Annotated in this window: 104 protein-coding genes and 3 pseudogenes (1 of these 107 cut by a window edge); 64 read left to right on the top strand and 43 right to left on the bottom strand. The window is 71.8% G+C overall.

Annotation, left to right across the window (positions count from 1 at the left end):
• On the bottom strand, positions 1-424 hold the 5' portion of the coding sequence (locus ACZ5NH_RS25820) for an Asp23/Gls24 family envelope stress response protein (protein ID WP_030645369.1). Its footprint begins 68 nt before the window's first position; the window shows 424 of its 492 coding nt (coding positions 1-424); its start codon is at positions 422-424; the stop codon falls past the left edge of the window.
• A gap of 154 nt (positions 425-578) precedes the next feature.
• Here ACZ5NH_RS25820 and ACZ5NH_RS25815 point away from each other — a divergent pair, with 154 nt between their 5' ends.
• The 7 genes from ACZ5NH_RS25815 to ACZ5NH_RS25785 all read left to right on the top strand — a co-directional run bounded on the left by ACZ5NH_RS25815 (position 579) and on the right by ACZ5NH_RS25785 (position 5487).
• Positions 579-1154 (top strand): RNA polymerase sigma factor, encoded by a 576-nt coding sequence (locus ACZ5NH_RS25815; RefSeq protein ID WP_225101756.1) that lies wholly within the window; start codon positions 579-581, stop codon positions 1152-1154.
• Positions 1145-1816, top strand: a complete 672-nt coding sequence (locus tag ACZ5NH_RS25810) for a hypothetical protein (protein WP_030645365.1) — start codon at positions 1145-1147, stop codon at positions 1814-1816. Before ACZ5NH_RS25815 ends, ACZ5NH_RS25810 begins: the two co-directional genes overlap by 10 nt.
• Complete coding sequence (locus ACZ5NH_RS25805) at positions 1813-2181, top strand: hypothetical protein (RefSeq protein WP_468778400.1); 369 nt, start codon at positions 1813-1815, stop codon at positions 2179-2181. Before ACZ5NH_RS25810 ends, ACZ5NH_RS25805 begins: the two co-directional genes overlap by 4 nt.
• A gap of 216 nt (positions 2182-2397) precedes the next feature.
• Positions 2398-3315, top strand: coding sequence for an SDR family oxidoreductase (locus ACZ5NH_RS25800; protein WP_468778398.1), 918 nt, complete (start codon positions 2398-2400; stop codon positions 3313-3315).
• A gap of 260 nt (positions 3316-3575) precedes the next feature.
• On the top strand, positions 3576-4889 hold the full coding sequence (locus tag ACZ5NH_RS25795) for a PP2C family protein-serine/threonine phosphatase (RefSeq protein WP_468778396.1): 1314 nt from the start codon (positions 3576-3578) through the stop codon (positions 4887-4889).
• Positions 4890-4966: 77 nt separating this feature from the next.
• Positions 4967-5317, top strand: coding sequence for a hypothetical protein (locus tag ACZ5NH_RS25790; protein WP_468778395.1), 351 nt, complete (start codon positions 4967-4969; stop codon positions 5315-5317).
• A complete protein-coding gene (locus ACZ5NH_RS25785; protein WP_468778394.1) occupies positions 5314-5487 on the top strand; it encodes a GAF domain-containing protein in 174 nt (57 codons plus the stop codon). Before ACZ5NH_RS25790 ends, ACZ5NH_RS25785 begins: the two co-directional genes overlap by 4 nt.
• A 494-nt stretch (positions 5488-5981) precedes the next feature.
• On the opposite strand, the gene ACZ5NH_RS25780 is transcribed toward ACZ5NH_RS25785, so the two are convergent.
• Positions 5982-6242, bottom strand: a complete 261-nt coding sequence (locus tag ACZ5NH_RS25780; RefSeq protein ID WP_468778459.1) for an ANTAR domain-containing protein — start codon at positions 6240-6242, stop codon at positions 5982-5984.
• A gap of 548 nt (positions 6243-6790) precedes the next feature.
• Between ACZ5NH_RS25780 and ACZ5NH_RS25775 the strand changes: the two are divergent.
• A pseudogene (locus ACZ5NH_RS25775) lies at positions 6791-7096 on the top strand (MmyB family transcriptional regulator); the annotation flags it as partial.
• A 764-nt stretch (positions 7097-7860) separates the two neighbouring features.
• The gene (locus tag ACZ5NH_RS25770) at positions 7861-9096 is read left to right on the top strand and encodes a PP2C family protein-serine/threonine phosphatase (RefSeq protein WP_468778392.1); all 1236 of its coding nucleotides are present in this window, start codon (positions 7861-7863) and stop codon (positions 9094-9096) included.
• A gap of 192 nt (positions 9097-9288) precedes the next feature.
• On the opposite strand, the pseudogene ACZ5NH_RS25765 reads toward ACZ5NH_RS25770, so the two are convergent.
• Positions 9289-9414 (bottom strand): annotated as a pseudogene (locus ACZ5NH_RS25765) (DUF6233 domain-containing protein); the annotation flags it as partial.
• A 506-nt stretch (positions 9415-9920) separates the two neighbouring features.
• Here ACZ5NH_RS25765 and ACZ5NH_RS25760 point away from each other — a divergent pair.
• From ACZ5NH_RS25760 to ACZ5NH_RS25740, 5 genes are read left to right on the top strand one after another with little or no spacing between them, the layout of a single operon-like run.
• Complete coding sequence (locus ACZ5NH_RS25760; RefSeq protein ID WP_468778391.1) at positions 9921-11018, top strand: IS110 family RNA-guided transposase; 1098 nt, start codon at positions 9921-9923, stop codon at positions 11016-11018.
• 32 nt (positions 11019-11050) lie between these two features.
• Positions 11051-12340: a bifunctional 3-oxoadipate enol-lactonase/4-carboxymuconolactone decarboxylase PcaDC gene (gene pcaDC, locus ACZ5NH_RS25755; RefSeq protein WP_468778389.1), complete on the top strand. Its 1290-nt coding sequence runs from the start codon at positions 11051-11053 to the stop codon at positions 12338-12340.
• A 51-nt stretch (positions 12341-12391) separates the two neighbouring features.
• Positions 12392-13027: an MBL fold metallo-hydrolase gene (locus ACZ5NH_RS25750; protein WP_388633611.1), complete on the top strand. Its 636-nt coding sequence runs from the start codon at positions 12392-12394 to the stop codon at positions 13025-13027.
• 35 nt (positions 13028-13062) lie between these two features.
• Complete coding sequence (locus tag ACZ5NH_RS25745) at positions 13063-13842, top strand: exodeoxyribonuclease III (RefSeq protein WP_468778388.1); 780 nt, start codon at positions 13063-13065, stop codon at positions 13840-13842.
• A gap of 15 nt (positions 13843-13857) precedes the next feature.
• Positions 13858-14277 (top strand): DUF6278 family protein, encoded by a 420-nt coding sequence (locus tag ACZ5NH_RS25740; RefSeq protein WP_450985200.1) that lies wholly within the window; start codon positions 13858-13860, stop codon positions 14275-14277.
• Positions 14278-14467: 190 nt separating this feature from the next.
• On the opposite strand, the gene ACZ5NH_RS25735 is transcribed toward ACZ5NH_RS25740, so the two are convergent.
• Both ACZ5NH_RS25735 and ACZ5NH_RS25730 read right to left on the bottom strand, forming a co-directional pair.
• A complete protein-coding gene (locus tag ACZ5NH_RS25735; RefSeq protein ID WP_468778386.1) occupies positions 14468-16036 on the bottom strand; it encodes an alpha/beta fold hydrolase in 1569 nt (522 codons plus the stop codon).
• A 107-nt stretch (positions 16037-16143) separates the two neighbouring features.
• On the bottom strand, positions 16144-16887 hold the full coding sequence (locus ACZ5NH_RS25730) for a hypothetical protein (RefSeq protein ID WP_468778384.1): 744 nt from the start codon (positions 16885-16887) through the stop codon (positions 16144-16146).
• Positions 16888-17030: 143 nt separating this feature from the next.
• Between ACZ5NH_RS25730 and ggt the strand changes: the two genes are divergently transcribed.
• Positions 17031-18833, top strand: a complete 1803-nt coding sequence (gene ggt, locus ACZ5NH_RS25725; protein ID WP_468778382.1) for a gamma-glutamyltransferase — start codon at positions 17031-17033, stop codon at positions 18831-18833.
• 56 nt (positions 18834-18889) lie between these two features.
• Here the strand turns inward: ggt and ACZ5NH_RS25720 are convergent, their stop codons facing one another.
• A complete protein-coding gene (locus tag ACZ5NH_RS25720; protein ID WP_468778380.1) occupies positions 18890-21454 on the bottom strand; it encodes an ATP-dependent Clp protease ATP-binding subunit in 2565 nt (854 codons plus the stop codon).
• A 117-nt stretch (positions 21455-21571) separates the two neighbouring features.
• The gene (map, locus tag ACZ5NH_RS25715; RefSeq protein ID WP_468778379.1) at positions 21572-22348 is read right to left on the bottom strand and encodes a type I methionyl aminopeptidase; all 777 of its coding nucleotides are present in this window, start codon (positions 22346-22348) and stop codon (positions 21572-21574) included.
• A gap of 64 nt (positions 22349-22412) precedes the next feature.
• Between map and ACZ5NH_RS25710 the strand changes: the two genes are divergently transcribed.
• From ACZ5NH_RS25710 to ACZ5NH_RS25670, 9 genes are all read left to right on the top strand, one after another.
• A complete protein-coding gene (locus ACZ5NH_RS25710) occupies positions 22413-22664 on the top strand; it encodes a helix-turn-helix domain-containing protein (RefSeq protein ID WP_388633634.1) in 252 nt (83 codons plus the stop codon).
• Between the two features lie 100 nt (positions 22665-22764).
• Complete coding sequence (locus ACZ5NH_RS25705) at positions 22765-24348, top strand: hypothetical protein (RefSeq protein WP_468778377.1); 1584 nt, start codon at positions 22765-22767, stop codon at positions 24346-24348.
• 206 nt (positions 24349-24554) lie between these two features.
• On the top strand, positions 24555-25397 hold the full coding sequence (locus tag ACZ5NH_RS25700) for a nitrilase-related carbon-nitrogen hydrolase (protein ID WP_388633640.1): 843 nt from the start codon (positions 24555-24557) through the stop codon (positions 25395-25397).
• The gene (locus ACZ5NH_RS25695; protein WP_468778375.1) at positions 25394-26677 is read left to right on the top strand and encodes an aspartate aminotransferase family protein; all 1284 of its coding nucleotides are present in this window, start codon (positions 25394-25396) and stop codon (positions 26675-26677) included. Before ACZ5NH_RS25700 ends, ACZ5NH_RS25695 begins: the two co-directional genes overlap by 4 nt.
• Positions 26678-26694: 17 nt before the next feature.
• The gene (locus tag ACZ5NH_RS25690; RefSeq protein ID WP_451555463.1) at positions 26695-28260 is read left to right on the top strand and encodes a PucR family transcriptional regulator; all 1566 of its coding nucleotides are present in this window, start codon (positions 26695-26697) and stop codon (positions 28258-28260) included.
• Positions 28261-28415: 155 nt separating this feature from the next.
• Complete coding sequence (locus ACZ5NH_RS25685; protein ID WP_388633648.1) at positions 28416-29258, top strand: nitrilase-related carbon-nitrogen hydrolase; 843 nt, start codon at positions 28416-28418, stop codon at positions 29256-29258.
• A gap of 28 nt (positions 29259-29286) precedes the next feature.
• On the top strand, positions 29287-30690 hold the full coding sequence (gene hydA, locus ACZ5NH_RS25680) for a dihydropyrimidinase (RefSeq protein WP_468778373.1): 1404 nt from the start codon (positions 29287-29289) through the stop codon (positions 30688-30690).
• A gap of 11 nt (positions 30691-30701) precedes the next feature.
• Positions 30702-31724 carry a TIGR03842 family LLM class F420-dependent oxidoreductase gene (locus ACZ5NH_RS25675; protein WP_468778372.1) on the top strand — a complete coding sequence of 341 codons (1023 nt, stop codon included), beginning with the start codon at positions 30702-30704 and terminating at the stop codon, positions 31722-31724.
• A 116-nt stretch (positions 31725-31840) separates the two neighbouring features.
• Positions 31841-33367 (top strand): NCS1 family nucleobase:cation symporter-1, encoded by a 1527-nt coding sequence (locus ACZ5NH_RS25670; protein ID WP_468778370.1) that lies wholly within the window; start codon positions 31841-31843, stop codon positions 33365-33367.
• A 16-nt stretch (positions 33368-33383) separates the two neighbouring features.
• Here the strand turns inward: ACZ5NH_RS25670 and ACZ5NH_RS25665 are convergent, their stop codons facing one another.
• From ACZ5NH_RS25665 to ACZ5NH_RS25635, 7 genes are all read right to left on the bottom strand, one after another.
• The gene (locus ACZ5NH_RS25665; RefSeq protein WP_388633659.1) at positions 33384-34067 is read right to left on the bottom strand and encodes a hypothetical protein; all 684 of its coding nucleotides are present in this window, start codon (positions 34065-34067) and stop codon (positions 33384-33386) included.
• A gap of 132 nt (positions 34068-34199) precedes the next feature.
• Positions 34200-34721 (bottom strand): hypothetical protein, encoded by a 522-nt coding sequence (locus ACZ5NH_RS25660; protein ID WP_468778369.1) that lies wholly within the window; start codon positions 34719-34721, stop codon positions 34200-34202.
• The gene (locus tag ACZ5NH_RS25655) at positions 34718-35254 is read right to left on the bottom strand and encodes a hypothetical protein (RefSeq protein WP_468778367.1); all 537 of its coding nucleotides are present in this window, start codon (positions 35252-35254) and stop codon (positions 34718-34720) included. Before ACZ5NH_RS25655 ends, ACZ5NH_RS25660 begins: the two co-directional genes overlap by 4 nt.
• The gene (locus tag ACZ5NH_RS25650) at positions 35232-36515 is read right to left on the bottom strand and encodes a WXG100 family type VII secretion target (protein ID WP_468778366.1); all 1284 of its coding nucleotides are present in this window, start codon (positions 36513-36515) and stop codon (positions 35232-35234) included. Before ACZ5NH_RS25650 ends, ACZ5NH_RS25655 begins: the two co-directional genes overlap by 23 nt.
• Positions 36516-36521: 6 nt before the next feature.
• Positions 36522-36812, bottom strand: coding sequence for a DUF6317 family protein (locus ACZ5NH_RS25645; RefSeq protein ID WP_450985181.1), 291 nt, complete (start codon positions 36810-36812; stop codon positions 36522-36524).
• A complete protein-coding gene (locus ACZ5NH_RS25640; protein WP_468778364.1) occupies positions 36809-37315 on the bottom strand; it encodes an SAV_915 family protein in 507 nt (168 codons plus the stop codon). Before ACZ5NH_RS25640 ends, ACZ5NH_RS25645 begins: the two co-directional genes overlap by 4 nt.
• A 188-nt stretch (positions 37316-37503) precedes the next feature.
• On the bottom strand, positions 37504-38568 hold the full coding sequence (locus ACZ5NH_RS25635) for a lipoate--protein ligase family protein (protein WP_468778362.1): 1065 nt from the start codon (positions 38566-38568) through the stop codon (positions 37504-37506).
• A 129-nt stretch (positions 38569-38697) separates the two neighbouring features.
• On the opposite strand from ACZ5NH_RS25635, the gene ACZ5NH_RS25630 reads away from it, so the two are divergent.
• The 4 genes from ACZ5NH_RS25630 to ACZ5NH_RS25615 all read left to right on the top strand — a co-directional run bounded on the left by ACZ5NH_RS25630 (position 38698) and on the right by ACZ5NH_RS25615 (position 43507).
• Complete coding sequence (locus tag ACZ5NH_RS25630; protein ID WP_468778361.1) at positions 38698-40515, top strand: gamma-glutamyltransferase family protein; 1818 nt, start codon at positions 38698-38700, stop codon at positions 40513-40515.
• 91 nt (positions 40516-40606) lie between these two features.
• Entirely contained in the window at positions 40607-41455 is an 849-nt protein-coding gene (locus ACZ5NH_RS25625; RefSeq protein WP_468778359.1) for an inositol monophosphatase family protein, read from the top strand.
• 124 nt (positions 41456-41579) lie between these two features.
• Complete coding sequence (locus tag ACZ5NH_RS25620; protein WP_468778357.1) at positions 41580-43001, top strand: phytoene desaturase family protein; 1422 nt, start codon at positions 41580-41582, stop codon at positions 42999-43001.
• A complete protein-coding gene (locus ACZ5NH_RS25615; RefSeq protein ID WP_388633684.1) occupies positions 42998-43507 on the top strand; it encodes an O-acetyl-ADP-ribose deacetylase in 510 nt (169 codons plus the stop codon). The genes ACZ5NH_RS25620 and ACZ5NH_RS25615 overlap by 4 nt, the downstream gene beginning before the upstream one ends.
• A 40-nt stretch (positions 43508-43547) precedes the next feature.
• On the opposite strand, the gene pdxR is transcribed toward ACZ5NH_RS25615, so the two are convergent.
• Both pdxR and ACZ5NH_RS25605 read right to left on the bottom strand, forming a co-directional pair.
• Positions 43548-45188 carry a MocR-like pyridoxine biosynthesis transcription factor PdxR gene (gene pdxR, locus ACZ5NH_RS25610; RefSeq protein WP_468778355.1) on the bottom strand — a complete coding sequence of 547 codons (1641 nt, stop codon included), beginning with the start codon at positions 45186-45188 and terminating at the stop codon, positions 43548-43550.
• Positions 45185-45907, bottom strand: coding sequence for a B3/B4 domain-containing protein (locus tag ACZ5NH_RS25605; protein ID WP_468778353.1), 723 nt, complete (start codon positions 45905-45907; stop codon positions 45185-45187). Before ACZ5NH_RS25605 ends, pdxR begins: the two co-directional genes overlap by 4 nt.
• A gap of 177 nt (positions 45908-46084) precedes the next feature.
• On the opposite strand from ACZ5NH_RS25605, the gene ACZ5NH_RS25600 reads away from it, so the two are divergent.
• The 3 genes from ACZ5NH_RS25600 (at position 46085) to ACZ5NH_RS25590 (ending at position 49091) form a co-directional block, all read left to right on the top strand.
• Complete coding sequence (locus tag ACZ5NH_RS25600) at positions 46085-46972, top strand: methylenetetrahydrofolate reductase (RefSeq protein ID WP_468778352.1); 888 nt, start codon at positions 46085-46087, stop codon at positions 46970-46972.
• Between the two features lie 106 nt (positions 46973-47078).
• A complete protein-coding gene (locus tag ACZ5NH_RS25595) occupies positions 47079-48590 on the top strand; it encodes an AlkA N-terminal domain-containing protein (protein ID WP_468778350.1) in 1512 nt (503 codons plus the stop codon).
• Between the two features lie 12 nt (positions 48591-48602).
• Positions 48603-49091 (top strand): methylated-DNA--[protein]-cysteine S-methyltransferase, encoded by a 489-nt coding sequence (locus ACZ5NH_RS25590; protein WP_468778348.1) that lies wholly within the window; start codon positions 48603-48605, stop codon positions 49089-49091.
• Positions 49092-49144: 53 nt separating this feature from the next.
• On the opposite strand, the gene ACZ5NH_RS25585 is transcribed toward ACZ5NH_RS25590, so the two are convergent.
• Both ACZ5NH_RS25585 and ACZ5NH_RS25580 read right to left on the bottom strand, forming a co-directional pair.
• Positions 49145-49882, bottom strand: coding sequence for an SIR2 family NAD-dependent protein deacylase (locus ACZ5NH_RS25585; RefSeq protein WP_468778346.1), 738 nt, complete (start codon positions 49880-49882; stop codon positions 49145-49147).
• A gap of 55 nt (positions 49883-49937) precedes the next feature.
• Positions 49938-50537, bottom strand: a complete 600-nt coding sequence (locus tag ACZ5NH_RS25580) for a TetR/AcrR family transcriptional regulator (RefSeq protein ID WP_468778344.1) — start codon at positions 50535-50537, stop codon at positions 49938-49940.
• 148 nt (positions 50538-50685) lie between these two features.
• Between ACZ5NH_RS25580 and ACZ5NH_RS25575 the strand changes: the two genes are divergently transcribed.
• Positions 50686-51204 (top strand): ATP-binding protein, encoded by a 519-nt coding sequence (locus tag ACZ5NH_RS25575; protein WP_388633706.1) that lies wholly within the window; start codon positions 50686-50688, stop codon positions 51202-51204.
• 59 nt (positions 51205-51263) lie between these two features.
• On the opposite strand, the gene ACZ5NH_RS25570 is transcribed toward ACZ5NH_RS25575, so the two are convergent.
• Positions 51264-51755: an NUDIX domain-containing protein gene (locus tag ACZ5NH_RS25570; protein WP_468778343.1), complete on the bottom strand. Its 492-nt coding sequence runs from the start codon at positions 51753-51755 to the stop codon at positions 51264-51266.
• Positions 51756-51783: 28 nt separating this feature from the next.
• Positions 51784-52869 (bottom strand): ADP-ribosylglycohydrolase family protein, encoded by a 1086-nt coding sequence (locus ACZ5NH_RS25565; protein ID WP_468778341.1) that lies wholly within the window; start codon positions 52867-52869, stop codon positions 51784-51786.
• A 165-nt stretch (positions 52870-53034) separates the two neighbouring features.
• On the opposite strand from ACZ5NH_RS25565, the gene ACZ5NH_RS25560 reads away from it, so the two are divergent.
• The gene (locus ACZ5NH_RS25560) at positions 53035-54171 is read left to right on the top strand and encodes a glycerate kinase (RefSeq protein ID WP_468778339.1); all 1137 of its coding nucleotides are present in this window, start codon (positions 53035-53037) and stop codon (positions 54169-54171) included.
• A gap of 251 nt (positions 54172-54422) precedes the next feature.
• Here the strand turns inward: ACZ5NH_RS25560 and pssA are convergent, their stop codons facing one another.
• From pssA to ACZ5NH_RS25515, 9 genes are all read right to left on the bottom strand, one after another.
• On the bottom strand, positions 54423-55244 hold the full coding sequence (pssA, locus tag ACZ5NH_RS25555; protein WP_468778458.1) for a CDP-diacylglycerol--serine O-phosphatidyltransferase: 822 nt from the start codon (positions 55242-55244) through the stop codon (positions 54423-54425).
• 22 nt (positions 55245-55266) lie between these two features.
• Complete coding sequence (locus ACZ5NH_RS25550; RefSeq protein WP_468778338.1) at positions 55267-55923, bottom strand: phosphatidylserine decarboxylase; 657 nt, start codon at positions 55921-55923, stop codon at positions 55267-55269.
• A 169-nt stretch (positions 55924-56092) separates the two neighbouring features.
• Complete coding sequence (locus tag ACZ5NH_RS25545) at positions 56093-57298, bottom strand: acyl-CoA dehydrogenase family protein (protein WP_451551513.1); 1206 nt, start codon at positions 57296-57298, stop codon at positions 56093-56095.
• Positions 57298-57810, bottom strand: a complete 513-nt coding sequence (locus ACZ5NH_RS25540; RefSeq protein ID WP_019757884.1) for a MaoC family dehydratase — start codon at positions 57808-57810, stop codon at positions 57298-57300. The genes ACZ5NH_RS25545 and ACZ5NH_RS25540 overlap by 1 nt, the downstream gene beginning before the upstream one ends.
• 15 nt (positions 57811-57825) lie before the next feature.
• On the bottom strand, positions 57826-58791 hold the full coding sequence (locus tag ACZ5NH_RS25535) for an HpcH/HpaI aldolase/citrate lyase family protein (protein WP_388633718.1): 966 nt from the start codon (positions 58789-58791) through the stop codon (positions 57826-57828).
• The gene (locus tag ACZ5NH_RS25530) at positions 58788-60815 is read right to left on the bottom strand and encodes a protein meaA (protein WP_468778335.1); all 2028 of its coding nucleotides are present in this window, start codon (positions 60813-60815) and stop codon (positions 58788-58790) included. The genes ACZ5NH_RS25535 and ACZ5NH_RS25530 overlap by 4 nt, the downstream gene beginning before the upstream one ends.
• A gap of 9 nt (positions 60816-60824) precedes the next feature.
• Positions 60825-62162, bottom strand: a complete 1338-nt coding sequence (gene ccrA / locus ACZ5NH_RS25525; RefSeq protein WP_468778457.1) for a crotonyl-CoA carboxylase/reductase — start codon at positions 62160-62162, stop codon at positions 60825-60827.
• Positions 62163-62617: 455 nt separating this feature from the next.
• On the bottom strand, positions 62618-63436 hold the full coding sequence (locus ACZ5NH_RS25520) for a TetR family transcriptional regulator (RefSeq protein WP_388633723.1): 819 nt from the start codon (positions 63434-63436) through the stop codon (positions 62618-62620).
• A gap of 154 nt (positions 63437-63590) precedes the next feature.
• Entirely contained in the window at positions 63591-65396 is a 1806-nt protein-coding gene (locus tag ACZ5NH_RS25515; protein WP_388633726.1) for a 3-hydroxyacyl-CoA dehydrogenase family protein, read from the bottom strand.
• A 392-nt stretch (positions 65397-65788) separates the two neighbouring features.
• On the opposite strand from ACZ5NH_RS25515, the gene ACZ5NH_RS25510 reads away from it, so the two are divergent.
• Positions 65789-66373: an adenylosuccinate lyase gene (locus ACZ5NH_RS25510; protein WP_468778333.1), complete on the top strand. Its 585-nt coding sequence runs from the start codon at positions 65789-65791 to the stop codon at positions 66371-66373.
• A 7-nt stretch (positions 66374-66380) separates the two neighbouring features.
• Here ACZ5NH_RS25510 and ACZ5NH_RS25505 read toward each other — a convergent pair whose 3' ends face one another.
• The 5 genes from ACZ5NH_RS25505 to ACZ5NH_RS25485 all read right to left on the bottom strand — a co-directional run bounded on the left by ACZ5NH_RS25505 (position 66381) and on the right by ACZ5NH_RS25485 (position 70358).
• Positions 66381-66905 (bottom strand): GNAT family N-acetyltransferase, encoded by a 525-nt coding sequence (locus ACZ5NH_RS25505; protein WP_468778332.1) that lies wholly within the window; start codon positions 66903-66905, stop codon positions 66381-66383.
• Complete coding sequence (locus ACZ5NH_RS25500; RefSeq protein ID WP_468778330.1) at positions 66890-67060, bottom strand: hypothetical protein; 171 nt, start codon at positions 67058-67060, stop codon at positions 66890-66892. The genes ACZ5NH_RS25505 and ACZ5NH_RS25500 overlap by 16 nt, the downstream gene beginning before the upstream one ends.
• A 23-nt stretch (positions 67061-67083) precedes the next feature.
• Positions 67084-67518: a RidA family protein gene (locus ACZ5NH_RS25495; protein WP_388633736.1), complete on the bottom strand. Its 435-nt coding sequence runs from the start codon at positions 67516-67518 to the stop codon at positions 67084-67086.
• A 73-nt stretch (positions 67519-67591) separates the two neighbouring features.
• Positions 67592-69145, bottom strand: a complete 1554-nt coding sequence (locus tag ACZ5NH_RS25490; protein WP_468778329.1) for an alpha/beta hydrolase — start codon at positions 69143-69145, stop codon at positions 67592-67594.
• Between the two features lie 172 nt (positions 69146-69317).
• Positions 69318-70358 carry an Rv2578c family radical SAM protein gene (locus tag ACZ5NH_RS25485; protein ID WP_468778327.1) on the bottom strand — a complete coding sequence of 347 codons (1041 nt, stop codon included), beginning with the start codon at positions 70356-70358 and terminating at the stop codon, positions 69318-69320.
• Between the two features lie 159 nt (positions 70359-70517).
• On the opposite strand from ACZ5NH_RS25485, the gene ACZ5NH_RS25480 reads away from it, so the two are divergent.
• From ACZ5NH_RS25480 to ACZ5NH_RS25420, 13 genes are all read left to right on the top strand, one after another.
• Entirely contained in the window at positions 70518-70961 is a 444-nt protein-coding gene (locus tag ACZ5NH_RS25480; RefSeq protein WP_153545860.1) for an SRPBCC family protein, read from the top strand.
• A 152-nt stretch (positions 70962-71113) separates the two neighbouring features.
• Positions 71114-73510 carry an MFS transporter gene (locus ACZ5NH_RS25475; RefSeq protein WP_468778326.1) on the top strand — a complete coding sequence of 799 codons (2397 nt, stop codon included), beginning with the start codon at positions 71114-71116 and terminating at the stop codon, positions 73508-73510.
• Between the two features lie 166 nt (positions 73511-73676).
• Positions 73677-76133, top strand: a complete 2457-nt coding sequence (locus tag ACZ5NH_RS25470; protein WP_468778325.1) for an ATP-binding SpoIIE family protein phosphatase — start codon at positions 73677-73679, stop codon at positions 76131-76133.
• A gap of 139 nt (positions 76134-76272) precedes the next feature.
• Positions 76273-76995 (top strand): methyltransferase domain-containing protein, encoded by a 723-nt coding sequence (locus ACZ5NH_RS25465; RefSeq protein ID WP_468778323.1) that lies wholly within the window; start codon positions 76273-76275, stop codon positions 76993-76995.
• 172 nt (positions 76996-77167) lie between these two features.
• A complete protein-coding gene (locus ACZ5NH_RS25460) occupies positions 77168-78766 on the top strand; it encodes a glycosyltransferase family 2 protein (protein ID WP_468778322.1) in 1599 nt (532 codons plus the stop codon).
• Positions 78763-79779, top strand: a complete 1017-nt coding sequence (locus ACZ5NH_RS25455; RefSeq protein WP_468778321.1) for a glycoside hydrolase family 26 protein — start codon at positions 78763-78765, stop codon at positions 79777-79779. Before ACZ5NH_RS25460 ends, ACZ5NH_RS25455 begins: the two co-directional genes overlap by 4 nt.
• Before the next feature lie 13 nt (positions 79780-79792).
• Positions 79793-81460, top strand: a complete 1668-nt coding sequence (locus ACZ5NH_RS25450; RefSeq protein ID WP_468778319.1) for an ArnT family glycosyltransferase — start codon at positions 79793-79795, stop codon at positions 81458-81460.
• A gap of 54 nt (positions 81461-81514) precedes the next feature.
• The gene (locus tag ACZ5NH_RS25445) at positions 81515-82348 is read left to right on the top strand and encodes a M55 family metallopeptidase (protein ID WP_468778318.1); all 834 of its coding nucleotides are present in this window, start codon (positions 81515-81517) and stop codon (positions 82346-82348) included.
• Entirely contained in the window at positions 82341-83657 is a 1317-nt protein-coding gene (locus tag ACZ5NH_RS25440) for a M20/M25/M40 family metallo-hydrolase (RefSeq protein WP_468778317.1), read from the top strand. Before ACZ5NH_RS25445 ends, ACZ5NH_RS25440 begins: the two co-directional genes overlap by 8 nt.
• 3 nt (positions 83658-83660) lie before the next feature.
• Positions 83661-85625: a prolyl oligopeptidase family serine peptidase gene (locus ACZ5NH_RS25435; protein ID WP_468778315.1), complete on the top strand. Its 1965-nt coding sequence runs from the start codon at positions 83661-83663 to the stop codon at positions 85623-85625.
• On the top strand, positions 85622-86545 hold the full coding sequence (locus tag ACZ5NH_RS25430) for a S66 peptidase family protein (protein ID WP_468778314.1): 924 nt from the start codon (positions 85622-85624) through the stop codon (positions 86543-86545). The genes ACZ5NH_RS25435 and ACZ5NH_RS25430 overlap by 4 nt, the downstream gene beginning before the upstream one ends.
• Before the next feature lie 857 nt (positions 86546-87402).
• Complete coding sequence (locus ACZ5NH_RS25425; protein WP_468778312.1) at positions 87403-87954, top strand: GNAT family N-acetyltransferase; 552 nt, start codon at positions 87403-87405, stop codon at positions 87952-87954.
• Positions 87955-88023: 69 nt separating this feature from the next.
• Positions 88024-89985 (top strand): DUF5107 domain-containing protein, encoded by a 1962-nt coding sequence (locus ACZ5NH_RS25420; protein ID WP_468778310.1) that lies wholly within the window; start codon positions 88024-88026, stop codon positions 89983-89985.
• A 5-nt stretch (positions 89986-89990) separates the two neighbouring features.
• On the opposite strand, the gene ACZ5NH_RS25415 is transcribed toward ACZ5NH_RS25420, so the two are convergent.
• Positions 89991-90338, bottom strand: a complete 348-nt coding sequence (locus ACZ5NH_RS25415) for a VOC family protein (RefSeq protein ID WP_468778309.1) — start codon at positions 90336-90338, stop codon at positions 89991-89993.
• Positions 90339-90419: 81 nt separating this feature from the next.
• Between ACZ5NH_RS25415 and ACZ5NH_RS25410 the strand changes: the two genes are divergently transcribed.
• Positions 90420-90860: a phage holin family protein gene (locus tag ACZ5NH_RS25410; protein ID WP_388633780.1), complete on the top strand. Its 441-nt coding sequence runs from the start codon at positions 90420-90422 to the stop codon at positions 90858-90860.
• Between the two features lie 2 nt (positions 90861-90862).
• On the opposite strand, the gene ACZ5NH_RS25405 is transcribed toward ACZ5NH_RS25410, so the two are convergent.
• Positions 90863-91819 carry an LLM class F420-dependent oxidoreductase gene (locus ACZ5NH_RS25405; protein WP_468778307.1) on the bottom strand — a complete coding sequence of 319 codons (957 nt, stop codon included), beginning with the start codon at positions 91817-91819 and terminating at the stop codon, positions 90863-90865.
• A gap of 186 nt (positions 91820-92005) precedes the next feature.
• Between ACZ5NH_RS25405 and ACZ5NH_RS25400 the strand changes: the two genes are divergently transcribed.
• From ACZ5NH_RS25400 to ACZ5NH_RS25340, 13 genes are all read left to right on the top strand, one after another.
• Positions 92006-93562 (top strand): NAD(P)/FAD-dependent oxidoreductase, encoded by a 1557-nt coding sequence (locus tag ACZ5NH_RS25400; protein WP_468778305.1) that lies wholly within the window; start codon positions 92006-92008, stop codon positions 93560-93562.
• Positions 93563-93602: 40 nt separating this feature from the next.
• Positions 93603-95450 carry a transketolase gene (locus ACZ5NH_RS25395; protein ID WP_468778303.1) on the top strand — a complete coding sequence of 616 codons (1848 nt, stop codon included), beginning with the start codon at positions 93603-93605 and terminating at the stop codon, positions 95448-95450.
• Positions 95447-96382, top strand: a complete 936-nt coding sequence (ligD, locus tag ACZ5NH_RS25390; RefSeq protein ID WP_468778301.1) for a non-homologous end-joining DNA ligase — start codon at positions 95447-95449, stop codon at positions 96380-96382. The genes ACZ5NH_RS25395 and ligD overlap by 4 nt, the downstream gene beginning before the upstream one ends.
• A 106-nt stretch (positions 96383-96488) precedes the next feature.
• Complete coding sequence (locus ACZ5NH_RS25385) at positions 96489-96866, top strand: gas vesicle protein GvpO (RefSeq protein ID WP_468778299.1); 378 nt, start codon at positions 96489-96491, stop codon at positions 96864-96866.
• A gap of 63 nt (positions 96867-96929) precedes the next feature.
• Positions 96930-97349, top strand: a complete 420-nt coding sequence (locus ACZ5NH_RS25380) for a gas vesicle structural protein GvpA (protein ID WP_468778297.1) — start codon at positions 96930-96932, stop codon at positions 97347-97349.
• Positions 97346-98116: a GvpL/GvpF family gas vesicle protein gene (locus ACZ5NH_RS25375; RefSeq protein ID WP_468778295.1), complete on the top strand. Its 771-nt coding sequence runs from the start codon at positions 97346-97348 to the stop codon at positions 98114-98116. The genes ACZ5NH_RS25380 and ACZ5NH_RS25375 overlap by 4 nt, the downstream gene beginning before the upstream one ends.
• 59 nt (positions 98117-98175) lie before the next feature.
• Positions 98176-98433 (top strand): gas vesicle protein GvpG, encoded by a 258-nt coding sequence (locus ACZ5NH_RS25370; RefSeq protein ID WP_468778294.1) that lies wholly within the window; start codon positions 98176-98178, stop codon positions 98431-98433.
• A gap of 1 nt (position 98434) precedes the next feature.
• Complete coding sequence (locus ACZ5NH_RS25365; RefSeq protein ID WP_468778292.1) at positions 98435-99079, top strand: DNA primase; 645 nt, start codon at positions 98435-98437, stop codon at positions 99077-99079.
• A complete protein-coding gene (locus ACZ5NH_RS25360; RefSeq protein WP_468778290.1) occupies positions 99076-100212 on the top strand; it encodes an SRPBCC family protein in 1137 nt (378 codons plus the stop codon). Before ACZ5NH_RS25365 ends, ACZ5NH_RS25360 begins: the two co-directional genes overlap by 4 nt.
• Complete coding sequence (locus ACZ5NH_RS25355; protein ID WP_468778289.1) at positions 100209-100565, top strand: gas vesicle protein; 357 nt, start codon at positions 100209-100211, stop codon at positions 100563-100565. The genes ACZ5NH_RS25360 and ACZ5NH_RS25355 overlap by 4 nt, the downstream gene beginning before the upstream one ends.
• Positions 100562-101332 (top strand): GvpL/GvpF family gas vesicle protein, encoded by a 771-nt coding sequence (locus ACZ5NH_RS25350; RefSeq protein WP_468778287.1) that lies wholly within the window; start codon positions 100562-100564, stop codon positions 101330-101332. Before ACZ5NH_RS25355 ends, ACZ5NH_RS25350 begins: the two co-directional genes overlap by 4 nt.
• Positions 101329-101517, top strand: coding sequence for a gas vesicle protein (locus tag ACZ5NH_RS25345; RefSeq protein ID WP_468778285.1), 189 nt, complete (start codon positions 101329-101331; stop codon positions 101515-101517). Before ACZ5NH_RS25350 ends, ACZ5NH_RS25345 begins: the two co-directional genes overlap by 4 nt.
• Positions 101514-101795, top strand: coding sequence for a gas vesicle protein K (locus tag ACZ5NH_RS25340; protein ID WP_468778284.1), 282 nt, complete (start codon positions 101514-101516; stop codon positions 101793-101795). Before ACZ5NH_RS25345 ends, ACZ5NH_RS25340 begins: the two co-directional genes overlap by 4 nt.
• 1 nt (position 101796) lies before the next feature.
• Here ACZ5NH_RS25340 and ACZ5NH_RS25335 read toward each other — a convergent pair whose 3' ends face one another.
• The 3 genes from ACZ5NH_RS25335 to ACZ5NH_RS25325 all read right to left on the bottom strand — a co-directional run bounded on the left by ACZ5NH_RS25335 (position 101797) and on the right by ACZ5NH_RS25325 (position 104464).
• Positions 101797-101967, bottom strand: coding sequence for a hydrophobic protein (locus tag ACZ5NH_RS25335; RefSeq protein WP_468778282.1), 171 nt, complete (start codon positions 101965-101967; stop codon positions 101797-101799).
• A 43-nt stretch (positions 101968-102010) separates the two neighbouring features.
• Positions 102011-102832 carry a class I SAM-dependent methyltransferase gene (locus ACZ5NH_RS25330; protein WP_468778280.1) on the bottom strand — a complete coding sequence of 274 codons (822 nt, stop codon included), beginning with the start codon at positions 102830-102832 and terminating at the stop codon, positions 102011-102013.
• Between the two features lie 123 nt (positions 102833-102955).
• Positions 102956-104464 carry a phosphatase PAP2 family protein gene (locus tag ACZ5NH_RS25325; protein WP_468778278.1) on the bottom strand — a complete coding sequence of 503 codons (1509 nt, stop codon included), beginning with the start codon at positions 104462-104464 and terminating at the stop codon, positions 102956-102958.
• Between the two features lie 79 nt (positions 104465-104543).
• On the opposite strand from ACZ5NH_RS25325, the gene ACZ5NH_RS25320 reads away from it, so the two are divergent.
• Positions 104544-105200 carry a histidine phosphatase family protein gene (locus ACZ5NH_RS25320; protein WP_468778277.1) on the top strand — a complete coding sequence of 219 codons (657 nt, stop codon included), beginning with the start codon at positions 104544-104546 and terminating at the stop codon, positions 105198-105200.
• A gap of 53 nt (positions 105201-105253) precedes the next feature.
• Positions 105254-106873 (top strand): ABC-F family ATP-binding cassette domain-containing protein, encoded by a 1620-nt coding sequence (locus ACZ5NH_RS25315; RefSeq protein WP_388633811.1) that lies wholly within the window; start codon positions 105254-105256, stop codon positions 106871-106873.
• Positions 106874-106953: 80 nt separating this feature from the next.
• Here ACZ5NH_RS25315 and ACZ5NH_RS25310 read toward each other — a convergent pair.
• Positions 106954-108071 (bottom strand): annotated as a pseudogene (locus tag ACZ5NH_RS25310) (baeRF2 domain-containing protein).
• A 93-nt stretch (positions 108072-108164) separates the two neighbouring features.
• On the opposite strand from ACZ5NH_RS25310, the gene ACZ5NH_RS25305 reads away from it, so the two are divergent.
• Positions 108165-108422 (top strand): DUF6158 family protein, encoded by a 258-nt coding sequence (locus tag ACZ5NH_RS25305; RefSeq protein ID WP_450984331.1) that lies wholly within the window; start codon positions 108165-108167, stop codon positions 108420-108422.
• Between the two features lie 76 nt (positions 108423-108498).
• Here ACZ5NH_RS25305 and ACZ5NH_RS25300 read toward each other — a convergent pair whose 3' ends face one another.
• From ACZ5NH_RS25300 to ACZ5NH_RS25290, 3 genes are all read right to left on the bottom strand, one after another.
• Positions 108499-109041, bottom strand: a complete 543-nt coding sequence (locus ACZ5NH_RS25300; RefSeq protein WP_468778275.1) for a type 1 glutamine amidotransferase domain-containing protein — start codon at positions 109039-109041, stop codon at positions 108499-108501.
• Positions 109042-109124: 83 nt separating this feature from the next.
• Positions 109125-109502, bottom strand: a complete 378-nt coding sequence (locus tag ACZ5NH_RS25295; RefSeq protein ID WP_388633819.1) for a DUF2795 domain-containing protein — start codon at positions 109500-109502, stop codon at positions 109125-109127.
• An 18-nt stretch (positions 109503-109520) separates the two neighbouring features.
• Positions 109521-111317, bottom strand: a complete 1797-nt coding sequence (locus ACZ5NH_RS25290) for a thiamine pyrophosphate-requiring protein (RefSeq protein ID WP_468778273.1) — start codon at positions 111315-111317, stop codon at positions 109521-109523.
• Positions 111318-111969: the final 652 nt, after the last annotated feature.

Here is a 111969-nt window from a genome sequence, read left to right as displayed (position 1 = left end):
CGGCGATGTTCACCTCGACGACCTCCAGGCCCGTCATCCGCTCCACGGCGCTGATGACGTTGGTGCGTACGCCGCCCGCGACGTCGACGATGGAGACGCCGTACTCGACGACGACGTCCAGGTCCACCGCGGCCTGCCGTTCCCCGACCTCGACCTTGACGCCGCGGGTGACCGCTCCGCCTCCGCCTGCGCCGGGGACGTGTTCCCGCATGGCGCCGAAGGCGCGGGCCATCCCGGCGCCCAGGCTGTGGATGCCCGGTACCTCGCGGGCGGCCATGCCCGCGATCTTGGCCACCACGCCGTCCGCGATGGTGGTCCTGCCCCGTGTCTCGGCCGGAGCCCCGGCCCCGGTGCGGCCCTTGAGCGCGCTCACGCCTGTTTCGGGCCGGCTGCCCCCGCCGACGCTGGTGATGTTGTCCGTCATGGCGGTCGCCTCGATCGGTCGGCCGGACACCGGAATGGTGCCCGTCGAAAGTTGGACATATCGAGCGGCGGAGTCCTCACGTGCCCTGGTATGTGATGTGCATCACATCTCTTTTCGGGGGTACACGGTCGTTCCGAGCCTGCGTGGGAGCGCCATGATCGAACGCACTGCTTCCCCACGACTGGGGTGCGACCTGCCCGACCGTCTGCTGGCGGTGCGGGCGGCCGAGGGAGACGAGGACGCCTTCGCCGTTCTCGTCCAGCGGCACAGCCGCTCCCTCCTGACCCTGGCCCGCTGCATGCTGGGCAACCCCCAGGACGCCGAAGAGGCCGTCCAGGACGCCTTCGTCAGTGCCTGGCGCCACCTGCCGGAATACCGCCACAGGGCGGAGTTCCGCACCTGGATGTACCGGATCACCGTCAACCGCTGCCAGACCATGTGCCACCGCCGGCCGCCGCCCCTCCCCCTGGACACCGTCGCCGAACCCGCGGCGGGCGACGCGTGGAGCCAGCCCGCCCGGACCGCCGAGCAGGACGCGGCCACGGCCGCCCTGTCCCGCGCTCTCGCCGAGCTGGACGCCGGACAGCGGGTCTGCTGGATCCTGAGGGAGGTGCAGGGACTGCCCTACAAGGAGATAGCGCACGTGACGCGTACCGGCGAGCAGACGGTACGCGGCAGACTGTTCAGGGCACGCCGATCCCTGCAGGAGGCGATGGGCCCATGGCGCTAGACGACCCGCACACGCGGCCTCCCGAACCGCCCGGAGCCGACGGGCCCCGCAACGGCTGGGCCGCCGCCGACGTGCCCCCGATCGCAGGCGATGAGGTACTGCCCTGCGGCCGCCTGCTCAGCCGGGTCTGGGAACAGGCGCGGGACGCACCACCGGCCGCGGACCCGCACCCGGTGTCCTGTCCATACTGCCGAGAGGCGGTTGAGGGACTGGCCACGGTGAACGCGGCCGCCCGGACGCTGCGCGACGAGGACCCTCCGGGCCTGCACGCACTCGCCGACCGGGTCATGGACGTCGTCAGGGCAGAGGTCCGGTTCGGGCGGCTGCTGCCCCTGGCCGACCCCGACCGGGACCTGCGGATCGCCGAGAGCGCCGCGGCGAAGGTGCTGAGGCGGGCCGCGGACACGGTCCCCGGTGCCAGGGCCGCGACCTGCCGGCTCGTACCCGAGGGCAACGGCACCGACGTGCGGGTGACCATGACCCTGGCCGCCGCCCTCGACCGCCCGCTGCCCGACCGGGTCCACCAGGTACGCCGATCGGTCCTCCACTCGGCCGGACAGGACCTGGGGCTCACGGTGACAGCCGTCGACATCACCGTGGCCGACGTACTGGAACCGGGACCGACCCTCGGTCCCCGCCTCCCGACGGGCGGTGGCGCATGATGACCGGCGTCGGCACCACCGCGCTCCCCGGCGTCGCGGCCGAGGCAGCCCTCGCGGTTCCTGGCGTGGCCGCCCTGCAACCCCGCCTCGCCCGGCGCCTCGCGGCAGCCGCCGCGCCCACCCGGGCGGACACCACGCCGCCCGAGGCCGGCGTACGCGCCGACCGGGCGCCGGACGGTTCGGGATGGCACATCGAGGTGCGCTGCGTCCTGACGGAGGGTCGGCGGGCGCTGGACATCGCCCGAAACGTCCACGACCGGGTGACAGCCGCCCTCGTCACCCACCTCGCCACCCACGGTGCCGCGGAGCCGGTCACCGTCGCGGTCACGGTGACCGGTATCGCCGCCTGGCGCGACGCGGCATGAGCGGCGGCGCGGGCGCAGGCCCCGCGAACCGTCGTTCGGCAAGCAGCAGGTCGCCGACCGTGGGAGCGCTGCTCCCGTCCGGAAGTCCTACATGGGCGGTCGCGGGCTCAAGCCTCGATGCCGGCGACGATCCGGCCCTCGTGCGGGGTGACCGGCTGTGCGTTACGGGTACGCGGGGAGGCGGCCGACCACGGCAGCGGGAGAGATGAGGGTCGCATGCGTACTGTCCTCGGCAGCCGCCCGCCTGCCGCCATGCGCGACGGCCCACTGCGGGGCCGGGTCGCTGTGGTCACGGGGGCGGCGCGCGGCGTCGGCGAGGCACTGGTGCGGCGCCTGTCCGCGGAGGGCATGCGGATCGCTCTGCTCGGTCGTGAGGAGGAGACGCTGTCCCAGGTGGCGGCGTCACTGGCCGTCATGACCGTCTGCATCGAGGCGGACGTGACCGATCAGGCCGCCCTCGACAGGGCTGCGCGGCAGGTCGAGGAGCGGCTCGGACCGGCCGGCGTCGTCGTGGCCAACGCCGGCATCGCCGTCGGCGGCCCCTTCACCCGCACCGAGGCCGAGCTGTGGCGACGCGTCGTCGACGTCAACCTGGTCGGGGCGGCGAACACCGCCAGGGCCTTCCTTCCCCAACTCACGCGGACCGGAGGTTACTTCCTCCAGATCGCCTCGACCGTCGCGTTCGGCTCCGCTCCGATGATGAGCGCGTACTGCGCGTCCAAGGCAGGCGCGGAGTCCTTCGCCCTGGCGCTGCGCGGTGAGGTCGCCCCCGAGGGGGTCGCCGTCGGCATCGCCTACCTGCACTGGACCGGCACCGACATGATCGCCGGATTGGACGAGCACCCGGTGCTGAGAGTCCTCCGTCGACACCAGCCGCCCTTCGCTCGGCGGGTCCACAGTCCCGCACAGGTGGCCGACTGGCTCGCCACCGGCATCACACACCGTGCCCGGAGCATCTACGCGCCCCCGTGGCTGCGCTGGTGCCAGCCCTTGCGGCCGCTCTTCCCGTTCGTGGTCGGCTGCATCGCCCGACGCGAACTGCGGGAGGGATCGACCGACGAACTCGGGGCCGAGGCCGACGTGCTCGGGGCGGGCGGCCGTGCCGACTGGATGTCGGTCAGGCCCGAGACCTGACCCACGACGGGGGCCGGAGGCGTCCAGAGGGTGTCCGACAGGCCGTGCGACGTCCGCGCATGCTGCGATCGTAGAGCGAGAGCCGGCCGGACCGGCCGATCAGAACGCTCGGTAACACGCCGGAAGCAGGAGACTCGGCCCCGGGGAGACCGTAAGGACATGCCCGGGCCCCTGCCGTATACGGACGCGGTGCACTGCCCGGGGAGTGGTTTCCCAGGGCGGAAGCGGCCGTAGAGCCCCCAGGCGGGTAGGTGGTCGCCATGGACGAGGATGACGCGGACGCGGCGCTGCGAGCGGCGCTCGACCAGCTGGCGTTCGCCACCCGGAGCGCGGCGGCGCTGTCGAGCACGCTGGACGCGGTCGAGGGGCTCAGGCGGGTGTGCCGCGTGCTGGTGCCGGGACTGGCCGACTGGTCCGCGGCCGATCTGGTGGACGAGGACGGCGTCGTCGAGCGGGTCTGTTTCTCACACCGTGACCCCAACGCGGCCCTGACCGGCCTGACGGGACCGTTGCCGCCGGTGCCGGAGACGGCGACAGGCCCGCTGTCCCGGGTGCTTCGCGGCGCCGGCCCGCTGCTGTTGTCGGCCGGGCGGCTGCCGACCGCGCAGGAGGCGTCCGATCCGCTGCACACGGCAACCATGCAACCGTTCGCGCGACTCGGGGGAGACTCCGTGATCGTGGCACCCTTGCGGGCACGCGGGAGAGTGCTGGGTGCGCTGACCCTGGTCAGGGGCGAGGGACACCCGCCGTGGGGCGAGGCGGACCTGGCGCTGGTCGAGGACCTGACCCACCGCATCGCGCTGGCCCTCGACAACGCCAGGCTCTACGCCGAGACCCAGGCCGTCGCCGAGCGCCTCCAGCGCTCTCTGCTGCCGGACCTGCCCGTCGTACCGGGTCTGCGCATCACCGCCCGCTACTCCCCGGCGCTCGCCACCGCGCAGATCGGCGGTGACTGGTACGACAGCTTCGTCCTGCCGGAAAGCGGTGACACCACTTTGATCATCGGCGACGTCACCGGCCACGATCTGCGTGCCGCCGTGACCATGAGCCAGATCCGGAACATGCTGCGTGGCATCGCCTGCGACCGCCGGGAGCCGCCCGGCATGATCCTGCGCCGCTTGGACGTCGCAGTCGACGCCCTCTACGGCCACCGCACCGCCACCTGTGTGTACGCGCTGCTCAAGGGCCAGGAAGGAGGGCCGTACCAGCTGGAATGGGCGAGTGCCGGACATCCGCCACCCCTGCTGGTCACCGCGGACGGCGGCACCACCTACCTCTGGGAAGCACACGGCCTGCTGCTGGGCGTCGACCCGCACGCCGAACGGCCCAGTGCCGGCCTGCCCCTGCCCGAGGGCAGCACCCTGCTGTTGTACACGGACGGTCTGATCGAACGGCGCGGCGAATCCATGGATCACGGCATGACCCGGCTCCGGCAGCGCGCTGCCGCCCTGGTCGGCCAGGACATCGACGAGCTGAGCGACGAGCTGATGAACGGACTCGTGGCAGGGGCCCACGACGACATCGCCCTGCTCGCCCTGCGACTGCCACAGTCGGGCGACGGCGTCTCGCCCTGAGGCCACGTCGAATGCTCGCCGTACGCGATGTTCCTGCGACCGTGACGCCTACGTGGGCGCGCGCCGGCAAGGAGACAATGCAAGAGCCCGGAGCATGTACGGGCGGCCTGCCGAGCAGCGAGGAGGGCGAGGCGGCCACCCGTGGGCCCAGGAGATCGACACTCACGTCAGTACCCATCCGAGTCCGTCCGGCCAGGCGTCTTGCGGACGCGGTCAACCGCATCGCCGGGCCGGATGAGCGGACCGGCGGCTCGTTTCCCCACCGCGCCCGGGCCGGCGCTCCCCGGCTTCCGGGGCTCCGCCTGTCCGGCAGCACAAGCCCGACGGCTCCGCAGGGCGCGGTCCTCGGCGCGGGGCTGCGCCGCGTACTGGAGATCACCGAGACCGCCATGGGCCATGTGCGGCTCGCCGATGTTCCCGGCACGTGATCCTGCACGCAGGCAGCCGCGCTTGTCACAGCATCCCGCTGCTCGACGAGCTTGGTGCCTTGCTGGGAGCGATCTCGACGCATCACGCCCGGCCCATCGCCGGATTCACCCGCAGCCAGCTCGCGGCCCTGCGCGAAACCGCCGACGTGGCGGGCAGCTGGCTGGCATGACACCGACGCACCGTCATCCCGGACGCCATGGAGGATCTCCAGCGCACAGCGTCCCAGGCGTACTGAGCGGCTGTTCGGCCCGCGCCGGCCTGCCGCCCGGTGCCGGTACGCGGCCTCGGCGGGCACCGGCCCGCGTACATACGGCTTCTCGCTCAGCGCATGACGCAGACGAGAAGGGACCGGCTACGACGTTGTCCCGAGCGGCGTTCCGGTTTGGCCCCGGCGTTTCGTAGCGTGCGTGATCAGCGACCGCCGGAAAGTCTGGCGTGCGACGTTTTGGTCAGATGGCTGCGGGGACACGTTGAGCGGAGGTCGCGTCGCGTGCGGGTTCGGAAGTGAGCTGGCATTCAACTCGTCCGCCCGCCCTGCCGTCCGGCTCAGAACGCGGGCGGCAGAGCTGTTCTGCGTTCAGATGGACCGTGCGGTGGCCAGTGCCTTGTCCAGGGAGGTGCGGATCTCGTCGGGCAGCTGTTCGCTGTGTACCCACTCCACGATCAGTTCGGAGACCTGCCGCAGTTTCGTATTGGTGTGCTGTGAGACCTCCGTAGCACTTGGAATCCCTGCTCGGGACGCAGGCCACCGAGGGCGATGACCACACCGATCGCTTGGTCGACCACGGTGTGGGAGACGACGGCCTCCTGCAGCTGGCTGATTTCGGTCTGCAACTCGCTGATTTTGTTCAGGAGCGGTGTCCGTGCCGGAACCAAGTGCTCCTCGAGCCGCATCGGGGTGCCGTTCAGAGAGTTTTCCATCATGATCACATCCCAGACCGCGGGTCTCCCGCCCGGGTCGCCGATGCCGTACGGAATTGCGAGGACGACAGTTCGACTATTACCCCAGGTTGCCGTTTTCGTGCATCCCGTTCCACGGCGCGCAGCGGCCGGTGGAGTGGAGCTCACTCGGGGTTCAACTCGGCCATGACGGTGGTGCCCTGCGACGACCAGTACCGCTCGGATCGCGGGATGTTCCGTCCATGGTCGCGGGTGCCTGCCGGCGCGCCTGATCCGGGCGGAGGACTGTTCGACCATCAGATACCGGGGCAGGATCACGAGGCCGGGTGTCGTCCTGGCTCGGCTGACCGTCTTCAGAGTCGGTTCGAGGCTCTCCGGTGCCGGCGCGGACGGCCGTGCGTTCGGAGTGCATCAACCGCACCCGGAAGAAGACGTCCTGATCACGGCGTCCCAGAGCATCCCCTCCTCCCGGGGGCCTGCGCACGACCGGTCGCGGCTCCGATTGAGCGCCTGTCGCACATCGCGGCAGGGCATTCGGGTGTGGGGGACTCGGGAGGGGGGACCCGGAGGTGGGCCGCGTTCAGCCAGACCCCCACACCGTCGCCCACCTGCGTCGGGCAGCGACCCGAATCGACCGATTGCAGGCCGCGAGCGCCGACTTCCGCGGGATCTGGGCCGAGCACTAGGTGGCGGTCCGGCGCGCCGACCGCAAAACTCTGCTGCACCCGCGGGTCGGCCGCCTGCTGATGGACTGCGAGACCCTGGTCACTCCCGACCAGGGCCAGCAGTTGCTGGTGCTCACCCCGCCGGACGCCGAGGCTCGCGAGCGGCTGGAACTGCTGCGGGTCATCGGTATCGAGGACACGGCCCACGGAACCGGGCCCGACGGCAGGGTGAAGCGGCCGGCCATGGTAGACCGGCTCGGCATTCGGCGGTCAGGTCGGCGGAGTGGCCGCCCCTGAACTGCGGGATTGCGGGTCGGCTGCGTTGCGGGTCCACGTCAGCCGGGACCGGTGGCCGCCAACGTACCGGCCGCGTGGTCGGCAGGGCTCTGTCCGCAGTTTCGTGAATCCCCAGGTCAGCGGGAACGACGGGCACAGCGCCCACGGCGCGGTGAGGTTCTGTTCGGCAAAGAGGCGTTCCAGAGCAGCCCTGCGGCGCCCGCGTACGGCCATCTGGTCGTGTCGGTGCCCGCCAGGCGCAACAAGTCGAAGGCGACGAAGTGGGCGGGCCACTGCTCGGCGAGCCGGGCAGCGCCGGCACCGCGCCGCTGGAGGCGACCCTGGAGTCGCTCGAAGGCGAGCCTGCTGGATTTCCCGTACGACCAGCTCGCCGTCCAGGGCCGTCGCGTCGGGCAGCTGGACCGCGCCCGGAACGAACCTCGGGGAAGGAGGGTGCGAGGTTCCTGCCCCTGCGAGAGCGCAACACCAAACGCCCGGCATCCAGAGAGAGCAGCGCTCTCCAGCCATCGTTCTCCAGGCTCTGGCGTGTCTCATAAGACATGGGCCCGTCGAGCCGCTTTGTACAGAGCAGCCGTGGCGGCCGCGTCCGCGGGCGAATGCCGGAGCGTGACTGTTCACGGATTGACGCTCACTGCGGCGATTACCAAGCTGGTGGGGGGGCTGTGGAAGGGACTGCGGTCGTGAGTGGTCGACAGAGTGGGCTCACCCGATTGCTGACGGCAGCGGAGACAGCGGCGCCGGCGGACGCCGTCGACGTGATCGCGGAGGACCTGCGGCGGCGTTTCGAGGCCACGAAGGTCTCTTTCCTCATCGTGGACCTGACGGGGAAGGCGGTGGCTCGGCTGTCCACCGCTCCCACTCAGGGTGGGCGGCAGGCCGAGCGGATTCCCCTGTTCGGCAGCGTCTACGAGGAGGTGATCCGTACCCAGCGCCTGTATCAGGACGCGACCGGCGAGGGACAGCGGGTGATCGTGCCCGTCACCAACCGCGGGGATGCGATCGGGCTGCTGGAACTGCTCCTGCCGACCGGCCCTGGCGAGGACGTGCTCGACGCAGTCGGGGAAGCCGCCCACATCCTGGCCTACATCGTGATCGCCAACGGCCACTTCACCGATCTCTACACCTGGGGCAAACGCTCCAAGCCCCCCACCCTGGCAGCTGAAATCCAGTACCAGCTGCTGCCCCTGTCGCTGTCGTGCGAGGCCGCACAGTTCACCCTGTGCGGGAACCTGGAGCCCTCCGAGGACCTCAGCGGCGACACCTTCGACTACACCGTGGACCGCGACACCTTGCACGTGTCGGTGACCGATCCCATGGGCCACGACATGGATTCCGCCCTGGCCGCCACGGTCCTGGTGGGCGCCCTGCGCGGGGCCCGCCGGGCGGGCACCGGCCTGGCCGAACAGGCCCACCGGGCAGACCAGGCACTGATCGAACACGGCCACGGTCATGCCACCGGGCAGCTCCTGCGCATCAATCTCCATACCGGGCGGGCCCAACTCGTCAACGCCGGTCATCCCTGGCCACTGCGCATGCGCAACGGGGCTGTGGAGACGATCACCTGCGAGGTGGACCATCCCTTCGGGCTGTCTGAGCTGACTCCCCACCCGTACCGTGTGCAGGACCTCAACCTGCGGCCCGGTGACCGTCTGCTCATGTTCACCGACGGCATGCTCGAACGTCACGGAGAGAAGGTCGATCTGCCCGCCCTGCTGGCGCGCACCCGGAATTTGCACCCGAGGGAGACCGTGCTGGCGCTGACGTCCGCGGTCCGGGACGCCGCCGACGGCCGGCTCGAAGACGATGCCACCGCCGTCTGCCTGGACTGGCACGGCCCCCAGGAGACCCAGCGGCACGTCAGCGCCGGCGCAGACACCCGGCAAGCCTCAGCCGCACGCACGAAGGACCAGTCGTGACCTAGGTGAACGGTGCCAACGCGAATGAGACATCACGAGGTGTCTCGAGAACCGTCCCACTTCTCCTCGGCGGCCCACCCATCGGGCGGCGCCGGGTCGGAGACGGGGGCCGCGAGCATCGGGTCCGGCAGCGCCCACATGCGCCATGCCTTCCACGCGGGCGCCCCTTCGTGCGGTGCTGCTGGTTCCCCGTTACTCGAGTAGGCCGAGTTCCGTATCCGGTCCGCAGTGGATGCACGGCGCCACGTTCTGCCGCAGGGCATCCAGCGCCTGTTCCCGACTGACCGGCCGACACCGGCCGCTCTTGGCCGCCGCCCAGCACTCGCCGGTGCTCTTGCCGAGTTGCTAGGCCGTCTCTTTGGCAGCCCGCTCCATGACTTGCGGACAACCGTGCACCAGAATGAGGGCTCGAAGCCGTTCGTGCGATGGCCGATGGAGGGCGACCAAAGGCGGGTCACAGGCTGTCCGTCATTGCCGGTCACGAGTGGGCGGGGAGTCATCTCAGTGTCAGCCTGCTCCGGCCAGGTTGGGCGCCGGTTCGGACGAAACCATCCGGCCGTGGTCGGGTCGTGCCGTTGCGCTGGGATCGATGGGACGGTTGTGCAGTGCCGTCCCGGACGGGGGTCTGACTCTTGAGATCTTTGACCGAAGTGTCCAGTCACGGACTTGTCGACTGTCGTTGCGGGATGGTGTCTGCTGTCACCGAGCCACGGGGCGTGTCCCTATAGGGACCTTGCCGACTTCCAGGCGCCATCACGGTTCAGACCGCCCGAGCGGGCCGGTGCCATCCACTCGGCGTGTCACCCCGCGGGAGGCGAACCACCATGACGACCAGACAGCGCAGCACCTCCTCCAGTACGGATCCTCCCGTGCGGAGAGAGGTCGTGCTCGGCGTGGACACGCACGGTGAGGTGCACGTCGCCGCCGTGGTGTCCCCGCTGGGCAAGATCCTGGGCACCGAGTCCTTTCCGGCGACGGTGGCCGGCTACCGGCGGCTGCTCGTGTGGGCCCGCAAGCGGGGGACGGTGCGCCGGGCCGGTGTAGAGGGCACCGGCACCTTCGGCGCGGGCCTGTCCCGCTACCTGCTGGCGCAGCAGGTCGAGGTATACGAGGTGAACCGCCCCGACCGCTCGACCCGTTGGCTGCTGGGGAAGTCGGATCCGCTCGACGCGCAGGCCGCCGCGCGGGCCGTGCTCAGTGGCCGCGCCCGGGCCCGGGCCAAGTCCGGCGACGGTCCGGTGCACAGCGCCCGGATGTTCAAGCTCGCCAAGGACTCCGCGGTCAAGGCCCGCACCCAGGCGATCAACCAGCTCAAAGCCGTCCTGGTCATCGCCGATCCCGCACTGCGGGAACGACTGTCCAGACTGGGCAACCGCGAGCTGTTCCGCACCTGCGCACGCCTCGGCCCAGGCGCCGGCGAGGACGGCGAGAACGCGGTGGCCCAGGCCACCCACACGACCCTGGGAATGCTCGCCGAGCGCATCGAACAGCTCACCGGGCAGATCAATGAGCTGAACCAACGCCTGACCCAGCTCGTCGAACACCACGCCCCACAGCTACTCGTACCGGTGGGCATCGGCCCGGACAGCGCAGTCACCCTGCTGATCACCATGGGAGACAACCCCGAGCGGCTGAACACCGAGGCATCCTTTGCTGCCCTTTGCGGAGTCAGCCCCGTCGAGTATTCGTCGGGCCGGCGGAGCACGCGCCGGCTCAACTACGGCGGCGACCGGCAGGCCAACGCGGCCTTGCACCGCATTGTGTTCACCCGCCTGCGCCACGACCCCCGTACCCAGGCGTACTACGAACGCCGCACCCAGGAAGGCAAGACCCGACGCGAGATCATCCGATGCCTCAAGCGATATGCCGCCCGCGAGGTCTTCAACTTGGTCAGACCGGTTTCCCGCGCCCCTGCGTTATAGGGGCGTCCGTGAGACGTGAGAGGGTCTGGGGCGTGAGTGAGACACCGCCGAACACCCTGCAATACCGCTTTGACGGGCCAGAAGACGCTCCGGTCCTGATCTTGGGTCCCTCACTGGGTACCACATGGCACATGTGGGACCGCCAGGTGCCGGAGCTGACCAAGCAGTGGCGGGTCCTGCGCTTCGACCTGCCCGGTCACGGCGGGGCCCCCGCCCACCCGACCGGATCCGTCGCCGAGCTGGCCACCCGGCTGCTGGCCACGCTGGACTCCATCGGCGCGCAGCGGTTCGGCTACGCGGGCTGTGCGCTCGGCGGTGCCATCGGTATCGAGCTGGCCCTGCGCCACCCCGAGCGGCTCGCCTCGCTGGCGCTGGTCGCGGCCTCGCCCCGGTTCGGGACCGCCGACGAGTTCCGCCAGCGCGGGGTGATCGTCCGTACGAACGGGCTCGACCCGATCGCCCGGACCTCGCCGGACCGCTGGTTCACCGGAGGGTTCGCCGCGGCCCAGCCGGCCATCACCGAGTGGGCGGTGCAGATGGTCCGCACCACCGACCCGGGCTGCTACATAGCCGCCTGCGAGGCGCTCGCCTCGTTCGACGTACGGAGCGAGCTGGGCCGGGTCGGCGTGCCGACGCTCGTGCTCGTCGGGTCCGACGACCAGGTCACCGGGCCCGCCGAGGCCCGCACCCTGGTCGCCGGCATCCCGGACGCCCGGCTCGCGGTCGTCCCGGGCGCCTCGCACCTGGTCCCGGTCGAGCAGCCGGCGGCCGTCACCGACCTGTTGGTGCACCACTTCTCCACCGCCTGGCAGCAGCCCTACGACACCGGCCAGATCGCCCTGCCGGTCGCCCCGGTCAGCCCGGCCATCGCCGCGGCGCCGCACGTCGCGCCGGTCGCCGAGATCGCCCCGGCCGCCGTACCGGCGCAGCCGGCCGCGCAGGCCGACCGGTACCAGACCGGGCTCAAGATCCGCCGGGAGGTGCTCGGCGACGCGCACGTGGACCGGGCGCTGGCCGAGGCCGACGGGTTCGCCGGGGAGTTCCAGGAGTTCATCACCCGCTACGCCTGGGGCGAGATCTGGGACCGGCCGGGCCTGGACCGCCGTACCCGCAGCTGCATCACCCTGACCGCGCTGGTCGCGGGCGGCCATCTGGAGGAGCTGGCCGGCCACGTCCGGGCCGCCCTGCGCAACGGGCTCACCCCGGACGAGATCAAGGAGGTGCTGCTCCAGGCCGCCGTGTACTGCGGGGTGCCGGCCGCGAACAGCGCGTTCCGGGTGGCCCGGCAGGTCATCCAGGAGGAGACCACGCCCGCCGAGTGAGCCGTGCCGTGCCGCGCGAGGCGGGCGGTGGGTCCGGCAGGATGGTGTGACATGAAGCTCACGAAGAAGTCCCACGCCTGTGTCCGCCTCGACAAGGGCGGTCAGACGCTCGTCATCGACCCCGGCGGCTTCAGCGAGGAGGACGCCGCGCTGGGCGCCGACGCCATCCTGATCACGCACGAGCACCCGGACCACTTCGACGAGTTCCGGCTCCGGGCCGCCATGGAGAACAACCCCGCGGCCCGGATCTGGACGCTGAGGTCCGTCGCCGAACGGATCACGGCGGCCTTCCCGGGCCGGGTGCACACCGTAGGCCACGGCGACACCTTCACCGCGGCCGGCTTCGACGTGCAGGTCCACGGCGAACTGCACGCGGTGATCCACCCGGACATCCCGCGGATCACCAACGTCGGCTATCTCATCGACGGCGGCAAGGTCTTCCACCCCGGCGACGCCCTCACCGTCCCCAACCACCCGGTGGAGACGCTGATGTTGCCGGTGATGGCCCCGTGGAACAAGATCTCCGAGGTCATCGACTACGTCCGCGAGGTGCGGCCCCGCCGTGCCTACGACGTCCACGACGCCCTGCTGACCGACCTGGCCCGCCCGATCTACGACCGCCAGATCGGCGCCCTGGGCGGCACGGACCACCAGCGGCTGACCCCGGGGGCGTCCGCGGAGGTCTGAGTCCGTTGTCAGTGGCTCCGGGTAGGTTGTGAGGCATGCGCATCGCCACCTGGAACGTGAACTCGATCACCGCCCGCCTTCCGAGGCTGCTGGCCTGGCTGGAGAGCAGCGGCACCGACGTGCTCTGCCTGCAGGAGGCCAAGGTCGCCGAGGAGCAGTTCCCGTTCGACCAGCTGCGCGAGCTGGGCTACGAGTCGGCGGTCCACGCCACCGGCCGGTGGAACGGCGTGGCGGTGCTCTCCCGCGTCGGCATCGAGGACGTCGTCAAGGGCCTGCCCGGCGACCCCGGCTTCGAGGGCGTGACCGAGCCGCGCGCCATCTCGGCGACCTGCGGCCCGGTCCGCGTCTGGTCGGTGTACGTGCCGAACGGCCGCGAGGTGGAGCACCCGCACTACGCGTACAAGCTCCAGTGGTTCGAGGCCCTGAAGGCGGCCGTGTACGGCGACGCACAGGGCGGCCGCCCCTTCGCGGTCATGGGCGACTACAACGTGGCACCGACGGACGACGACGTCTACGACGTGGCCGCCTTCGAGGGCTCCACCCATGTCACCCCGGCCGAGCGCGCGGCCCTCGCCTCCCTGCGCGAGGCCGGCCTGAACGACGTGGTGCCGCGCCCGCTGAAGTACGACCACCCGTTCACGTACTGGGACTACCGCCAGCTCTGCTTCCCGAAGAACCGCGGCATGCGCATCGACCTGGTGTACGGCAACGGACCCTTCGCCAGGGCCGTCAAGGACTCCTACGTCGACCGCGAGGAGCGCAAGGGAAAGGGTGCCTCCGATCACGCTCCGGTGGTGGTCGACCTCGACGTCTGATGCCACGCTGGGTCCATGAACCTTCCGTTCCTGGGCCACCGGCACAAGAAGAACGGCGACGCGGCGCTCCCCGCCGACCCCGAGGGGATCGCCGCGCTGCTGTCCGAGTGCGAACTGCTCCGCTCGCAGGCGGCCCGGGCGGGCGTCCGCCTCGACGACACCCCGGCTTCCCTGGAGGCCCTGGACCAGCTGGTCCCGCGCTGGCGCGACGACGCCGAGATCCTGCCCTGGCTGGGCAACGACGCGGGACTGTATCTGGGCACGGTCGTGGTGCGCACGGTGCCCGGCGCCGCCTGGCTGATCCGCCCCGACGGCGAGCCCGTCGTACGGCTGGCCTCCGGCCGTGAGGTCGAGGTGGCGGGCGCCGGGCAGGACTGGGCCGCGAGCGGCGTCCCCGAGCTGTCCCAGCTGTACGCGGAGATCGCCGAGAACTGAGCCGGTGTCTCCCCCTGGACACCGGCCAGTTCACGTACACCACGCGGACGCCCCTTTGCGCGGAGGAGTTCCTTCCTGCCGGGAGGCCCATCGCCGCCGACCCTCGACTAAGATGTGCCGTTCTGCATGCTGCGAGACCCCAGGGGGCGGCAGTTCACACGGGCCATGCTCGTCCGGCGGCAGCCGGAGATCACTGCTCGCGCACGGGGACGGACACGTACGACGGGTCGTCCGGGAGCGAGGAGAAGGTCAGCTGCGCGCCGGACGGGTTGTGCTCGATGTACAGCGGGTCGACCGTGTCGACCACCAGCGCGAGGCGGTGCCCGGCGGGTACGTCGTAGGCCGTGGAGAACAGGTCCAGGTCGACGTCGAACGGCTCGCCGGGCGTCCGCGCGTGCCAGGTGTACGGCGCGTTGGTGACGAGCTTGCCGATACCGAGCGGCCCCACGTCGTACAGGTAGGCGACGAACGTGCCGCTCTCCGCGGTCGGGGTCAGCGTGGTGTGCAGGGTGGCCGTGCCGCGCACCTGCTGGGTGCTGCCGTACCGCTCCGACTGCCACACGGCCGCCCAACGGCGCGGCAGCAGCGGGATGGCGGCCATCGGCGGCACCTGGGCGACCTGGTCGAGGATGCTGGAGAGGAAGACGATCCCGCCGTCCGCGCCGGAGTCGACGTTCGCGTGGATGGTGGTGGAGCCCGTGAGCGCGAACTTCCGTCGTGTCGCCTCGACCGACTTCCAGTCCGGGTAGCCCTCGTATCCCCCGGCGCTACGGGACTTCAACTGGACCGGCTGTTCACGGTCGATGCCGTTGTCGGCGCCCTTCAGATAGTGGTCGAACCAGCGCTCGGTGTCCGTCCAGACGTCGTTGGGCAGCCCGAACAGGCCGGTCAGCTCGGCGGTCGCGTGGTCGCCGGGGCGCAGTTCGAGCCGCTTGGGCACGGTCAGCTTCTGGTAGAAGTCGGCGTCCTGGTTGGCCGGGAAGACCGTGTCGCCCCAGGCGTTGGCGAGCATGAGGGCCGCGCCGTTCTTGTTCAGCTGGTCGACATAGGTCGCGGCCGAACGTTTCCGCCCCCAGTCGATCATCTCCTTTTCCCTGGACAGGTCCGAGGCGTAGAAGTGGTCGAAGATGTCCCGGACTTCGGGGCTCTCCCGGCCGGTGAGGGTGGCGGCGCCGTCCAGTACGGCGGCGGCCTGGACGTGCTGGGTGCGGCCCGAGTAGATCGAGTCGATCAGGTCCGACCAGCCGCTCAGCGCGGCCACGGCCTTGATGCGCTTGTCGTGCGCGGCGGCGAGCAGGCTGATCCCGGCGCCGTACGACACCCCGGCCATGCCCACGTGCCGCGGGTCGGACGGGGTGTTGGCGAGGGCCCAGTCGATGACCTTGGAGGCGTCCGCTATGTCCGGCGGACCGGCCACTTCTATCTGTCCGCCGGACTGCCAGAAACCGCGCACGTTGTAGGTGAGCACCACATAGCCGGCGTCGGCGAGCTTCTGCGCCTGGGCGAGGTACTCCACCTGGGGCAGGCCCCAGCTCGTGGGCAGCACGATGAGCGGGTAGCTGTGCGAGCCGTCGGCGCCCGCGGGCGTGACGACGTTCGCCTTCAGCACGGTGCCGCCGTCGCCGGTGATGTCGACGAACCGGAAGGACGGCGTGCCGGCCTGAGCGGCGGGCGCGAGGCCGACGACGCCGCCGGCGATGAGCGCAGCCGAGACGGCTCCTGCGGCGGCGGTGCGCAGAGCGGTGCGACCGTGTCCCATGGGTCACTCCTTCATTGGTCAAGTGCAAAGTGACCCGACGGTAACCGGGACCTCTTACCGCAAGTAACCCGTCGGTAAGTTACGTGCCAGTAAAGTTTGTTGAACGGCTAAGCGGCCGTGTCGGCGGACGCCGTCTCGGGCAGCGGCGTCCGTGCGGCCCGCGTCACGTCCGCCACCAGCTCGGCCACATCCGGGCCGTACGCCTGCGAGTTGACCACCTTCAGCAGCAGTACGAAGGACCCGGTGCCGTACTTGCGGTGCAGCCGCTCGTGGTGGCGGGCGAGATAACGGGTGGCGGCCTGGTTGGTGATGGCGCTCTGGCCGCAGCAGAGGAACACCGGGCGGCTCTGGCCACCCGCGGTGACCCGGGCGAGCAGGACGTACTCGCTGACGCCCCGCTCCATGCGGTAGTGCTCGCCGCCGATCCGGAAGGCGCTGCGCTCGGGCCCGGGCTCCGGGTCGGTGTTGACCGACACCCCCGGCAGCATCGCCGACATGTGAGCGGCCATCCGTCGGCTGGAGGACGGCCCGCCCACACAGAACTCGGTCCGTTCGCCGAAGCCCTGCTGGACCGCGTCCTGGGTGACCACCTGGGCGTGCGCACCGCAGTCCTTGATGAGCGCGGACAGCTCCAGCAGCGCGAACACGTCGAAGCGATGCACCGCCGGTTCGGTGGCGGCCGGGTCGCGGTTGACGACGAGCAGCGACTCCGAGTTCTCCGGCAGCCCGAAGAACGCCTGCTTGCGCCGCAGTTTGCGGCGCCACAGATAGGTGCGGGCGAGCCAGCCCAGCGAGGCCGATATCGCGGTCGCCACCAGGCCCAGGACGATGTTGCGCACGTCGTCGTTCATGGCCGGGCATGGTAGCGGGCCCGGGGAACGGCTACGTACCCGTGTTCGATCTGTGACGGTCGTATGGCGAGTGACCGAGGCGTACTGTCGGTACTACGGCAATCTGGCTACGCTGCGGCGGACTGTCCCGACGGGAGGTTCGGATGGGTCGTCCTGGCACGCGGAAACTGGCGGTCGTCGCGGTCTCGGCCGCGCTGGTGTCGGTGGGGGCGGCGGCGCCACCCGCCGCGACAACGAGCGCCACCCCCACCAAGGTTCCCGTGGCGGTGGGCTACGGCGGCGCGGTCGCCAGTGTCGACGCCGACGCCTCCGCCGCCGGCATCGAGGTACTCAGGCACGGCGGCAACGCGGTCGACGCGGCCGTCGCCACCGCCGCCGCGCTCGGCGTCACCGAGCCCTACTCCTCCGGCATCGGTGGCGGCGGCTACTTCGTCTACTACGACGCCAAGTCCCGCACGGTGCACACCATCGACGGCCGCGAGACGGCGCCGCTCAGCGCCGACTCCGACCTGTTCGTGGAGAACGGCAAACCGCTCGCCTTCGCCGACGCCGTCAGCAGCGGCCTGAGCGTCGGTACCCCCGGCACGCCCGCGACCTGGCAGACCGCGTTGGACGAGTGGGGCAGCAAACGGCTCGGCACGGTCCTGAAGCCGGCCGAGCGGATCGCCCGTGACGGCTTCACGGTGGACGACACCTTCCGCTCGCAGACCGCGTCCAACGAGACCCGGTTCCGCTACTTCCCGGACACCGCGAAGCTGTTCCTGCCGAACGGGCAGCTGCCGGTCGTCGGTTCCACCTTCAAGAACCCCGAACTGGCCCGCACCTACGAGGAGCTGGGCCGCGAGGGCGTCGGCGCCGTCTACCGCGGGGACATCGGCGACGACATCGTCAACACGGTCGAGCACCCGCCCGTGGACCCCGCCTCCGGCTGGAACGCCCGCCCCGGCAAGCTGGAGGAGAAGGACCTCGCCGTCTACCGGGCCAAGTTCCAGGCGCCCACCAGGACGTCGTACCGCGGCCTGAACGTGTACTCCATCGCCCCTTCCTCCTCGGGCGGCACCACGGTCGGCGAGGCCCTCAACATCCTGGAGAACACCGACCTTTCGAAGGCGAGCCAGGTGCAGTACCTGCACCACTTCATCGAGGCCAGCCGCATCGCCTTCGCCGACCGCGGGCGCTGGGTCGGCGACCCCGCCTTCGAGGACGTACCGACCAAAGAGCTGCTGTCGCAGGAGTACGCCGACTCGCGCGCCTGCCTGATCAAGGACGACGCGGTCCTCACCAGCCCGCTCGCCCCCGGCGACCCGCGCCACCCGGCGGCCTGCGGCAAGGGCGGTACGGCGGCCCCGACGACGTACGAGGGCCAGAACACCACGCATCTGACCGTGGCCGACAAGTGGGGCAACGTCGTCTCCTACACGCTCACCATCGAGCAGACCGGCGGCAGCGGCATCACCGTGCCCGGCCGGGGCTTCCTGCTCAACAACGAGCTGACCGACTTCTCCTTCACCCCGGCCAACCCGGCCGTGCACGACCCGAACCTGCCGGGTCCGGGCAAGCGGCCCCGCTCCTCGATCTCCCCGACGATCGTGCTGGACAAGAACAACCGGCCCGTGGTGGCGCTCGGTTCGCCCGGTGGAGCGACCATCATCACCACCGTGCTGCAGACCCTCACCGAGTTCCTGGACCGGCGTCTGCCGCTGGTCGACGCCATCGCCGCACCCCGCGCCAGCCAGCGCAACGCTGCCCAGACGGAACTCGAACCCGCCCTGTACAACGGCGACCTGAGGAAGCAGCTGGAGGCCCTCGGGCACTCCTTCAAGCTCAACCCCGAGATCGGCGCGGCGACCGGCGTACAGCGGCTGCCAGGCGGCAAGTGGCTGGCCGCCGCCGAGAAGGTACGTCGCGGCGGCGGCTCGGCGATGGTCGTGGATCCGGCGCCGTAGGCCGCGGCGTGTCGTAGGAGTGTCGCAGGCCTGCGACCCGGTAGCGCGTCGCAGGCCTACAACTCCGGTGCGGGCGGCTCGGTTTCCTCGGTGGCGGGCGGCGGGGTCTCCTGGGTGCGGAAGTCCAGCCGTCCGTCCCGGACGTCCACCGTCACCCGGCTGCCCTCGGAGATCGTGCCGTTCAGCAGCAGCCGGGACATCTGGTTGTCCACCTCGCGCTGGATCGTGCGGCGCAGCGGCCGGGCGCCGTACTCCGGCTGATAGCCGCGCTCGGCGATCCAGTCCACGGCCGCGTCCGTGAACGCGACCGAGACGCCCTGCCCGTCCAGCAGCCGCCGGGTGCTCTCCAGCAACAGGTCGGTGATCTGCCGCAGTTGCCCACCGGTCAGCTGTTTGAAGACCACGATCTCGTCGATGCGGTTGAGGAACTCCGGCCGGAAGTGCTCGCGCAGCGGCCGCAGGATCTGTTCGCGCCGCGCTTCCTCGTCCGCCGCCGAGCCGCCCGGCCCGAACCCGATCCCGGCACCGCGCCGGGTGATCGCCTCCGAGCCGAGGTTGCTGGTCATCACGATCACCGTGTTGGTGAAGTCCACGGTCCGGCCCTGGGAGTCGGTGAGACGGCCGTCGTCGAGCACCTGCAACAGGATGTTGAAGACATCCGGGTGCGCCTTCTCCACCTCGTCCAGCAGGAGCAGCGAGTACGGGTGCCGGCGCACCACCTCGGTCAGCTGACCGGCCTCCTCGTGGCCGACGTACCCGGGCGGGGCGCCGATCAGCCGGGAGACGGTGTGCCGCTCCTGGTACTCGCTCATGTCCAGCCGGACCATGCGGTCCTCGCTGCCGAACAGCGCCTCGGCGAGCGCCCGGGCCAGCTCGGTCTTGCCGACGCCGGTCGGGCCGAGGAACAGGAAGCTGCCGATCGGCCGGTTCGGGCTCGCGAGCCCAGCACGGGAGCGCAGCACGGCCTCCGAGACCACGGCGACCGCGTCCTCCTGGCCGATGACCCGCTGGTGCAGGTGTTCCTCCAGGCCGAGCAGCCGTTCCTTCTCCTCCTGGGTGAGCCGGCTGACCGGGATGCCGGTCTGCCGGGACACCACCTCGGCGATGGCCTCCGCCGTCACCTCCAGGTCCAGCCCCTCGTCGGCCTTGTCCTCGTCGCTCGCCTCGGCGATGCGCTGCTTCAGCTCGCCGATCCGGTCGCGGAGTTCCTTGGCCTTGTCGTAGTCCTCGCCCGCGACCGCCTGGTCCTTGTCGCAGACCAGCTGCTCCACCTCGCGCTCCAGCGCGCGCACGTCCGCGCCCTTGGTCCGGGCACCGAGCCGGACCCGCGCACCCGCCTGGTCGATCAGGTCGATCGCCTTGTCCGGCAGCCGCCGGTCGGTGAGATACCGGTCGGACAGCTCCACGGCGGCGACCAGCGCCTCGTCGGTGTAGCGGATCTGGTGGTGGGCCTCGTACCGGTCGCGCAGCCCGCGCAGGATCTCGATGGTGTCCTCGGCCGTGGGCTCGGGCACCAGGATCGGCTGGAACCGGCGGGCCAGCGCCGCGTCCTTCTCGATCCGCCGGAACTCCTCCAGCGTGGTCGCGCCCACGATGTGCAGCTCGCCGCGGGCCAGGGCGGGCTTGAGGATGTTGCCCGCGTCCATCGAGCCGCCCTCGCCGCCGGAGCCCGCGCCCACGACGGTGTGCAGCTCGTCGATGAACACGATCAGCTTGTCCGAGTGGGCGCGGATCTCCTCCACGATGTTGTTCAGGCGCTCCTCGAAGTCGCCCCGGTAGCGGGTGCCGGCGACGACGCCGGTCAGGTCCAGGGCGACGACCCGGCGGCCCGCCAGGACGTCCGGGACGTCCGAGTCGGCGATGCGTTCGGCGAGGCCTTCCACGATGGCCGTCTTGCCGACGCCCGCGTCCCCGATCAGCACCGGGTTGTTCTTGCCGCGCCGGGACAGCACCTCGATGGTCTGCTCGATCTCGGTGTCCCGGCCGATGACCGGGTCGATCCGGCCCTGCCGGGCCAGCTCGGTCAGGTCGCGGCCGTACTTGTCCAGCGTGGGCGTGCCGGTGGCGCGCTGCCGCTCCACCCGGACCGGGGTGCTCTCGGGGGCCTCGGTGGGCAGGGAGCCCGCCGAGAAGCGGGCCGCGTTCAGGATGTGGCCGGCCGCCGAGTCCGGATTGGCCGCCAGCGCGCTGAGCACATGCTCCGGGCCGATGTACCCGGCGCCGCTCGCCCGCGCCAGGTCGTGCGCGTCCAGCAGGGCGCGCTTGACGGCCGGGGTCAGCGACAGCGAGGTCGGCGGGGGCACCTCGCCCGGCGGGTGCTGGGGCGGGCCGGCCCGGTCGTCGATCTCCGACGCGAGGGAGTCCGGGTCCGCGCCCGCCCGGCTCAGCAGGCTCCGAGTGGGCTCGGCGGCCACAGCGGCGCGCAGCAGGTGCTGGGTGTCCAGGTCCCGGCTGCCGTGCTCGGCGGCGTACAGGGCGGCCCCTCGGACCAGCTCGCGGGCCGGCTGGCTGAGCAGGCGCCCGATGTCGATGTGGCGCGGCGCGCCACGGGCTCCGCCGGATCCACCGAAGAAGCGGGCCAGGAACTCACCGAAGGGGTCAGGAGGGTAGCCGTCGGTCATGGCATGGGCTCCTTCGCTGACGACATACGGAGCGGCCGGGTAACCCGGTGTGGGTTGCTCATGCCCACGATGTCACGATCTGTGGGGGTGGGCATGTTCGCCCGCGGCCCGCACTCCTCAGGCGGTTTCCCTTGCCGTGAGGATCCTTGGGCCGGAGTCCGTGATCGCCACCGTGTGCTCGACGTGCGCCGCGCGGGAGCCGTCGCTCGTCCTCAGGGTCCAGCCGTCGCCCGCCGCGTAGTAGGCGTCCGTGCCGCTCGCGATGAGCATGGGCTCGATGGCGAGGACCATGCCGGGGCGCAACGGCAGCCCTCGCCCGGGGCGGCCCTCGTTCGGGACCTCGGGGTCCTCGTGCATACGGCGGCCCACGCCGTGGCCGCCGAAGCCGTCGGGGATGCCGTAACCGGCCGTACGGCAGGTCCGGCCGACGGCATGGGCGATGTCGCCGATGCGGTTGCCCACGACGGCCGCCTCGATGCCCGCCGCCAGCGCCCGCTCGGCCGTCTCGACCAGGCGGAGGTCGGCCGGGCGTGGGCGGCCCACCGTGAAGCTGATCGCCGAGTCGCCGGCCCAGCCGTCCAGGGTGGCGCCGCAGTCGATCGAGACCAGGTCGCCGTCGCGGAGCCGGTAGCCGGTGGGGATGCCGTGCACGATCGCGTCGTTCACCGAGGCGCAGATCACGGCGGGAAAGGGGGTCGGGGCGAAGGAGGGGTGGTAGCCGAGGAACGGCGAGGAGGCCCCGGCCTCGCGCAGCACCTCCCGTGCCACCTCGTCCAGCTCCAGCAGGGAGACGCCGACGTCCGCGGCCCGTCGTACGGCCGTCAGGGCCCGCCCGACGACCCGGCCCGCGGCGTGCATCGCGTCGATCGACTTGTCGGTCTTCAGCTCTACCATGCCAATTACTATACCGGTATTTTAATGGGTGGGTCGCGGTGAGGGCCGGTATTAGAATGGGCGCATGGTGCGCACCCCTCTCACCCCCGAAGAACGCGAACGCGGCGAGCGGCTCGGGCGGTTGCTGCGCGAGGCGCGCGGAGGCCGGAGCATGGCCGAGGTCGCCGCGCAGGCGGGTCTCTCCGCCGAGACGCTCCGCAAGATCGAGACGGGCCGGGCGCCGACACCCGCGTTCTTCACCGTGGCCGCGCTGGCCGGGGCCCTCGGGCTGTCGATGGACGAGCTGGTCGCGCGGTGTGCGCTGGTGGTCGCGTGAGGTGCCCGCGCTCTGCCGGAAAACTGTGTGTAGTAGTGCCGTAACACGACTCGTGTTGCCTACCCACCGGAAGGGCCGGCGGTCGGGCGGGAGCTGAGCGATGGCGGTGGATCGACTCCCCGGTGGAGTGCGGGAGTTCGCGAGCTACCTGGACGGTCTGCTGGCGCGCCTGGACCAGGGCGGAGGGTGGAGCGGGGTCTTCTGGCAGCGCGACCCCGACGGGATGCGGGCCTGTCTGGACGGACGTGAGGTACCCCCGTGGGACGTGGTGCAGGCCCTGCTGGAGGATCTTGCCACGGCGTACGGCCCCGCCGCCGCTGCCGCCGAGCGGGAACGCGCCCGCGCCCTGTACCGGGCCGCGCTCACGGCGTACGACGCCCGCCCCGGCGCGCGGGACATCCTGCTCGACCGCCTCGACGTGATGCTCCGCGAACAGCGCTACGCCGCCGAACGCCAGGCCGAACTCACCCGCCTGCTGTCCCCGCCCGCATCCGCGGAACAGGCCGAGTCCCTCCGCCTCGACCTCGCCTGGGCCCAGGACGACCACGAGCGCGCCACCGCGAGGTGCACCGAACTCCAGGCCCGACTGACGGAGCTGGACCGCCGGGGAGCGCCGGACGCGGGTCCACTGCGGCACGGCGGCGAGCCCGGATCCCGTCCCGCCGAGGGCGCTGCGGCCCGGCAACCCACCCCTCCCGTCGTCAACTCGCCCCGGCAACCCACCCCTCCCGTCGTCAACTCGCCCCGGCAAGCCGCCGCCTCCGCTTCCGACGCGGTCCCGCAGCTCCCGCGAGCCCCCCGATCCTCGCCGCGTACCCAAGCCGACAGCCCGCCCTCACCCCAGACCCGAGCCACCACTCCACCCCCAGCCCAGACCCAAGCCAGCACTCCACCCCCGCCCCCGCCCCAGATCCGAGCCACCACTCCACCCCCAGCCGTCCCCGAGCCTCCCCGCACCCCCGCCAAGACCCGCAAACGACGCCGTGGCAGTGCGCGGTTCGCCGGGATGATGGGAGAGGGGGACGTGGCCGAGGCGGGTGCGGCGTCGGCGGTCATGCCGGAGGCGAGTGCGCGCCGTGCGCCGCGTGGGGCGCGGTTCGCCGGGGGCGTGCCGGCGGCCGAGCCCGTGGCGGCCCCCGTCGAAGTGGTGGACGCCGAGACGGGAGCGGCGGTGGCCGGCGTCGTGGAGCGGCTCGCGCGGTTGCGGGGCGAGGGGCGCACCGGGGAGGCGCATGTGCTGCTCGTCGAGATCGCGCAGTGGCCCGTCGGGCGGTTCCCGGCGCTCGCGGACGCGCTGCACCGCGCCGGGCTCGGCGCCGACTGGGCGACGCTGCTGTGGGAGGCCGCCTCGCTGCCCGCGGAGCGGCTGGCCGCGGCCGCCGACGCGCTCGCCGCCGCCGGACGGGAGGCCGACGGGCGGCAGATGCTGCGGCAGGGCGTGGCCCGCCCGGCGGAGCAGATCGGCGCGGCGGTGCTCCGGCTCGCGGGGGAGGGGCGCCGACGTGAGGCGGAGGCCCTGCTCGACGCCTGTGTGCGGGTCCGTACGGCGGAAGAGGCCGCCCGCAGTGTCGTACCCGATCCGCCCCGGCTCGTGCCGTTACTGCTCCGCGCCGCACAGGCCGTCTCCGACGAGCGGCACTGGGATCTCGTGCACGCACTGCGGGTGGCCGGGCACGCGACGTGACCGGTGATCCATGGAGTCATCCCGGTATGCTCCGTTTCACCCCTTCGAGCGATGCCCTCGCTCACCCACCGGAGTGTGAAACGTGATCGACTCCGCGGGTTGACGACGATGGTCTTGGCAAGGGCCTCCCGGAGGCTTACTTTCGTCCCTCTACGGCCCCCTCTACGGGCGTAGAGGCTCTGAGGGTCCCGTCGAAGGAGCAGCTCATGGCCAACGTCGTACGAGCCGCCCTGGTCCAGGCCACCTGGACCGGCGACACCGAGTCCATGGTGGCGAAGCACGAGGAGCACGCCCGTGCGGCGGCCCGGCAGGGAGCCAGGGTCATCGGGTTCCAGGAAGTCTTCAACTCGCCCTACTTCTGCCAGGTCCAGGAGCCGGAGCACTACCGTTGGGCCGAGCCGGTGCCCGACGGGCCGACCGTCCGGCGGATGCGGGACCTCGCGCGCGAGACCGGGATGGTGATCGTCGTCCCCGTCTTCGAGGTCGAGCAGTCCGGCTTCTACTACAACACCGCCGCCGTGATCGACGCCGACGGGACCTACCTCGGCAAGTACCGCAAGCACCACATCCCGCAGGTGAAGGGCTTCTGGGAGAAGTACTACTTCAAGCCCGGCAATCTGGGGTGGCCCGTCTTCGAGACCGCCGTCGGCAAGGTCGGCGTCTACATCTGCTACGACCGCCACTTCCCGGAGGGCTGGCGGCAACTCGGGCTCAACGGCGCCCAGTTGGTCTACAACCCGTCGGCCACCCACCGCGGGCTGTCCGGCTATCTGTGGCAGCTGGAGCAGCCCGCCGCCGCCGTCGCCAACGAGTACTTCATCGCCGCCATCAACCGGGTCGGCCGGGAGGAGTACGGCGACAACGACTTCTACGGGACCAGTTACTTCGTCGATCCCCGCGGGCAGTTCGTCGGCGAGGTCGCGAGCGACAAGTCCGAGGAACTCCTCGTTCGTGACCTCGACTTCGACCTGATCGAGGAAGTGCGGCAGCAGTGGGCCTTCTACCGCGACCGCCGCCCCGACGCCTACGAAGGGCTGGTGCAGCCGTGAACGATCTCTACTCCCGCCACCGCCAGGTCATGCCCGACTGGCTCGCTCTCTACTACGACGAGCCGATCGAGATCACCCACGGCGAGGGCCGCCATGTCTGGGACTCCGCCGGTAACAAGTACCTGGACTTCTTCGGCGGCATCCTCACGACCATGACCGCGCACGCGCTGCCCGAGGTGACCAAGGCGGTCAGCGAGCAGGCCGGGCGGATCATCCACTCCTCGACCCTCTACCTCAACCGGCCGATGGTCGAACTCGCCGAGCGCATCGCCCAGGTGAGCGGCATCCCGGACGCGCGGGTCTTCTTCACCACCTCCGGCACCGAGGCCAACGACACCGCCCTGTTGCTCGCCACCGCCCACCGGCGCAGCAACACGATCCTCGCGATGCGCAACAGCTACCACGGCCGCTCCTTCAGCACGGTCGGCATCACCGGCAACCGCGGCTGGTCGCCGACCTCGCTGTCCCCGCTGCAGACCCTGTACGTCCACGGCGGCGTGCGCACGCGGGGCCCGTTCGCCGAGCTGGACGACCGGGCGTTCATCGACGCCTGTGTCGCCGACCTGAAGGACATCCTGGGGCACACCCGCCCGCCCGCCGCGCTGATCGCCGAGCCGATCCAGGGCGTCGGCGGCTTCACCTCCCCGCCCGACGGGCTCTACGCCGCCTTCCGCGAGGTCCTGAAGGAGCACGGCATCCTGTGGATCGCCGACGAGGTGCAGACCGGCTGGGGCCGCACCGGCGAGCACTTCTGGGGCTGGCAGGCACACGCTCGCAGCGGCCCGCCGGACATCGTCACCTTCGCCAAGGGCATCGGCAACGGCGCCTCGATCGGCGGGGTGATCGCCCGTGCCGAGATCATGAACTGCCTGGACGCCAACAGCATTTCGACGTTCGGCGGCACCCAGCTCACCATGGCCGCCGGTCTCGCCAACCTCACCTACCTCCTCGAACACGACCTCCAGGGCAACGCCCGCCGGGTCGGCGGCCTGCTCATCGAGCGGCTGCGGGCCGTCGCCGCACAGCTGCCGGGAGTCCGGGAAGTGCGGGGACGAGGGCTGATGATCGGCATCGAGCTGGTCAGGCCCGGCACCGACGAGGCCGATCCGCAGGCGGCCGCCGCCGTGCTGGAGACGGCCCGCGAGGGCGGGCTGCTCATCGGCAAGGGCGGCGGCCACAACACCAGCGCCCTGCGCATCGCCCCACCGCTGTCGCTCACCGTCGCGGAGGCCGAGGAGGGCGCGGCGATCCTGGAACGGGCGCTCAGGAGTACGTACTAGAGAACGGCGGTACGGCCATGACCACCACCTCGGAGACCCGGTACGGCTGGGAACCCGCCCTCTCCGTCCGCCAGGTGCTCACCCTGGAACGGGTGCTCGCCGGAGAACCCGAGGTGGTCGCCGGTGCCGGGCAGCTCGACCGGCCGGTGCGCTGGGTGCATGTCGCCGAGGCCGCCGACGTCGGGGTGATGCTCAGCGGCGGCGAGATGGTGCTCACCACCGGCGTGCTCCTGGCCGGTGACGAGGCCAAGCAGGCCGAGTACATCCAGTCGCTGCACCGGGCGGAGGCCGCCGCCGTCGTGCTCGGCCTCGGGCGGGCCTTCCCGGCGCCGCCCGAGGTGATGCGCCGGGCCGCCGAGCGGTGCGGACTGCCGATGGTCGTCCTGCACCGGCCGTTCCCGTTCGCCGAGCTCACCGAGGAGGTCCAGTCCCGGCTGGTACGGCGGAAGTTCGCCGCCGTCAGCCTCTCGGAGACCGTACGGACCGAACTCACCGCCCTGATCACGGCCGGTGCCCCGCTGCAACGCCTGCTGGACGAGGTCGCCCGGCACAGCGGCTGCCCGGTCGTGGTCACCAACCTCGCCCACCGCGTCCTCGCCACCGCCGGCGAGCGGTCCGCGGTGGACGACGTGCTGCGCGACTGGGAGAGGGTCTCCCGGCAGGCCGGCGCCGGCGCCGAAGGCGGCTGGATCAGCGCGGAACTCGGCGGCCGCGGGGAGCGCTGGGGCCGGCTGCTGCTGTGCGGCTACCGGGGCGACACGGCCACCGGGCGGCTGCTCGCCGACCGGGCCGCCGAGGCGCTGGTCCTGCACCGCATGCTGGGCGGCGGCTCCGCACACTCCTGGGAGGAGGAGTCCGCGCAGAGCCTGCTCACCGACCTGCTCTCCGGAGTCGTACCGGCGTGCCGGCTGCTGCCCAGGGCGCGCGCGGCCGGGCTGCCGGTCAACCGGCGCACCTTCGTCCCGCTCGTCGTCCTCGGCCGCGCCCCGGACGAACTCGACCGGGTGCTACGCCTGTTGGGGATGTCCGGGCTGGTCGCCGAACTCGCCGACGGCCGGGCCGCCGTACTGCTCAGCCTCGCCCGCGACCAGGACGCCGACGCCCTCACCGCCCACTTCGCGGCCCGGCTGCGCGCCGGGTCAGGGGCCGTGGTCGCCGCCAGCGCCCCCCGTACCGGCTGGGACGACGTGCCCGCCGGGCTGCGCGAGGCCCGGCATGTCGCCGACGCCGTCGCCGACTCCTCGGCCGCCCTCGACCTGCCGGACGTGGTCCGCCTGAAGGACGTACACCTGCGCGGGCTGGTCCGGCTGCTGCGCGACGACCCGCAGGTGCAGTCCTTCGCCGAGCGGGAACTGGACGGGCTGCTCTGCGAGTCCGAACCCGAGTTGCTGAACGTCCTGCGGACCTATCTCGCGACCGGCCGCAACAAGTCCCGCACGGCCCAGCTCCACCATGTCTCACGGCCCGCCCTCTACCGCCGCCTGGAGGTCATACAGTCCCGCCTCGGCGTCGACCTGGACGACTTCGAACAGGCGGCCTCCGTGCACATCGCGCTCCTCGCGCATGACGCGCAACAGGGGTGAAACATACGACGACCTGCGAAAACGGCGGTGAAACATGGGACCCGGCACACGTGACACGGTGGCACGCGCACGGCCCGCAGACGTGACACGCTGCCAATCGAACGGCCCGCGCGGGCTTTCTACGCTCACGGCACACCGAGCTACCGGAGGTCCCGATGAGCCGAGTGATCCGTGCCGCCCTGTTCCAGACCGCGTGGACCGGCGACAAGGAATCCATGATCCAGGTCCACGAGCAGGCGGCCCGCGACGCGGCCGCGCAGGGCACCCAAGTCCTCTGCTTCCAGGAGCTGTTCTACGGCCCCTACTTCTGCCAGGTCCAGGACAAGGCCTTCTACGAGTACGCCGAGCGGATCCCCGAGGGGCCGACCGTCCAGCGCTTCCAGTCCCTCGCCCGCGAGCTGGGCATCGTCCTCGTGCTGCCGATGTACGAGGAGGAGCAGCCGGGCGTGCTGTACAACACCGCCGCCGTGATCGACGCGGACGGCACCTACCTCGGCAAGTACCGCAAGACCCACATCCCCCAAGTGCAGGGATTCTGGGAGAAGTTCTACTTCCGCCCGGGCAACAGCGGCTGGCCGGTCTTCGACACGGCGGCCGGCCGGATCGGCGTCTACATCTGCTACGACCGCCACTTCCCCGAGGGCTGGCGGGCGCTGGGCCTCGCGGGCGCCGAGATCGTCTTCAACCCCTCGGCCACCTCGCGCGGTCTGTCCCGCTACCTGTGGCAGCTGGAGCAGCCGGCGGCGGCCGTCGCCAACGAGTACTTCGTCGGCGCGATCAACCGGGTCGGCGTGGAGGACCTGGGCGACAACGACTTCTACGGCACGACGTACTTCGTGGACCCCGAGGCCCAGTTCGTCGGCGAGGTGGCGAGCGACAAGGAGACCGAACTCGTCGTACGGGACCTGGACCTGGCGAAACTCCGCGAGGTCCGCGACCGCTGGCAGTTCTACCGGGACCGGGCACCGGGGGCGTACACGCCGCTGACCGCACCCTGACCGCAGCACTGTTGACCGAGGGAGCAGCATGAGCAGCCGTACCGTCATCCGTGGTGGACTCGTCATCACCGCCTCGGACGAGATCCACGCCGACGTCCTGATCGAGGACGGCCGCGTCGCCGCCCTCGCCGCCTCCGGCACCCCCGCCGCCGAGGCGTTCACCGCCGACCGGGTCATCGACGCGACCGGCAGGTACGTCATCCCGGGCGGCGTGGACGCGCACACCCACATGGAGCTGCCGTTCGGCGGCACCTTCGCCTCCGACACCTTCGAGACCGGCACCCGCGCCGCCGCCTGGGGCGGTACGACGACGATCGTCGACTTCGCGGTGCAGAGCGTCGGCCACACCCTGCGCGAGGGCCTGGACACCTGGCACGCCAAGGCCGAGGGCAACTGCGCGATCGACTACGCCTTCCACATGATCGTCTCCGATGTGAACCAGGAGACGCTCAAGGAGATGGACCTGCTGATCGAGGAAGGCGTGACCTCCTTCAAGCAGTTCATGGCCTACCCCGGCGTCTTCTACAGCGACGACGGACAGATCCTGCGCGCCATGCAGCGTTCCGCCGAGAACGGCGGGCTGATCATGATGCACGCCGAGAACGGCATCGCCATCGACGTCCTGGTCGAGCAGGCCCTCGCCCGGGGCGAGACCGACCCGCGCTACCACGGCGAGGTCCGCAAGGCCCTGCTGGAGGCCGAGGCCACGCACCGCGCCATCCGGCTCGCCCAGGTCGCGGGCGCCCCGCTGTACGTCGTGCACGTCTCGGCCATGGAGGCGGTGGCCGAGCTGGCGCGGGCCAGGGACGAGGGGCTGAACGTCTTCGGCGAGACCTGCCCCCAGTATCTGTTCCTGTCCACCGACAACCTCGCCGAGCCGGACTTCGAGGGCGCCAAGTACGTGTGCAGCACGCCGCTGAGGCCGAAGGAGCACCAGGCCGCCCTCTGGAGGGGACTGCGCACCAACGACCTCCAGGTCGTCTCCACCGACCACTGCCCGTTCTGCTTCACCGGCCAGAAGGAGCTGGGCCGCGGCGACTTCTCCAAGATCCCCAACGGCCTGCCGGGCGTGGAGAACCGTATGGACCTCCTCCACCAGGCCGTCGTCGACGGGCACATCTCCCGTCGCCGCTGGATCGAGATCGCCTGCGCCACCCCGGCCCGGATGTTCGGGCTGTACCCGAAGAAGGGCACCATCGCCCCGGGCGCCGACGCCGACATCGTGATCTACGATCCGCATGCCGAGCAGGTCATGTCGGCCGAGACCCACCACATGAACGTCGACTACTCGGCCTACGAGGGCAAGCGCACCACCGGCCGGGTCGAGACCGTGCTCTCGCGCGGCGAGCCGGTCATCACCGAGCGCGAGTACACCGGGCGCGCCGGGCACGGCGCCTTCACCCCGCGCTCCACCTGTCAGTACCTCAACTAGGAGAGGCGCTCATGGACTTCGGACTCGTCCTGCAGACCGACCCGCCGGCCTCCCGCGTCATCAGCCTGATGAAACGGGCCGAGCGCAACGGGTTCCGGTACGGCTGGACGTTCGACTCCGCCGTGCTCTGGCAGGAGCCGTTCGTGATCTACAGCCAGATCCTGGCCAACACCTCGAAACTGAAGGTCGGCCCGATGGTCACCAACCCGGGCACCCGCACCTGGGAGGTCACCGCCTCCACCTTCGCCACCCTCAACGACATGTTCGGCAACCGCACCGTCTGCGGCATCGGCCGCGGCGACTCCGCGATGCGGGTCGCGGGCCGCAAACCCAACACCCTCGCGCGCATCAGCGAGGCGATGAAGGTCATCCGGGCCCTCGGCCGGGGCGAGGCCGCCGACCTCGGCGGTGGCACGGTCGTGAAGTTCCCGTGGATCAAGCCGGGCGCCCAGCTCCCCGTCTGGATGGCCGCGTACGGCCCCAAGGCGCTGAAGATGACCGGCGAGGAGGCCGACGGGTTCATCCTCCAGCTGTCCGACCTGTATCTGACCGAGTACATGGTGAAGGCCGTCAAGGACGCGGCGGCGGCCGCCGGACGCGACCCGTCCGAGGTCACCATCTGCGTGGCGGCCCCCGCGTACGTCACCGCCGACGACTCGCCGGAGGCCCTCGCCCACGCCCGTGAGCAGTGCCGCTGGTTCGGCGGCATGGTCGGCAATCACGTCGCCGACCTGGTCGCCAAGTACGGAGAGCACTCGGCCCAGGTCCCCGACGCACTCACCGACTACATCAAGGCACGACAGGGCTACGACTACGCCCACCACGGGCGCAGCGGCAACCCGGACACCCAGTTCGTGCCCGACGAGATCGTCGACCGGTTCTGTGTCATCGGGCCGGCCGAGAAGCACATCGAGAAGCTGACCGCGCTCCGCGCCCTGGGCGTCGACCAGTTCGCGGTGTACGACATGCACGACGCGCAGGAGGCCACCATCGACGCCTACGGCACGAAGGTGATCCCGGCCGTCAATTCCTGATCCAGCCCTTCGAGTTCAACCCCCCACGCCCCACTTGGTCTCCCCTCCCCGCCCCGGGGAGGGGGCTGGTGCCCGCACGGCCACTCCCGACCCACCTCACCCCGATTGGCCAGCCCATGACCGACACCGCTCCCACGGCCATACCCTTGTCCGGCCAAGTCACCCTCCCCGACGGGCGCGTGGAACTCGCTCCTGGCACCCCGCCGCCCAGTGGTCCCTACGCCAACGAGGACCTGCTCCCGGTCCCGGCCGTAAGGCGCACCTGGACCACGTACAACTTCTCCGCCCTGTGGGTCGGCATGGCCCACAACACGGCCTCCTGGACGCTGGCCTCCGGGCTGATCGCCGTCGGCATGGACTGGAAGCAGGCGGTGTTCACCATCGCCCTCGCCAACCTGATCGTGCTGGTGCCGATGCTGCTGACCGGACACGCCGGCCCCAAGTACGGCATCCCCTTCCCCGTCTTCGCCCGCGCCTCGTTCGGCGTGCGCGGCGCCAATCTGCCCGCCGTCGTACGGGCGTTGGTGGCCTGCGGCTGGTTCGGCATCCAGACCTGGATCGGCGGCGAGGCGATCTACTTCCTCGCCGGGAAGCTGATCGGCGACAGCTGGTCGAACGCGGCGCACATCGGCGGCTACGCCTGGACCATGTGGCTGTCCTTCGCGATCTTCTGGGTGATCCAGGTCGCGATCATCTACCGCGGCATGGACACCATCCGCCGCTTCGAGAACTGGGCCGCGCCCTTCGTGCTCGTCGGCGCGTTCGTGATGCTGTGGTGGATGAGCAGCAAGGCCGGCGGGGTCGGCCCGCTGTTCGACCAGCCCTCCAAGCTCGGTTGGGGCGGCGGCTTCTGGAAGATCTTCTGGCCCTCGTTGATGGGCATGATCGGCTTCTGGTCGACGCTGTCGCTGAACATCCCGGACTTCACCCGCTACGGCAGAAGCCAGAAGGCCCAGACCTGGGGCCAGGCCCTCGGCCTGCCGACGACGATGACCCTCTTCGCCTTCCTGTCCGTCCTGGTCACCTCCGGCTCCCAGGCGGTCTACGGCCGGCCGGTCTGGGACCCGGTCCAGCTGGCGGCGAAGACGGACAACGTGGTCGGACTGCTCTACGCACTCGTGACGGTCCTGGTGGCCACCCTGTCCGTGAACATCGCGGCCAACCTGGTCTCCCCGGCGTTCGATTTCTCCAACGTGGCGCCGCGGAAGGTGAGTTTCCGCACCGGGGCCCTGATCACCGCGGTCCTTGCCGTCCTGATCTTCCCCTGGAAGCTGTACTCCGACCCGCAGGGCTACATCTTCACCTGGCTCGGCCTGGTCGGCGGTCTGCTCGGCACCGTCGCGGGCATCCTCGTCGCCGACTACTGGCTGCTGCGCCGTACCCGTCTGGACCTCGCCGACTTGTACCGCACCGGCGGCCGCTACTGGTACGCGGGCGGCTGGAACTGGCGCGCGGTCGTCGCCTTCCTGTCCGGCGGCGTCCTGGCGATCGGCGGCGCCAGCTTCAAACCCCTGATCGACGGCCGCCCCATCCCCGCCCTGTCCTCCCTCGCCGACTACGGCTGGGCGGTGGGCCTCGGCACGTCCCTGGTCCTGTACCTGGTCCTCACGCTGCTGACCGGCCGCAAGGGGGCCTACGCGTAAGGGAGTCCGGGGGCGGTCAGCCGGTCTGCGACTGCCCGCCCCCGAGCGCGCCCACCGCGGCCCGCGCCGCCTGGATGGCCCCCTTGTTGATCTCGTCCGTGCCGGGCGCCTTCTTCGTGTCGAAGTTGCTGCCGTTGTAGGTGACGATCACCAGGGCGTTGGACACCCGGACCATCACCACGCCCTCGCGCGTCTGCTGCTTGTCCTGCGTGGTGAGGTTGACGACGGAGTAGGCGCTGTTCCCGAGCCCGGGCACCTCCCCGCCGCCGCTCTTCTCCTTCACCCGCTGCTGGTACTCCTGCGTGGCCTCCTGGTCCGACCCGCTGATCTCGAAGGACACGTCGAGCCAGCGGTAGTCATACCCCTGCAGGGCGTTCCAGGAGCAGGTGCGGCGCAGCTTGGTATCGGTCGAGGGGATCTCCTTGCCGGTCGTCTTCGCCCCCGGCACCAGGGACTTGACGGTCGCCGCGGGCACACTGGCGCAGGGGGAGGGCGCGGCGCTGTACGCCTTCGCCGTCGAGGTGGACGACGGGTCCGAGGAGGACGAGGAGGACTGGGTGGACGTCTGCTGGGTCGTCTGGTGCCCGGCGGAAGCCGGCGGCGCGGCCGGGCCGGACGTCAGCGCCCAGCCGGCACAGGCGAGAACCGCGACCGGCGAGATCCGCGCGGTGAGGGCGAGCGGCAGAGGAAGGGAACGCACGGCTCACTTCTCGTGTGGGGGAGGGGCTACGGAAGGGTCCGCTTGGTGGACATGGGACGCCAGTGTCACACGACTCCCTGTGGGGCGGAAGTAGGAACTCCGCTGTGTGCCCGGGCGGTCACGGCGGTGGGCTCACGGCGTACCGTTCTGTCCTTTTTGCTCCTCAAGTCGGCGGCGCGCGCCGACTTCGCTGGGGTACTCGCGGACGGTGAAGGCGGCGACCGACCAACCGACGGCCCAGGCGGCCAGTGCGGGCAGGACGGGTGCGGCGATCAGCCAGAGGGCACGAGCGGCGAGGGCCGGACCGGTGGAGCGGCGGCGCTCGTCCCGCTTGGCGGCACGGAACGCATCGGGGGCAGGCGGGTCCAGGAGCTTCCCGCGGTGGTCCCGGCGCTGCACCAGCCAGCCCCACACCAGGGCCGCGACGGACGCCGCCGCCTGCGCCCAGTCCCACACCGGGCGGACCGCCGGCGGCAGGGCGCCGCGGAAGCTTCCGTACAGGACGAGCGCGATGTAGACGCAGAAGGCCAGCACCGCGAGCCACAGCGTGGCGCCAAGGGCGCGGCGCAGCCAGTAGCGCGGACCGCGCTCGTACCATGTGGTGCCGAGCCCCGGCAGGGACGGGATGCCGACGGGTGTCGAAGTCGTCGTCATGCTGCGGACCGGTGCTCCTCCAGCCAGCGGCGGGCGCCGACTTCGCTGGGGTACTCCCGGACGGTCAGCCAGGCGGCGAACCAGCCGGCGATGTATGCGGCGAACGCCGGCATGACCGGAGCGGCGAGCAGCACCAGCCCGCGGCCCATGGCGATCCGGCCCGGGACGCGCCTGTTGTGGTCGCGTTTGGCCTGGAGGGTCTCTTCGGGCGTGGGCGGATTCAGCAGCGCCTCCCGATGGCCTCGGCGCTGCTTCACCCAGCCCCACACCAGCGCCACGGCGGACGCGGCCACCTGCAAGGTGTCCCACACGACACGTGCGGCGGGCGGCAGGACGTCACGGAACCCCGAGTACAGGCCCAGCGCGAAGAGACCGAACATGGCCATGACGAGGACGATGAAGACGGTCGTACGCGCCCGGGACAGCCAGTAGAGTGCGCCGCGCTCGTACCAGGTCCTGCCCAGCTTCGGCAGGGCCGGAATGGGCACGGAGAACCCGGGCGCCGGGGCCTCAGAAGATGCTCGTGACGCCATGCCAGACATCCTTCACCAGTCGCTTTCCATCATCGACCGTCTCCGTGGCGACATGCCCGGCCCCGGTCAGCACGCCTCCGACCACCCCGTGGTCGTGGATGTCCTCGCTCCAGTGCTCGTGGAAGGCGTGGTCGATGACCGAGGTCGCGACGATCACCGAGCCGACGCCGACCGCGGCGACCGCGACCGCACCCTCGACGGGCAGAGCCGCTGTGACAGCCGCACCGACGGCCAGGCCGCCGACGGCTGCCCCGACGTCGACGGTGACGGAATGCTGCCAGGACCAGCCCTTGTCGTGGTCGTCCTTCGCCTCGATCAGACCGCAGGTCGCCGCCGCGGCGACGTCCAGCACCGGAATCTCCTTCAGGACGTCCGGCAGCGCTTCCAGCCCCTTGCCCAGGCGCAGCGCGTCCGCGGCGTCCACCAGCTTGACGTTCAGCGCACGGTCGTACGGCAACGCGGTGCTGCCGTTGTCGGCACGCGCGATGTCCGCCTCCAGCGAGTCCACCTTGGTGACCGCGTCGCGGTAGGCACTCTTGGCCGGAAGATCGTCCGGCAACCTGCGCCCCTGCTGCTGGAACACCTTGCGCTCGTCGCGGAGTTGCTTCTTGGCCGCCTGTGCCTCGGCCCTGGCCGCGTCGATGTGCCGGCGGGCCTCGATACCCCCGGCGCGGGCGTCCTCGGCGTCGTACGCGTACAGGCCGCGCAGCGCGTCGTACAGGGTGACCTTGTCTCCCGGGGACACCGAGTCGTCCTTCGACGTCACCTTGTCGTACAGCCCCTGCAAGTCCTTCGCCGCCACCAGTCGTGCGTGCTGGGCGGTGTGCAGGATCTCGTCGCGCGCCGTGGCGTAGTCGTTCATCGCCGAGATGGTCTTCTGGTCGTCCGCGCTCGGCGGATTCGCCGTCATGACCGGCAGCGGCGCGCCCTTCGCGTCCGTCGGCACGCCCTTGCCGGCCGCGATGTGCTGTGCGTTCTGCAGGGACGACTCGCACGTGGACAGCGCGTTGGCGAGGGTCTCCAAGATCTCGCCCGCCGCGTGCACCAGTTCGGCGAAGCCGCCGGCGGCCAGCGCGTCCTCGCTCCACTTGCCGCGGAAGCTCTCGGCCGCCTCGCCCTGCCAGCCGGCGTCGCCGACCAGTTTGTCGACGGCGCTGCTCAGCGGCTTGACCACGGCGTCGAGTTTGTCCTTGGCGTTCTTGTACGTCTCGGCCATCGTGCGCAGACCGCCGATGTCGCCGCCGACCCAGCTGTCACTCATCGGCTCTCACTTGATCAGGTCTTCGAAGACGCCATGGACGTCCACGTCGTGCCGGTGGAAGGAGTCCCGCGCGTAGGCGACCTTGTCCCCGTGGTCGTCGAGCCGGTCGGCCATGCCGGTGTGCAGCGCGATGATGAGGTCCGCGACCTCCTTGACGGCCGAGTCGAGGCCGGGGTCGCCGCCGCTGACGACGGGCGGTGCCACGTCGGGGTGCAGCTTGCGGTAGTCGCCGGCCTGGTCGTGGAAGGTCTTCGCCATGGCGGCGAGGTCGTCGTAGACCGCCTTGAAGTCGCTCACCGGCGCACCTCCCGCGCATGGGCGGCCAGGTCCGCAGGCCGCCAGTTGGGTTCCCCGGGCGCGACCCGGGGGTCCAGCAGGACCGTGACGCCCTGCTCGCGCACGCCCTCGGCCAGCGGGCCGAGGGAGGCGGCGACCCACGGCTGGGACTCGCCGAGGGCCTGCACCAGCCTGGCCGGCGAGGTGAACGCGAACGCCACGGTGCCGTGTGCGGGGTGCTGGAAGAGTTCGAGGGCGATGAAGGGCACGCGCGCGGGGCGGCCGTCGGAGCCGGTGCCGGTGACGGACCGCGGATGTGCCGGCACGCACACCGGAGTGTGGTACGCGGGCACCCCGGGTTTCGGGCCGGGCCGGTCGTCCGTGGCCGTGCGCGGGGGCGGCGCGGCCTCCACGAGGTCCCGCAGCGCCGAGCGGAGCGACCGCGGAGTGTGCTGCGGGAGGCCCGTCCCGGGCGGATCCGGCTCAGCGAAATCCAGCAGTCGTGAACGTATCGGCGCCCCCATCGCCGTCACCTCTTCCCCGTGCGTGCGTGGCCGATCGGGCGCGACCACGTTAGCCAGCGGGCAAGAGGGCAAATCCAGCCATGTCGTGACCTGCTGTCGGCCGTACACGGAACCCATACGCTCGCTTGGCCGACGGCATGACAGCGCTTGACCCGTTGCTGAACCACGGCGTCCGGCCTGCGCGGTGGCTAGGGGACCCGACCGGTCCACTCCGCCGACGTGAACTTGGCCCGCGCCAGCTCCTCCGCGCGCGCCAGCTCCTCGTCCGTGATCTTGCCCGGCGCCAGGCCGTACCGCACGCGGAACGACTCGATCATCCGGTCGATGACCGCCGCACGCGGCAGGCCGGTCTGCCGCCGCAGCGGATCGACCCGCTTCTTCGCGGATCTCGTCCCCTTGTCGGACAGCTTCTCCCGCCCGATGCGCAGTACCTCGACCATCTTGTCGGCGTCGATGTCGTACGACATGGTCACGTGGTGCAGTACGGCGCCCGGGCCCCCGCCGGGTCCGACGATCCGCTTCTGCGCCGCGCCCGCGATCTTGCCCTGGTCGGTCGCGATGTCGTTCAGCGGCTGGTACCAGGCCCGGATGCCCAGCTCACCGAGGGCGCCCAGCACCCAGTCGTCCAGGTAGGCATAGCTGTCCTGGAAGGACAGGCCGTGGACGAGGGACTCGGGGACCGACAGCGAGTAGGTGATCGTGTTGCCGGGCTCCACGAACATCGCGCCACCGCCGGAGATCCGTCGCACCACCTGGATGCCGTGCCGCGCGGCGCCCTCCGGATCCACCTCGTTGCGCAGCGACTGGAAGCTGCCGATGATCACCGCCGGGGCGCCCCACTCCCACACCCGCAGCGTCGGCGGGCGCCGGCCCGCGGCGACCTCGGCGGTCAGCACCTCGTCCAGCGCCATGTGCAGCGCGGGCGGCTGCGGGCCCTCGTGGATCAGCTGCCAGTCGTGGTCGGTCCAGTCCGTGGCGTGCGCGAGCGCGCGCCGCACCGCGATCGCCACGCCCTCCGACGTGAGGCCGTACATCACCGTCCCCGCGGGCAGCGCCGCCTCGATCCGCGCGGCCAGGCCCGCCGCGTCGGTGTCCGCCGGGGCGCCCTCCAGCGCACGGTCCACCGCGTCCAGCGCCTCGTCCGGCTCCAGGAAGAAGTCGCCCGACACGCGCACGTGCCGCAGCACGCCGTCCTCGACGTCCACGTCCACGACGACGAGCTTGCCGCCGGGCACCTTGTACTCACCGTGCACTGCCTGGGCCTCCGTCCCTGCCGTCGCCCGCACGAGATCAACGGCGCAGGTAGTCGCCGTGTTCCCCGGACCGCGATCACGCTCGTACGATCACCCGGACGAGGTACCCGAGCCGAGGAGGCGTCTGCCGTGTTCACCACCCGGCCCACCCTGCAGGGCACCTTCGGCATGGTGTCCTCCACCCACTGGCTGGCCTCCCAGTCGGCGATGGGGGTCCTGGAGGAGGGCGGAAACGCCTTCGACGCCGCCGTGGCGGGCGCGTTCGTGCTGCACGTGGTGGAGCCGCATCTCAACGGGCCCGCGGGCGAGGTACCGGTCCTGCTCGCCCCGGCGGGCGGCGAGGCGCGGGTGCTGTGCGGACAGGGGGTCGCCCCGGCCGGTGCCACCGTCGCCCACTACCGGGGGCTCGGGCTGGACCTCGTACCCGGCACCGGACCGCTCGCGGCCGCCGTGCCCGGCGCCTTCGACGCCTGGCTGCTGCTCCTGCGCGACCACGGCACCAGGTCCCTGGAGGACGTGCTGAAGTACGCCATCGGCTACGCCGAGCACGGGCACGCGCCCGTGGAGAAGCTCGGCGCGACCGTGGAGGCCGTGCGGGAGCTGTTCGCGACCGAATGGCCCTCGTCGGCCGAGGTGTACCTGCCCGGCGGCCGGGCGCCCCGGCCCGGTGAGCTCTTCCGCAACCCCGCCCTCGCCGCCACCTGGAAGCGGCTGCTCGCCGAGACCGCGGGCAGCGGCGACCGGGAGGCCCGGATCGACGCCGCCCGCGAGGTGTGGCGCTCCGGGTTCGTCGCCGAGGCGCTGGTACGGCAGTCCCGGCGGCCCACCATGGACACCAGCGGCGCACGGCACACCGGCACGCTCACCGAGGCCGACCTCGCCGGCTGGTCGGCCACCTACGAGACCCCGGTGACCTACGACTGGAACGGCTGGACCGTGTGCAAGGCCGGCCCCTGGAGCCAGGGCCCCGCCCTCCTGCAGCAGCTCGCCCTGCTCCCGCCCGAGCTGCCCGCCTGCGGCTCCGCAGAGTACGTCCACCTGCTGATCGAGGGCTGCAAGCTCGCCATGGCCGACCGCGAGGCCTGGTACGGGGACGCGGCCGAGGTGCCGGTCGCCGAGCTGCTGTCGGACGGCTACAACGCCGGGCGGCGGGCCCTGGTCGGCGCCAAGGCCTCCTTCGAGCTGCGGCCCGGCAGCCCCGGCGGGCGCACCCCGCGGCTGCCGGCGCAGGCGTACGCGCGCCTGGAGACCGGCGAGGACCGCGGCTTCGACCCGATGGGCGCCGGTGAGCCGACGGTCGCGGAGTTCCCCGGCGACCCGCAGGTGGCCGCCGACGGCACGACCCGTGGCGACACCTGCCACCTGGACGTCGTCGACCGCTGGGGCAACATGATCGCCGCCACGCCCAGCGGGGGCTGGCTGCAGTCCAACCCGGTCGTGCCCGAGCTGGGCTTCCCGCTCGGCACGCGCCTGCAGATGACCTGGCTGGAGGAGGGCCTGCCGAACTCCCTCACTCCGGGCCGCCGCCCGCGCACCACCCTCACCCCGTCCCTCGCGCTCCGCGACGGCGTGCCGGTCCTGGCGTTCGGCACGCCCGGCGGCGACCAGCAGGACCAGTGGCAGCTGCACTTCTTCCTCGCCGCCGCCCTGCGCGCCCAGGTACGCGGCGGCCTCGACCTCCAGGGCGCGATCGACGCCCCGAACTGGCACAACGACAGCTTCCCCAGCTCCTTCCACCCGCGCGGCCGCCGCCCCGGCAGCGTGACCGTGGAATCCCGCATGGACGCGGACGTGATCGAGGAGCTGCGGCGGCGCGGCCACGACGTCACCGTCGGCCCCGCCTGGTCCGAGGGGCGCCTGTGCGCGGTGGCCCGGGACCCGGAGACCGGCGTGCTCTCGGCGGCGGCGAACCCGCGCGGGATGCAGGGGTACGCCGTCGGCCGCTGACTGATCATCCGGAACCTGTTCTTCATCCCGATTCCACCCGCTGTGCACCGGGCGGGCGGGGATTGTCAGAGGGACGTGCTCTCATGGAGGCATGATCGAAGCAATGACGGAAACCATCGAAGAGTTTCTCGCCCGCTGCTCGGCCGACGTGGAGGAAGCGGTCCGCAAGGCCGCCGCGGCCGAGATCCTGCCCCGCTTCCGCTGCCTCGCCGAGCACGAGGTGGACCAGAAGAGCGGCCCGCACGACCTGGTGACGGACGCCGACCGGCTGGCCGAGCTGCGGCTCACCACGGACCTCGGCGCCCTGCTGCCCGGCTCGGTCGTGGTCGGCGAGGAGGCCGTGCACGCCGACCCGGCGACCTATGCGGCGCTCCAGGGCGACGCCCCGGTCTGGATCGTCGACCCGGTCGACGGCACCCGCCAGTTCGTGCACGGCGACGACGGGTTCTGCACCCTGGTCGCCCTCGTCCAGCGGGGCGTCGTCCTCGCCTCCTGGACCTACGCCGCGGCGCGCGACCAGCTCGCCACCGCGGTCCGCGGCCAGGGCGCCTTCCTCGACGGCGAGCGGCTGTTCGCGGGCCCGCCCGCGCCCGGCCGCGACCTCGTCGTCGCCACGTCCCACCCGGACTACACCACCGACGAGCAGAAGCGCGCGCTGAGCGCCCTGTGGACCGACGGCCTCGCCCCTCGCCCCTGCGGTTCGGCGGGCCTGGAGTATCTCGCCATAGCCCAGGGGGAGTTGGACGCCGTCGCGTTCTCCTGGGAAGCGGCCTGGGACCACGCGGCCGGGCTGCTCCTCGTCGAGGAGGCGGGCGGCACGCACCTCACCCGCGCCGGCGAACCGTTCCGGGTGACAGGCGGCAACGCCCTGCCCTTCACCGCGGCCCGGGACGCCACGACCGCCCGCCGGGTGGCCGACCTGCTGCGCACGGTGGCCTGAATCCGACCGGGGCGTCCCGCCTGGCCCCGTCTGCCGGTCCGCCCGGCCACCCGGCCCGAGGGAATGTCAGTCCCGCGGCATATCCTGACCCCGAGTGGCCATCGGCTGACGAAGGGGTCCGAAGGTGCCGTCGATGCTCGATGCGGTCGTGGTGGGTGCGGGGCCGAACGGACTGACCGCTGCCGTGGAGCTGGCCCGCCGCGGTTTCTCCGTCGCGCTGTTCGAGGCGAAGTCCACCGTGGGCGGCGGCGCCCGCACAGAGGAACTGACCCTGCCCGGCTTCCGGCACGACCCGTGCTCGGCCGCCCACCCCCTGGGCATCAACTCACCGGCGTTCCGGGCCCTGCCCCTCGACCGCTACGGCCTGCGGTGGCTGCACTCCGAGCTGCCGATGGCGCATCCCTTCCCCGACGGCACCGCGGCCGTGCTGTCCCGCTCGGTGGCCGAGACGGCCGCCTCCTTCGGCCCCCGGGACGCGGGCGCGTACCGCAGACTGGTCGAGCCGTTCCTCGCCCACTGGGACACTCTCGTACGGGACTTCATGTCCCTGCCGCTGACCGCCCTCCCACGCGACCCCGTCACCCTGGCCCGCTTCGGCCTGGCCGGGCTGCCGCCGTCCACCTGGCTGCTGCGCCGTTTCAAGGACGAGCGGGCCAAGGCCGTCTTCGCCGGCCTGGTCGCCCATGTGATCGCGCCGCTCAGCGGCCTGGCGACCGGCGCCATCGGCCTGGTCTTCGCCCTGGCCGCCCACGCCCGCGGCTGGCCGGTGCCCCGCGGCGGCTCCCAGGCCATCTCCGACGCCCTCGCCGACTATCTCAAGGACCTCGGCGGCGCCGTACACACCGACTACGAGGTCAAGCGCCTGGACGACCTGCCCCCCGCACGGGCGTACGTCTTCGACACCTCGCCCACCGCGCTGGCCCGCATCGCCGGCTTCGGGAACCACTACGCGCACTACCGCTACGGCCCGAGCGTCTTCAAGATCGACTATGCGCTGGACGGCCCCGTCCCCTGGACCGCGCCCGAGGCCCGCGCCGCCACGACCGTGCAGATCGGCGCGAGCAAGGGCGAGATCTCCACCGCCCTGCGCGCCGCCTCCCGCGAGGGCCGCGCCCCCGGCCGGCCGTTCCTGATCACCGTGCAGCCCAGCATCGTCGACCCGACCCGCGCCCCCCAGGGCAAGCAGGTCTTCTGGGCGTACGGCCATGTCCCGAACGGCTGGTCCGGCGACCTCACCGACGCCATGGAGCGCCAACTGGAGCGCTTCGCCCCCGGTTTCCGCGACCGCGTGCTCGCCCGCGCCGTCGCCGGCCCCGCCGAGCTGGCCGCCCACAACGCCAACTACGTCGGCGGCGACATCGCCTGCGGCGCGGCGTCCGGACTCCAGCTGCTGCTGCGCCCCAGACTGTCCCTGTTCCCGTACCACACCCCTCATCCGGCCGTCTTCATCTGCTCCTCGGCCACCCCGCCGGGACCCGGCGTGCACGGTATGTCGGGGCACAACGCGGCCAAGGCCGTATGGCGAAGACTGAGGCAGCAGACATGACCACCATCACCCTGGTCCAGGGCGACATCACCCGGGAGAGCGCCGACGCGATCGTCAACGCGGCCAACTCCTCCCTCCTCGGCGGCGGCGGAGTCGACGGCGCGATCCACCGGCGCGGCGGCCCCGCCATCCTGGAGGAATGCCGCGCCCTGCGCGCCTCCCGGTACGGCAAGGGCCTGCCCACCGGCCAGGCGGTCGCCACCACGGCGGGTGAACTCGACGCGCGCTGGGTCATCCACACGGTGGGCCCGGTGTACAGCGAGAGCGAGGACCGCTCCGATCTGCTCGCCTCCTGCTACCGCGAGTCCCTGAGGGCCGCCGACGAACTCGGCGCCCGCACGGTCGCGTTCCCGGCCGTCTCCACGGGCGTGTACCGGTGGCCGATGCGGGACGCGGCAAGGATCGCCGTGGAGACCGTGCGGAACACGGCGACGGCGGTCGAGGAGGTGCGCTTCGTTCTCTTCGACGAGCGGGCGTACGAGGCGTTCGCCCGCCAAGTCGGCTGACCGGCGCCGCCGTTGGGATACGCACGGCCAGGAGCAGCCGTCAGGACAGTTCGCGCAGGGTCCTGCCGAGCAGCGCCACGCCCTCGGCGATGACTCCCGGCGCGGTGGCCGCGTACCCGAGGACGAGACCGGGCGGGCCGGACAACTGCCGGTGCCAGGACAGGGGTTGGCACTTCACGCCCCGGCCCAGCGCGGCGGCGGCGAGCTCGGTGTCGGGTACGTCCGCGGTGTACGTGACCGTCAGATGCAGGCCCGCCGCGGCTCCGTGCACGGTCCCACCGGGCAGATGCTCGGCGAGTGCGGCGATCATCGCGTCGCGGCGGTCGCGGTGCCGCCGGCGCAGCAGCCGCAGTTGCCGCTCCAGCCCACCGGACTCCATCAGCCGGGCGAGCACCAGCTGCGGCAGCACCGCGTTGCCCAGGTCGTTGAACCGCTTGGCGTCGACCAGGCCCGTGCGATAGCGGGGCGGGACCACCAGCCAGCCGATGCGCAACGCCGGAGCGAGCAGCTTCGACACACTGCCCATGTAACACACCCGGTCGGCCAGCAGCGCCCGCAGCGCGGGGACCGGCGGCCGGTCGTAGCGGTGCTCGGCGTCGTAGTCGTCCTCCAGGATCAGCCCGCCGTCCCGGGCCCAGCCCAGCAGCTCACGCCGGCGCTCGCCGCTGGTCACCACGCCGGTCGGGAACTGGTGGGCCGGCGTGAGCAGCACCGCGCGGGCACCGGTCGCGCGCAACGCGTCCACCCGCACCCCGTCCCCGTCGACCGGCACCGGCGGGGTGTCGAGGCCCCCGTTGCGCAGATGCTGGCGGCCGCCGAGCGAGCCGGGGTCCTCCACCGCGACGGCGTCGATGCCGTCCGCCCGCAGCACCTGGTGGAGCAGGGTGAGCGCCTGGGCGGTGCCCGCCACGATCAGCACCTCGTCCGGCTCCACCCGTACGCCCCGCATCCGCGCGAGCCAGTCGGCCACGGCCCGCCGCAGCGCGGGAGCGCCACGGGGGTCGCCGTAGCCGAGGTGCTCGGCGGACAGCTCCGCGAGCACGGCACGCTCGGCGCGCAGCCAGGCGGTCCGCGGAAAGGCGGCGAGGTCGGGCCGCCCGGGAGTGAGATCGACGGCGGCCGGCACCTCCCGCAAGGCGTCGAAGACGTCGGCGCCGGGGGGTCGGAGGAACGGGATCGCGGGTGTGGTGGGGCGCTCAGGGCTCGTGGGGGAGGTGCGGCCGGCGGCTGGTCGCGGGGGACGGGGTGCGTGAGGGGCCGCCGGCGGGCACTCCGCGCGAGGGCTGACGAGTGCCGCATCCACTTTGGCCCTCCGCGACTCCTCGCGTTCCGGTCCTTCGCCCCGGCGGACGCCCCGTGCCGCGGCGAACGGTGCCGCCACCACCACCGTGCCCCCGCGGCGGCGGCCCTCCAGATGGCCGTCCTCGGCGAGCCGGCGGTAGGCCTCGGTGATCACCCCTCGGGACACATGGAGTTCGGTGGCCAGCACCCGGGTGGGCGGGAGCCTGCTGCCCACCGCCAGGCGGCCGTCCGCTATCGCCCGCCGCAGCCGTCCGGCCAGCCACTCGGCCTTCCCGCCGACGGGCACATCGCCGGCCGCCAGCTGCAGGAAGTCCGAGCCACGACCAGGGACTTCACCCGCGCCGGCCGGCATCCCTCGCTTCTCGTCCACCGTGCTCATGCTGTCATGCGCCGGGTGCAGCCGCCGAAGACGAAGTCCGGCGCGGCCCGGGTGAGTACGGCCGTCTCCGTGCCGATCCCCCAGTGGGCCGCCACCTCGGCCTCGGCCGCCTTCAGCAGCTCGGGCACGATCTCCGCGCCGCCGTCATGCATGGCCTCCGCCACCACCAGCACCCGGTGGGTGTGCTCGCCGACCGCCGAGTGGCCGCTCTGCCGGTGGGTCCAGCGCCGCGCGTGCGCGCGTCCGGCGGAGTCGACGAAGGTCACCTCGCCGGGCGCGGGACGCTCGACGCCTCCGCCGAACGCCGTATACGTCTCGTCGCCGCCGGCCGGCCGCACCTCCAGCAGCGGCCCGGTGATCCGGTCGACGTCGAGGACCGCCACCGGGATCGCGTACGCCACGGACAGCGCGTTGCACAGGTCGACCAGCGGATGGATGCGCGGCAGCGCGCCCTCCTTCCGCAGCCGCCGCAGCAGCGACTCCGCGGCGCACCGGTACTGCGTCGGCCTGAGCCCCGTCCGGCTGAACGTCCGCCGCCAGGCCAGCACCTCGGGGAACTCGCCCTCGGTGGCGCCGGACAGCCGGGCCAGGGCGCGGGCGGTGTACTCGGCGGCGCGCGGCCCGGTGTCCGCACCGGCGCCGACGCCGTCGGCGTACAGCGCGCCGGAGGCCAGTTCGGGAAATCTGGCCCAGATGGTGTCGGCGTGCCGGAATCGCATGGTCAGGGACCTCCTCGGGGTTCGGGAGCCACCACCTTGCCCGGACTGTGGTCCGGTCACCAGGGCCAAAGCCGGTGCGGGCGGCCGGTCCATAGCCGGTCCACCCCGGGCCGCGGCCCCCGCAGCCCGCGTGGCATCATCGGCCGGGGTCCCGAACGCCGTCGTACGAGGAGCACGATGAACCCCGCTCTCACCGTCACCCCGGCGGTCGGTGCCGCGCTGCTGGACGACTTCTCGCTGGAGATGACCGGCAAGGACGTGCCCCGGCTGGAGGAAGCGCAAGGCAGCATCCCGCGGGGCACCCGGATCAACATCACCTTCCTCGCCGGGGAGGACCTCGGCATGCGGCTGGCGGCCGCCCGCGCGGTCAAACGGCTCGGTTTCGTCCCCGTGCCCCACATCTCGGCACGCCGCCTGCCCTCCCGGGCCGCCCTGGAGGAGTTCCTGTCCGGGCTGGCCGAGGACGGCACCGCCGAGAACGTCTTCGTCGTCGGCGGCGACCCCGCCCGTCCCGAGGGCCCCTACCCGGACGCCCTCGCCGTCCTGCGCACCGGCCTGCTCCAGCGCCACGGCGTCCGGCACGTCGGCATCAGCGGCTACCCGGAGGGCCACCCGGCGATAGCCGACGGCACGCTGTGGTCCGCGCTCACCGAAAAGGCGGCGGCCATCGGGGCGCACCGGTTCGGCGGCGACGTCATCACCCAGTTCGGCTTCGACGCCGACCCCGTGCTCGGCTGGCTGGAGGCCGCCCGCGCCCGGGGCGTGCACCTGCCCGTCCGCATCGGCGTGCCCGGACCGGCGGGCGTACGCCGGCTGCTCGGCTACGCCACCCGGTTCGGCGTCGCCACCAGCGCCTCCGTCGCCCGCAAGTACGGCTTCTCGCTGACCAACCTCATGGGTACGACCGGACCGGACCGCTTCCTGCACGCGCTCGCCCAGCGCTACGACCCCGAACGGCACGGCGCCGTGAAGGTCCACTTCTACACGTTCGGCGGGCTGCGCCACACCGCCGACTGGATCGCCGGGTTCCGGCAGACCGCCGCCCTCGGCACACACGCGCCGTGATGCCGCCCCGGCCGCGCCCGCCCGGATCGGCACCCCACCAGGCCCGCGGACGCTGCTGTCGGATTTCCGCCAGCGGTCGGCGCCCCGGGTGGCCGATGCTGGACGCATGCAGACAGCGACGCACCTCGACCGGGAGCACTGCGTACGCGCCGTGCAGTCCAAGGACGCGCGGTTCGACGGGTGGTTCTTCACGGCCGTCCTGACCACCCGGATCTACTGCCGGCCCAGCTGTCCCGTCGTCCCGCCCAAGCCGGAGAACATGACGTTCTACCCGAGCGCGGCCGCCTGCCAGCAGGCCGGGTTCCGGGCCTGCAAGCGCTGCCGCCCGGACACCAGCCCCGGCTCCCCGGAGTGGAACCAGCGCGCCGACCTGGTGGCCCGCGCCATGCGGCTCATCGCCGACGGCGTCGTGGACCGCGAGGGCGTGCCCGGACTCGCCGACCGGCTCGGCTACAGCACCCGCCAGGTGGAGCGGCAGCTGCTCGCCGAGCTGGGCGCGGGCCCCCTCGCGCTCGCCCGTGCCCAGCGCGCCCAGACCGCGCGGCTGCTCATCGAGACCACCCCGCTGCCCATGACGGAGATCGCCTTCGCGGCCGGCTTCGCCTCCGTCCGCACCTTCAACGACACCGTCCGCGAGGTCTTCGCCCTGAGCCCGAGCGAGCTGCGCGCCCGCGCCCCGAAGTCCGGGACCGGTATCCCGGGCGTGCTGAGCCTGCGGCTGCCGTTCCGTGCCCCGCTCAACCCCTCCAACCTCTTCGGCCACCTCGCCGCCACCGCCGTACCCGGCGTCGAGGAGTGGCTCCCCCACTGCCCGAACGGCGTGGGAGGTACCCCCACCGGCGCGTACCGGCGCACGCTGCGCCTGCCGTACGGCCATGGGATCGTCTCCCTCACGCCCCGCCCCGACCACATCGCCTGCCGCCTCACGCTGAGCGATCTGCGCGATCTGCCCGTGGCGATCAGCCGGTGCCGCCGCATGCTCGACCTGGACGCCGACCCCGTCGCCGTGGACGACCGGCTGCGCACCGACCCGCTGCTCGCGCCCCTGGTCGACAAGGCGCCCGGCCGGCGGGTGCCGCGCACGGTCGACGAGGCCGAGTTCGCCGTCCGCGCCGTCCTCGGTCAGCAGGTCTCCACGGCGGCCGCCCGCACCCACGCGGCCCGCCTGGTCATCGCGCACGGCAAACCCCTCGACGACCCCGAGGGCGGCCTCACGCATCTCTTCCCTTCCCCCGAGGCCCTCGCCGCCGTGGATCCCGAGACCCTGGCGATGCCCCGCACCCGGCGCACCACGTTCACCACCCTGGTCCGGGAACTCGCCGAGGGCACCCTCCACTTGGGAGTCGAGTCCGACTGGGCGGAAGTCCGCGCCCGGCTCCTGGCCCTGCCCGGCTTCGGACCGTGGACCGTCGACGTCATCGCCATGCGCGCCCTCGGCGATCCCGACGCCTTCCTCCCCACCGACCTCGGCATCCGGCGCGCGGCGGGGGAGCTGGGCCTGCCCTCCACCCCGGCCGCGCTCACCGCCCGGGCGGAGGCATGGCGGCCCTGGCGGGCGTACGCCGTGCAGTACCTGTGGGCGACCGACGGCCACCCGATCAACTTCCTGCCCGTGTAAGAAGGTTCTCCGATGACCCACACCCTGATCGACAGCCCGTACGGCCCGCTCACCCTGGTCGCCGACGCCGACGGCACCCTGTGCGGCCTCTACATGGCCGGCCAGCGACACCGCCCGCCCGAGGAGAACTTCGGCCACCGGGACGACAGCCTGCCCTCCTTCGCCGCGGCGCGGGAGCAGCTGACGGCCTACTTCGCGGGCGAGTTGAAGCAGTTCGCCCTCGAACTCGCCCTGAAGGGGACCCCGTTCCAGCGCAGCGTCTGGGCACAGCTCACCCGCATCCCGTACGGCGAGACCCGCACCTACGGCCAACTCGCCGACGCCCTAGGCAACCCCGGGGCATCCCGCGCCGTCGGCCTCGCCAACGGCAAGAACCCCATCGGCATCATCGTCCCCTGCCACCGCGTCATCGGCGCGTCCGGCGATCTCACCGGCTACGGCGGCGGCCTCGACCGCAAGCGCCGCCTGCTGGACTTCGAACGGGACACCGCGCTGTTCTAGCCCGCTCCAGCGACGGCACTCGGTGAGGGAGGCCCTCCTGAGGCGCACGGATCCTATGTGCCGCTCTCGGTCCGGATGCGGTCCAGCAGTGCGGGCAGGGCGGTGCCGATCGGCTCGCGTACGACCTCGTGGGCGAGTTCGTCGTACGGGGTCGGCTCGGCGTTGACGATGATCAGGTGGGCGCCGTGGTCGGCGGCGATGCCGACCAGGCCGGCCGCGGGCTGTACCTGCAGGCTGCTGCCGACGGCGATGAACAGGGTGCACGCCTTGCTGATGGACATCGCCTCGCCGAGGACGACGGGGTCGAGGCGTTCGCCGAACATCACGGTCGCGGACTTGAGGATGCCACCGCATTCCAGGCAGGCCGGGTCCTCCTCGCCGGCCTCGACGCGGGCCAGGGCGTCCTCCATCGGCCCGCGCGCGTGGCATCGGGTGCACACGACACTGCGTGCGCTGCCGTGCAGTTCGAGCACCTTGCGGGCGGGCAGGCCGGCGAGCTGGTGCAGTCCGTCCACGTTCTGCGTGATGACCCGGACCGGGATGCCGGACTTCTCCAGCTCGGCGACGGCACGGTGCGCGGCGTTCGGCTCGGCCTTGAGGGTGCGGTTCTTGCGCCGCATCTGCCACGAGCGGCGGCGGATCTCCGGGTCCGCCATGTAGTACTCGTACGTCACGAGCTTCTCCGCCGCCGGATCCCGCCGCCACAGCCCGTTCGGCCCGCGGTAGTCCGGGATTCCGGAGTCCGTGGAGATACCCGCGCCGCTGAGAAGGGCAAGGAGAGGCTTGTCCATGGGCCGAGAGTAGGACGCCCGTGTGATCGGGGCGAGCGGATATCGGGGCCGAGCGTCACGTCTGGGTCCGCCATCCGGGTTCCAGGATGTCGAGGAGGGCGTGAAAGGCCTTGTCCGCCCGGTCCCAGTGGCCGTTCGCCAGCGGGGCGATGACGAGGCCGAAGGAGGCGTCCGCCAGCAGGGCGGCCTCGGTGCGGGCCCGGTCCTGGTCCATGCCGAGGTCGCGGAAGACGCTGGTGAGCAGGTCCGTCCACTCGGTGACGATGTCGTGCAGGACCGGCCCGTACCGGTCCGGGTGGAGCAGGCTGGCGCTCATGACCTCGAGATACAGGGGGAGCGAGGCACGTACGTCGGGGTCGCTGAACTGATGCCACACCTCCTCCATGAAGCGGCGCAGGCCCGCCGCGTCCCTCGGTGAGCCGAAGGCCTCCAGCAGCTCGCGGGTGCGCAGAAGAGGCCGGCGTTCGTAGCCGGCGAGGGCCTCGGCGACCATCCGCTCCTTGGAACCGAAGTAGTACAGGAGCATGCGGTCGCTGGTGCCCAGCGCACGGGCCAGGGGCCGCAGGGAGAGGTCGGTCAGCCCGTTGCGGAGGATGTAGGCGCGGACCCGGTCGAGCAGATCGCGTCGTTTGGCCGGGTCGGGCGGCCGCGGCATGAGGGCTCCTGGATGCGGTGAGGGAAGCTCGGGCTATATGTCGCTTATAGGAACCTTTGGTGATGTCTTTACCGTAGCACCCGCTACGTCTATATTTGAGGTGTAGCGACTGCTACATGTACGGCTTCCCTCCGAAGGACTGATTCACATGGCCACACACGCCGCGCTCTCCTGGGCCACCCGGCAGTGGGCCCTCTGGTCCCGTACGCTCGCACCGATACGGCCGCTGGACGCTCCCCGGGGCCGCGCCACCGTCTGGGACGCCTCCTGGCCCCTGCCCCGGGAACTGACCTCGGCGGGCCGAGCACGACGCCTGGTGACCGCTCAGCTGAGCGACTGGTCCTTGGCCGACCTGGCCGACACCGCCGAGCTCCTGGTCAGCGAGGTGGTCACCAACGCCCTGCGGCACACCCGCGGGCCGCTCCGGCTCAACCTGCGGGTGCGTGACTCCCGACTGGCGTGCGAGGTGGAGGACACCGAGTCCGCCGGCCCGCTGCGCAGCGTCGTCGACACCGACGCGGAAGGCGGGCGCGGCACGGAACTCCTCGACCTGCTCGCCGATGCCTGGGGCAGCACGGAGACAGCCACTGGCAAGACCATCTGGTTCGAACTGCGATCCGAGCACCCGGCCGTGGAAAGCACCGAGAACGCGTTGATGGCCGCCTGAACACCTTCAGCCGAGCCACGCCCGGCGCCCCGCCGCGACCGCGGCCGGTGAAAGGCCGGTCACGCCACCCGGTGGCCGTTCTCCAGCTCCGCGGTGCCGGAGCCGTCCGCGAGGACGTCCAGAGCGGTCAGGACGCGGCGGCCGAGGGCGCTGGGGAGGTGGTCGGTGATCTCCTCGCGCGGGACCAGGCGCCAGGACAACAGCTCCTCCTCCTGGAGGCGGATCGCCTTCAGCTCGGCCTCGGTGAGGACTCCTCCGTCGTACAGGTACGCCACCAGCGGGGGCCGGCCCGTGCCGTGCACCCAGTCCACGGCCAGCAGCCGGCCCGGCTCCCGGTCGACGCCGATCTCCTCCAGCGTCTCCCGGCGCGCGCCCCGGCGCGGAGTCTCCCCGTCGTCCGACTCGATCGTGCCGCCCGGCAGCGCCCAGCCCTCGCGGTAGTTGGGCTCGACCAGCAGCACGCGCCCTTCGGCGTCCCGGAAGAGCACGGCCGCGCCGGCGAGGACTCGGGGCAGGCTCGCGATGTACGTGGCGAAGTCAGGAGTCGTCATTGGGGAAGGGTAACCAGGCGCGGAGGGGCTACCGGGCCGCCGTCGCCAGGCGCAGGGTGCGTTCCGCCAGCGCACTGATCCGTACGGAGTCGAAGCCGAACACCGCGCTCCGTACCGTGTCCTGAAGCGGGTCCCTCCACTGGGCCGGGATCGCGTCCGCGCCGGTGAGGACCCCGGCCACCGAGCCCGCCGTAGCCCCGTTGGAGTCGGTGTCCAGGCCGCCGCGCACGGTCAGGGCGATGGTCCGGGTGAAGTCGCCGTCGCCGTACAGCAGTCCGGCGGTGAGGACGGCGGCGTTCGGGACGGTGTGGATCCAGCCCAGCCCGGCGGTCTCCGCGGCCAGCGTGGCCAGGGTCTCCTCCCAGGGCAGCCGTGACTCGTGCAGGGTCATGACCCGCCGTACGGTACGGGCGAGCCTGCTGCTCGCCGGGATCACGCCGAGCGCCGTGTCGAGTACGTCCCGCACCGTGGGGGCGGTGAAGGCGGCGGCGATCAGCGCGGCCGCCCACATGGCGCCGTACACGCCGTTCCCGGTGTGCGAGAGCACCGCGTCCCGGCGCGCGAGCCCGGCGGCGGCCACGGGGTCGCCGGGATGGGTCCAGCCGTGGACGTCGGCGCGGATCAGCGCGCCGATCCACTCCTGGTACGGGTTGTCGTACGTCGCCGTCAGCGGTGGCTTCAGCCCGTTGGCGAGATTGCGGTACGCGGCCCGTTCCGCGGTGAAGGTCTGCAGATACGGCAGCCGCAGCAGCCACAGGTCGCCGACCTGCTCGGTGCTGAAGCCGAAGCCGTACGTCTCCAGCAGGTGCAGGCCGAGGATCGCGTAGTCGACGTCGTCGTCGCGCACACTGCCGTGGATCCGGCCGCGCACGCAGTCCCGCCACTCCGGGCGCAGTACGGCGGTCTCGGCCGGGTCGGCGGGTTCGGGCAGGTAGTCGGTGAGCGGCAGCGCCTCGGCGGTGCGCAGATAGCGGTCGATGCGCTCGCGGGTCCACACCTCGCCCTGCTCCACCGGCTTGCCGAGCATGTTGCCCGCGATCCGGCCGAGCCAGCCGCCGTGGATGCGGTCGGCCACGGCGGGCAGGCCGGCGGGCTGCGGGCGCTGGGTGGTCATGGCTGGGGTCTACCCGTTTTGCCCAGGGTCCTCCCAGCCGCTTCCCAGCCTTCGGTCGGGGCATGACGAGGGAGGACTCCTCCGGTTAAGGTCGCAGCGGCGCGACTGGCCCTGACGTGCGCGGGGCCCGGAGAGCAAGGGGAAAGCAAGGTGGCGGACGCTGCAGTGAACGAGACCCGTCGGGTGCTCATCGCCGCGGACAAGTTCAAGGGCTCGCTGACGGCCGTGCAGGTCGCCGAGCGGGTGACGGCCGGGTTGCGCCGGGTCGTGCCGGATCTTCGCATCGAGGCGCTGCCCGTGGCCGACGGCGGCGACGGGACGGTGGACGCGGCGGTCGCGGCCGGTTTCGAGCGCCGAGAGGTACGGGTCGCCGGCCCGCTGGGCCAGGAGGTGACCGCCGCGTTCGCGCTGCGCGATGGGACCGCGGTCGTGGAGATGGCCGAGGCGAGCGGCCTCCAGCGCCTCCCGGCCGGGGTCTTCGCGCCCCTGACCGCCTCCACGTACGGCTCCGGCGAGCTGCTGCGGGCCGCGCTGGACGCGGGCGCGCGGACGATCGTGTTCGGTGTCGGCGGCAGCGCCACGACGGACGGCGGCGCGGGCATGCTGTCCGCGCTGGGCGCGCGCTTCCTGAACGAGGACGGCGAGCCGGTGGCGGCGGGCGGCGGCGGGCTGGCGGAGCTCGCCCGCACCGATCTGTCCGGCCTGGACCCGCGGCTGTCGTCGGTGGAGCTGGTGCTGGCGAGCGACGTCGACAATCCGCTGACCGGGCCGAAGGGCGCGCCGGCGGTGTACGGCCCGCAGAAGGGTGCCTCCCCGGACGACGTGGAGACCCTGGACGCGGCCCTCGTCCACTTCGCCAAGGTGCTGGAGGCCGAGGTCGGGCCGCGGGCCGCGGAGTACGCGGCGTCGCCGGGCGCGGGCGCGGCGGGCGGCATCGGGTACGGCGCGCTGCTCCTCGGCGCCCGTTTCCGGCCCGGGATCGAGGTCATGCTGGACGTCCTGGGCTTCGCGCCCGCGCTGCAGCGGGCCTCGCTGGTGATCACCGGTGAGGGCTCGCTGGACGAGCAGACGCTGCACGGGAAGGCGCCGGCGGGGGTTGCTGCCGCGGCTCGCTCCGCGGGAAGGACCGTGGTGGCTGTGTGCGGACGGCTCGCTCTGTCGCCGGAGGCGTTGCTGCGGGCGGGGATCGAGAGGGCGTACCCGTTGACCTCCGTCGAGCCGGACGTGGCCAGGTGCATCGCGGACGCGGGGCCGATTCTCGAGCGGGTCGCCATGCGGATCGCCGAGGACCACCTGGGCTGAGGCCCCTGGGCGCTCCGCCCCCAGACCCCCGTTTCCCACCCGCTCACCCGCCCACCCGGCCACCCGTCTCGGTCGGCTGGAGAGCCACTGTTCCGGGGCGGACGTGGTCTTGTCGCTTCACTCTCGGCCAACCGAGTCGGGTGGCCGGGTGGACAAGCCGGGGGGCTGGGGCGGAGCCCCCAAGTGGGCTGGGCCACACAAGCGAGGGGCCCCGAACCGTTTCCTGGTCCGGGGCCCCTGCCAAAGCGCCGCTACGGCAACTGCGCCGCCCGCGCCTCGCGCCGGTTGTCGCGGAAGTTGTTCACCCGCCGAGCCGTGGCGAACAACGGAATCACCGCGCCCATGACCAGCTGGAGCGCGCAGCCCGTCTGGAGCAGCAGCTGCCCGCTGGGCGCGTCGAAGGCCCAGGCCGCCAGCAGGCCCATCGACAGGACGATCCATCCGAGCATGGCCCCCGCCAGGCGGCCCCTGGGCTTCGGGTACTCCACCCGGCTCACCATCAGCCACGCCGTACCGAGAATCGCCAGCAGCGTCGCCACGAAGGGCAGCTCCAGCAGGACGATGGAGACCACCGTCAGCGCCCCGAAGGGGCTGGGCATGCCCTGGAACATGCCGTCCTTCATGGTCACGCAGGAGAAGCGCGCCAGCCGGAGGACGACCGCCAGGAGCACCACGATTGCCCCCAGCGCCGCCATTCTCTGGTGTGCGTCGTCCGCGACCATGCCGTAGACGAGGACGAAGTACGCGGGCGCGAGCCCGAAGCTGATCAGGTCGGAGAGGTTGTCCAGCTCCGCGCCCATCGGCGACGAGCGCAGCTTGCGGGCCACCAGCCCGTCGAACAGGTCGAAGACGGCCGCGCAGAGCATCAGGATGACGGCCGTGGCGGCGCTGTGCCGCGCCATGCCCGCGGACTCGTCGTTCCCGGTCAGGTGCGGGATCAGGATGCCGGTGGTGGTGAAGTACACCGCCATGAACCCGCACGTGGCGTTGCCCAGGGTGAGGGTGTCCGCTATCGACAGACGGAGAGAGAGGGGCATCTCCTCCTCGTCGTCCACCTCGTCGGCCTCGGGCACCCAGCCGGCCTGGGTCTCCGGATCAATCACGGTCAATGCGAGTCACCCCAGCCACGGTCTTCTGGCCGACCTCGACCGCGACCTCCACGCCCTCGGGCAGGTAGAGGTCGACACGCGAGCCGAAGCGGATCAGACCGATACGGTCGCCCTGCTCGACCTTCGTGCCCGCGGGGATGTAGGGCACGATGCGGCGGGCCACCGCGCCGGCGATCTGGATCATCTCGATGTCGCCGAGTTCGGTGTCCAAATGCCAGACTACGCGCTCGTTGTTCTCGCTCTCCTTGTTGAAGGCCGGAACAAAGCCGCCGGGGATGTGCTCGACGGATGTCACCGTGCCCGCGAGGGGCGCGCGGTTGACGTGGACGTTCAGCGGGCTCATGAAGATCGCGACGCGGGTGCGCCCGTCCTTCCACGGCATGATGCTCTGCACCACACCGTCGGCGGGCGAGATCACCCGGCCGGAGCCGATCTCGCGCTCGGGGTCGCGGAAGAACCACAGCATGCCCGCGGCGAGCGCGGTGGCGGGCACGGCCACGGCCTTGGCCGCGCCGGAGCGGCGGGCGCGGGCCAGGCTGAGTGCTGCGGTGGCGACGGTCGGGAGAAGCCACGGCGATGCTCCGCGCGCGAGGCGTACGCCGGCTCGGCTGTCGCGAGGTGCAGAGGTTTGGCTGTGGGGCATGGATGACCTTCGTAGCGGATGATGCCGCGCAAGACGGGGGACGGCGGCTTTCCCGGGATCGTACCGGTCGCGGGCCACAACTGGGCAAGCCAGGCTGCCGAGTCGACGGCCGAACTACACCTACGGGGTGTGATCTTCTTCTCGAAGAAAACACCCCGTATACGGACAATCAGCCCTGGAGTCGATACTCTTCGAGCAGCCTGCGGCCGATGATCATTTTCTGGATCTCGGCGGTACCTTCACCGATGAGCAGCATCGGAGCCTCCCGGTAGAGGCGCTCGATCTCGTACTCCTTGGAGAAGCCGTAGCCGCCGTGGATGCGGAAGGCGTCCTCCACGACCTCCTTGCAGTACTCCGAGGCCAGGTACTTCGCCATCCCGGCCTCAAGGTCGTTTCGCTGGCCGGAGTCCTTTTTGCGGGCCGCGCTGACCATCATCGCATGGGCGGCCTCGACCTTGGTGGCCATCTCCGCCAGCTTGAACTGGATGGCCTGGTGCTGGGCGATCGGCTTGCCGAAGGTGTGCCGCTGCTGGGCGTACTGGATGCCGAGTTCGAAGGCGCGCTGGGCGACGCCACAGCCACGCGCCGCCACGTTGACCCGGCCGACCTCGACGCCGTCCATCATTTGGTAAAAACCTCGGCCGGTGACGCCGCCGAGCACCCGATCGGCCGGTACCCGCAGGCCGTCCATGATCAGCTCGGTGGTGTCGACGCCCTTGTAGCCCATCTTGTCGATCTTGCCGGGGATCGTCAGCCCCGGGCGGACCTCGCCGAAGCCCGGCTCCTTCTCGACCAGGAAGGTCGTCATCGACTTGTGGGGCGGGGTGCCCTCGGGGTGTCCTTCGTCACTCCGGACGAGGACGGCCACGAGGGAGGACGTGCCGCCGTTCGTCAGCCACATCTTCTGGCCGTTCAGGACGTACTCGTCGCCGTCCTTGACCGCCTTCGACGTGATCGCCGACACATCGGAGCCCAGGCCCGGCTCCGACATGGAGAAGGCGCCCCGGATGTCGCCGGCCGCCATCCTCGGCAGGAAGTGGTCCTTCTGCTCCTGCGTGCCGTGCTGCTTGAGCATGTACGCGACGATGAAGTGGGTGTTGATGATGCCGGACACCGACATCCAGCCGCGGGCGATCTCCTCCACGCACAGGGCGTAGGTCAGGAGCGACTCGCCCAGACCCCCGTACTCCTCGGGGATCATCAGACCGAACAGGCCGAGTTCCTTCAGGCCGTCCACGATCTGCTGCGGGTACTCGTCGCGGTGCTCCAGCTCGGTCGCGACAGGAATGATCTCCTTGTCGACAAAGTCCCGCACGGTGGAGAGGATCTCCTGCTGGACGTCGGTCAGACCGGCGGTCTGGGCGAGACGGGCCATTACTTCTCCTGCTGCTTCAGCTCCGGGCGGCCCGGCTGCTCGCCGCCGCGCTCCTTGATGTACGTCTCGGTCGGCACCATCACCTTGCGGCGGAATACGCACACGAGCGTGCCGTCCTGCTTGTAGCCCTTGGTCTCGACGTAGACGATCCCGCGGTCGTTCTTCGACTTCGACGGCCATTTGTCCAGCACGGTCGTCTCGCCGTAGATCGTGTCGCCGTGGAAGGTCGGCGCCACGTGCTTGAGCGACTCGATCTCCAGGTTGGCGATCGCCTTGCCGGAGATGTCCGGCACGGACATGCCGAGCAGCAGGGAGTAGATGTAGTTGCCGACGACGACGTTCTTGCCGAAGTCCGTCGTCTTCTCCGCATAGTTCGTGTCCATGTGGAGCGGGTGGTGGTTCATGGTGAGGAGACAGAACAGGTGGTCGTCGTACTCCGTGACCGTCTTGCCCGGCCAGTGCTTGTACGTCGCCCCGACCTCGAACTCCTCGTAGGTGCGTCCGAACTGCATCGTGCTCAGGGCTCCTTAGCCGGCGGGAATCTCGAACTTCGACGTGCGCTGCATGCCGGCGGCCCGGCCCTTGCCGGAGATGACCAGGGCCATCTTGCGGCTGGCTTCGTCGATCATCTCGTCGCCGAGCATCGCGGAGCCCTTCTTGCCGCCCGCCTCGGACGTGTAGTAGTCGTACGCGTCCAGGATCAGCTCGGCGTGGTCGTAGTCCTCCTGGGACGGCGAGAAGATCTCGTTGGACGCCTCGACCTGGCCCGGGTGCAGCACCCACTTGCCGTCGAAGCCGAGCGCGGCGGCGCGCTGCGCGACCTCGCGGTAGCCGTCGATGTTGCGGATCTGCAGGTAGGGGCCGTCGATCGCCTGGAGGTTGTTGGCGCGGGCGGCCATCAGGATCTTCATCAGGATGTAGTGGTAGGCGTCCGCCGGGTAGCCGGGCGGCTGCTCGCCCACGACGAGGGACTTCATGTTGATGGACGCCATGAAGTCGGCCGGGCCGAAGATGATGGTCTCGACGCGCGGCGAGGCCTGCGCGATCGCGTTGACGTTGTTCAGGCCCTGCGCGTTCTCGATCTGCGCCTCGATGCCGATCTTGCCGACCTCGAAGCCCATCGTCTTCTCGATCTGCGTCAGCAGGAGGTCCAGGGCCACGATCTGCTCGGCGTTCTGGACCTTCGGCAGCATGATGCAGTCGAGGTTCTGGCCGGCGCCCTCGACGACCGTGACGACGTCCCGGTACGTCCACTCGGTCGTCCAGTCGTTCACGCGCACGACGCGCGTCTTGCCCGTCCAGTCACCCTCGTTGAGGAACTTGACGATGGTGTGCCGCGCCTCGGGCTTGGCGAGCGGCGCGCAGGCGTCCTCCAGGTCGAGGAAGACCTGGTCCGCCGGGAGGCCCTGCGCCTTCTCCAGGAAGCGCGGGTTCGAGCCCGGCACGGCCAGGCAGGAGCGCCGCGGGCGAAGGCGGTTGACAGGCGTGGTCATGCGGGGACCTCCAGGGGGTCGAGCTTGTTCGCTTTGCGGATCTCGTCGACGATGCGGCCGATGATTCCGGTGATGTCGAAGTCCTTCGGGGTGAACACCGCGGCGACACCGGCGGCCCTGAGCTGCTCGGCGTCACCATTCGGGATGATGCCACCGGCGATCACCGGTATATCTGTGGCACCGGCCACACGCAGCCGCTGGAGTACGTCCGGCACCAGCTGGGCGTGCGAGCCGGACAGGATCGACAGGCCCACCGCGTGCACGTCCTCGGCGAGGGCCGCGTCCACGATCTGTTCGGGGGTGAGCCGGATGCCCTGGTAGACCACCTCGAAGCCGGCGTCACGCGCGCGTACGGCGATCTGCTCGGCGCCGTTGGAGTGCCCGTCCAGGCCCGGCTTGCCGACCAGGAAGCGCAGCTTGCCGACGCCCAGGTCGCGGGCGGTGGCATCCACCTTGGCGCGGACCTCGGCGAGCGCGGAGCCGGGCTCGGCGGCGACCGCCACCGGCGCGGAGGAGACCCCGGTGGGCGCCCGGTACTCGCCGAACACCTCGCGCAGCGCGCCCGCCCACTCGCCGGTCGTGACCCCGGCGCGGGCGCACTCCAGCGTGGCCTCCATCAGGTTGTCCGTGCCCTTGGCGGCCTCCTTCAGCCGCTCCAGCGCCTTGCACGGGCGCGGGTGGTTGAAGGGCGGCTGGTAGCGGGTGTCGCGCCAGTTCTGGAGCCCGGCGATGACCCGGGCCTCGACCGCCGGGTCGACCGTCATGATCGCGGTGTCCAGGTCGGCCGTGAGCGGGTTGGGCTCGGTGCCCTCGAAGGCGTTGACGCCGACGATCTTCTCCTGGCCGGACTCGATCCGGGCCCGGCGCTCGGCGTGCGAGGAGACCAGCTGGGACTTCAGATAACCGGACTCCACGGCGGCCATCGCGCCGCCCATCTCCTGGATGCGGTCGATCTCCGCGAGGGAGTCCGCGACCAGCTGGTTCACCTTCGCCTCGATCACCTTCGAGCCCTCGAAGATGTCCTCGTACTCCAGCAGGTCGCTCTCGTAGGCCAGCACCTGCTGGATGCGCAGCGACCACTGCTGGTCCCAGGGGCGGGGCAGGCCGAGGGCCTCGTTCCAGGCGGGCAGCTGAACGGCACGCGCGCGTGCGTCCTTGGAGAGGGTCACGGCCAGCATCTCCAGCACGATCCGCTGAACGTTGTTCTCCGGCTGAGCCTCCGTCAGGCCGAGGGAGTTGACCTGGACGCCGTAGCGGAACCGGCGCTGCTTGGGGTCCTCGATGCCGTACCGCTCACGGGTGACCTTGTCCCAGATGCGGCCGAACGCCCGCATCTTGCACATCTCCTCGATGAAGCGGACGCCCGCGTTCACGAAGAAGGAGATGCGGGCGACCACGTCCCCCATGCGCTCCTGCGGCACCTGGCCGGAGTCGCGCACGGCGTCGAGGACGGCGATCGCGGTGGACATCGCGTACGCGATCTCCTGCACCGGCGTGGCCCCGGCCTCCTGCAGGTGGTAGCTGCAGATGTTGATCGGGTTCCACTTCGGGATGTGGGAGACCGTGTACGCGATCATGTCCGTCGTCAGGCGGAGCGAGGGCCCCGGCGGGAAGACGTGCGTCCCGCGGGACAGGTACTCCTTGACGATGTCGTTCTGGGTCGTGCCCTGGAGCTTGGTGATGTCCGCGCCCTGCTCCTCGGCGACGACCTGGTAGAGCGCCAGCAGCCACATGGCGGTGGCGTTGATCGTCATCGAGGTGTTCATCTGCTCCAGGGGGATGTCCTGGAACAGCCGGCGCATGTCACCGAGGTGCGCGACGGGCACGCCCACCCGGCCGACCTCGCCGCGGGCGAGGATGTGGTCGGGGTCGTAGCCGGTCTGCGTCGGCAGGTCGAAGGCCACCGACAGACCGGTCTGGCCCTTGGCCAGGTTGCGCCGGTACAGCTCGTTGGACGCCTCGGCCGTGGAGTGGCCGGCGTACGTCCGCATGAGCCACGGACGGTCCTTCTGGCGCTCTGTCATCTATGGCCCTCAGACGTTCCGGAAGCGGTTGATGGCGTCGATGTGCCGGGCGCGCATCTCCTCGTCGCGCACGCCGAGGCCTTCCTCGGGGGCGAGACAGAGCACGCCGACCTTGCCCTGGTGCAGGTTGCGGTGGACGTCGTACGCGGCCTGGCCGGTGTCCTCCAGGGAGTAGACCTTCGACAGGGTCGGGTGGATCTTGCCCTTCGCGATGAGCCGGTTGGCCTCCCAGGCCTCGCGGTAGTTGGCGAAGTGGGAGCCGATGATCCGCTTCAGGGACATCCACAGGTAGCGGTTGTCGTACTCGTGGTTGTACCCGGAGGTCGAGGCGCAGGTGACGATCGTGCCGCCCTTGCGGGTGACGTAGACGGAGGCGCCGAAGGTCTCGCGGCCGGGGTGTTCGAAGACGATGTCGACGTCCTCGCCGCCGGTCAGCTCACGGATGCGCTTGCCGAAGCGCTTCCACTCCTTCGGGTCCTGGGTGTGCTCGTCCTTCCAGAACTTGTAGTCCTCGGCGCTGCGGTCGATGATCAGCTCGGCGCCCATCTTCCGGCAGATCTCGGCCTTCTGCTCGCTGGAGACCACGCAGATCGGGGTGGCGCCGCCGGCGAGCGCGAACTGGGTCGCGTAGGAGCCGAGGCCGCCGCTCGCACCCCAGATCAGGACGTTGTCGCCCTGCTTCATCTGGGCGCCGTTGCGGGAGACCAGCTGGCGGTAGGCGGTGGAGTTGACCAGGCCGGGGGCCGCGGCCTCCTCCCAGCTGAGGTGCGCCGGCTTCGGCATCAGCTGGTTGGACTTGACCAGCGCGATCTCGGCGAGGCCGCCGAAGTTGGTCTCGAAGCCCCAGATGCGCTGCTCGGGGTCGAGCATGGTGTCGTTGTGGCCGTCGGAGGACTCCAGCTCGACGGACAGACAGTGGGCGACGACCTCGTCACCGGGCTTCCAGGCGTTGACGCCCGGGCCGGTGCGCAGGACCACGCCCGCGAGGTCGGAGCCGATGATGTGGTACGGCAGGTCGTGGCGCTTGGCCAGCTCGTTGGTGCGGCCGTAGCGCTCCAGGAACCCGAACGTGGACAGCGGTTCGAAGATCGAGGTCCACACCGAGTTGTAGTTGACCGAGGAGGCCATGACGGCCACCAGGGCCTCGCCCGGGCCCAGCTCGGGCACGGGAACGTCGTCCAGGTGGATCGACTTGCGGGGGTCCTTGTCGCGGGTCTCCAGGCCCGCGAACATCTCCGTCTCGTCCTTGTGCACGGTGATCGCGCGGTACGACTCGGGGAGCGGCAGGGCGGCGAAGTCGGCGGACGTGGCGTCCTTCGACTGGATCGCGTCCAGGATGTCCTTCACGGTCACGGTGTTGCCTCCGGCGGTGAGCGCCCTGAGGGAGGGGCGCTGAAGGGTCGTCGGTGCTGCTGCTGGGAGTGCTGCTGAGGGTTTGGGAAAGGTGCCGTCGGTTCGGCTCGGTGGTACTTCGGCAGCGCTTTGTGGCGCAGGAGGTTGCCTGTGACGCAGGCGTCCGGGCGCGCGGGCCGTAGGCCTTTGGGGACAGCCGGCGAGCGAACGGTCTCTGCTCGCCGGCCGCCCGGACATCTTCAACGTATGACACCGCGTGTCAGGCTGCAAGGCACTGAGTGCCAGAAGTTGGGCTCAGGTGAAATCTTTACGTAACAAATGAGCGATGATCGATCGAACGGGGCCTGAAATCTCCTCGAAAACGGGCCCTGACATGGCAAAACGGCCACCCGGTCGGGTGGCCGTCGTCACAGCGGGGGAGTGGGCTCGGCGCGCCGTCCGAGCCTCGCTCAGCGCTCCTTCAGCGCTTCCTCGATGGTCCGCATGACCTCGTCCAGCGGCGCGTCGGTACGGGCGACCGTGACGAGCACCTCGCCGTGCGTGGAGGCCGTCGCCGGGGCGGTGGTGGCCGGCTTGGGGGCCGAGCCGCGCCCGGCGCCGATGCCGGTGCCGAAGGTCTTGCGGACGATCGCGAAGGCGTGGTCGAGCTGCGCCTCCACGTCGCCCTGGCCGCCCGCCCGCAGCCAGCGCCGCAGGACGTGGTTGTGGGCGGTGACGACGGCGGAGGCGGCCACCTCGGCCAGCAGCGGGTCGTCGTTGGCGTCGTCGGCGTGCGCGTGCTCGTCGAAGTGGCCCAGGAGATAGCGGGTGAACAGGCGCTCGTAGCGGGCCACCGAGGCGATCTCGGCCTCCCTGAGGGTGGGCACCTCGCGGGTGAGCTTGTAGCGGGCGACCGAGATCTCCGGGGCCGCCGCGTACATCCTCATGACTTCCTTGATGCCACGACACACGGTGTCGAGCGGGTGCTCGTGCGCGGGGGCGGCGTTGAGCACCGCCTCGGCGCGGATCAGGGTGTCGTCGTGGTCCGGGAAGATCGCCTCTTCCTTGGAGCGGAAGTGGCGGAAGAAGGTGCGGCGGGCGACCCCGGCGGCGGCCGCGATCTCGTCGACGGTGGTCGCCTCGTACCCCTTGGTCGCGAACAGCTCCATGGCTGCGGCCGCCAGTTCTCGGCGCATCTTGAGCCGCTGGGCGGCGGCGCGACTGCCTGCGGCACTTTCCGGCGCGTCGGGCGTAGCTGGTGTACGTGAGGACTTGGCGGGCTGGGACATGACCCGAACGTACTGCATGTGCGCAGTTCGGTGCGCGGGTGAGGGGTTTCCCCCGCCCTGGGAGCCGCCCCCGCCCCAGGAGGGCGGGGGAGCGTCCACCGGGTCGAGCAGTCCGCCCCAGTCCGTCTCCGCGCGCGACCAGTCGCCTGCGCCGTCAGCGGCGGGCATACTCGCGGAAGCCGCGGCCCGTCTTGCGGCCGAGGCAGCCCGCGGCCACCAGGTGCTCCAGCAGCGGGGCCGGGGCCAGGCCCGGGTCGCGGAACTCGCGGTGCAGGACCTTCTCGATGGCCAGCGAGACGTCCAGGCCGACCACGTCCAGCAGCTCGAACGGGCCCATCGGGTAGCCGCCGCCGAGCTTCATCGCCGCGTCGATGTCGTCCAGGGACGCGTAGTGCTCCTCGACCATCTTGATCGCGTTGTTCAGGTACGGGAACAGCAGCGCGTTCACGATGAAGCCGGCCCGGTCGCCGCAGTCCACCGCGTGCTTCTTGATCTTCGCGCAGACCTCCCGGACGGTCGCGTGGACGTCGTCGGCGGTCAGCACGGTCCGCACGACCTCGACCAGCTTCATCGCCGGCGCCGGGTTGAAGAAGTGCATGCCGATCACGTCCTGCGGGCGCGAGGTGGCGCGGGCGCAGGCCACGACGGGCAGCGAGGAGGTGGTGGTGGCGAGGACCGCGCCGGGCTTGCAGACCTTGTCTAGCGCGGCGAACAGCTGCCGCTTGACCTCCAGGTCCTCGGCGATCGCCTCGACGGCCAGGTCCACCTCGGCGAAGGAGTCGTAGGACCCGGCCGGGGTGATCCGGTCCAGGATCTGCGCGGCGGCCTCGGCGGTCAGCCGGCCCTTGTCGACAGAGCGCGAAAGCGACTTGCCGATCCGGGCCCTGGCGGCCTGGGCCTTCTCCTCGCTGCGGGCGGCCAGCACGACGTCGTAGCCCGCCTTGGCGAACACCTCGGCGATGCCGGAGGCCATGGTGCCGGAGCCGGCGACGCCGACGGAGCGGACCTCCCGCCCCTGAGCGGTCGCGGCGTCCGCCGCCGGGGTCAGCGCGTCCGGCACGACCGTGGCGCTGCCCGGAGCCTCGTAGGTGTAGAAGCCGCGCCCGGACTTGCGGCCGGTCAGGCCCGCCTCGCTGAGCTGCTTCAGGATCGGGGCCGGGGCGTGCAGCCGGTCGCGGGACTCGGCGTACATGGCCTCCAGGACCGTGCGCGCCGTGTCGATGCCGATCAGGTCCAGCAGCGCGAGCGGGCCCATCGGCAGGCCGCAGCCCAGCCGCATCGCCGCGTCGATGTCCTCGCGGGAGGCGTAGCGGGCCTCGTACATCGCGGCGGCCTGGTTGAGGTAGCCGAAGAGCAGGCCGTCGGCGACGAAGCCGGGGCGGTCGCCGACCGCGACCGGCTCCTTGCCCAGCTCGATCGCGAGGTCGGTGACGGCGGCGACGGCGCCCGGCGCGGTCAGCACCGAGGAGACGATCTCGACCAGCTTCATGGCCGGCGCCGGGTTGAAGAAGTGCAGGCCGAGCACCCGCTCGGGGCGGGCCGAGTCGGCGGCGAGGCGGGTGACGGACAGGGCGTTGGTGCCGGTCGCGAGGATCGTCTCCGGGCGGACGATGCCGTCCAGCTCACGGAAGATCTGGTGCTTGACCTCGTACGACTCCGGGACCACCTCGATGACGAGGTCGGCGTCGGCCGCCGCCGCGAGGTCGGTGGCGGTGCGCACCCGGGCCAGGGCGTCGGCGCGCTCCTGCTCGGTGAGCCGGCCGCGATCCACGCAGCCGGCGGTGCGGGCCTCCAGGGCGGCGACGCACTTCGCCGCCTGGGCCTCGCTGATGTCGATGCCGATCACCTCGCGGCCCGCCTTGGCGAGGACCTCGGTGATGCCGGTGCCCATGGTGCCGAGGCCGACGACGGCGATCGTCTTGAGCGGGGACAGGCTTGAGTCGGAAAGGGGAGTGGCCATCGCGGGACTCCAGGAATGAGGGTGACGACGAGGAGCGCGCCGGGTGCGCCGAGGGGCGCACCGCGGAGCGGAAAGGGATGCGGGTGTTGCCGGGCTGCTGAGCGCACACGCCCGGTGCTGCCGGATGCCACGGGCGCTGCACACGCCCGTGAACGGCAAACGGCGGCGAATCCGACCGGCCCTGTCCCGGAGCCGGGTCGTACTGCGGTACGTCGTACCGAACCGACAACGCTCACAACGGCTGCGTCACCAAACCGTCGTCAGCGGAAGCGCGAGTGGGTAACTCGCTCGTCTGAGCTTAACCCGTGAGTAACGAGCACGCCAGATCTGAGTCCGGCCCGACTTTGTGATGTAGCTCCCCCACGCCCCGCGACCCGCCTACGCTGGACTTCGTGGACGAAGAGTTGCGATCGCTCACGGAGCGCTTACGGCAGGAGTCCCACGGTTCGGCGGCGTTCGACCGGCTGCTGACCACCGAGGACCACGACGAACTCGCGGAGGTGCTCACCGCCCCCGGACAGCCGCTGTGGGCCAGGGAACTGGCTGCGTTCCGGCTCGGCCGCGCCGGCGACCGGCGCGCCTTCGAGTCACTGGTGCTCCTCCTCAACCACCGTGACCCCCCGCGCTGCGCCTCCGCCGCCCATGCCCTCGCCCGCCTGGGCGACCCCCGCACCGCCCGCGCCGCGGCGGCCCTCGCCACCAACGAACTCCGCGTCGCCTACGCCCTGCACCCGGTACGGCTGCTGACCGACCTGCGCGCCCCGGAGTCCGTGCCCGCCCTGATCACCACCCTGGAACGCCGCCTGCGCCCGCACGACCCCTACCACCGCGTCGCCCTCGCCTGCGTGGACGGCCTCGGCACCCTCGGCGACCCCCGCGCCCGCCGCGTCCTGAAGGAGGCCCTTGCCCATCCGGCCCTCGCGGAGGCGGCGGTGCGGGCACTGGCCCTCATCCCGCAGCAGGACGAGGCCGGATGACATCCCGTCAGCCGGACAGTTCTCTGACGTACCGCACCTCGGGCACCGACACGCCGCCCGCCTCGAAGGGCTCCTCGGCACCGTCCGGCCGGAACCCGGCGCGCTCGTAGAAACGGCGGGCCGAGGGGTTCTCCCGCACGACCCACAAATACATGCGCGGGTACGACGAGCACCGCTCGACCGCCTCGGCGAGCAGGGCCCGGCCGACACCCGCGCCGAGGTGCGCCGGATCGACGTAGATCGCGTACAACTCGGCGTCGGCGGTGCGCACTTCACCGTCCCGGTACGGCCCGTACGCCGCCCAGCCGAGGACCTTGCCCGCCCGCTCGGCGACCAGGTTCACCACCGAGCCGTCCCCCTGCGCCAACCACGCCCGCCGCCGCTCGGCGTCCGCCGCGATGCTGAGCCCGTCGAGGTACGACTGCGGCATGATCCCCTCATAGGCGTGCTGCCAGCCGTGGATGCGGATCTCGGAGACGCGGTCGCAGTCGGCGAGGCTCATGGGGCGTACCGAAGTCAGCTGATCATCCATGCCCGCACCCTAATGCGGCGGCCGACCGGCCGGACCGGGGCGTCGCGACGGCACAGCTCCGCCAGACGGCTCAGGTGCGCGGTGATGTGCCCGGTGCGGGTCTCCAGGTGGGGCGCGGCCGGAACCGTCCCGGCCGGATCGTCGAGGACTGCCACCTGACAGTGCGGCCCCTGCCCGGCTAGGAGCCCTGGCCCGGTCCGTCGGCCCGCCCCGGCCGGTCGCCCACCACTGCCAGCGCCTCGATCTCCATCAGGAACTCCGGTGCCACCAGCCCGGCCACCTGGACCGCGGAGGACGCCGGGAGGCGATCGTCGGGTATGTGGGCGGCGCGGGCCGCGCGGATGGCCGGGAGGTGGGCCGTGTCCGTGATGAAGTAGGTCAGTTTCACCACGTGCTCGAAGCCGGCGCCCGCCGCGGTCAGACAGCGCCTGAGGTTCTCGAAGACCTGGCGGGCCTGGGCCGCGGGGTCGCCCTCGCCGACCAGCTTGCCGTGCTCGTCCAGGGCGAGCTGGCCGGAGACGGCGACGAAGCGGCCGGTCGCCGAGACGACATGGCTGTACTGGGTCGCGGGGGCCACGCCGTCGGGGGCGGTGATGCGGGTCGGTTCGGTCATGGCTCCATGGTGGCGCACGCCACTGACAACGCCCCGACCGGTCGCGGACTCGCCCGGCCGGCGGGGGCCGTCCCTACCGTCGGAAGCCCAGCAGGCCGTGCAGTGCCGAGCCGCCTGACGACGTCGACGCCGCCTTCGCCGCCAGGGGTTTCGGGTCGGGCGACTTCGCGCAGACCGCGTCGGCGACACCCGCGCCGCGCGGCACCTGGCCGTTCGTCAGATACGCGGCCAGGTACTTGTCCAGGCAGGCGTTGCCGCTCAGCGTGATGCCGTGGTTGCCGCCGCCTTCCTCGACCACCAGGCTGGACCGGGCGAGCAACTGGTGGACCGTGACACCGCCGGGATACGGCGTGGCCGCGTCGTCCGTCGCCTGGAACAGCAGTACCGGCGGCAGCTCGGCGTTGGCGATGTTCAGCCGCGTGCGCCGCGCGGTCGGCCAGAACGCGCACGGCGCGTTGTACCAGGCGTTGTTCCAGGCCATGAAGGGCGCCTTGCCGTACACGTCCCAGGTCTCCGCGCGCCACCGGTTCCAGCTGTCCGGCCAGGGGGCGTCATGGCACTGCACCGCCGAGTAGACGCTGTAGCCGTTCTCCCCCGAGCCGCCCACGGCCGCGAAGTTCTGGTAGGCCTCCACCAGCGGCCCGGTGTTCTTCGCGCGCGTGTACGCCGCGAACGCCCTGGCGAGGTAGGGCCAGTAACCGTCGAAGTAGCCGCCGGGGATGAAGGTGTCCTCCAACTCGGAGGCGCCCACCTTGCCGCCGGCCGGCTTCTTCGCCAGGGCCGCCCGCATCGCGTACCACTCGGCCTCGACCTTCTCGGGATCCTTGCCTAGGTGGTACGTGGAGTCGTACCGGGCGATCCAGGCCATCAGCGCGCGATGGCGGTCGTTGAACGCGTAGTCCTGGGCGAGGTTGTCCTCGTACCAGACGCCGACCGGGTCGACGACCGAGTCCAGCACCAGGCGGCGGACCCGCTCCGGGTACAGCCTCGCGTAGACCGCGCCGAGGTAGGTGCCGTAGGAGTAGCCGAAGTAGCTGATCCTCGGCGCGCCGAGCGCCCGGCGGATGGAGTCCATGTCGCGTGCGGCGCTGACGGTGTCGATGTACGGCAGCACGTCGGCGTACTTGCGACCGCAGGCGGCGGCAAAGGATCCGGCGCGTGCGAGGTTGGTCCGCTCCAGCTCGGCCGTGGTGGGCACGGTGTCCGGGCGCACCGGCCTGAAGTGGCCCGGCGCGCAGTTCAGGGCCGGGCTGCTGCGGCCCACCCCGCGCGGGTCGAAGCCGACGATGTCGTACTGCGCGGCCACGCTCCGGGGGAGGGCCGAGGCGACGAAGCCGGCGAGGGTCAGTCCGCTGCCGCCGGGCCCGCCGGGGTTGACCAGCAGCGGTCCCTGGGAGGTCTGCGCGGTGTGCGGGACGCGCGAAAGGGCGAGCGTGATCTGCCGGCCGGACGGGTTCGCATGGTCCAACGGCACCTTCAAGGACGCGCACTGGAGTGTCGGATATTTGCCGGTGCCGCACTCCTTCCAGCTGAGGTGTGCCGAGGGGGCGGCGTGCGCGGGAACGGCGGTGACCGACCCCGCCAGCACGGCGGCGGCCGCGCACAGCACGGCTGCGCGTGTTCTCATGCGTCCTCCCGGGACGGCGGTGTCGGCGGACTGCGAAGGTCCACATCTTCCGCCGTATCGTCCCGGAATCGGCGCGCAGAAGAACACGTTATGGGCAGAGATGACCCGATTGGGTCGACCGATGCCGTCGAACGTTCTCACACCAGGGTGGGCAACGCCCCCCGGTGAGCCCTCACATGAGGGTGAGCTGGGTCGGTTCGGCCACGGCCGCGGGCTCGGCCGGCTGCTCCGGGCGGATCCGGCGGGCCAGGCCCGGACGGCTTGGCCCGATGCCGTACTCCTGCGCCAGCTCGTGCACCTGACGGGTGATCCGGCGCTGGTACCACTTGGGCGCGTAGGCGCCCTCCGCGTACAGCCGCTCGTAGCGCCGCACCAGATACGGATGGTGCTGCGCGAGCCACGCCATGAACCACTCCCGGGCGCCGGGCCGCAGATGCAGCACCAACGGGGTGACGGAGGTGGCCCCGGCCGCCGCGATCGCCCGTACCGTGGCTCGCAGCCGGTCCGGATGGTCGCTCAGGAACGGGATGACCGGCGCCATCAGCACCCCGCAGCCGATGCCGTGTTCGCCCAGGGTGCGCACGACGTCCAGGCGGCGCTCCGGCGCGGGCGTGCCCGGCTCCACCGTGCGCCACAGCTCGGCGTCGAGGAAGCCGACGGAGACCGAGATGCCGATGTCCGTCACCTCGGCCGCGCGCACCAGCAGGTCCAGGTCGCGCAGGATCAGGGTGCCCTTGGTGAGGATCGAGAACGGGTTGGCGTGTTCGGTCAGGGCGGAGATGATGCCCGGCATCAGGCGGTAGCGGCCCTCGGCGCGCTGGTAGCAGTCGACGTTCGTGCCCATCGCCACGTGATCGCCCTGCCAGCGGCGGGAGGCGAGCTGGCGGCGCAGCACCTCGGGCGCGTTCACCTTGACGACGATCTGGGTGTCGAAGCCGATGCCGGTGTCGAGGTCCAGATAGCTGTGCGTCTTCCTCGCGAAACAGTAGACGCACGCGTGCGTGCAGCCCCGGTACGGGTTGACGGTCCACTCGAACGGCATGCGCGAGGCGCCCGGCACCCGGTTGAGCACGGAGCGCGCGCGGACCTCGTGGAAGGTGATCCCGCGGAACTCGGGCAGGTCGAAGGTGCGGGTCGTGACGGCGTCGGCGCCGAACAGCGCGGTCTCGGCCCGGCCGTGTTGGCCCTCGTCCGTGAGGTTCTCCCAGCGCATGACGCCTCCTCGCTAGCACTGCGCACACAATAGAACATGTGTTCCCATGATCGTGCGGCCCCTGGTGAGAAGCCTTGACGGCACCCCCCGATTTGGTGGCCGGGCACCGGGGTGGTTGGCTTTCCCCAACCCCGAGAAACCAGGTCGTGGAGGAACGCAATGGCGCAGGTCGAGGCCACTACGGAGCGGGTCGTCGCGGCGGACGCGGAGAAGGTGTTCGACGCCCTCGCCGACTACCGCGGCACGCGGCAGAAGCTGCTGCCCGAGCACTTCAGCGAGTACGAGGTCCGCGAGGGCGGCGACGGCGAGGGCACCCTCGTCCACTGGAAGCTGCAGGCCACCAGCAAGCGGGTGCGCGACTGCCTCCTGGAGGTCAGCGAGCCCACCGACGGCGAGCTGGTCGAGAAGGACCGCAACTCCTCCATGGTCACCACCTGGCGCGTCACCCCCGCCGGCGAGGGGAAGTCCCGGGTCGTCGTCACCACCACATGGAAGGGCGCCGGCGGCATCGGCGGCTTCTTCGAGAAGACGTTCGCGCCCAAGGGCCTCGGCCGGATCTACGACGCCGTGCTCGCCAGGCTCGCCGCCGAGGTCGAGAAGTAGGGCCAAGGCTCCAGCGGTGAAGGGGTGTTGTGCCCCTTCACCGGTTCGGGTGGATCTCCCCCACCTCCGGAACGATGTCGTAACTCACCGCAGTTGTTCACAGTTGACGCTTGACGCGGGATTTGTGACAGGTGTGACGAGGGGAGCGGTACGTGGGCGGCACGACACTCGTGGAGCAGGAGCCGGTGGTGACACCGGCCCGGAAAGTGACCGCCGCCGCGCCGCAGGCCCCCGCACCGGCCGCCGAACTCGGCGCACAGCGTGTGCGGTTGGTGTTCTTCGGGCTGATGCTCGCCCTGCTGCTCGCGGCGCTCGACCAGATGATCGTCGCGACCGCTCTGCCCAGGATCGTCGGCGAACTGCACGGCCTGGACCGGATGTCCTGGGCGATCACCGCCTATCTGCTCACCTCCACCATCGGCCTGCCGCTGTACGGCAAGCTCGGTGACCTCTTCGGCCGCAAGGGCGTCTTCCAGTTCGCCATCGCCGTCTTCGTCCTCGGCTCCGCGCTCGCCGGCCGGGCGCAGTCCATGGACCAGCTGATCGCCTTCCGCGCGGTCCAGGGCGTCGGCGCGGGCGGGCTCATGATCGGTGTGCAGGCGATCATCGCCGACGTCGTGCCGCCCCGGCAGCGCGGCCGTTACATGGGTCTGATCGGCGCCGCCTTCGGGCTCGCCTCCGTGGCCGGACCCCTGCTCGGCGGCTACTTCACCGACCACCTCTCCTGGCGCTGGTGCTTCTACGTCAACGTGCCCTTCGGACTGGTCACCCTCGCCGTCGTCACCGTCGTCCTGAAACTCCCCAGGCCGGTGAGCCGCGGCCGCCTCGACGTCCTCGGTGCGCTGCTGCTCGCCGCCGCCTCCACCTGTCTGGTCCTGCTGACCAGCTGGGGCGGCACCGAGTACGCCTGGGGGTCCCGGCAGATCCTCGCCCTCGGCGCCGGCGCGTTCGCCTCCGTCGTCCTCTTCCTCGTCGCGGAGCGGTTCGCCGCCGAACCCCTCATCCCGCTCAGGCTGTTCCGCGACTCGGTCTTCAACATCAGCGGCCTGGTGGGCCTCGTGATCGGCGTCGCCCTGTTCGGCGCCGCCAGCTATCTGCCGACCTTCCTGCAGATGGTCGACGGGGCCAGCGCCACCGAGTCCGGGCTGCTGATGCTGCCCATGATGGCCGGGATCGTCGGCGCCTCCATCATCGGCGGGCAGCTCATCAGCCACACCGGCCGCTACAAGATCTTCCCCGTGCTCGGCGGAGCCGTCTCCGCCGCCGGCATGTGGCTGCTGTCCCGCCTCGAAGCGGACACGCCCCGGCTCCACTACAGCATCTGGATGGCCGTCCTCGGCGCCGGCATCGGCATGGTGATGCCCGTCCTCGTCCTCGCCGTGCAGAACTCGGTCCGTCCCGCCGACCTCGGCACCGCCACCAGCGCCAACAACTACTTCCGGCAGATCGGCGGCAGCGTCGGCGCGGCGGTCTTCGGCACCCTCTTCGCCAACCGGCTCACCTCCTCCCTGCACAAGGAGCTGCCCCCGCGCGTGGGCGCGGCGCTGCCCGACCCCGAGTCCATCACCCCGCAGCTCGTCCACGCGCTGCCCCCGGCGCTGCGCGACGCCTACATCCGCGCCTACGCCGACGCGATGCCCCGGATCTTCCTCTACCTCGTCCCGGTGCTCGCCCTCGGCCTGCTCATCGCCTTCTTCCTCAAGGAGAAACCCCTGGTGTCCCAGCCCACCGCCGAAACCGAACCCGAGACCATGAACACCCCGATCCCGCAGGCCCGTTCGCCCTACGCCGCCGGAATCCCCGTCTGCGGCACGGTCCAGCACCCCGACGGCACCGTAGTGCCCCGCGCGGCGCTCACTCTCATCGACGTCGCCGGGCAGCAGATCGGGCGCGGCGCGAGCGGCGAGGACGGACGGTACGCGCTCAGCACGCCCGGCTCCGGGTCGTACGTGCTGATCGCCGCCGCCGGCGGCCACCAGCCGCAGGCCGTCTCCGTCACCGTCGGCGAACGGCCCGTCGAACTCGACGTCGTCCTCGGCGGCGCCGGACGCCTCGCGGGCAGCGTGCTCACCGCCGACGGCAGCCCCGTGCGCGACGCCACCGTCACCCTCACCAACGTGCGCGGCGAGGTCGTCGCCGCCACCCGCAGCGGCCGCGAGGGCGGCTATGTCATCACCGAGCTGGTCGCCGGCGAGTACACCCTCGCCGCCAGCGCCCCCGCCTTCCGCCCGGCCGCGCTCCCGGTCACCGTGCAGGCCGCCCGGGAGACCCGGCAGGACGTCGAACTCGCGGGCGGCGCCGTGCTGAAGGGCACGGTCCGGGCGAGCGGCGGCCGGCCCGTGGAGGACGCGCGCGTGACGCTGCTCGACGCCGCCGGGAACGTGGTCGACACCCTCACGACCGGGGCGGACGGAACGTTCCGGTTCGTCGACCTCTCCTCCGGCGAGTACACCGTCATCGCCGCCGGTTACCCGCCGGTCGCCACCGTGCTGCAGGTCGCGGGCGGCGGCCGTACCGAGCGGGACCTGCAGTTGGGACACGAGGACTGAGCGAGGGCGCGGGGCGGGACGCCCGCAGGGCGCTGAGCTGCGCGCCGGTGCGATCCGGTGAAACCAATTCCAGGATTGCCACACATCGCGACCGGCCGCCGCCGTACCGTAGTGGCGGGCGGCACAGATCGTTTGCGGACAGCCGTGGGGAGAGAGGGTCTGGGCCATGGACCGTGGCAGCGAGCGGGACACACCTCCCGGGCGCGGCGCCGGCGATGCGGCGGCGGGTCGGATTCCGCTGGCCGTGGTCGTCGTCGACCGCGACGGCATGGTGTCCCACTGGAGCAGCGGCGCGCGACGCCTGTTCGGCGTCGGCAGGGAGGAAGCCGTCGGGCGCGCCGCCGCCGATCTGCTGCCCGTCGCGGGTGCCCTCCCCGAGGACCTGCACGGCGACGCGCCGCCGGACGCCCACGAGGAGTACGACGGGCTCGGCCCCGACCTGGAGACCTCCCTCGGTGGGCACACTGCCTACGCCACCGCCGGCCGGGCCCGGCTCTTCCCGCACGAGCCGGCCCGCGACGGCGAGCGCCTCGACGTGCTGTGGTGGGCCTATCCGCTGGTCGGCCCGGGCCCGTCCCGGCTGCTGGTGCTCGCCGCCGACGCCACCCGGCTGCGCGACGAACGCGGCTACGACGACGAGACCGCCGAACGGATCTCGCCCGGTTTCGCCCGCCACACAGAGCTGCCCGCCTCCGACGAACTCGAACGCCGGCTGCCCGAGATCCTGCCCAACATGGGCCCGGGCCTGAGCGGCCGAATCGTCTCCCAGATGCTGGAACTGGGCTATCCGGTCCTGGAGTTCAGCCAGTTCGACCGGGTGCCGGTCACTCCGTACTGGGGCGTGCCCCGCCGTCCCGGACGCGAGCGCACTGAGGCCGTCGTGCCCCGGCAGCGGACCACGTCGGCCGTCGTGGTCCCGCAGGGCGCCGAGCAGGACCTGGAGTACGCCGCCGTGCGCGAGCGGCTGGAGTTCCTCAACGAGGTCAGCTCCGCCATCGGCACCTCCCTCGACCTCGGCGAGACCATCCGCGAGGTCACCAGCGCCGCCGTACCCCGGTTCGCGGACTTCGCCGGCACCCATCTGCGCGCGGCCGTCCTCGCGGGCGAGGGCTTCCCGGACGGCCCGCCGGACGCGCAGACCGTGATGTTCCGGGTGTGGGTCGAGCACAACGACGAACCGGGCCGCTGGGACGACACCGTGCCCGTCGGCGAGGCCTTCGCCTTCCCCGAACACACCCCGTTCTACAAGTGCATGGTCACCGGCGAGCCGGTCCTCGTCCCCAGGGTCACCGAGGAGCTGAGCGAGCGCATCGCCGGCGAGTTCGAGAAGCGGGACCTCAGGCCTCTCATCGGCGGGCGCTCCCTGCTGATCGTGCCGCTCAAGGCCCGTAACGTCGTGCTGGGCTTCATGGTGCTGATGCGCCGCCCGGACCGCCCGGCCTTCGACGACATGGACCGCACCACCGGCGCCGAACTCGCCGCCCGCGCGGGCCTCGTGCTGGACAACGCCCGTATGTACACCTACCAGGAGAACGTCGCCGACACCCTGCAGGACAGCATGCTCCCGCAGGTCACCCCGCGGATGGCCGGCTGCGACATCGCCACCCGCTATCTGCCGGGCACCCGGCTCGGGCGCATCGGCGGCGACTGGTTCGACACCATCAAACTGCCCGGCTCGCGCACCGCCCTCGTGGTCGGCGACGTCATGGGCCACGGCCTCAACTCGGCGGCGATGATGGGTCAGTTGCGCACCGCCGTGCAGACCATGGCCACCATGGAGACCCCGCCCGCCCAGCTGCTGCGCAATCTCGACGACCTGGCCCGCCGACTCGGCGACAGCTACCTGGCCACCTGCCTGTACGCCGTCTACGACCCGATCCGCGGCGAACTCCACCTCGCCAACGCCGGACACATCCCGCCCGTGCTGGTCCGCGCCGAGGACGGCTCCAGCGAACTCCTCGACCTGCCCACCGGCGCCCCCATAGGCGTCGGTGGCGTGCCCTTCGAGGCCACCCGGGTCAAGGTCTCGCCCGGCGACCGGCTGGTGCTGTGCACGGACGGACTGGTCGAGGTGCGCGGCTGCGACATCGGCGAGGGACTCGCCGCGCTCTGCGAGTCCGCCGCACATCCCGCGGCCTCCATGGACGACGCCTGCGACACCATCATCCGCGCCCTGAACACGCGCGGCGGCCGCAAGGACGACGTCGCCCTGCTGATGGCCCGGCTGAACGGCATCCCCGAAGACCACGTCGCCGAATGGCGGCTGGACGCCGACCCGCGGGAGGTCGCCCGGGCCCGTCGCCTGGTCCGCGAGCGGCTCCTCGCCTGGGGCCTGCCGCAGGCCGTGGAGACCGCCGAATTGCTGGTCAGCGAGGTCGTCACCAATGCCGTACGGCATGCCGTGAGCGAGCCGGTCGGGCTGCGCGTGGTCCGCACCGGCGCCCTGCTGTTCGAGGTCACCGACGACGAACCCGGGCTGCCCGAGATGCTCGCCGCCGAGCCGTACGACGAGTCGGGCCGCGGTCTGCGCGTGGTCAGCCGGCTGGCCCGGGAGTGGGGCGCCAGCGGCAGCGGGCACCGCAAGACCGTGTGGTTCGAACAGGCTCTCACCGGACGGGGCTGACAAGGGACGGGCACTCTGCCGGCGGGCCCCCTGCAGGTTGTCCGGGGCCGTACATCCGGTGAAGGTGGCCTCCTGCCCCTTGCCCCGTTCCAGGCCCTCGCGATATCCCGATCACGGAACCGAACCGTGGGGAGAACGCATGAACGTCTCGGACAAGTACCGCAGCAACTGGGAGAGTTACTGGAGCGAGACCTCCGACGAGGCGGGCGACGCCATCTGGGACTGCGAGCCCGCCCTGTCCGCCGAACCGTACACCGCCCTCCTCCTGCTCCACGCGGACCCGGCGCGCACCATCGTCGACCTCGGCTGCGGCAACGGCACTCAGACCCGATACCTCGCCACCCGGTTCGCGCGCGCGGTCGGCGTCGACCTCTCGCACTCCGCCGTCGAGCACGCCCGCCGTGCCACGCAGGACGACGCCGTGGAGTTCCAGCAGCTCGACCTCACCGACGCGGACGCCGTGGGCGCCCTGCGCGAGCGCCTCGGCGACGTCAACGTCTACATGCGGGCCGTCATCCACCAGAGCGAGCCCGAGGCGCGGCCGGCGATCGCCGCCGCCGTCGCCGCTCTCATCGGCACCGAGGGCCGTGCGTTCGTCGTCGAACTCACCTCCGGTTCCCGGGACGTGCTCCGGCGCGCCGCGACCCAGGACGGCGGCCCCGGGCCCAAGCTCCAGCGCGTCTTCCATCACGGGCTCAAGCCGGCCGACGCCGACGACGCCGAGATCCCGCGCCTGCTCGGCGAGGCAGGTCTGAAAGTCCTCGCCGAGGGCGAGACCACCCTGCCGCAGACCGAGTACCTGACCGACGGCACCCGCATCGACCTGCCGGCCCGCTGGTTCGTCCTCGCCGGTGGGCGGTAAGGGCCCCTTTGTGGCTTTCCGGGGTGCGTGGGGCCGCCGTCCCGCGCACCCCGTCTGCGTCACCGGAGCGGGACGGTCCGGATATGGCGACGGCGTGTGCGTTGTGTGAACATCCTTCCTATAGCATTCCCCTCGCTCGATCACCCGAAGGTGTGCAAGGGGGCCCTCAGCCGTGTCCGTTCGTACGGCGGAAGTACGCAGCCGAGGGCGGCGGCGTGCCCCGCGCTCGGGGCGTCCGCAGTCGGTTCCCGAAGGGCTGCTCCCCACTCCGCCCGACGAACGCGAGAAGTACAGCTACGTCAAGCGCCACACCTGGGTGCTGACCTCCAGCTCCTTCATCGGGTTCGTGTGTGTGCTGCTCAGCCAGGCCGACACCGCCCGGCACAGTGCCTGGATCTGGGTGTTCGCGCCCACCCTGCTGCTGGCCGTGGTCGGCTTTCTGATATCGATGCGTCTGGAGGCGTTCGCCCCCAGCTTCGACCTGAAGGCGCATCGCCGTGTCGTGCGCCGCTGGCAGCCGGACCACTACCCGAGCGTCGACGTCTTCCTGCCCGTCTGCGGCGAGCCCATCGAGGTGCTTCACAACACCTGGCGGTATGTGCGCATCCTCGCCGACACCTACCCGGGCGAGGTAGCGGTGCTCGTGCTGGACGACGGCGACAGCGCGGAAGCCGCGGCCATGGCCGCCGACTTCGGCTTCCGGCATCTGGTCCGCCCCAACCGAGGCTGGATGAAGAAGGCCGGCAACCTCCGGCACGGCTTCGAGAACTCCTCCGGCGAGGCCGTCCTCATCCTCGACGCCGACTTCGTGCCGCGCTCCGACCTGCTGCACGAGCTGCTGCCGTACCTGGACGACGACCCGCGCTGCGCCATCGTCCAGTCCCCGCAGTACTTCCGCGTCCTGGACCAGCAGAACTGGATCGAGCGCGGCGCCGGTGCCGTGCAGGAGCTGTTCTACCGCTCGGTGCAGGTCTCCCGGCAGCGCAGCGACGGCTCGATCTGCGTCGGCTCCTGCGCGGTGTACCGGCGCGCGGCCCTGGACGAGATCGGCGGCACCAGCCTCATCGAGCACTCCGAGGACATGCACACCGGCTTCGACCTGCGCGCCCGCGGCTGGGACCTGCGCTACGTCCCCCTCGCGCTGTCCACCGGCATCTGCCCCGACACCATCGGCGCCTACTACAACCAGCAGTACCGCTGGTGCATGGCCTCGATGAGCATGCTCGGCAGCCTGCGGGACTTCTGGCAGGTGAAGATGCGCTTCGCCAGCCGCCTGTGCTACATCTCCGGCTTCGTCTACTACATCGAGACGGCCCTGCTCACCTTCACCACCCCGCTGATCGCGCTGACCCTGCTGATCCACTACCCCGACCAGCTCCAGGCGACCAACTACTGGATGGTCCTGCCCAGCATGCTGTACCTGACCGTGGTCTACCCGCTGTGGCACCGCAACCCGTACCGGCTGGAGGCCTGGGCGACCCGCGTGCTGTACGGCTGGGCGCACGTCTTCGCCATCTGGGACGTCGTACGCCGCCGCCCCATGGGCTGGCAGCCCACCGGATCGAGCGGCGCGAAGAAGAACAAGACCCGCCGCTTCTGGGGCGGCATGTGGCTGTGGAGCGCGCCGACGGCGGTGCTGTGGCCGGCCCTCGCCGTGTGGCGGATGAGCGGTGCCCACCCCGAGAACTTCGCCCTGATGCTGGCCTCCGGCCTGTTCTACGCGGTCGCGGTCGTCCGGGTGCTGCTCCAGCCGAAGGAGGTGACCGCGTGAAGGCCCTGATGAGGATGTGGACGGTCCTGCCGGCCGCCGTCCTCTGTCTCGCCGGCTGCGCGAGCATGGGCCCGGCCCCCATCGGCGCCGGCGGGAACGGCGCCCAGTCCGCCGCGTCCGTGTCCGGCGGCGGTACGACGTACATCCCCGCACAGCCCTACGACGTCACCCCCCTGCTGCACCCGAGGAACAAGTACTTCGGCGCCACCTTCGACGGCGTCCCCAAGGATCTCGGCCCCGTGCGGCGGTACGCCTCCCAGGTCGGCCGCACTCCGACCATGCTGGAGTACTACCTCGGCTGGGGCGACGAGCTGCAGACCGACCAGACCCGCGCGGTGTGGGACAACGGCCAGCTGCCCTACATCGCCTGGGAGCCGCACAAGGCCACCCTCGCCCAGATCGCCGACGGCAGCCAGGACGCGTACATCAAGGACACCGCCCACGCCCTGCGCGCCCTCAACGTGCCCGTCGCGATCAGCCTCGCGCACGAGATGAACGGCAACTGGTACCCGTGGGGCCACAACAAGGCCACCGCCGCCCAGTTCGTCAGGGCCTGGCGCCATGTGCACGATGTCTTCCAGGACGAGGGCGTCTCGACGGTCATCTGGGTGTGGAGCCCGAACATCGTCAACCCCGTGCCCCGGGTGGCCCTCAAGCCGTACTGGCCCGGTGACGGGTACGTCGACTGGGTCGGCGTGGTGGGCTACTACGCCCGCACCGGCGCCCAGGACTTCGCGACGCTGTTCGGGCCCACCTTCCGGCAGATCCGGACCTTCACCCGGCGTCCCTTCCTGCTCGCCGAGACCGGTGCCCAGCCGGGTCCGCGCAAGAGCGCCCAGATCACCGAGCTGCTGAGGACCGTCGCCTCCCGCACGGACGTCGTGGGCTTCATCTGGTTCGACCTGAACAAGGAGACGGACTGGCGGGTGGACAGCAGCCCCGAGACGCTCGCCGCGTTCGGACGGGCCGCCCGGAACCCCCGTTACGACCTCGACCTCGCCGCCCTGAAGTAGACAAGACACGCCGATGAGCCACACGCACCCCCCGGTGCACGAGGAGACCCTGCAACTGCGGGTTCTGCCGCCGCCACCGCCGCAGGCCGACCCCGGCTTCTCCTTCGTCGAACAGCCGCTGCCGGGCTGGACGCTGCCGCCGCCCGCACTGATGGGCTGGGCCGCCGACACCGGCCGGCGCCGCCGCACCGTCGCCCTCGCCATGCTCGCCGCCGTCCTGGTCGTCCAGGCCGCCCTGTCGCTGCGGCTCGCCAACTCCGCCTTCGAGGACGAGGCCCTGTACATCTGGGCCGGGCACGTGGAGATCGGCAGCCTCTTCCACGGAGCGCCGAACTACGGCGGTTTCGGCAGCTACTTCTCCGGCGCGCCCGTGCTGTACCCGGTGCTCGCCGCCGCCGTGGACTCCGTGCTCGGCCTCGCCGGGGTGCGCGCGCTCAGCCTGCTGTTCATGCTGACGGTCACTGCCTGTCTGTACGGGCTCACCCGCCGTCTGTTCAACGAGCGTGCGGGACTGTGCGCGAGCGCCCTGTTCGCCGTCTCCATGCCCACGCTGTTCCTCGGCCACTTCGCCACGTACGACGCGATGGCGGTCTGTCTGCTGGCCCTGACCGCCTGGCTGCTGGTGGTGATCGCACCCCGGCACTGGGCGTGGGCCGCGGCCGTCGCCCCGATCGCCGCGCTCGCCGTCGGCGTGAAGTACGCCTCCGCGCTGTTCCTGCCCACCCTGGCACTCCTGTACGTGCTCGCCGCCTACCGGGACCACTACATGCGCCGGGCCCTGCTGCGCGGCGCCCTGTTCGGCGCGGCCACCTTCGCCCTGCTCGGCGGCGGACTGGTGGCCAGCGGCTATCTGTCGGCGATCCAGAGCACCACCACCGCCCGAGCCCACGGCGACACCCCCGCCTGGCAGATCCTCCAGGACTCCACGCGCTGGGCGGGGCTGCTGGTCGCCGTCGCCCTGGTCGGCACGGTCACCTACGCCCGTACCGCCCGCCTCGCCGAGATACCCGGCTGGCGCCGGGCCGTGCCGGGCCGCCGCTGGCGTACCTGCCTGGGCGTGCTGCTCACCGGCACCGCGCTGCTCGCGCCCGCCTACCAGATCCACCTGCAGACCGAGACCTCCCTGCAGAAGCACGTCGGCTTCGGCCTGTTCTTCGCCGCGCCGATGGCGGGCGTCGGCGTGACGCGGCTGATGGGCGCCCACTTCAAGTTCCCCCAGTGGGCCATCGCGATCGGCGTGCTCGCCCTCACCCTGGGTCTGTCGCAGTCCGCCTCCTCCTTCGGCAGCTGGCCCGACACCCGCTATCTGATCCCGCAGCTCTCCTACACCGTGCGCCCCGGCCAGCACTGGCTGGGCGATCCGAAGGAGGGCCCGGTGTACTACCTCAGCCGCGCGCGGAGGACCCACTACCAGGACTGGCTGTCCTTCTTCTTCATCGACTACAGGACCAGGGACGGCCGCCGCCTGACGGGCGTCCCCGGCTATCGCGCGGCGGTCCGCGAGGGCTACTTCGACGGCGTGGTGCTGGACTACTCCGGCGGCCTCGCCCCGGCCGAGGAGGCCGTCCGCCAGGAGATGCGCATCACCGGCCGCTACCGCCTCACCGGCTCGCTGCCGTACCGCACCTCCACGGGCGCCGGGCACTTCGAGATCTGGGTCCGGCAGCAGAGCACTCAGTGACCGGCCGCTCCGAGTCGTAGCCCGGCCGCTCTGCGGCGCGTAACGTGACCCACCATGAAGATCCTCATCAGTGCCGACATGGAGGGGGCCACGGGCGTCACCTGGCCGGCCGACGTGCTGCCGGGGACGCCGCAGTGGGAGCGGTGCCGGTCGATGTTCACCTCGGACGTGAACGCCGCGGTCGAGGGCTTCTTCGACGGCGGCGCCGACCAGGTGCTCGTCAACGAGGCCCACTGGAGCATGCGCAACCTGCTGCTGGAGCGGCTCGACGAGCGGGTCGAGATGCTCACCGGGCGGCACAAGTCGCTGTCGATGGTGGAGGGGGTGCAGCACGGCGACGTCGACGGCATCGCGTTCGTCGGCTACCACGCGGGCGCCGGCATGGAGGGCGTCCTCGCCCACACCTACCTCGCCAACCAGATCACCGGCGTGTGGCTGAACGACGTCCGCGCCAGCGAGGGCCTGCTCAACGCGCGGGTCGTGGCCGAGTACGGCGTCCCCGTCGTCCTGGTCACCGGGGACGACGTGGCCTGCGAGGACGCGCTCGGGTACGCGCCGGAGGCGCTGAAGGTAGCGGTGAAGGACCATGTGTCCCGGTATGCGGCGGTGTGCCGGACGCCCGCGCGTACGGCCGGCGACATCCGGGCCGCCGCCAAGGAGGCAGCCCGGCTGGCGGTGCGCCACGAGCCCGTCGGCGCGGGGCCGTTCACGGTCGCCGTGGAGTTCGACGCCGAGCACCTGGCGATGGCCGCGACCGTCGTGCCCGGGGTCGCCCGGATCGGGGAGCGGAAGGTGGCGTACACCAGCGCCACGATGTACGAGGGGATCCGGACGTTCAAGGCGGTCACCACGATCGTCTCCGCCGCCGTGGAGGAGCAGTATGGCTGAGAGGCCGGCCGACCAGCAGGCGCTGGACGAGGTAGTGGAGTTCACCTCCGGTCTGATCCGCATCGACACCACCAACCGGGGCGGCGGGGACTGCCGGGAGCGCCCCGCCGCCGAGTACGCGGCCGAGCGGCTGGCCGGGGCCGGACTGGAACCCCTGCTGCTGGAGCGGACGCCGGGCCGCGCCAATGTGGTCGCCCGGATCGAGGGCACCGACCCCTCCGCCGATGCCCTGCTGGTCCACGGTCACCTCGACGTCGTACCCGCGGAGGCCGCCGACTGGAGCGTGCACCCCTTCTCCGGCGAGATCCGCGACGGCGTGGTGTGGGGGCGGGGCGCCGTCGACATGAAGAACATGGACGCGATGATCCTCGCGGTCGTCCGTTCCTGGGCCCGGCAGGGCGTACGGCCGCGCCGGGACCTCGTCATCGCGTTCACCGCCGACGAGGAGGCCAGCGCCGAGGACGGCTCCGGGTTCCTCGCCGACCGGCATCCCGAGCTGTTCGAGGGCTGCACCGAGGGCATCAGCGAGTCCGGCGCGTTCACCTTCCACGACGGCGCCGGCCGGCAGCTCTACCCGATCGCGGCGGGGGAGCGGGGCACCGGCTGGCTGAAGCTCACCGCGCGCGGCCGGGCCGGGCACGGCTCCAAGGTGAACAAGGAGAACGCGGTGACCCGGCTGGCCGCCGCCGTCACCCGCATCGGCGAGCACGAGTGGCGCCTGAGACTCACCCCGACCGTACGGGCCGCGCTCACCGAACTCGCCGCACTGTACGGCGTCGAGCCCGACCTCACGGACGTGGACCTGCTGCTGGAGAAACTCGGCCCGGCGGCCAAGCTGGTCGAGGCCACCCTGCGCAACAGCGCCAACCCGACCATGCTGGACGCCGGTTACAAGCTGAACGTGATCCCCGGCGAGGCGGTCGCCTACGTCGACGGGCGCTATCTGCCGGGCGGCGAGGAGGAGTTCGCCGCCACCCTCGACCATCTCACCGGCCCGGACGTGAGCTGGGAGTACGCGCACCGGGAGGTGGCCCTTCAGGCGCCGGTGGACTCGCCGACCTACGCGAGGATGCGGGCCGCCGTAGAGGAGTTCGCGCCCGAAGGGCACGTGGTGCCCTTCTGCATGTCCGGCGGCACGGACGCCAAGCAGTTCTCCCGGCTCGGCATCACCGGCTACGGTTTCGCCCCGCTGAAGCTGCCCGAGGGCCTCGACTACCAGGCGCTGTTCCACGGCGTGGACGAACGCGTGCCGGTCGAGGCGCTGCACTTCGGCGTCCGGGTGCTCGACCGGTTCCTGCGGACGGCCTAGACGATGGGGGACGAGATGCTGAAGACGCCGTACGGCTCCTGGCCGTCGCCCGTCGACGCGGCCCTGGCCGCCGCGCACGACGGCCGCCCGGAGTGGCCGGGCTTTGTCGGGGACGAGAGCTGGTGGACCGAACCCCGGCCGACCGAGGGCGGCCGTCGCGCCCTGATACGGCGCCGCACCGACGGGACCGAGGAGTCCGTGCTGCCCGCGCCCTGGAACGTGCGCAGCCGGGTCATCGAGTACGGCGGCCGGCCCTGGGCCGGGGTGGTACGCGACGGGCAACCCCTGGTCGTCTTCGTGCACTTCACCGACCAGCGGCTCTACCGGTACGAACCCGGCGGCGAGCCGCGCCCGCTGACCCCGGTGTCGCCCGTGGGCGGCGGGCTGCGGTGGGCCGAACCGCGCGTGGACCTGGAGCGCGGTGAAGTGTGGTGCGTGCTGGAGGAGTTCACCGGGTACGGCCCCGGTGACGTGCGGCGCGTGATCGCCGCCGTACCGCTGGACGGCTCGGCCGCCGAGGACCGCGGCGCCGTCCGGGAACTCAGCGACGGCCGGCACCGGTTCGTCACCGGGGCGCGCCTCGCCCCCGACGGCCGCCGCGCCGCCTGGCTCGCCTGGGACCATCCGCGCATGCCGTGGGACGGCACAGAACTGCTCGTGGCCGATGTCGCCGACGACGGCACGCTGCGGGACGCGCGTACCGTCGCCGGCGGACCGGGCGAGGCCGTCGCGCAGGTGGAGTGGGCCGCGGACGGCAGGCTCCTGTACAGCAGCGACCGCAGCGGCTGGTGGAACCTCTACCGCGACGGCGCCCCGCTGTGCCCGCGCGACGAGGAGTTCGGCGGGCCCCTGTGGCAGCTCGGCCTGCGCTGGTTCGCGCCGCTGGACAACGGGCTGATCGCGGTCGTGCACGGCAAGGGGCCGACCGTGCTCGGCATCCTGGATCCGGAATCCGGAGAGATCGTCGACGCCGCCGGACCGTGGACCGAGTTCTCGGCCCATCTCGCGGCCCACGGCGCGCGGGTGGTCGCGGTCGGGGCCAGCCCGCGCACCGCCTGCGAGGTGGTCGAGCTGGACACCGTCTCCGGCCGGGCCCGCGCGATCGGCGCCCGGCACCGGGACGCCGTGGACCCCGCGTACTACCCGGAGCCGCAGATCCGCGTCTTCACCGGCCCCGACGGCCGCGAGGTGCACGCCCACGTCTACTCGCCGCACCACCCCCAGCACACCGCGCCCGACGGCGAGTTGCCGCCCTACGTCATCTGGGCGCACGGCGGCCCCACCGGCCGGGTGCCGCTCGTGCTGGACCTGGAGATCGCGTACTTCACCTCGCGCGGCATCGGCGTCGCCGAGGTGAACTACGGCGGCTCCACCGGATACGGCCGGGCCTACCGCGAGCGGCTGCGCGAACAGTGGGGCGTGGTCGACGTCGAGGACTGCGCGGCCGTCGCCCGCGCCCTCGCCGACGAGGGCACCGCCGATCCCGCCCGGCTCGCGATCCGGGGCGGCAGCGCGGGCGGCTGGACCACCGCCGCGTCCCTGACCACGACCGACGTCTACGCCTGCGGCACCATCAGCTATCCCGTCCTGGATCTGACCACCTGGGGGCCGGGGGAGACCCACGACTTCGAGTCCCGTTACCTGGAGTCGCTGATCGGCCCGCTCGCCGAGGTGCCCGCCCGGTACGCCGAGCGCTCGCCGGCCACCCATGCCGACCGGCTCACCGCGCCGTTCCTGCTCCTCCAGGGCCTGGACGACGTCATCTGCCCGCCCGTCCAGTGCGAACGCTTCCTCGCCCGGATCGCCGGCCGGGACGTGCCCCACGCCTACCTCACCTTTGAGGGAGAGGGGCACGGGTTCCGGCGGGCGGAGACCATGGTGCGTGCCCTGGAGGCCGAACTCTCACTGTACGCCCAGGTGTTCAAGCTGGACGTGCCCGGTGTCCCGAGACTGGAGCTGCACACGTGAAGGAGCTGACGCGCCCGGAGCGGCTGGCCCCGGGCGCCCGGGTGGCCGTCGTCGCCCCGAGCGGGCCGGTGCCCGAGGAGCGGCTCCAGGCGGGGCTCGACGTGCTGCGCGGCTGGGACCTGGATCCGGTCGTGGCGCCCCATGTACTGGACCGGCATGGGGAGTTCGGCTATCTGGCCGGCCGGGACGCCGACCGCGCGGCCGACCTGCAGAACGCCTGGTGCGACCCGTCCGTCGCCGCGGTGCTGTGCGCCCGCGGCGGGTACGGCGCCCAACGCATCGTCGACCTGCTGGACTGGGAGGCCATGCGGGCGGCCGGGCCGAAGGTCTTCGTCGGCTTCAGCGACATCACGGTCCTGCACGAGGCCTTCGCCACCCGCCTCGGGCTCGCCACGCTGCACGGGCCGATGGCGGCCGGCATCGACTTCATCAAGAACGCCCGGGCTCAGGAGCATCTGCGGGCCACGCTGTTCGCCCCGGAGACCGTCCGCACCATCGCCTCCGGCGGCCGTGCCCTGGTGCCCGGCCGGGCCCGCGGAGTCACCCTCGGCGGCTGCCTGTCCCTGCTCGCCGCGGAACTCGGCACGCCGCACGCGCGTGCCTCGGCGGCGGGCGGGCTGCTGTGCCTGGAGGACGTGGGGGAGGAGACCTACCGGCTGGACCGGTACCTCACCCAACTCTTGCGCGCGGGCTGGCTGGAGGGGGTGCACGGGGTGCTGCTCGGCTCCTGGGAGCGCTGCCCGGACTACGCCGAGGTACGGCCACTGCTGACCGACCGGCTCGGCGCGCTCGGCGTACCGGTGGTGGAGGAGTTCGGGTTCGGCCACTGCGCGGGCGCGCTGACCGTCCCGTTCGGTGCGGCAGCCGAACTCGACGCGGACGCGGGCACCTTGACGCTGGACGAGCCGGCACTGCGCTGAGCGCGCCCACCGAATCCCTCCGGGAACCGCGGAGTTGGCCGGTGACCGTGGCGAGCGCGCTGCGGACACCGGGGTGCGGCGATCGCCCGTCGTGGGCGGCTCCGCCCGGCTGAGTGGATTCCGGGGGCTGGTCGGGGTGGTGTCCAAAGGGTGGGCTGCGGATTCCTGGGCCGGTCGGGGTGGCGTCGAGGGGTGGGGTGGGTGGATTCCTGGGCCGGTCGGGGTGGCGTCGAGGGGGTGGGGTGGGCGGGTTCCGGGAGCCGGTCGGGGTGGCGTCGAGGGGCGGGCTGGGTGGATTCCAGGGGCTGGTCGGGGTGGCTTTGAGGAGGTAGGCCGGCTGGATTCCGGGAGCCTGTCTGGGCAGGTTCGCGGGGCGGGCTGGGCGGTTCCGGCCGCCTGTCCGGGCGAGTCCGAAGAGGCGGGTTGGGCGGGTTCCGGGAGCCGGTCGGGGTGGCGTCGAGGGGCGGGTCGGGTGGATTCCGGGGGGTCGGTCGGTTTGGCTTCGAGGGGGTGGGCCGGGTGGATTCCGGGAGCGGTTCGGGCGGCTTCGAGGGGGTGGGCCGGGTGGATCTCGGGAGTGGTCCGGGCGGGTTTGAGGAGGCGGCCCAGGTGGTTCGGCTGGGGGCGGGCCGGGCGGATGCCAGGTGCTGGTCCGGGCGAGTTCGAGGTGTCGGCCCGGGCGGATTGGCTGGAGGCGGTCCAGGCTGATCTGCTGGAGCCGAGCCGAGCCGGGGCGGGGCGGGGAGCGCGAGGTGTCGGTGCCCGTGGATTCCTGGCGATGGCGCGGGTGGGTTTACGGAGGCGGCGCGGGTGGACTTTCGGAGGCGGCCGGGGCGGGGACGCCGTAACCTGGCCCGATGCCGCACACCGCACCCCACTACCTCGCCGAGGGTCCCCGCGTGGCCATCCGTCACTTCACCCTCGAAGACGGGCCCGAGTTCACCGCGCGGACCCGCGAGAGCAAGGACTTGCACCGGCCCTGGCTGTTCCCGCCGGACAACGACGAGGCCTACGCCGCCTACGCGCGCCGACTGATCGAGGACCCGACGAAGGCCGGCTTCCTGGTGTGCGAGAAGGACAGCGGGGACATCGCCGGCTACATCAACATCAACAACATCGTGCGCGGCGGCTTCCAGTGCGGTGCCCTCGGCTACGGGGCCTTCGCGCACGCCGCCGGGCGCGGGCTGATGGGCGAGGGCCTCGACCTGGTCATCGGGTACGCCTTCGGCCCGCTCGGGCTGCACCGGCTGGAGATCAACGTGCAGCCCGAGAACACCGCGTCCATCGCGCTGGCCCGCGGCGCCGGCTTCCGGCTGGAGGGGTTCTCCCCGGCCATGCTCTACATCGACGGCGCCTGGCGCGACCACGAACGCTGGGCGCTCACCGCCGAGATGCGCCCCGCCCGCTGACCGCCGCGGCCGCCTTTGCGCAATCCTGACCAGCAGGTCCCCTGGCCGAGTGCCGCGCCGCCGGGTTCCATGGTGATCGTGACGAGGATCCGACGTGAGGTACTGACGCTGCCCGCCGGGCAGTTGGGCCCGGACAACCCCCTGCCCCCACTCCGCCCGCTCGACGAGGTCCACCGCATCGACGACCGCGACCGGGACGGCATGCCCCGGGACATGGCCCGCCAGCTCGGGTACGAGCCACTGCGCAGCCTGCTCCCGGTCCGCATCCGCGACGGCTACGACGGAACCCGCGAGCCCCGCGCCCTCGACGCCCTGGTGATCGAGAACGACCGGCTGCGCGCCACCGTCCTGCCCGGCCTCGGCGGTCGCATCGCCTCCCTGCTCCACCTGCCCACCGGGCGCGAACTCCTCTACCGCAACCCGGTGTTCCAGCCCGCCAACTTCGCCCTCAACGGCGCCTGGTACTCCGGCGGCATCGAGTGGAACATCGGCGCCACCGGCCACACCACCCTCTCCTGCGCCCCCCTGCACGCCGCCCGCGTCCCCGCCCCGGACGGCGGGGAGATGCTGCGTCTGTGGGAGTGGGAGCGGCTGCGCGACCTGCCCTTCCAGGTCGACCTGTGGCTGCCCGACGGCTCCGACTTCCTCTACGTCGGCGTCCGCGTCCGCAACCCCCACGAGCGCCCGGTGCCCACCTACTGGTGGTCCAACATCGCGGTGCCGGAGGAGTGCCGGGTCCTGGCCCCCGCGGAGGAGGCCTGGCATTTCAGCTACGAGCGCCGGCTGCGCCGGGTGCCCGTCCCGTCCTACGACGGCATCGACCGCACCTATCCCCTCAACAGCCCGTACGCCGCCGACTACTTCTACGAGGTGCCGGAGGGCCGCCGCCGCTGGATCGCCGCGCTGGACACCGACGGCCACGGACTGGTGCAGACCTCCACCGACGCCCTGCGCGGCCGCAAGCTCTTCGTGTGGGGCCACCTGCCCGGCGGCCGGCGCTGGCAGGAGTGGCTGACCGAACCCGGCACCGGCGGCTACTGCGAGATCCAGGCCGGCCTCGCCCGCACCCAGCTGGAACACGTCCGGCTGGAGGCCGAGAACGAGGTGTCCTGGCTGGAGGCGTACGGACCGCTCGACGCACCGCCCGAGGGGGAGTGGACCCGGGCCGTGCAGGGCGCCGAGCAACGGCTGGAGTCCGCCCTGCCCCGCGCCCGCGTCGAGGAGGCCTACGCGGCCTGGCGGCCCTGCGCCGACACCGACCCCGGCGAGGTCCTGGCCGCCGGATCCGGCTGGGGCGCGCTCGAAGTGCTGCGCGCCGACTGGAAACTCCCCGGCACCCCGTTCCCCGAGTCCACCCTCGGCGCGGAGCAGGCACCCTGGCGGGAACTGCTGCGTACCGGCTCCCTGCCCGAGGCGCGCCGGGTACGGCCGCCCGGCGAGACTCTCGTCGCCCCGCACTGGCGGGACATGCTGGAGACCGCGCCCGCCTCCCCGCACACCGAGTACCACCTCGGCGTCGCCCAGTGGCACGCCGGCGACCGCGCCCAGGCCGTCCGCAGCTGGGAACGCGGCCTTGAACTCGCCCCGTCGCTCTGGCCGTTGCTGCGCTGCCTCGCCGTCGCCGACCAGGAGTCCGGCCATCACGAGCGGGCCGCCGAACGTTACGCGGACGCCTTCGACGACCTGTGCCGCGAGCGGCGCGACGACGGCGAGACCTGGACCGCCGCCGTGGCCGCGCTCGGCCGGGAGACCCTGCGGGCACTGCTGACGGTGCGGCGGACGGCGGACGCCCGGACGGTCTGGGACCGGCTGCTGCCCGCCGTCCGCGCGCGCGGACGCTTCCGGCTGCTGGAGGCCGAACTGCTGCTCGCCGAGGGACGGACCGCCGAGGCGCGGGCCGTCTTCGACGCGGGGTTCGAGGTCGCCGACCTGCGGGAGGGAGAGGAGGCGCTGGGCCGCCTCTGGGCCCGGCTCACCGACGAGCCGCTGCCCGACCGGTACGACTTCCGGATGCGCCCCGACGCGGTCTGACCGGCTCAGCCCTGCTGGTCGACGTACTCGAACACCGACCCGTCCGGATGCATCGCGAGCAGGTTCCGGCCCACCGGGGTCGGCACCGGACCCGCGATGATCCGGGCGCCGAGGTCCGTCAGCAGCCGGTGCGCCTCGTCCACGTTCTCCACGGCGATGGTCGCCGCCACTTTGCGCAGGATGTCCAGCTCCGCCTCCGGGCCGCTCATCAGCAGAAAGGAGCCGATCGCGGCGACCTGGACCCCGCCGCGCTCGAAGCGCAGGGCTCTGCCGCCGGCCAGCCGCTCGTAGAAGGGGATCGCGGTATCGAGGTCGGCTACGCAGATGCGCAGCGAGGCGCCCAGAATCTCCATGCGTCCGAGCCTAGTTGGGGCGGGCGAGGGCGTGCAGGGGCGCCCGCGTTACCCGCCGTGTCCGACGGGTACCCGGAGGGTATGGACCGTTTGGATCACCTGGAACATCTGGACAAACAGCTGGTCGAAGAGCTGGCACAGGTGGCACGCGAGACGGTACGCGACGAACTGCGGGAGCAGACCCGCAAGCGGCGCCGCACCGCCATGCTCTACGCCGCGTCCGGCGCCGCCGCCCTGTACGCGGGGGCCGCGCTGGCCCTCGCGGTGGGCCTGGCCCTGGCAACCGCCCTGCCCGGCTGGGGCGCCGCCCTGATCACGGCGGCGATCCTGGGCGTGGTGGCCTACGCCCTGCGCGGCGCCGCCCACCCGAGGCACAGCCACCCCGCGCCTCCGTCCCGCGTCATCGGCGGCACCCCGCCGGCCGGCCCGCCGAGCGGCCTGGGCGTGCCGTACCCCCCTGTCCCGAAGGAGCCCCCGGGCACCGGCCACCAGGCACCCGGCAACCCACCGAACCAGCCCTGACCTCACCCGCCGAGCCGCGGCAGCACCTTGGTCCGGTAGAAGTCGAAGAACCCCTTCTGCTCGGTCCCGATCTGGTTCACGTACACCCGGTCGAACCCGGCGTCGGCGAACGCCCTCAGCGTGGACACATACTGGTCGGCATCGTCCCCGCACACGACCTTCTCCCGCACCATGTCCTCGGTGACCAGCTCCCGCAGCTGTTCGAAGTGCCGCGGCGACGGCAGCACCTGCCCCATCTCGCCGGGCAGCAGCTCGTTGTACCAGAGCCGGCGCACCGTACGGACGCACTCCTCGCGATCGGTGCCGTAACAGACCTTCGTACCGCCGCTGACCAGCTTCGTCCCGCCCCCGCCCTTGCGGAACTGCGTGACCATCTCCTCCTCCGGCATCATCGTGATGTACCCGTCGCCCACCCGGGCGGCGAGCGACGTGGCCTTCGGCCCGAAGCCGGAGATGTCGATCGGGACGGGCTCGTCGGGCACGGTGTAGAGGCGGGCGTTCTCCACGGTGTAGTGCGTGCCGCGGTGGTTGACCTCCTCGCCGGTGAACAGCCGGCGCATCACCTGGATGGCCTCCTCCAGCATCTCCAGGCGCACATGCACCGGCGGCCAGCGGTCGCCCAGGATGTGCTCGTTGAGCGCCTCACCCGTGCCGACGCCCAGCCGGAAACGGCCCTCGGTCATCACCGCGCTCGTCGCCGCGGCCTGTGCCGTCACCGCCGGGTGCATCCGCACGGTCGGACAGGTCACCGCCGTCTCGATGGGCAGCGAGACCGCCTCCGACAGGGCGCCGATCACCGACCACACGAAGGCGCTCTGCCCCTGCGCGTCGTTCCACGGGTGGAAGTGGTCGGAGATCCACAGCGCCCGGAACCCGGCCTGCTCGGCCATCCGGGCCTGTTCGACGAGGTCGGCGGGGCTGTGCTCCTCGCTCGCCAGGAAATAGCCGTACTCGGGCATGGGAAACCTCCGCGCGGGCGGCGCTGATGCCGTGTGATCCGGTCCGGGGCCGGGTAACCGGCGCCGGGCGCGCGGCGCGGCGTTCGGGTGCTCCGACCGGCGTACGGGTGACCCGCCCTGCGTTTGGGTGCCGCTGCCCCGGTTACGCGGAAAACCTCGGACGAGCCACACCGCCGGAGGCGCACCGTGAGCCGACCTCACGTAGTGATCGTCGGCGCCGGTTTCGCCGGATACCGGGCTGCCCGCACAGTGGCCCGGCTGACCCGGAACCGGGCCGACGTCACCTTGCTGAACCCGACCGACTACTTCCTGTATCTGCCGCTGCTGCCCCAGGTCGCCGCAGGCATCCTTGAGGCCCGCAGGGTCACCGTGTCGCTGCCGGGCACCCTGCACGGGGTCCGGATGGTGCTCGGCGAGGCGGACCATGTCGACCTCGACGGCCGTACGGTCCACTACTCCGACCCCGAGGGCGGCATCGGCACCCTCAACTACGACCGGCTGGTGCTGTGTGTCGGCAGCGTGAACAAGCTGTTGCCCATCCCCGGGGTCGCTGAGCACGCGCACGGCTTCCGCGGGTTGCCCGAGGCGCTGTACCTGCGCGACCACGTGACCCGGCAGGTGGAGCTGGCCGCCGGCGAGGACGACCCGAAGGCCTGCGCGGCCCGCTGCACCTTCGTCGTGGTCGGCGCCGGCTACACCGGCACCGAGGTGGCCGCGCAGATGCAGTTGCTCACCGACCGGCTGGCCCGCCGGCATCCGCTGCCCGCCAGGTTCCGGCCGCGCTGGATGCTGCTGGACGTGGCGCCGCGCGTGCTGCCGGAGATGGACGAGCGGCTGTCCCGCACGGCCGACCGGGTGCTGCGGGCGCGCGGTGTCGACGTACGGATGGGCACGTCGGTGAAGGAGGCCACTCATGACGGGGTGCTGCTCACCGATGGCGAGTTCGTCGCGTCCCGGTCGCTGGTGTGGTGTGTCGGGGTACGGCCCGACCCGCTGGTGGAGGCGGTCGGGCAGCCGCTGGAGAAGGGCCGGCTGATCGTCGACCCGTATCTGCAGGTGCCGGGCCGGCCGGAGGTGTTCGGCTGCGGGGACGCGGCCGCCGTACCGGACCTGGAGCAACCGGGGAAGTTCACGCCGATGACGGCCCAGCACGCGTGGCGGCAGGGCCGGGTGGCCGGGGAGAACGTGGCGGCCTCGCTCGGCCTCGGCCGGCGCCGGCGGGCCTACCGCCATCGTGACCTGGGTTTCGCCGTCGACCTCGGCGGGATCCAGGCCGCCGCCAACCCGTTCGGCATCCCGCTGTCCGGGCCGGCGGCCGGTGCGGTCACCCGCGGCTACCACCTGGCCGCGCTGCCCGGCAACCGCGTGCGGGTGGCCGCCGACTGGCTGCTGGACGCCGTTCTGCCACGCCAGGGCGTCCAGTTGGGCCTCGTACGGTCCTGGTCGGTCCCCCTGGACACGGCCTCCCCGGAGCTGGCACGCGTACCGGGCGGGCCGGAGCGGGCGGGTGCACCGGAACGGCCGGACCGACCGGAACAGACGCCTGGATCGGAACGGGCGGGCGGGCCGGATCGGGCCGAAGCAGCCGAGCAGGCCGGAGCAGCGGAACCCGGCGGCGCACCGCCGGCCCGCGGGCGCGGGGACCACCCCGCCCCCGGCCCCGTCAAGCGCACCGACGCCCCGGACCACCCCGCCCCCGGCCCGGTCAGGCGCACCGACCCCCCGGACCCCGCCGTCGGGTGACCCCGCGGGCCGTACCCCTCGACTCACTGCAAGGAGACTCATGAACACCGCCGAACTCGCCGAATTGGGACAGCAGTTGCGCGTGGACAGCGTGCGGGCGTCCGACGCCGCGGGATCCGGGCACCCCACGTCCTCGATGTCCGCCGCCGATCTGATGGCCGTGCTGCTCGCCAACCATCTGCGCTACGACTTCGAACGTCCCGAGCACCCCGCCAACGACCGCTTCGTGCTGTCCAAGGGACACGCCTCGCCCCTGCTGTACGCCGCCTACAAGGCGGCCGGTGCCATCGAGGACGGCGAACTGCTCACCTTCCGCAAGCTCGGCAGCCGGCTCGAAGGACATCCGACCCCCCGGCGGCTGCCCTGGGTGGAGACGGCCACCGGATCCCTCGGCCAGGGTCTGCCGGTCGGGGTCGGAATCGCCCTCGCCGGCAAGCGCCTTGAGCGCACCGGTTACCGGGTGTGGGTGCTGTGCGGGGACAGCGAGCTGGCGGAGGGCTCGGTGTGGGAGGCGGCCGAACACGCCGGACACGAGCACCTGGACAACCTGATCGCGATCGTGGACGTCAACCGGCTCGGCCAGCGCGGCCCCACCCGGCACGGCCACGACCTGGACGCCTACGCCCGCCGCTTCCAGGCCTTCGACTGGCACACGGTCGAGATCGACGGCCACGACGTCGACAAGATCGACCGGGCCTACGGCGAGGCGCTGTCCACGACCGGGCAGCCCGTGGCGATCCTCGCCCGCACCCTCAAGGGCAAGGGCGTCGCCGCCGTCGAGGACCTGGAGGGCCATCACGGAAAGCCGGTGCCGGACGCGAAGGAGGCCGTCGCCGAGCTCGGCGGGCCGCGCTCGCTGCACGTCCGGGTCCACGAGCCGCCGGCCGCCGCCGCGCTGCGCAACCTGACGACCGAGGTGCTGCAACTGCCGCGCTACGACGAGGGCGACGAGGTCGCGACCCGGGACGCCTTCGGCGCCGCCCTCGCCGCGCTCGGCAGCGCCCGCGGCGATGTCGTCGCCCTGGACGGCGAGGTCGGCGACTCCACCCGCACCGAGGAGTTCGCCAAGGCCCACCCGGACCGGTTCTTCGAGTGCTACATCGCCGAGCAGCAGATGGTCGCCGCGGCCGTCGGCATGGCCGCGCGGGGCTGGCTGCCGTACGCCTCGACGTTCGCCGCGTTCTTCACCCGTGCCCACGATTTCGTGCGGATGGCGTCCATCAGCGGCTCCGGCATCAACCTGGTCGGCTCGCACGCCGGTGTCGCCATCGGCCAGGACGGGCCCTCGCAGATGGGCCTGGAGGACCTCGCTATGTTCCGCGCGGCGCACGGCTCGACCGTGCTGTACCCGTGCGACGGCAACCAGACCGCCCGGCTGGTGGCGGCCATGGCCGGCCTCGAAGGGATCCGCTATCTGCGCACCTCGCGCGGCAAGACGCCGGTGATCTACGGCCCCGACGAGGAGTTCCCGGTGGGCGGCAGCAAGACGCTCGTCTCCAGCGAGGAGGACCGGCTGACGGTCGTCGCCGCCGGGGTCACCGTGCCCGAGGCGCTGGCCGCGGCCGACCGGCTCGCCGCGGACGGCATCCGGGTACGGGTGATCGACCTGTACTCCGTCAAGCCCGTCGACACCCAGACGCTGCACCGGGCCGCCGAGGAGACCGGCTGTCTGCTCACCGTGGAGGACCACCACGCCGAGGGCGGCCTCGGCGACGCCGTCGCGGAGGCCTTCGCCGACGGCCGGCCCGTGCCCCGGCTGGTCCGGCTCGCGGTGCGCACCATGCCGGGCTCGGCCGCGCCCGACGAGCAGCTGAACGCGGCCGGCATCGATGCCGTGGGCATCGCGGCGGCGGCCAAGCTGCTGGTGGAGGAGGCGGTCGTGCGATGAACGACACGGACGCCCGGACCGTACGGGCGGGCCGCCGCACGGTGGACATCCAGCGGCCCGGGAAGGTGCTCTTTCCGGGCGGCACCGGCGCCGAGGAGTACACCAAGGGCGATCTCGCCGACTACTACCGGTCCGTCGCGCCGTACATGCTGCCGCACCTGCGGGGCCGTCCGCTGATGCTGGAGCGGTATCCGGACGGCGTCGACGGGGAGCGGTTCATGCAGAAGAACGTCCCGAAGCACTATCCGGACTGGATCACCCGCGTGGAGGTCCCCAAGGAGGGCGGCACGGTCACGCATGCCGTCTGCGACGACACCGCCACCCTTCTCTACCTCGCCGACCAGGCCTGCCTCACCCTGCACCGCTGGCTGTCGCGCACCGACCGGGCCGGCGGAGTGGACCACCCCGACCGGCTGGTCTTCGACCTCGACCCGGCCGAGGACGACTTCGCCCAGGTGCGCGATGCGGCCCGCTGGTTGCGGAAGCTGTTGGACGAACTCGGCCTGCCCGCCGCGCCGATGACCACGGGTTCGCGCGGCCTGCATCTCGTCGTCCCCCTCGACGGCCGCCACGACTTCGACGAGGTACGGCAGTTCGCCCATGGGGTCGCCGAGTTCGCCGAGTCACGGCACCCGGACCGGCTCACCACCGCCGTCCGCAAGGAGGACCGTGCCGGCCGTCTCTACCTCGACGTGCAGCGCAACGCCTACGCGCAGACCGCCGTCGCCCCGTACACCGTCCGCTCCCTGCCAGGCGCGCCGGTCGCGATGCCCCTAACCTGGGAACAGGTGAACGATCCCGGCATCGACGCCAGTCACTGGAAGATCGCCGACGCCCTGGATCAGGCGCGCGTGGCCCCCTGGGCCGGTATGCCTGGCCGCGGCCGGTCCCTGAGGGGCGCCCGCAGGCGGCTCGCAGCACTGAGTGGCTGATACCGGAGCCCCCCTCCCCACCAGGCATAACGATCCGGCCGCGATGCGTGATGGTTCCCGGAGGTTTGGCCAAGGACGTGGTGGCCACCCGAGGGGAGAGGTGGCCATGTCGAACACAAAGAACACCAATCAGTCACAGAGTTCACGGGAGTCTCATGACTCTCATGACTCACAGAAGGAACAGAGCGTAACCGGCACGAGCGCGACGGACGACCCCCGTCCGACCCCCATCGAGGTGCTGCGCCAGGCGCGCGCCCAGCTCACCGAACTCACCGGCCTCGCTCCGGAGTCGGTGTCCTCGTTCGAGCAGACGGAGGACGGGTGGTCGCTGGAGGTCGAGGTCCTCGAACTTGTGAAAGTGCCCGACACCATGAGCCTGATGGCGAGCTACCAGGTCGAGCTCGACCCGGACGGGCAGCTCACCGGCTACCGGCGCGTCCGCCGCTACGAACGCGGCAGGGCCGACGCACGCGGCGGCCGTTAGGTCGCCGTACGCGCCGCGGCCCGCGAGCCGCACACCGACTACCCAGGAGGAGGAATCGCCGGCATGACTGTTGTTCCGGCACAGCAGACCGGAGGCGGAGGCGGCAGCAGCGGCCTCTACGACGTGCTTGAGCTGGTCCTCGACAGGGGGCTCGTGATCGACGCGTTCGTGCGTGTCTCCCTGGTCGGCATCGAGATCTTGAAGATCGATGTCCGCGTCGTCGTGGCCAGCGTCGACACCTACCTGCGCTTCGCCGAGGCCTGCAACCGACTCGACCTGGAAGCAGGTCCGCGCAAGAGCCCGGGCCTGCCCGAGCTAGTAGGCGAGGTCACCGAGTCCGGCGCCCGCGGCAAGTCCAAGGGGGCCCTGTCCGGCGCCGCCGAGACCATATCCGACGCCTTCAAGCAGGCCCGCCAGGAAGGGCAGGGCGAGTCACGGCCGCGCGCCCGTAAAGCTCCGGCGCACCGGAAGGAGGAGGAGTGAGCACGTACGTCTACGGGATCACCGCCCGCTCGCACCCGGCCCTCCCCAAGGACATGACGGGCGTCGGCGAGTCGGCTCGGCCGGTGCGCCTCCTGACGGCCGGTGATCTGGTCGCGGTCGTCAGTGACGCCCCTGAAGACCTGCGCCCCAAGCGCAGGGACCTGCTCGCGCATCAGAACGTGCTCGCCGAGGCCGGAGTGGCCGGCTGCGTGCTGCCCATGCGCTTCGGCAGCGTCGCGGACAGCGACGACGCCGTCACCCAGGTGCTCACCGAGCGGGCGGAGCACTATCAGGAGCGGCTGCGGGAGCTGGACGGCAAGGTCGAGTACAACATCAAGGCCACCCACGTCGAAGAGGCTGTTCTGCGTCTGGTGATGGCTGAGAACACCGACGTGCGCGCCCTCGCCGAGGCCAACCGCCGCTCCGGCGGAGGCAGCTACGACGACAAGATCCGCCTCGGCGAGATGGTCGCGGCCGCCGTCAAGGCCAAGGAGGCCGAGGACGCCGGAGAGGTGCAGGTCCAGCTGACCCCGGCCGCCGCCGCGGTCAGCGTGGGCCCCGAGTCCACCGGCTGGCTGGTGAACGTCTCGTTCCTGGTCGCCCGGGACTCGGCCGATCGCTTCATCGCCGCCGTCGAGCAGGTTCGCAAGAGCCACCCCCATCTGGAGCTGCGGGTCAACGGGCCGCTGCCGCCCTACAGCTTCGTCGAGCCCGGCCCGGCCGAGCCGACGGGGCACACGGTGGGCGCGGACGCCGACACGCAGTAGCGGTGGGCGCGGACGCCGACACGCAGTAGCGCTCCCGGCCCGGACGGAAGGAGAACACCGTGGGACTGATCGGCGAAGTGCTGATGCTGCCGTTCGCGCCTGTACGGGGCAGCGCGTGGGCCGTCAGGCAGGTGCTCCGCGAGGCGGAACGGATCTACTACGACCCCGCCACCGTACGGGCCGAGCTCGCCCGCCTCGAAGAACAACTGGAGGCCGGCGAGATCACCGAGGAGGAGTTCGACCGACGCGAGGACGAACTGCTCGACCGGCTGGAGGCCGGGCTGCGCTCCGGCGACACCACAGGCAACGGGACGTGAGATGAATCGAATGGCACTGGGCCTCGCTGTAGGGGCCGGATACCTCCTGGGACGGACGAAGAAACTCAAGATGGCCCTCGCGGTCGGATCCCTGGTCGCCGGGAAGAAAATGAGCCTCAGTCCGAAGATGATCGCGGACGTGGTGAGCCAGCAGCTGAAGAACAACCCGCAGTTCAAGGAGATCGGGGACCAGCTGCGCCAGGATCTGCGAGGTGTCGGCAAGGCCGCCTCCGGGGCCATGGTCGAGCGGCAGATGAACGCGCTCGCCGACCGACTGCACGGCCGAACCTCCCAGGTGCGCGACGCAGTGGCCGGAGCGGTTCCCGGCACCGGTTCCGACGAGTCCGGCGACGAGGAGCCGCGGGACGAGGCCGACGGCGACGAGGACTCCCGCGAGGAGAGGCCGCGCCGCGGGGACGGGGAGGACGCGGGCCGGACGGGCGAGGCGCCACGCAAGAAGGCGGCCAGGAAGTCCCCCGCAAGGAAGGCGGCGGATTCGGGTCCCGCCAGGAAGGCCCCGGGCAAGAAGACGGCGGCCAAGAAGACGACTGCGGCCCGCAAGACGGCCGCGAAGAAGACGGCCGCCGTCGGCGGCGCCGCCCGCGGTGCCTCCTCCCGGCAGTCGAAGGGCGGCGATGACCGATGACCGAGGCCCTCGGATCCGCCACGTCCGCGGCCGGCAAGGCCACGGGTGCGGCAAAGGACAATCCGCTGACCAACCTCGCCCACAGCGAGGCCGCCGACCGGCTGAAGGCCGAGGCCCAGGAGTACCTGGCCGCACAGGCCACGAAGATGCTCACCGGCCTCGGCCGCAAGCTGGGCGACACCACGGTCAAGCTCAACGACATAGCCGAAGGCAACAGCCCTGGCTTCGCCAAGCTCGCGCTCGACGGCGGCCGCAAGCTCGCCGAGGGCAAGGGTCCGCTGCGCTCCGCGCTGGAGCTGGGCGGCTCCCGCGTCAAGGAGAAGGTGATGAACGCGGTGAGAGGCCTCGGGGGCAGCAAGGGCAAGAAGGGCGGCGCGGGCCACAAGCCCACCGTCATCATGGAGTCCATCGATGTCGGCGTACCGCTGCGCACCGCCTACGACCAGTGGACGCAGTACAAGGACTTCAGCAGCTTCGCCAAGGGCGTCAAGAGCGCGAGCCGCGCCGACGACACCCATTCCGACTGGCAGGCGAAGATATTCTGGTCCAGCCGCAGCTGGAAGGCGCAGACCACCGAACAGATACCCGACTACCGCATCCAGTGGACGTCGGAGGGTGCCAAGGGCACCACCAAGGGCGTGGTCTCGTTCCACCGGCTGGAGGAGAACCTCACCCGCGTCCTGCTGGTCATCGAGTACTACCCGACCGGCCTGTTCGAGAAGACCGGCAACATCTGGCGCGCCCAGGGCCGCCGGGTCAGGCTGGACCTGAAGCACTTCGCCCGCTTCATCACCCTCAAGGGCGAGGCGGAGGACAGCTGGCGCGGTGAGATCCGCGACGGCGAGGTGGTGAAGAGCCACGAGGACGCCGTGGCCGAGGAGGAGCAGGAGCAAGAGGCCGAGGAGCCGCAGGAGGGCGAGGAAGAGGAGGAAGAAGAGGGCGAGCCCGAGGAGTACGAGGCCGAGGACGAGGAGCCCCCCGAGGACGACGAAGCTGAGGAGGGTGAGGAGCCCGAGGGCGAGTACGAGGAGGGTGAGGAGCCCGAGGAGGAGTACGAGGAGGACGAGGAGCCCGAAGGCGAGTACGAGGAGGAAGAGGAACCCGAGTACGCCGGAGGCGGGAGCCGTCGATGACGACGCCCGCCCGCTTCGGCGACTCCGGCAGCCGGTTCCCCGAGCCGTACGGCCAGGGCGGAGGAGCCAACCTCGCCGACATCCTGGAGCGCGTGCTCGACAAGGGCATCGTGATCGCGGGTGACATCCGGATCAACCTGCTCGACATCGAACTGCTCACCGTCAAGCTGCGCCTCATCGTCGCATCGGTGGACAAGGCCAAGGAGATGGGCATCGACTGGTGGGAGACCGACCCGGCGCTCTCCTCCCGGGCCCGCCGCGACCAGCTGACCCGTGAGAACGTCGAGCTGAGAGAACGGCTGGCCCGCCTGGAGGAGCTGGAGCCGGGCCGCGCGCCGAAGGAGGCACCATGACCGGACTGCGCTACGTCTACGCCGTCTGCCGCCCCTTCGGGACGCCCCTGCAGTCCCAGCTCACGGGCGTCGGGGGCGCCCCTCCGGCGCTGCTGCGCCACCACGGCCTGATCGCGGTCGTCAGCCAGGTCCCGGCGGCCGACTTCTGCGAGGAGGCACTGAAGGCCCATCTGGAGGACCTGGACTGGCTGGCGGCGACCGCTCGCGCGCACCAGGGCGTGATCGACGCGCTCACCACTGTCACGACCCCGCTGCCACTCCGGCTCGCGACCGTCTTCCGGGACGACAGCGCGGTGCGCACCATGATCGAGACGCGCGAGGACGACTTCCGGGGCATCCTGGACCGGCTGGAGGGCCGGGTGGAGTGGGGCGTGAAGCTGTATCTGGAGCCCAGGCCCGAGCCCGAGCCCGCCGTGCCGGCCCCCGTCGGCGCGAGGCCGGCGAGCGGCCGGGACTATCTGCGCCGGCGGCGCCAGAGCACCCACGCCCAGGAGGAGCAGTGGCAGCACGCGGAGGCGTTCGCCCGGTCGCTGCACGAGCGGCTTTCCCGGCACGCCGAGGATTCCCGGCTGCACGCCCCACAGAATCCCGCGCTTTCCACGGGGCCCGGCCGTAATGTCCTCAACGCGGCCTATCTGGTGCCCCGCGCGCATTCCGAGGAATTCGTGGAACTGGTGGACCGTACGAAGGACGAAGCGCCAGGAATCCGGGTAGAACTCACCGGCCCGTGGGCCGCTTATTCGTTCACGGGGGAGGCATTGTCGTGACCGTCGTCGAACGGCGTGAGATCGCTCTCGTCGACCTGCTCGACCGACTGCTGGCCGGGGGAGTCGTCATCACCGGCGACATCACCCTGCGGATCGCTGACGTCGACCTGGTCCGCATCGACCTGAACGCGCTGATCAGCTCGGTGAACGAGTCCGTCCCCTCCCCCTTCGAGGAGCTCCTGTGACGCCGCGCAAGGGGCTAGACCTGGAACCCGACACGGTCGAGCGCGACCTGGTGAAACTGGTGCTCACCGTAGTGGAACTGCTGCGCCAGCTCATGGAACGGCAGGCCGTGCGCCGCTTCGACACCGGTGAGCTGACCGACGAGCAGGAAGAACGGATCGGGCTCACCCTGATGCACCTGGAGGACCGCATGGCCGAGCTGCGCGAGCGCTACGGACTACGGCCCGAGGACCTCAATCTGGACCTCGGGCCGCTCGGACCGCTGCTCCCCCGGGATTAGCTCACCACCGGTACCAGCGCCCCCTGCCGCCGGCGGCAGTCGTGCTGCGCACCAGAAAGCCCAGCAGCCAGATGACCAGAACTGCCAGGGCAATCCACCAGAGAACTTTCACCGCGAATCCGGCGCCGAACAGTATCAGTGCCAGAAGTAGTACCAGCAGGATGGGAACCATAATGAGAAACCTCCTGTGATTCGGGTTTCCCGAAATCGGCGGATCAGGCTTCTTTACGGCACAGAATTTCCCCGTGCAGGACCGCGAACCAGCCGCCGTCCCGCCGGCCCCATTCCCGCCAGGCCTCGGACACCGCCCGCAGCTGGTCCTCCGTCGCGTGGCCGCCCTGCGTGGCCCGTTCCGCGTAGGCGGAGGCCAGGGTGCGGTCCGCCCACAGGCCGCACCACCAGGCCCGCTCCTCGGGTGTGGCGAAGGTCCAGGTGCTGGACGTGGCGGTGATGTCGGTCAGCCCGGCGGCCAGCGCCCACGTCTTCAGCCGGCGACCGGCGTCGGGCTCCCCGCCGTTGGCGCGGGCCACCCGCTCGTACAGGTCCAGCCAGTCCTCCAGGCCGGGCACCGCCGGGTACCAGGTCATCGCCGCGTAGTCCGCGTCGCGTACGGCGATGAACCCGCCCGGCCTCGTCACGCGCCGCATCTCGCGCAGTGCCTGCACCGGGTCGCCGACGTGCTGCAGCACCTGGTGGGCGTGGACCACGCAGAAGGTGTCGTCCGGGTAGTCCAGGGCGTGGACGTCGGCGACCGCGAAGTCCACGTTGGTCAGGCCGCGCCCGGCGGCGGTGGCCCGGGCCTGCTCCAGGATGCCCGGTGCGTGGTCGACGCCGGTGACCTGGCCGTCGGGGACCCGTTCCGCCAGGTCGGCGGTGATGGTGCCCGGCCCGCAGCCGATGTCCAGGATCTTCATGTGGGGCTTCAGCGAACCGAGCAGATAGGCCGCGGAGTTCTCGGCGGTCCGCCAGGTGTGCGACCGCAGCACCGACTCGTGGTGCCCGTGCGTGTAGACGGCGGTCTCCTGCGCTTTCGGCATGGCTGTTCCCCTTCACCCTCGTCACCGCTGGTACGCGTCACGATACGCGCGCATGCCGAATGATGAGACTGGCGTTTCATATATTGGATACCTGGGATCCGGGCATGCCGTCCTGACCACTCGTCAAGGAGCTGCGGTCAGCGGGCGGTAGACAGTCAGGGCCTCCGGCAGCTTCTCCAGGGTCACCTCGCCCGACACGGCTGTCACCTCGCCGTCGTACGCCATCGGGGTGCCCGGCGTGACACCGGTCAGCCGGAGCCGGTTCACCTGCACCGCCGAGTGGGCGGGGGAGCGGGTGAGGGGGCCCGCGGCGGCAGCGGCCAGCAGGCGCAGGGCGGGCCGGCGGCTGCCGTGCACCACCCGCACGTCCAGCAGCCCGTCGGCGAGATCGGTACGGCGGCCGGGCGCGAGCCCCATGCGGTGGTAGACGCCGTTGCCGACGAACAGCAGCCACAGCGGCCGCCGTTCACCGCCCAGCTCCACCTCCAGCGGATGCCGGTCCGCGCGCAACACCCGCAGCGCGCCCAGCAGCCCGGCCGGCCACCCGCCGATCCGGGGCGCCCAGCGGTCCCGCACGCGCACCAGCTCCGGGTAGACACCCAGGCTCAGCGTGTTCAGGAACAGGCCCTCGCGCTCGCCGGCGACATAGCGGACCGCGTCCACCCGCACCGCCTCGCCGTGCCGGACCGCACGGGCCAGGTCGCGCTCGTCCTCCACGCCAAGGTCGAGGGCGAAGTGGTTGAGGGTGCCTCCCGGCAGCACCGCGAGCGGCAGCCCGTGGCCGAGCGCGATCCTCGCGGCCGCGTTCACGGTGCCGTCGCCGCCGCACACGCCGAGCGCCCGGGCACGGGCCGCCGCCTTCTCCAGTTCGTCGCCGATCTCCGCCGGCGCGCACTCGACGATCTCCGCCCGCGGCAGCGCGGCGTGCAGCGCACGGACCCGGTCGGCCGTCCCCGAGCCCCGGTTGGCGACCACCACCAGACCCTCGCCCTCCGGCAGCGCCGGCGCCTGCGCGCGCGGCCGGGGCCGCCGCCGCATCTGGGCGCGGGTCGGCATCAGCCGCCGTACCAGGAAGGCCGCACCCGCGCCGAGGGCCGCCCCGGCCAGCACATCGCTCGGGAAGTGCACGCCCGTGTACACCCGGGAGGCCGCCACCGAGAACGCCAGCGGCGCCAGCGCCGCGCCCCAGGCCGGGGACTCCAGCGCGACTCCGGTCGCGAACGCGGCGGCCGACGCGGAGTGTCCGGACGGGAACGACGTGGTGATCGGCTGCCGCTTGAGCTGCCGCACCAGCGGCACCGGGTCCAGTACCGGGCGGGCCCGGCGCACCGAGCGCTTGCCGATCGTGTTGATGGTCAGGGAGGCCACGCTGAGGGAGGCCAGGCCCCGGGCGGCCGCCCGGCGGGCCCTCGGGGTGCGGCTCGCGGCCATCGCGGCGGCCGTCGCGAACCACAGCACCCCGTGGTTCGCGCTGTGGCTGAGGCGGGGCAGCACCCGCTCGGCGCCGGGCCAGTGCCAGGCGGCCGCCGCCTCGAACAGCCGGCCGTCGAGATCCAGCAGCCGGCACAGCATGCTCCGGGCGGCCGAGCGGGCGGCCGGGTCCAGGTCGGTCAGGTCCAGGTCTGGGCTCATGGGGTCCGGTTACCCTGAAGTGCCCGTTTCTTGTGCCGGTCCGCGCCGGGCGCCGGCTCGCGCGTAAGGAGTCCCCCGGATGCGCCTGCTCCTCGTCCGTCACGGTGAGACCCCGTCCAACATGGACCACCTGCTGGACACCGCCGTGCCCGGACCGGGGCTGACGCCGCTCGGCGAGGCGCAGGCCGCCGCACTGCCCGAGGCCCTCGCCGACGAGGACATCGAGGCCGTCTACGCCTCCACACTGCTGCGCAGTCGGCTCACCGCGGCCCCGCTGGCCGCCGCCCGGGGCCTTCAGGTGATCGTCCGCGACGGCATCCGCGAGGTGTCCGCCGGCGACCTGGAGATGCTGCCCGGCGAGTCCGCCGAGGGCCGGGAGTACATGCGCACGATCTTCGCCTGGGCGGCCGGCGACACCGCGCCGCGCATCCCCGGCGGGGAGAGCGGCGAGGAGGCCCTGGCCCGGTACGACGCCGTGGTGGCCGAGGCCGCCGCGAGCGGTGCCGGCACGGTCGCCCTGGTCAGCCACGGCGCCGCGATCCGCCTGTGGACCTCCGCCCGCGCCCACAACGTCGACGTCCCGTTCGCCGCCGCCCGCCCCCTGGGCAACACCGGCGTGGTCGTCCTGGAGGGCTCCCCGTCCGACGGCTGGAAGGCGCTGTCCTGGGAGGGCGCCACGGTGGAGCCGGCGGGAGAGGCGGGCCCGGCGGGGGAGCCGGTGGACACGGCGGGGTAGTGCCCGGATAAGCGTTTGCCGCCGCCGTGGGCCGCCCCGGAGAATGCCTGCCCATGGGACATCTGGAAGCCGCGCACCTCGAGTACCACCTCCCCGACGGGAGGACCCTGCTCGGGGACGTGTCCTTCCGGGTCGGCGAGGGCGCCGCCGTCGCCCTGGTCGGCCCGAACGGCGCCGGCAAGACGACTCTCCTCCGGCTGATCTCCGGCGAGCTGAAGCCGCACGCCGGTACCGTCACCGTCAGCGGCGGCCTCGGTGTGATGCGCCAGTTCGTGGGCTCCGTACGGGACGAGACGACCGTACGGGACCTGCTCGTGTCCGTCGCCCCGCCCCGCATCCGGGAAGCGGCCAGGGCGGTCGACGAGGCCGAGCACGCCATCATGACCGTCGACGACGAGGCCGCCCAGCTGGCCTACGCCCAGGCCCTCGCCGACTGGGCCGAGGCGCGCGGCTACGAGGCCGAGACGCTGTGGGACATCTGCACCACCGCGGCCCTCGGCACTCCCTACGAGCGCGCCCAGTGGCGCCAGGTACGCACCCTCTCCGGCGGCGAGCAGAAACGCCTCGTGCTGGAGGCGCTGCTGCGCGGCACCGACGAGGTGCTGCTGCTCGACGAGCCGGACAACTACCTCGACGTGCCCGGCAAACGCTGGCTGGAGGAACAGCTCAAGGAGACCCGCAAGACGGTCCTGTTCGTCTCCCACGACCGTGAACTCCTCGCCCGCGCCGCCGAGAAGATCGTCTCCGTGGAGCCGGGCCCGGCGGGCGCCGACGCCTGGGTGCACGGCGGCGGCTTCGCCACCTACCACGAGGCCCGCCGGGAACGCTTCGCCCGCTTCGAGGAATTGCGCCGCCGCTGGGACGAGAAGCACGCCCAGCTGAAGAAGCTCGTACTGACGCTGCGTCAGGCAGCTGAGAACAGCGCCGACATGGCCTCCCGCTACCGCGCCGCGCAGACCCGGCTGCGCAAGTTCGAGGAGGCCGGCCCGCCGCCGGAGCCGCCGCGCGAGCAGGACATCACCATGCGGCTGAAGGGCGGTCGTACCGGCGTACGGGCCGTCACCTGCAAGCAACTCGAACTGACCGGACTCATGCGCCCGTTCGACCTGGAGGTGTTCTACGGCGAACGGGTCGCCGTCCTCGGCTCCAACGGCTCCGGCAAGTCGCACTTCCTGCGCCTGCTGGCCGGCGAGGACGTCGCGCACGCCGGGGAGTGGAAGCTCGGCGCTCGTGTCGTCCCCGGCCACTTCGCACAGACCCACGCGCACCCCGAACTCCAAGGCCGTACCCTCCTCGACATCCTGTGGAAGGAGCACTCCCAGGACCGCGGCGCCGCGATGTCCCGGCTGCGCCGCTACGAGCTGACCCAGCAGGCCGAACAGTCCTTCGACCGGCTCTCCGGCGGCCAGCAGGCCCGCTTCCAGATCCTGCTGCTGGAGCTGGCGGGCGCGACCGCGCTGCTGCTGGACGAGCCGACCGACAACCTCGACCTGGAGTCGGCCGAGGCCCTGCAGGAGGGCCTGGAAGCCTTCGCGGGCACGGTCCTCGCGGTCACCCACGACCGCTGGTTCGCCCGCTCCTTCGACCGCTACCTGGTCTTCGGCGCCGACGGCCGCGTCCGCGAGACGCCGGCGCCGGTCTGGGACGAGCGCCGGGTGGAGCGCGTCCGCTAGGGGCGCCGGATCAGGCGCGTCCCGCCGTGGGGGCCCGGGTCGTCCTGCGTGTGCCCGCGCCCCTCAAGGGCTTCTCGCCGTCACCTCCAGCGCAGCAGTGCGCCCATGCCGCCCGGGGCGATCTCCTCCCCGGTCTCCTGGAGCACGGGGGTCAGCGACACCACCGGTGCGGTGGTCACCACGGCCGCCCGTACCAGCGCGTCGTCGGCCCGGGCCGGCCACGCCTGCTGCTCGCCGACGGTCCGCAGCTGGACGCGGCGGGCCGCCAGCTGGTCCGGGTCCTCGCCGATCCACACCTCGCGGCGGGTGTCGGGCGCGTCCGGGCGGATCAGCAGCTCGGCGAGCCGGTGCTCGCGCGCCGCCTCGATCAGCTGCGGCACCCCCTCGACGGCCGCCGACCGCCGCTCCTCGTCCGGCGAACGCGCCGCACAGAACCGGTCCACCTCCGCCAGCATGCGCTGCCGTACGTGCTCGGCGCGTATCTCCTCCACTTCCTGCGGCAGCAGCTCGCTGTCCTTGCCGCGCGACGTCTCCACCGCACGGCCCCGCAGTGCCTTCGGCAGCTGCTCGTGCACCGACCTGCGCCCCCGGTCGTCCCCGCACAGGATCAGCAGGTCGGCGCCGGTCTCCTCCTGGCACGCGGCCAGCGCCTCGGCGACTTCACGCGCGTTGTGTTCCCAGGTGTCCTCCACCTTCAGCTGGAAGTGCCGCTCGGACCAGTCGGACGCCTTCGACCGGTGCATCGGCCACTGCCGGCTGCCCGTCACCTGCCCGGCCTCCTCGTGCAGCAGCGCGCTGCGCAGTTCGATTCGGGCTCCGGTCCGGTCGATGTAGGCCACCAGCGACAGCGGGTCCTCACCGGCGAGGTCGAGCAGCGGTGTCACCCGCGGCAGCGCACCCCAGTACGCCTCGCCGTCCTGGGACCTCGCGTCAGCGGCACCTCCAGGACCACCTCGCCGTCCCGGGCGAACACGGCCCGGCCGTACGGCTCCGGCGCGTGCCGCAGAGCCTCCAGGGCGTCGTGCACGGCCCGGCAGGTGGGCTCGTCCGCCCCCTGCCGGGCCAGCTCCCGGGTGACCGCTTCCGCGATCAGATGACGCCGTTGCTGCTGGTCCTCCGTGTGCAAAGAGGTGTCGATGTATGCGGAGGCCCAGGACCCCGGATGTTCGTACAGTGGATTCAGGAACGCGAGCTCCATGGATTCCTCCCGGAAACTCCGCGGGGGCAGTGCCTGCCGGGCGGGTACCCGGGCCAGGACCCAAGGACACGGATACGACGAGCGGGGCACCACATGACCGGAGTCGAGCCCAGCCGACTGGACGACCAGCAGCTCATGAAGGAGCTGGAGACGATCCACCGCACGCGCCACGACACCCTCCTGTACGGCTCGAACGACGCGCTGCGGACCCACAACGAGCGTATGGCGCAGCTGGAGGGCGAGTATCTGCGCCGCAACCCGCGCCGTCTGATCAGCGCAGGCCGCACCCGTGAGGGCGCCAGGGAACGGCGGTGCGGCGAGGCGGCGACTCCGGAGGCGTCCGGCACCTGAGCGGCCGGACCGGCCCGCTGGGGCCGGCACACGAAGAGGGCCGGCCCCAGCGGGCCGGCCCTCACGGTCGGGCGGCTCAGCCGGCCTCACCGGCGAACACATGCAGGAACGCGTCGCAGAACGCCTTCAGATCATCCGGCTTGCGGCTGGTCACCAGCAGGTTGGAGCCGTGGTCGCAGATCTTCACCTGCTCGTCCACCCAGGTGCCGCCCGCGTTGCGGATGTCCGTCCGCAGACTCGGCCAGGACGTCAGCACCCGGCCCCGTACGACGTCCGCCTCCACCAGCGTCCACGGCGCGTGGCAGATCGCGGCGACCGGGCGGCCCTGCTCGAAGAAGTCCTTCACGAACGCCACGGCCTTGTCGTCCATCCGCAGGAAGTCGGGATTGGCCACCCCGCCGGGCAGGACGAGACCGCCGAACGACCCCGCGGAGGACTCGCCCACCACCTCGTCCACGTCGAACGTGTCGCCCTTGTCGAGATGTTCGAACGCCTGGATCCTCCCCGGCTTCGTGGACACCAGCACCGGCTCGTGCCCGGCGTCGGAGACCGCCTTCCACGGCTCGGTCAGCTCGACCTGCTCCACACCCTGGGGCGCCGCGAGAAACGCGATGCGCATGACTGCTCACTCTCCTTCCGTGTTCTTCTCGCCGGCACCCCTCGCGACATCGGTCGCCCGGCCCCGGCTCACCCGGTCCCGGCTCATGCGCCGCTCGCCAGCGCCTCGGCCAGCTGCTGCACGTTCTCGTAGCGCGCCGAGTGGGGCAGCCCGGCCACCGCGTCGACCAGTGCGGTCGGCGCGTTGTGCCGGCGCAGCATCCGGGCCAGGTCACGGGCGGTCGCCGGGAACGAGCCACGGCTCAGGGTGCGGGCCAGCTCCGACCGCACCCGCTCCAGCGACGCCGGTGAGCCCAGGCCGCCCACGGGCCCGCTCCACACCTCGGGGTCGTCGTCCGCGGCCGGTTCCGGATCGTGCCACTCCTCCACCCGTGTCGGGTGGCCGGACCTCAGCAGACCCTTCAGCTCGTGTTTCATCTCATCGTCCCGGTGGACGTTCAGCCGGTCACTGCCTCGCTGCATGTCAACCTCCACAAGGGGCTAGCCCTTGTCCTTGCCGGGCAGGAACTCCTGCACCTTGGCCTTGAAGCCCTGCTTGACCACCGACCTGCGGTCGGTGTCCCCCTTCAGGATCGACGCCGCTGTCGCCTCCATCTGCTCCCAGGTCGCGTGCGGCGGGATCGGCGGCACGGCGGGATCGGTGAGGAACTCGATCACGCACGGCCCGTCGGCCTCAAGACCCGCCCGCCAGCCCGCCTCCACGTCCTCCGGTTTCTCCACCCGGACGCCGGTCAGACCCAGCGAGCGGGCGAACGCCGCGTACTGCACGTCCGGGATCGACTGCGACGGCAGGAACGACGGGGCGCCCTCCATGGCGCGCATCTCCCAGGTCACCTGGTTCAGGTCCTGGTTGTTCCACACGCCGACCACCAGCCGCGGATCCGACCAGCGGTCCCGGTACTTCGCCGCCGTGATCATCTCCGCCAGGCCGTTCATCTGCATCGCGCCATCGCCGACCAGCGCGAACACCGGCCGGTCCGGATGCGCGAACTTCGCGCCGATCGCGTACGGCACGCCCGGCCCCATCGTGGCCAGCGTCCCGGACAGCGAACCGCGCATGCCCGGCCGCATCGTGATGTGCCGCGCGTACCAGTTGGCCACCGAACCGGAGTCGGAGGTCAGGATCGCGTTCTCCGGCAGCAGCGGATCCAGCGCCCGGGCCACGTACTCGGGATTGATCGGATCGGCCGACAGACCGGCCCGCCGCTCCATCGTCTCGTGCCAGCGCCGCACGTTCGCGCACACCGTGTCGTACCACTCGCGCCCGCCCCGGTCGCTGGTCAGCAGCGGGATCAGCCGGCGCAGCGTCGCCCTCGCGTCACCGACGAGATTCACCTCGTAGGGGAAGCGCATCCCGATCATGTGCGGGTCGATGTCGATCTGCACCCCCCGCGCCTTGCCGAAGTCCGGCATGAACTGCGTGTACGGGAACGACGACCCGATCGTCAGCAGGGTGTCGCAGTCCCGCATCAGCTCGTACGACGGCCGGCTGCCCAGCAGGCCGATCGGCCCGGTCACGTACGGCAGTTCGTCGCTGAGGACGTCCTTGCCGAGCAGCGCCTTGGCGACCCCGGCGCCGAGCAGCTCGGCGATCTCCTGCACCTCCGCGACCGCAGCGGCCGCGCCCTGGCCCACCAGGATCGCCACCTTGTCGCCCGCGTTCAGCACGTCCGCCGCGCGGCGCAGCGCCTCGTCCGTCGGGGTCGCCGTGTAGTCGCTCATGCCCATGCTGGAGGGCACCATCTTGAACTCGTGCGTCGGCGGCGAGTAGTCCAGTTCCTGCACGTCACCAGGGATGATCAGGGCGGTCGGGCAGCGCCGGGCGTGGGCGGTGCGCATGGCCCGGTCCAGCACGTTCGGCAGTTGCTCGGGCACCGTCACCGTCTCCAGGAAGTCCGAGGCGACGTCCTTGAACAGCGTGTGCAGATCGACTTCCTGCTGATAGGAGCCGCCCATCGCGGACCGGTCGGTCTGCCCGACGATCGCCAGCACCGGCACATGGTCGAGCTTGGCGTCGTACAGGCCGTTGAGCAGATGGATGGCGCCCGGTCCCGACGTCGCCGCGCACACCCCGATACGGCCGCTGAACTTCGCGTATCCGACCGCCTCGAACGCGGACATCTCCTCGTGCCGGGACTGGATGAACCGCGGCCGGTCTTCGGCCCGGCCCCATGCGGCGAGCAGCCCGTTGATGCCGTCGCCCGGATAACCGAAGACCTGTTCCACGCCCCAGGCGCGCAGGCGCTCGAGGATGTGGTCGGAGACCTTGGTGCTCATGGAGGGACCTCCCCGGTGGGGTGCGAAGCGGACGATCCGGTCAGCACCTGCCGAGTCACCTGCACCGGGGACGGAAAACCTCCCTGACGGTGCGGACGCGATACCCGCCGGGGTGGCCGCCGCGGCCGGCGGTGCCGAAACCGGGGGCCCGTTCTGTCACCCGGCCGGGCGTGCCCGTCCCGCGAATGGGGTCCGGCCGCGCGCGCCGCGGCGCCGCGCGGGCTGTCATGGCAGCGAGGGCACGCCCGTGCCCCGTACCCGTGACGCCGCGTCCGCCGAGGAGCCCGTCCCATGCGCCGCACCGCTCGTGCCCTGTCCGTCGCCTTCGTCGCCGGGGCCGTGCTCGCCCTGGCCGGACCCGCCGCCTCCGCCGACACGGGCCCGGGCATTCCGTCCCCGCCCCTCGCCATCGCTCCGATGGCCGTCCCGGAACCGTGCGCCGCGCCACAGCAGTGCGGCGACTCCCGCGTCGGCCCCGCCGCCACGTGCCGGCCCGGCGAGCCATGCCAGGACGGTGCGGGGTGCAGGCCGGGGGAGGCGTGCCCGGGCGGTGCGGGTGCGGGGTGCAGGCCGGGGGAGGCGTGCCCGGGCGGTGCGGGTGCGGGGTGCAGGCCGGGGGAGGCGTGCCCGGGCGGTGCGGGTGCGGGGTGCA

It is taken from the genome of Streptomyces sp. NPDC031426, assembly GCF_055581585.1.
Note: the sequence above shows the minus strand (reverse complement) of the source record. Positions and strands in the feature narration are given on the sequence as shown.

Coding starts and splice junctions, on each gene's coding strand:
- ACZ5NH_RS25470 (WP_468778325.1), top strand. CDS start 73,677: ATGGACCGTGGCAGCGAGCGGGACACACCTCCCGGGCGCGGCGCCGGC.
- ACZ5NH_RS25710 (WP_388633634.1), top strand. CDS start 22,413: ATGGTGCGCACCCCTCTCACCCCCGAAGAACGCGAACGCGGCGAGCGG.
- ACZ5NH_RS25490 (WP_468778329.1), bottom strand. CDS start 69,145: ATGAGAACACGCGCAGCCGTGCTGTGCGCGGCCGCCGCCGTGCTGGCG.
- ACZ5NH_RS25335 (WP_468778282.1), bottom strand. CDS start 101,967: ATGGTTCCCATCCTGCTGGTACTACTTCTGGCACTGATACTGTTCGGC.
- ACZ5NH_RS25625 (WP_468778359.1), top strand. CDS start 40,607: ATGATCGAAGCAATGACGGAAACCATCGAAGAGTTTCTCGCCCGCTGC.
- ACZ5NH_RS25365 (WP_468778292.1), top strand. CDS start 98,435: ATGAATCGAATGGCACTGGGCCTCGCTGTAGGGGCCGGATACCTCCTG.
- ACZ5NH_RS25675 (WP_468778372.1), top strand. CDS start 30,702: ATGGACTTCGGACTCGTCCTGCAGACCGACCCGCCGGCCTCCCGCGTC.
- ACZ5NH_RS25410 (WP_388633780.1), top strand. CDS start 90,420: ATGGACCGTTTGGATCACCTGGAACATCTGGACAAACAGCTGGTCGAA.
- ACZ5NH_RS25325 (WP_468778278.1), bottom strand. CDS start 104,464: ATGAGCCCAGACCTGGACCTGACCGACCTGGACCCGGCCGCCCGCTCG.
- ACZ5NH_RS25735 (WP_468778386.1), bottom strand. CDS start 16,036: ATGGGACACGGTCGCACCGCTCTGCGCACCGCCGCCGCAGGAGCCGTC.
- ACZ5NH_RS25595 (WP_468778350.1), top strand. CDS start 47,079: ATGCAGACAGCGACGCACCTCGACCGGGAGCACTGCGTACGCGCCGTG.
- hydA (WP_468778373.1), top strand. CDS start 29,287: ATGAGCAGCCGTACCGTCATCCGTGGTGGACTCGTCATCACCGCCTCG.
- ACZ5NH_RS25600 (WP_468778352.1), top strand. CDS start 46,085: ATGAACCCCGCTCTCACCGTCACCCCGGCGGTCGGTGCCGCGCTGCTG.
- ACZ5NH_RS25395 (WP_468778303.1), top strand. CDS start 93,603: ATGAACACCGCCGAACTCGCCGAATTGGGACAGCAGTTGCGCGTGGAC.
- ACZ5NH_RS25640 (WP_468778364.1), bottom strand. CDS start 37,315: ATGGGGGCGCCGATACGTTCACGACTGCTGGATTTCGCTGAGCCGGAT.
- ACZ5NH_RS25790 (WP_468778395.1), top strand. CDS start 4,967: ATGCAAGAGCCCGGAGCATGTACGGGCGGCCTGCCGAGCAGCGAGGAG.
- ACZ5NH_RS25355 (WP_468778289.1), top strand. CDS start 100,209: ATGACGACGCCCGCCCGCTTCGGCGACTCCGGCAGCCGGTTCCCCGAG.
- ACZ5NH_RS25670 (WP_468778370.1), top strand. CDS start 31,841: ATGACCGACACCGCTCCCACGGCCATACCCTTGTCCGGCCAAGTCACC.
- ACZ5NH_RS25350 (WP_468778287.1), top strand. CDS start 100,562: ATGACCGGACTGCGCTACGTCTACGCCGTCTGCCGCCCCTTCGGGACG.
- ACZ5NH_RS25485 (WP_468778327.1), bottom strand. CDS start 70,358: ATGCGCTGGGAGAACCTCACGGACGAGGGCCAACACGGCCGGGCCGAG.
- pdxR (WP_468778355.1), bottom strand. CDS start 45,188: ATGAGCACGGTGGACGAGAAGCGAGGGATGCCGGCCGGCGCGGGTGAA.
- ACZ5NH_RS25420 (WP_468778310.1), top strand. CDS start 88,024: ATGGTGATCGTGACGAGGATCCGACGTGAGGTACTGACGCTGCCCGCC.
- ACZ5NH_RS25570 (WP_468778343.1), bottom strand. CDS start 51,755: ATGACGACTCCTGACTTCGCCACGTACATCGCGAGCCTGCCCCGAGTC.
- ACZ5NH_RS25615 (WP_388633684.1), top strand. CDS start 42,998: ATGACCACCATCACCCTGGTCCAGGGCGACATCACCCGGGAGAGCGCC.
- ACZ5NH_RS25660 (WP_468778369.1), bottom strand. CDS start 34,721: ATGACGACGACTTCGACACCCGTCGGCATCCCGTCCCTGCCGGGGCTC.
- ACZ5NH_RS25480 (WP_153545860.1), top strand. CDS start 70,518: ATGGCGCAGGTCGAGGCCACTACGGAGCGGGTCGTCGCGGCGGACGCG.
- ACZ5NH_RS25435 (WP_468778315.1), top strand. CDS start 83,661: ATGGGGGACGAGATGCTGAAGACGCCGTACGGCTCCTGGCCGTCGCCC.
- ACZ5NH_RS25405 (WP_468778307.1), bottom strand. CDS start 91,819: ATGCCCGAGTACGGCTATTTCCTGGCGAGCGAGGAGCACAGCCCCGCC.
- map (WP_468778379.1), bottom strand. CDS start 22,348: ATGGTAGAGCTGAAGACCGACAAGTCGATCGACGCGATGCACGCCGCG.
- ACZ5NH_RS25445 (WP_468778318.1), top strand. CDS start 81,515: ATGAAGATCCTCATCAGTGCCGACATGGAGGGGGCCACGGGCGTCACC.
- ACZ5NH_RS25450 (WP_468778319.1), top strand. CDS start 79,793: ATGAGCCACACGCACCCCCCGGTGCACGAGGAGACCCTGCAACTGCGG.
- ACZ5NH_RS25520 (WP_388633723.1), bottom strand. CDS start 63,436: ATGTCCCAGCCCGCCAAGTCCTCACGTACACCAGCTACGCCCGACGCG.
- ACZ5NH_RS25685 (WP_388633648.1), top strand. CDS start 28,416: ATGAGCCGAGTGATCCGTGCCGCCCTGTTCCAGACCGCGTGGACCGGC.
- ACZ5NH_RS25425 (WP_468778312.1), top strand. CDS start 87,403: ATGCCGCACACCGCACCCCACTACCTCGCCGAGGGTCCCCGCGTGGCC.
- ACZ5NH_RS25650 (WP_468778366.1), bottom strand. CDS start 36,515: ATGAGTGACAGCTGGGTCGGCGGCGACATCGGCGGTCTGCGCACGATG.
- ACZ5NH_RS25800 (WP_468778398.1), top strand. CDS start 2,398: ATGCGTACTGTCCTCGGCAGCCGCCCGCCTGCCGCCATGCGCGACGGC.
- ACZ5NH_RS25565 (WP_468778341.1), bottom strand. CDS start 52,869: ATGACCACCCAGCGCCCGCAGCCCGCCGGCCTGCCCGCCGTGGCCGAC.
- ACZ5NH_RS25290 (WP_468778273.1), bottom strand. CDS start 111,317: ATGAGCACCAAGGTCTCCGACCACATCCTCGAGCGCCTGCGCGCCTGG.
- ACZ5NH_RS25440 (WP_468778317.1), top strand. CDS start 82,341: ATGGCTGAGAGGCCGGCCGACCAGCAGGCGCTGGACGAGGTAGTGGAG.
- ACZ5NH_RS25505 (WP_468778332.1), bottom strand. CDS start 66,905: ATGGATGATCAGCTGACTTCGGTACGCCCCATGAGCCTCGCCGACTGC.
- ACZ5NH_RS25300 (WP_468778275.1), bottom strand. CDS start 109,041: ATGCGCATCGCGTTTCTCGCGGCGCCCCAGGGTGTGGAGCAGGTCGAG.
- ACZ5NH_RS25730 (WP_468778384.1), bottom strand. CDS start 16,887: ATGAACGACGACGTGCGCAACATCGTCCTGGGCCTGGTGGCGACCGCG.
- ACZ5NH_RS25805 (WP_468778400.1), top strand. CDS start 1,813: ATGATGACCGGCGTCGGCACCACCGCGCTCCCCGGCGTCGCGGCCGAG.
- ACZ5NH_RS25305 (WP_450984331.1), top strand. CDS start 108,165: ATGACCGGAGTCGAGCCCAGCCGACTGGACGACCAGCAGCTCATGAAG.
- ACZ5NH_RS25385 (WP_468778299.1), top strand. CDS start 96,489: ATGTCGAACACAAAGAACACCAATCAGTCACAGAGTTCACGGGAGTCT.
- ACZ5NH_RS25810 (WP_030645365.1), top strand. CDS start 1,145: ATGGCGCTAGACGACCCGCACACGCGGCCTCCCGAACCGCCCGGAGCC.
- ACZ5NH_RS25705 (WP_468778377.1), top strand. CDS start 22,765: ATGGCGGTGGATCGACTCCCCGGTGGAGTGCGGGAGTTCGCGAGCTAC.
- ACZ5NH_RS25320 (WP_468778277.1), top strand. CDS start 104,544: ATGCGCCTGCTCCTCGTCCGTCACGGTGAGACCCCGTCCAACATGGAC.
- ACZ5NH_RS25580 (WP_468778344.1), bottom strand. CDS start 50,537: ATGCCGCGGCCGCCCGACCCGGCCAAACGACGCGATCTGCTCGACCGG.
- ACZ5NH_RS25575 (WP_388633706.1), top strand. CDS start 50,686: ATGGCCACACACGCCGCGCTCTCCTGGGCCACCCGGCAGTGGGCCCTC.
- ACZ5NH_RS25380 (WP_468778297.1), top strand. CDS start 96,930: ATGACTGTTGTTCCGGCACAGCAGACCGGAGGCGGAGGCGGCAGCAGC.
- ACZ5NH_RS25540 (WP_019757884.1), bottom strand. CDS start 57,810: ATGCAGTTCGGACGCACCTACGAGGAGTTCGAGGTCGGGGCGACGTAC.
- ACZ5NH_RS25515 (WP_388633726.1), bottom strand. CDS start 65,396: ATGGCCACTCCCCTTTCCGACTCAAGCCTGTCCCCGCTCAAGACGATC.
- ggt (WP_468778382.1), top strand. CDS start 17,031: ATGGGTCGTCCTGGCACGCGGAAACTGGCGGTCGTCGCGGTCTCGGCC.
- ligD (WP_468778301.1), top strand. CDS start 95,447: ATGAACGACACGGACGCCCGGACCGTACGGGCGGGCCGCCGCACGGTG.
- ACZ5NH_RS25745 (WP_468778388.1), top strand. CDS start 13,063: ATGCGCATCGCCACCTGGAACGTGAACTCGATCACCGCCCGCCTTCCG.
- ACZ5NH_RS25780 (WP_468778459.1), bottom strand. CDS start 6,242: ATGATGGAAAACTCTCTGAACGGCACCCCGATGCGGCTCGAGGAGCAC.
- ACZ5NH_RS25720 (WP_468778380.1), bottom strand. CDS start 21,454: ATGACCGACGGCTACCCTCCTGACCCCTTCGGTGAGTTCCTGGCCCGC.
- ACZ5NH_RS25655 (WP_468778367.1), bottom strand. CDS start 35,254: ATGGCGTCACGAGCATCTTCTGAGGCCCCGGCGCCCGGGTTCTCCGTG.
- ACZ5NH_RS25495 (WP_388633736.1), bottom strand. CDS start 67,518: ATGACCGAACCGACCCGCATCACCGCCCCCGACGGCGTGGCCCCCGCG.
- ACZ5NH_RS25465 (WP_468778323.1), top strand. CDS start 76,273: ATGAACGTCTCGGACAAGTACCGCAGCAACTGGGAGAGTTACTGGAGC.
- ACZ5NH_RS25360 (WP_468778290.1), top strand. CDS start 99,076: ATGACCGAGGCCCTCGGATCCGCCACGTCCGCGGCCGGCAAGGCCACG.
- ACZ5NH_RS25330 (WP_468778280.1), bottom strand. CDS start 102,832: ATGCCGAAAGCGCAGGAGACCGCCGTCTACACGCACGGGCACCACGAG.
- ACZ5NH_RS25585 (WP_468778346.1), bottom strand. CDS start 49,882: ATGGACAAGCCTCTCCTTGCCCTTCTCAGCGGCGCGGGTATCTCCACG.
- ACZ5NH_RS25700 (WP_388633640.1), top strand. CDS start 24,555: ATGGCCAACGTCGTACGAGCCGCCCTGGTCCAGGCCACCTGGACCGGC.
- ACZ5NH_RS25545 (WP_451551513.1), bottom strand. CDS start 57,298: ATGGCCCGTCTCGCCCAGACCGCCGGTCTGACCGACGTCCAGCAGGAG.
- ACZ5NH_RS25550 (WP_468778338.1), bottom strand. CDS start 55,923: ATGCCCCACAGCCAAACCTCTGCACCTCGCGACAGCCGAGCCGGCGTA.
- ACZ5NH_RS25530 (WP_468778335.1), bottom strand. CDS start 60,815: ATGACAGAGCGCCAGAAGGACCGTCCGTGGCTCATGCGGACGTACGCC.
- ACZ5NH_RS25535 (WP_388633718.1), bottom strand. CDS start 58,791: ATGACCACGCCTGTCAACCGCCTTCGCCCGCGGCGCTCCTGCCTGGCC.
- ACZ5NH_RS25605 (WP_468778353.1), bottom strand. CDS start 45,907: ATGCGATTCCGGCACGCCGACACCATCTGGGCCAGATTTCCCGAACTG.
- ACZ5NH_RS25590 (WP_468778348.1), top strand. CDS start 48,603: ATGACCCACACCCTGATCGACAGCCCGTACGGCCCGCTCACCCTGGTC.
- ACZ5NH_RS25795 (WP_468778396.1), top strand. CDS start 3,576: ATGGACGAGGATGACGCGGACGCGGCGCTGCGAGCGGCGCTCGACCAG.
- ACZ5NH_RS25690 (WP_451555463.1), top strand. CDS start 26,695: ATGACCACCACCTCGGAGACCCGGTACGGCTGGGAACCCGCCCTCTCC.
- ACZ5NH_RS25760 (WP_468778391.1), top strand. CDS start 9,921: ATGACGACCAGACAGCGCAGCACCTCCTCCAGTACGGATCCTCCCGTG.
- ACZ5NH_RS25315 (WP_388633811.1), top strand. CDS start 105,254: ATGGGACATCTGGAAGCCGCGCACCTCGAGTACCACCTCCCCGACGGG.
- ACZ5NH_RS25295 (WP_388633819.1), bottom strand. CDS start 109,502: ATGCAGCGAGGCAGTGACCGGCTGAACGTCCACCGGGACGATGAGATG.
- ACZ5NH_RS25740 (WP_450985200.1), top strand. CDS start 13,858: ATGAACCTTCCGTTCCTGGGCCACCGGCACAAGAAGAACGGCGACGCG.
- ACZ5NH_RS25415 (WP_468778309.1), bottom strand. CDS start 90,338: ATGGAGATTCTGGGCGCCTCGCTGCGCATCTGCGTAGCCGACCTCGAT.
- ACZ5NH_RS25815 (WP_225101756.1), top strand. CDS start 579: ATGATCGAACGCACTGCTTCCCCACGACTGGGGTGCGACCTGCCCGAC.
- ACZ5NH_RS25750 (WP_388633611.1), top strand. CDS start 12,392: ATGAAGCTCACGAAGAAGTCCCACGCCTGTGTCCGCCTCGACAAGGGC.